This is a genomic window from Actinoplanes sp. NPDC049316 (genome assembly GCF_040677315.1).
GTDB lineage: Bacteria > Actinomycetota > Actinomycetes > Mycobacteriales > Micromonosporaceae > Actinoplanes.
In genome coordinates this window covers 1-103,785 of sequence record NZ_JBFAQM010000031.1, presented here as the reverse complement: position 1 = coordinate 103,785, position 103,785 = coordinate 1, and the positions used below count along the sequence as shown (strand labels likewise).

85 protein-coding genes, 1 tRNA gene and 1 pseudogene are annotated in these 103,785 nt (G+C 72.1%); 31 read left to right on the top strand and 56 right to left on the bottom strand.

All coding sequences use genetic code 11. The features are described from left to right. Positions 1-151: 151 nt before the first annotated feature. A complete protein-coding gene (locus tag AB0K03_RS33950) occupies positions 152-646 on the bottom strand; it encodes a hypothetical protein (protein WP_364693666.1) in 495 nt (164 codons plus the stop codon). Continuing rightward, positions 643-1,260 (bottom strand): sigma-70 family RNA polymerase sigma factor, encoded by a 618-nt coding sequence (locus AB0K03_RS33945; RefSeq protein ID WP_364693663.1) that lies wholly within the window; start codon positions 1,258-1,260, stop codon positions 643-645. The genes AB0K03_RS33950 and AB0K03_RS33945 overlap by 4 nt, the downstream gene beginning before the upstream one ends. Before the next feature lie 571 nt (positions 1,261-1,831). Between AB0K03_RS33945 and AB0K03_RS33940 the strand changes: the two genes are divergently transcribed. Then, positions 1,832-2,449, top strand: a complete 618-nt coding sequence (locus tag AB0K03_RS33940) for a GNAT family N-acetyltransferase (RefSeq protein WP_364693660.1) — start codon at positions 1,832-1,834, stop codon at positions 2,447-2,449. Between the two features lie 249 nt (positions 2,450-2,698). Here the strand turns inward: AB0K03_RS33940 and AB0K03_RS33935 are convergent, their stop codons facing one another. From AB0K03_RS33935 to AB0K03_RS33910, 6 genes are all read right to left on the bottom strand, one after another. Continuing rightward, a complete protein-coding gene (locus tag AB0K03_RS33935) occupies positions 2,699-3,040 on the bottom strand; it encodes an RNA polymerase-binding protein RbpA (protein WP_364693657.1) in 342 nt (113 codons plus the stop codon). A 223-nt stretch (positions 3,041-3,263) separates the two neighbouring features. Then, complete coding sequence (gene secG / locus AB0K03_RS33930) at positions 3,264-3,518, bottom strand: preprotein translocase subunit SecG (protein WP_199514547.1); 255 nt, start codon at positions 3,516-3,518, stop codon at positions 3,264-3,266. Between the two features lie 145 nt (positions 3,519-3,663). Next, positions 3,664-4,455 (bottom strand): triose-phosphate isomerase, encoded by a 792-nt coding sequence (gene tpiA / locus AB0K03_RS33925; RefSeq protein WP_364693653.1) that lies wholly within the window; start codon positions 4,453-4,455, stop codon positions 3,664-3,666. 3 nt (positions 4,456-4,458) lie between these two features. After that, complete coding sequence (locus tag AB0K03_RS33920) at positions 4,459-5,655, bottom strand: phosphoglycerate kinase (RefSeq protein ID WP_364693650.1); 1,197 nt, start codon at positions 5,653-5,655, stop codon at positions 4,459-4,461. Between the two features lie 5 nt (positions 5,656-5,660). Further along, positions 5,661-6,656: a type I glyceraldehyde-3-phosphate dehydrogenase gene (gene gap, locus AB0K03_RS33915; protein WP_364693647.1), complete on the bottom strand. Its 996-nt coding sequence runs from the start codon at positions 6,654-6,656 to the stop codon at positions 5,661-5,663. A 374-nt stretch (positions 6,657-7,030) separates the two neighbouring features. Beyond that, a complete protein-coding gene (locus AB0K03_RS33910) occupies positions 7,031-7,648 on the bottom strand; it encodes a TetR/AcrR family transcriptional regulator (protein ID WP_364693644.1) in 618 nt (205 codons plus the stop codon). 60 nt (positions 7,649-7,708) lie between these two features. Between AB0K03_RS33910 and AB0K03_RS33905 the strand changes: the two genes are divergently transcribed. Next, positions 7,709-10,006, top strand: a complete 2,298-nt coding sequence (locus AB0K03_RS33905; RefSeq protein WP_364693641.1) for a glycoside hydrolase family 3 C-terminal domain-containing protein — start codon at positions 7,709-7,711, stop codon at positions 10,004-10,006. A gap of 1 nt (position 10,007) precedes the next feature. Then, the gene (locus AB0K03_RS33900; RefSeq protein WP_364693638.1) at positions 10,008-11,198 is read left to right on the top strand and encodes an MFS transporter; all 1,191 of its coding nucleotides are present in this window, start codon (positions 10,008-10,010) and stop codon (positions 11,196-11,198) included. A gap of 163 nt (positions 11,199-11,361) precedes the next feature. Here the strand turns inward: AB0K03_RS33900 and whiA are convergent, their stop codons facing one another. The 8 genes and pseudogenes from whiA to rsgA all read right to left on the bottom strand — a co-directional run bounded on the left by whiA (position 11,362) and on the right by rsgA (position 24,518). Beyond that, on the bottom strand, positions 11,362-12,342 hold the full coding sequence (gene whiA, locus AB0K03_RS33895) for a DNA-binding protein WhiA (RefSeq protein WP_130511592.1): 981 nt from the start codon (positions 12,340-12,342) through the stop codon (positions 11,362-11,364). A gap of 420 nt (positions 12,343-12,762) precedes the next feature. Beyond that, the gene (locus AB0K03_RS33890) at positions 12,763-13,848 is read right to left on the bottom strand and encodes a 2-phospho-L-lactate transferase CofD family protein (RefSeq protein ID WP_364693693.1); all 1,086 of its coding nucleotides are present in this window, start codon (positions 13,846-13,848) and stop codon (positions 12,763-12,765) included. A 68-nt stretch (positions 13,849-13,916) separates the two neighbouring features. Further along, on the bottom strand, positions 13,917-14,813 hold the full coding sequence (gene rapZ / locus AB0K03_RS33885) for an RNase adapter RapZ (protein WP_364693690.1): 897 nt from the start codon (positions 14,811-14,813) through the stop codon (positions 13,917-13,919). Positions 14,814-15,452: 639 nt separating this feature from the next. Beyond that, positions 15,453-17,627 (bottom strand): annotated as a pseudogene (gene uvrC / locus AB0K03_RS33880) (excinuclease ABC subunit UvrC); the annotation flags it as partial. A gap of 170 nt (positions 17,628-17,797) precedes the next feature. Further along, positions 17,798-18,349, bottom strand: a complete 552-nt coding sequence (locus AB0K03_RS33875) for a Rieske (2Fe-2S) protein (RefSeq protein ID WP_364693635.1) — start codon at positions 18,347-18,349, stop codon at positions 17,798-17,800. A 229-nt stretch (positions 18,350-18,578) separates the two neighbouring features. Then, a complete protein-coding gene (uvrA, locus tag AB0K03_RS33870) occupies positions 18,579-21,536 on the bottom strand; it encodes an excinuclease ABC subunit UvrA (RefSeq protein WP_364693633.1) in 2,958 nt (985 codons plus the stop codon). A gap of 119 nt (positions 21,537-21,655) precedes the next feature. Continuing rightward, positions 21,656-23,452, bottom strand: a complete 1,797-nt coding sequence (locus AB0K03_RS33865; RefSeq protein WP_364693630.1) for a hypothetical protein — start codon at positions 23,450-23,452, stop codon at positions 21,656-21,658. A gap of 25 nt (positions 23,453-23,477) precedes the next feature. Further along, positions 23,478-24,518: a ribosome small subunit-dependent GTPase A gene (gene rsgA / locus AB0K03_RS33860; protein WP_364693627.1), complete on the bottom strand. Its 1,041-nt coding sequence runs from the start codon at positions 24,516-24,518 to the stop codon at positions 23,478-23,480. 121 nt (positions 24,519-24,639) lie between these two features. Here rsgA and AB0K03_RS33855 point away from each other — a divergent pair, with 121 nt between their 5' ends. Both AB0K03_RS33855 and AB0K03_RS33850 read left to right on the top strand, forming a co-directional pair. Beyond that, complete coding sequence (locus tag AB0K03_RS33855; protein WP_364693624.1) at positions 24,640-25,347, top strand: maleylpyruvate isomerase family mycothiol-dependent enzyme; 708 nt, start codon at positions 24,640-24,642, stop codon at positions 25,345-25,347. A 2-nt stretch (positions 25,348-25,349) separates the two neighbouring features. Continuing rightward, the gene (locus tag AB0K03_RS33850; protein WP_364693621.1) at positions 25,350-26,003 is read left to right on the top strand and encodes an MBL fold metallo-hydrolase; all 654 of its coding nucleotides are present in this window, start codon (positions 25,350-25,352) and stop codon (positions 26,001-26,003) included. A 1-nt stretch (position 26,004) separates the two neighbouring features. Here the strand turns inward: AB0K03_RS33850 and AB0K03_RS33845 are convergent, their stop codons facing one another. Then, positions 26,005-26,628, bottom strand: coding sequence for a cysteine hydrolase (locus tag AB0K03_RS33845; protein ID WP_364693619.1), 624 nt, complete (start codon positions 26,626-26,628; stop codon positions 26,005-26,007). A gap of 304 nt (positions 26,629-26,932) precedes the next feature. Between AB0K03_RS33845 and AB0K03_RS33840 the strand changes: the two genes are divergently transcribed. After that, positions 26,933-27,580, top strand: coding sequence for an ATP-dependent Clp protease proteolytic subunit (locus tag AB0K03_RS33840; protein ID WP_364693616.1), 648 nt, complete (start codon positions 26,933-26,935; stop codon positions 27,578-27,580). A 179-nt stretch (positions 27,581-27,759) separates the two neighbouring features. Here AB0K03_RS33840 and AB0K03_RS33835 read toward each other — a convergent pair whose 3' ends face one another. Then, positions 27,760-28,185, bottom strand: a complete 426-nt coding sequence (locus AB0K03_RS33835) for a 50S ribosomal protein L11 (protein ID WP_364693613.1) — start codon at positions 28,183-28,185, stop codon at positions 27,760-27,762. 240 nt (positions 28,186-28,425) lie between these two features. Continuing rightward, positions 28,426-29,229, bottom strand: coding sequence for a lytic transglycosylase domain-containing protein (locus tag AB0K03_RS33830; RefSeq protein ID WP_364693610.1), 804 nt, complete (start codon positions 29,227-29,229; stop codon positions 28,426-28,428). 160 nt (positions 29,230-29,389) lie between these two features. Here AB0K03_RS33830 and typA point away from each other — a divergent pair, with 160 nt between their 5' ends. Then, a complete protein-coding gene (gene typA, locus AB0K03_RS33825) occupies positions 29,390-31,255 on the top strand; it encodes a translational GTPase TypA (protein WP_364693607.1) in 1,866 nt (621 codons plus the stop codon). Between the two features lie 504 nt (positions 31,256-31,759). On the opposite strand, the gene AB0K03_RS33820 is transcribed toward typA, so the two are convergent. The 5 genes from AB0K03_RS33820 to rpsA all read right to left on the bottom strand — a co-directional run bounded on the left by AB0K03_RS33820 (position 31,760) and on the right by rpsA (position 40,931). Further along, complete coding sequence (locus tag AB0K03_RS33820; RefSeq protein WP_364693687.1) at positions 31,760-32,752, bottom strand: TerC family protein; 993 nt, start codon at positions 32,750-32,752, stop codon at positions 31,760-31,762. 621 nt (positions 32,753-33,373) lie between these two features. Continuing rightward, on the bottom strand, positions 33,374-34,282 hold the full coding sequence (locus AB0K03_RS33815) for an N-acetyltransferase (RefSeq protein ID WP_364693604.1): 909 nt from the start codon (positions 34,280-34,282) through the stop codon (positions 33,374-33,376). Positions 34,283-35,059: 777 nt separating this feature from the next. Then, on the bottom strand, positions 35,060-37,192 hold the full coding sequence (gene uvrB, locus AB0K03_RS33810; RefSeq protein ID WP_364693601.1) for an excinuclease ABC subunit UvrB: 2,133 nt from the start codon (positions 37,190-37,192) through the stop codon (positions 35,060-35,062). Positions 37,193-37,722: 530 nt separating this feature from the next. Next, entirely contained in the window at positions 37,723-38,925 is a 1,203-nt protein-coding gene (gene coaE / locus AB0K03_RS33805) for a dephospho-CoA kinase (RefSeq protein ID WP_364693598.1), read from the bottom strand. 494 nt (positions 38,926-39,419) lie between these two features. Further along, positions 39,420-40,931: a 30S ribosomal protein S1 gene (gene rpsA, locus AB0K03_RS33800; RefSeq protein ID WP_364693595.1), complete on the bottom strand. Its 1,512-nt coding sequence runs from the start codon at positions 40,929-40,931 to the stop codon at positions 39,420-39,422. 768 nt (positions 40,932-41,699) lie between these two features. On the opposite strand from rpsA, the gene AB0K03_RS33795 reads away from it, so the two are divergent. Genes AB0K03_RS33795 through AB0K03_RS33785 form a run of 3 tightly spaced genes read left to right on the top strand, consistent with a single transcriptional unit; the run spans position 41,700 to position 43,058 of the window. Further along, entirely contained in the window at positions 41,700-42,515 is an 816-nt protein-coding gene (locus tag AB0K03_RS33795; protein ID WP_364693684.1) for a class I SAM-dependent methyltransferase, read from the top strand. A gap of 20 nt (positions 42,516-42,535) precedes the next feature. Beyond that, positions 42,536-42,742, top strand: a complete 207-nt coding sequence (locus AB0K03_RS33790; RefSeq protein ID WP_364693592.1) for a DUF2945 domain-containing protein — start codon at positions 42,536-42,538, stop codon at positions 42,740-42,742. Then, positions 42,732-43,058, top strand: a complete 327-nt coding sequence (locus tag AB0K03_RS33785) for a DUF3140 domain-containing protein (protein ID WP_364693590.1) — start codon at positions 42,732-42,734, stop codon at positions 43,056-43,058. The genes AB0K03_RS33790 and AB0K03_RS33785 overlap by 11 nt, the downstream gene beginning before the upstream one ends. Positions 43,059-43,853: 795 nt before the next feature. On the opposite strand, the gene AB0K03_RS33780 is transcribed toward AB0K03_RS33785, so the two are convergent. From AB0K03_RS33780 to AB0K03_RS33730, 11 genes are all read right to left on the bottom strand, one after another. Next, a complete protein-coding gene (locus AB0K03_RS33780) occupies positions 43,854-44,219 on the bottom strand; it encodes a metalloregulator ArsR/SmtB family transcription factor (protein WP_364693587.1) in 366 nt (121 codons plus the stop codon). A 1,162-nt stretch (positions 44,220-45,381) separates the two neighbouring features. Beyond that, complete coding sequence (gene polA / locus AB0K03_RS33775) at positions 45,382-48,072, bottom strand: DNA polymerase I (RefSeq protein ID WP_364693584.1); 2,691 nt, start codon at positions 48,070-48,072, stop codon at positions 45,382-45,384. A gap of 218 nt (positions 48,073-48,290) precedes the next feature. After that, positions 48,291-49,055, bottom strand: a complete 765-nt coding sequence (locus AB0K03_RS33770) for an amino acid ABC transporter ATP-binding protein (protein ID WP_364693581.1) — start codon at positions 49,053-49,055, stop codon at positions 48,291-48,293. After that, entirely contained in the window at positions 49,052-50,077 is a 1,026-nt protein-coding gene (locus AB0K03_RS33765) for an amino acid ABC transporter permease (RefSeq protein ID WP_364693579.1), read from the bottom strand. Before AB0K03_RS33765 ends, AB0K03_RS33770 begins: the two co-directional genes overlap by 4 nt. A 7-nt stretch (positions 50,078-50,084) precedes the next feature. Next, complete coding sequence (locus AB0K03_RS33760; RefSeq protein WP_364693576.1) at positions 50,085-50,993, bottom strand: ABC transporter substrate-binding protein; 909 nt, start codon at positions 50,991-50,993, stop codon at positions 50,085-50,087. A gap of 29 nt (positions 50,994-51,022) precedes the next feature. Then, positions 51,023-51,733: an ABC transporter ATP-binding protein gene (locus AB0K03_RS33755; protein WP_364693573.1), complete on the bottom strand. Its 711-nt coding sequence runs from the start codon at positions 51,731-51,733 to the stop codon at positions 51,023-51,025. Beyond that, entirely contained in the window at positions 51,723-52,553 is an 831-nt protein-coding gene (locus tag AB0K03_RS33750) for an ABC transporter ATP-binding protein (protein ID WP_364693681.1), read from the bottom strand. Before AB0K03_RS33750 ends, AB0K03_RS33755 begins: the two co-directional genes overlap by 11 nt. A 65-nt stretch (positions 52,554-52,618) precedes the next feature. Continuing rightward, positions 52,619-53,767 carry a branched-chain amino acid ABC transporter permease gene (locus AB0K03_RS33745; protein WP_364693570.1) on the bottom strand — a complete coding sequence of 383 codons (1,149 nt, stop codon included), beginning with the start codon at positions 53,765-53,767 and terminating at the stop codon, positions 52,619-52,621. Continuing rightward, positions 53,764-54,714, bottom strand: a complete 951-nt coding sequence (locus AB0K03_RS33740) for a branched-chain amino acid ABC transporter permease (RefSeq protein ID WP_364693567.1) — start codon at positions 54,712-54,714, stop codon at positions 53,764-53,766. The genes AB0K03_RS33745 and AB0K03_RS33740 overlap by 4 nt, the downstream gene beginning before the upstream one ends. 79 nt (positions 54,715-54,793) lie before the next feature. Continuing rightward, a complete protein-coding gene (locus tag AB0K03_RS33735; RefSeq protein ID WP_364693564.1) occupies positions 54,794-55,957 on the bottom strand; it encodes a branched-chain amino acid ABC transporter substrate-binding protein in 1,164 nt (387 codons plus the stop codon). A gap of 419 nt (positions 55,958-56,376) precedes the next feature. After that, on the bottom strand, positions 56,377-56,994 hold the full coding sequence (locus AB0K03_RS33730; protein WP_364693561.1) for a response regulator: 618 nt from the start codon (positions 56,992-56,994) through the stop codon (positions 56,377-56,379). 134 nt (positions 56,995-57,128) lie between these two features. Between AB0K03_RS33730 and AB0K03_RS33725 the strand changes: the two genes are divergently transcribed. From AB0K03_RS33725 to AB0K03_RS33715, 3 genes are all read left to right on the top strand, one after another. Beyond that, positions 57,129-57,202, top strand: a tRNA-Leu gene (locus AB0K03_RS33725). A gap of 34 nt (positions 57,203-57,236) precedes the next feature. Next, positions 57,237-57,986: an LAGLIDADG family homing endonuclease gene (locus tag AB0K03_RS33720; protein WP_364693558.1), complete on the top strand. Its 750-nt coding sequence runs from the start codon at positions 57,237-57,239 to the stop codon at positions 57,984-57,986. A gap of 127 nt (positions 57,987-58,113) precedes the next feature. Continuing rightward, complete coding sequence (locus AB0K03_RS33715) at positions 58,114-59,478, top strand: hypothetical protein (protein WP_364693555.1); 1,365 nt, start codon at positions 58,114-58,116, stop codon at positions 59,476-59,478. 189 nt (positions 59,479-59,667) lie between these two features. Here the strand turns inward: AB0K03_RS33715 and AB0K03_RS33710 are convergent, their stop codons facing one another. Together AB0K03_RS33710 and pyk are read right to left on the bottom strand one after the other, a co-directional pair. Beyond that, on the bottom strand, positions 59,668-60,546 hold the full coding sequence (locus tag AB0K03_RS33710; protein ID WP_364693552.1) for an acyl-CoA thioesterase II: 879 nt from the start codon (positions 60,544-60,546) through the stop codon (positions 59,668-59,670). Continuing rightward, positions 60,543-61,979: a pyruvate kinase gene (pyk, locus tag AB0K03_RS33705; protein ID WP_364693549.1), complete on the bottom strand. Its 1,437-nt coding sequence runs from the start codon at positions 61,977-61,979 to the stop codon at positions 60,543-60,545. Before pyk ends, AB0K03_RS33710 begins: the two co-directional genes overlap by 4 nt. A 226-nt stretch (positions 61,980-62,205) precedes the next feature. Here pyk and AB0K03_RS33700 point away from each other — a divergent pair, with 226 nt between their 5' ends. Further along, positions 62,206-62,613 carry an NUDIX domain-containing protein gene (locus AB0K03_RS33700; protein WP_364693546.1) on the top strand — a complete coding sequence of 136 codons (408 nt, stop codon included), beginning with the start codon at positions 62,206-62,208 and terminating at the stop codon, positions 62,611-62,613. A 21-nt stretch (positions 62,614-62,634) separates the two neighbouring features. On the opposite strand, the gene AB0K03_RS33695 is transcribed toward AB0K03_RS33700, so the two are convergent. Continuing rightward, the gene (locus AB0K03_RS33695; protein WP_364693543.1) at positions 62,635-64,113 is read right to left on the bottom strand and encodes a glutamate synthase subunit beta; all 1,479 of its coding nucleotides are present in this window, start codon (positions 64,111-64,113) and stop codon (positions 62,635-62,637) included. Beyond that, positions 64,106-68,677, bottom strand: coding sequence for a glutamate synthase large subunit (gene gltB, locus AB0K03_RS33690; protein WP_364693541.1), 4,572 nt, complete (start codon positions 68,675-68,677; stop codon positions 64,106-64,108). Before gltB ends, AB0K03_RS33695 begins: the two co-directional genes overlap by 8 nt. Before the next feature lie 130 nt (positions 68,678-68,807). Between gltB and AB0K03_RS33685 the strand changes: the two genes are divergently transcribed. Then, entirely contained in the window at positions 68,808-69,689 is an 882-nt protein-coding gene (locus AB0K03_RS33685; RefSeq protein ID WP_364693538.1) for a GNAT family N-acetyltransferase, read from the top strand. Between the two features lie 22 nt (positions 69,690-69,711). On the opposite strand, the gene AB0K03_RS33680 is transcribed toward AB0K03_RS33685, so the two are convergent. Genes AB0K03_RS33680 through trpC form a run of 5 tightly spaced genes read right to left on the bottom strand, consistent with a single transcriptional unit; the run spans position 69,712 to position 75,132 of the window. After that, positions 69,712-70,902: an NAD(P)/FAD-dependent oxidoreductase gene (locus AB0K03_RS33680; RefSeq protein WP_364693535.1), complete on the bottom strand. Its 1,191-nt coding sequence runs from the start codon at positions 70,900-70,902 to the stop codon at positions 69,712-69,714. Positions 70,903-70,918: 16 nt separating this feature from the next. Continuing rightward, positions 70,919-72,253: a prolipoprotein diacylglyceryl transferase gene (lgt, locus tag AB0K03_RS33675; protein WP_364693532.1), complete on the bottom strand. Its 1,335-nt coding sequence runs from the start codon at positions 72,251-72,253 to the stop codon at positions 70,919-70,921. 34 nt (positions 72,254-72,287) lie between these two features. After that, a complete protein-coding gene (gene trpA / locus AB0K03_RS33670; RefSeq protein ID WP_364693529.1) occupies positions 72,288-73,094 on the bottom strand; it encodes a tryptophan synthase subunit alpha in 807 nt (268 codons plus the stop codon). Further along, positions 73,091-74,332: a tryptophan synthase subunit beta gene (trpB, locus tag AB0K03_RS33665; protein WP_364693526.1), complete on the bottom strand. Its 1,242-nt coding sequence runs from the start codon at positions 74,330-74,332 to the stop codon at positions 73,091-73,093. The genes trpA and trpB overlap by 4 nt, the downstream gene beginning before the upstream one ends. Next, the gene (trpC, locus tag AB0K03_RS33660) at positions 74,329-75,132 is read right to left on the bottom strand and encodes an indole-3-glycerol phosphate synthase TrpC (protein WP_364693678.1); all 804 of its coding nucleotides are present in this window, start codon (positions 75,130-75,132) and stop codon (positions 74,329-74,331) included. Before trpC ends, trpB begins: the two co-directional genes overlap by 4 nt. A 350-nt stretch (positions 75,133-75,482) precedes the next feature. Between trpC and AB0K03_RS33655 the strand changes: the two genes are divergently transcribed. Next, complete coding sequence (locus tag AB0K03_RS33655; RefSeq protein WP_364693523.1) at positions 75,483-75,779, top strand: hypothetical protein; 297 nt, start codon at positions 75,483-75,485, stop codon at positions 75,777-75,779. Here AB0K03_RS33655 and AB0K03_RS33650 read toward each other — a convergent pair. From AB0K03_RS33650 to hisI, 3 genes are read right to left on the bottom strand one after another with little or no spacing between them, the layout of a single operon-like run. Further along, positions 75,713-76,231 (bottom strand): Trp biosynthesis-associated membrane protein, encoded by a 519-nt coding sequence (locus AB0K03_RS33650; protein ID WP_364693520.1) that lies wholly within the window; start codon positions 76,229-76,231, stop codon positions 75,713-75,715. The two genes, AB0K03_RS33655 and AB0K03_RS33650, sit on opposite strands and share 67 nt — an antisense overlap. A gap of 23 nt (positions 76,232-76,254) precedes the next feature. After that, positions 76,255-77,796 (bottom strand): anthranilate synthase component I, encoded by a 1,542-nt coding sequence (locus AB0K03_RS33645; RefSeq protein WP_364693517.1) that lies wholly within the window; start codon positions 77,794-77,796, stop codon positions 76,255-76,257. Further along, a complete protein-coding gene (gene hisI / locus AB0K03_RS33640) occupies positions 77,793-78,188 on the bottom strand; it encodes a phosphoribosyl-AMP cyclohydrolase (RefSeq protein WP_364693514.1) in 396 nt (131 codons plus the stop codon). The genes AB0K03_RS33645 and hisI overlap by 4 nt, the downstream gene beginning before the upstream one ends. 204 nt (positions 78,189-78,392) lie before the next feature. On the opposite strand from hisI, the gene AB0K03_RS33635 reads away from it, so the two are divergent. The 4 genes from AB0K03_RS33635 (at position 78,393) to AB0K03_RS33620 (ending at position 82,296) form a co-directional block, all read left to right on the top strand. Next, on the top strand, positions 78,393-80,063 hold the full coding sequence (locus AB0K03_RS33635) for a hypothetical protein (RefSeq protein WP_364693511.1): 1,671 nt from the start codon (positions 78,393-78,395) through the stop codon (positions 80,061-80,063). A gap of 147 nt (positions 80,064-80,210) precedes the next feature. Then, positions 80,211-80,933 (top strand): ABC transporter ATP-binding protein, encoded by a 723-nt coding sequence (locus tag AB0K03_RS33630; RefSeq protein ID WP_364693508.1) that lies wholly within the window; start codon positions 80,211-80,213, stop codon positions 80,931-80,933. A 5-nt stretch (positions 80,934-80,938) separates the two neighbouring features. Next, entirely contained in the window at positions 80,939-81,673 is a 735-nt protein-coding gene (locus AB0K03_RS33625) for an ABC transporter permease (protein WP_364693675.1), read from the top strand. A gap of 20 nt (positions 81,674-81,693) precedes the next feature. Next, entirely contained in the window at positions 81,694-82,296 is a 603-nt protein-coding gene (locus tag AB0K03_RS33620; protein ID WP_364693505.1) for a TetR family transcriptional regulator, read from the top strand. On the opposite strand, the gene AB0K03_RS33615 is transcribed toward AB0K03_RS33620, so the two are convergent. Next, positions 82,293-83,786, bottom strand: coding sequence for an FAD-dependent oxidoreductase (locus AB0K03_RS33615; RefSeq protein ID WP_364693502.1), 1,494 nt, complete (start codon positions 83,784-83,786; stop codon positions 82,293-82,295). The two genes, AB0K03_RS33620 and AB0K03_RS33615, sit on opposite strands and share 4 nt — an antisense overlap. 77 nt (positions 83,787-83,863) lie before the next feature. Between AB0K03_RS33615 and AB0K03_RS33610 the strand changes: the two genes are divergently transcribed. Continuing rightward, positions 83,864-84,460, top strand: a complete 597-nt coding sequence (locus AB0K03_RS33610; RefSeq protein WP_364693499.1) for a TetR/AcrR family transcriptional regulator — start codon at positions 83,864-83,866, stop codon at positions 84,458-84,460. On the opposite strand, the gene AB0K03_RS33605 is transcribed toward AB0K03_RS33610, so the two are convergent. Then, positions 84,457-85,197 (bottom strand): DUF2470 domain-containing protein, encoded by a 741-nt coding sequence (locus tag AB0K03_RS33605; RefSeq protein WP_364693496.1) that lies wholly within the window; start codon positions 85,195-85,197, stop codon positions 84,457-84,459. The two genes, AB0K03_RS33610 and AB0K03_RS33605, sit on opposite strands and share 4 nt — an antisense overlap. Before the next feature lie 84 nt (positions 85,198-85,281). On the opposite strand from AB0K03_RS33605, the gene rpsD reads away from it, so the two are divergent. Continuing rightward, on the top strand, positions 85,282-85,890 hold the full coding sequence (gene rpsD, locus AB0K03_RS33600) for a 30S ribosomal protein S4 (RefSeq protein ID WP_364693493.1): 609 nt from the start codon (positions 85,282-85,284) through the stop codon (positions 85,888-85,890). Positions 85,891-85,900: 10 nt separating this feature from the next. On the opposite strand, the gene AB0K03_RS33595 is transcribed toward rpsD, so the two are convergent. Together AB0K03_RS33595 and AB0K03_RS33590 are read right to left on the bottom strand one after the other, a co-directional pair. Beyond that, complete coding sequence (locus tag AB0K03_RS33595) at positions 85,901-87,670, bottom strand: ABC transporter ATP-binding protein (RefSeq protein ID WP_364693490.1); 1,770 nt, start codon at positions 87,668-87,670, stop codon at positions 85,901-85,903. Next, the gene (locus tag AB0K03_RS33590; RefSeq protein WP_364693487.1) at positions 87,667-89,463 is read right to left on the bottom strand and encodes an ABC transporter ATP-binding protein; all 1,797 of its coding nucleotides are present in this window, start codon (positions 89,461-89,463) and stop codon (positions 87,667-87,669) included. The genes AB0K03_RS33595 and AB0K03_RS33590 overlap by 4 nt, the downstream gene beginning before the upstream one ends. 174 nt (positions 89,464-89,637) lie before the next feature. On the opposite strand from AB0K03_RS33590, the gene AB0K03_RS33585 reads away from it, so the two are divergent. Both AB0K03_RS33585 and AB0K03_RS33580 read left to right on the top strand, forming a co-directional pair. Further along, positions 89,638-90,255 carry a TIGR03085 family metal-binding protein gene (locus AB0K03_RS33585; RefSeq protein WP_364693484.1) on the top strand — a complete coding sequence of 206 codons (618 nt, stop codon included), beginning with the start codon at positions 89,638-89,640 and terminating at the stop codon, positions 90,253-90,255. Between the two features lie 69 nt (positions 90,256-90,324). Beyond that, positions 90,325-91,614, top strand: a complete 1,290-nt coding sequence (locus AB0K03_RS33580; RefSeq protein ID WP_364693481.1) for an amino acid permease — start codon at positions 90,325-90,327, stop codon at positions 91,612-91,614. Here AB0K03_RS33580 and AB0K03_RS33575 read toward each other — a convergent pair. Together AB0K03_RS33575 and AB0K03_RS33570 are read right to left on the bottom strand one after the other, a co-directional pair. Then, positions 91,509-92,903, bottom strand: coding sequence for a PLP-dependent aminotransferase family protein (locus tag AB0K03_RS33575; protein ID WP_364693478.1), 1,395 nt, complete (start codon positions 92,901-92,903; stop codon positions 91,509-91,511). The genes AB0K03_RS33580 and AB0K03_RS33575 overlap by 106 nt on opposite strands. Before the next feature lie 11 nt (positions 92,904-92,914). After that, on the bottom strand, positions 92,915-93,355 hold the full coding sequence (locus AB0K03_RS33570) for a hypothetical protein (RefSeq protein WP_364693475.1): 441 nt from the start codon (positions 93,353-93,355) through the stop codon (positions 92,915-92,917). Between the two features lie 102 nt (positions 93,356-93,457). Between AB0K03_RS33570 and AB0K03_RS33565 the strand changes: the two genes are divergently transcribed. The 4 genes from AB0K03_RS33565 (at position 93,458) to AB0K03_RS33550 (ending at position 96,796) form a co-directional block, all read left to right on the top strand. Further along, positions 93,458-94,141, top strand: a complete 684-nt coding sequence (locus AB0K03_RS33565; RefSeq protein ID WP_364693472.1) for a response regulator transcription factor — start codon at positions 93,458-93,460, stop codon at positions 94,139-94,141. Next, positions 94,138-95,406, top strand: a complete 1,269-nt coding sequence (locus AB0K03_RS33560; protein ID WP_364693469.1) for a HAMP domain-containing sensor histidine kinase — start codon at positions 94,138-94,140, stop codon at positions 95,404-95,406. The genes AB0K03_RS33565 and AB0K03_RS33560 overlap by 4 nt, the downstream gene beginning before the upstream one ends. A 20-nt stretch (positions 95,407-95,426) precedes the next feature. After that, positions 95,427-96,173 carry a class I SAM-dependent methyltransferase gene (locus AB0K03_RS33555; protein WP_364693467.1) on the top strand — a complete coding sequence of 249 codons (747 nt, stop codon included), beginning with the start codon at positions 95,427-95,429 and terminating at the stop codon, positions 96,171-96,173. A 77-nt stretch (positions 96,174-96,250) separates the two neighbouring features. Beyond that, a complete protein-coding gene (locus tag AB0K03_RS33550; protein WP_364693464.1) occupies positions 96,251-96,796 on the top strand; it encodes a PepSY domain-containing protein in 546 nt (181 codons plus the stop codon). A gap of 102 nt (positions 96,797-96,898) precedes the next feature. Here AB0K03_RS33550 and AB0K03_RS33545 read toward each other — a convergent pair whose 3' ends face one another. Then, positions 96,899-98,116, bottom strand: coding sequence for a S8 family peptidase (locus AB0K03_RS33545; RefSeq protein WP_364693461.1), 1,218 nt, complete (start codon positions 98,114-98,116; stop codon positions 96,899-96,901). Between the two features lie 269 nt (positions 98,117-98,385). Here AB0K03_RS33545 and AB0K03_RS33540 point away from each other — a divergent pair, with 269 nt between their 5' ends. Next, positions 98,386-100,209 carry a long-chain fatty acid--CoA ligase gene (locus tag AB0K03_RS33540; RefSeq protein ID WP_364693458.1) on the top strand — a complete coding sequence of 608 codons (1,824 nt, stop codon included), beginning with the start codon at positions 98,386-98,388 and terminating at the stop codon, positions 100,207-100,209. Between the two features lie 12 nt (positions 100,210-100,221). On the opposite strand, the gene AB0K03_RS33535 is transcribed toward AB0K03_RS33540, so the two are convergent. Both AB0K03_RS33535 and AB0K03_RS33530 read right to left on the bottom strand, forming a co-directional pair. After that, on the bottom strand, positions 100,222-100,680 hold the full coding sequence (locus AB0K03_RS33535; RefSeq protein ID WP_364693456.1) for a pyridoxamine 5'-phosphate oxidase family protein: 459 nt from the start codon (positions 100,678-100,680) through the stop codon (positions 100,222-100,224). A gap of 51 nt (positions 100,681-100,731) precedes the next feature. After that, the gene (locus AB0K03_RS33530) at positions 100,732-102,186 is read right to left on the bottom strand and encodes a PLP-dependent aminotransferase family protein (protein ID WP_364693672.1); all 1,455 of its coding nucleotides are present in this window, start codon (positions 102,184-102,186) and stop codon (positions 100,732-100,734) included. Between the two features lie 209 nt (positions 102,187-102,395). On the opposite strand from AB0K03_RS33530, the gene AB0K03_RS33525 reads away from it, so the two are divergent. Both AB0K03_RS33525 and AB0K03_RS33520 read left to right on the top strand, forming a co-directional pair. Then, positions 102,396-102,962 (top strand): hypothetical protein, encoded by a 567-nt coding sequence (locus AB0K03_RS33525; protein ID WP_364693669.1) that lies wholly within the window; start codon positions 102,396-102,398, stop codon positions 102,960-102,962. 231 nt (positions 102,963-103,193) lie between these two features. Beyond that, complete coding sequence (locus AB0K03_RS33520) at positions 103,194-103,622, top strand: hypothetical protein (RefSeq protein ID WP_199514404.1); 429 nt, start codon at positions 103,194-103,196, stop codon at positions 103,620-103,622. The last annotated feature ends 163 nt before the right edge of the window (positions 103,623-103,785 follow it).

Genomic DNA, 103,785 nt, shown 5'->3' with positions numbered 1-103,785 from the left:
CCATCCATTCGCCCACCCCGCGAACCGCGGGAGCGCAGAACGGGCGCGCCCCGGTTGCCGTTCGGTTCAGCCCACCGGAACCCTCAAGTCGCCCGGAACGGCTCGGTAGCGGCGTGATCACGCCCCTACCGAAGCCCTCAAGCCGACCGGATCAGCCGAACGAAGGCGGCGGGCTCGGAGCCGAGGACGGCTCGGTGCGAAGTCCCGGGCTGACCCGCACCGGCGGCCTCGGCCGCGCCGAACCCTTCGACGTCTCCGGCATTCCCTTCGGCAACCCGTCACTCCCGAGGGCCGGTTCGGGCGAGACCTCCGTCGACCGCGACGGCAAGGGAGTGCCGGGCTGCGACGGCGAGGGCGACGGGGGCTGTGACGGCGCGGGAGAGGCAGGCTGCGACGGTACGGTCGCAGCCGGCGGATTCGGTGCCGGCGCCGTCCCGTCCTCCCCCGGCGTCCGCACCGCCACGACACCGGCGATCAGCGCCAGCGTCGCCCCGCCCGCCAGCAGCCCGATCCAGGGCCAGGCCAGTCGTCGCGGCGGCCGTACGGTCGTCGCAGTCGGCGGCACGGCCGGCTGCAGGTCATCGGCCGTGACCGACAGCGCCCGCGCCGACAGGGCCGCGCGCAACCGGGCTTCGAGGTTCGTCATCGGCGTTCTCCCAGGAGGCCACGGAGGATGGTGAGGGCGCGGCTGGCGGTCGACTTGACCGTGCCACGGGACACGTGCAGGACGTCGGCGATCTCCTGCTCCGACAGCTCCGACCAGTAGCGCAGCACGAGAACCTGGCGTTGCCGTACGGTCAGCTCGCGCAGCGCCCCCAGCACCTCGCGGTCGCCGTCGGCCAGCAGCATCTGGTCCTCGGCCGCCGGCGCCGTGCCGGCCGGCGGCGGCACGTAGGCCCGCGCGGTCCGGCGGCGCCTGAGCGCGGAACGGGCGGCGTTCATCACGCCGGAGGTCAGATAAGCGTCCGGATCGGCGACGGTACGCAGGTCAGCCCCGTGCCGCCGGTACAGGGCGGCGAAGACGTCCTGCACGATGTCCTCGGCCGTCGCCAGGTCGTCGACCATGAGCAGCGCCAGACGTACCAGCCCGAGCCGCCGCGCGTGGTACAGCTCGTTGATCACCGGCAGCCCGGCGGGCGTCCCCGGGCCTCGGTGAGCCGTGCGGTCTCTCGAAACCGCCGGCCCGGACTGGGCGAGCGTGGACACGGTCGAGCGCAGCCGGCGCAGCAGCAGCGACGGCAACGGGATGGCGAGAATCATGGCGGGCCCTGCGGTCAGTGGGCGGTCCGGGTGCGTGACGGTACCCCGGCGGGGCCGGCGTGCGGGAGAGCCCGGGAGGGTGACGGCGCGGGCCGCGGCTCGCTCGCTGAGGGTGCCGGACGCGGGATGCTCGCGGACGGCGCCGGCCGGGGCTCGCTTGCCGAGGGCGTCGGGCCCGGCGTGCCCGCCGAGGGCGTCGGGCCCGGCACGCTCGCCGACGGCACCGGGGACGGCACGCTCCCCGACGGCACCGGGGACGGCACGCTCGCAGACGGCACCGGCCGGGGCGCGCTTGCCGACGGCACCGGGGACGGCCGCGCCGGGGAGGAGGCCGGCACGGGAGCGGGCCGCGGGCCGGAGTCGGCGAACGCGTTCGCGGCGTACGTCCCGCCCAGCGTGAGGGCTGCGGTGACGGCGGCGGTGCTGACGGCGGCGCGGGCGCTCAGGCGCATCGGATGGTCCTCCTGCGGCTCGGTGACGTGCTCTCGCAGGGAGGGACGCTTGGCGCGGCGAAAGGTTGGCGGGTATGCAGTGACGCCGGTCACAGATCGCCGCCGCCTAGACTGGCGGCGTGCAGCCTGCGATCCGCGCGTACCGTCCCGAGGACCTCGACACCGTCTACGACATCTGCGTGCGTACGGCGGACGCCGGCGGTGACGCCCGGGGGCAGTACTCCTCCGACCGGCTCATGGGCGACATCTTCGCCGCGCCGTACGTGATCCTCGAGCCGGAGCACGCACACGTCCTGGACGACGGCACGGGCACAGCGGTCGGCTACGTGCTGGGCACCGCCGACACGGCCCGTTTCGCCCAGCGCTACCGCGAGGAGTGGCTCCCGGCGACGGCCGACCGCTACCCGCTGCCGCAGGACCCGCCGGTCACGCCGGACGACCGCATGCTCGCACTGCACTATCACCCGGAACGCATGGTCTCGCCGGAGCTCGCGGAGTATCCCGCACACCTGCACATCGACCTGCTGCCGGACTGGCAGGGCAAGGGCTGGGGCCGCGGCCTGATCGGCGCGTTCCTGGCCGGGCTGCGCGCGGCCGGCGTGCCCCGGGTGCACCTGGGCATGGTGCCGACGAACACGTCGGCGCGGGCCTTCTACGACCGCCTGGGCTTCGTCGAGCTCTCGGTGCCGGGGGCGACCTCGGTGACGTTCCTGGGCCGCGACACGAGCCCGCTGTAGCTCTTCGCCCGCGGAGCGCGGCCCGGGCACGGCCCGAGCCCGCGGCCCGGGCACGGCCCGAGCCCGCTGAAGAGGGTGGCGGCGTCGCGGACGGGCGGCCCAAGGGGCAGGACACGACCCGAGCCCGAAGCAGCGGGCCGAGCCCCAAGCGGCGGGCCGAGCCCCAAGCGGCGGGCCGAGCCCCAAGCGGCGAGCCGAGCCCCAAGCGGCGGGCCGGGCGCGAAGCCCGGCCCACGCGCGGGCGAACCGTTACTCGCCCCGTCGCTGCCGCACCTTCGCGAGCGCCTCCGCCAGGATGGCCGCGCCGTCGGCGTCGGAGCGGCGCTCTTTCACGTACGCCAGGTGGGACTTGTACGGCTCGACGCGCAACCGGCCGGGCGGGTTGCCGCGGTCGAGGCCGGCGGGCTGGCCGCAGCGGACGCAGTCCCAGGTCTCCGGCGGGGTGACGTCGGCGGCGAAGCGGACGTCGACCTCGTGGCCGGCCGCGCACCAGTACGTCACCTCCCGTCGCGGGGCGGGTTCGCTGCGCTCGTCGGGGCGCATCGGGCTGGACCCGACGCGGCTGCCGCGGATCGCGCTGCCACTGGACACGGATGTCACTCCTGTCTTTCAGAGGCGTTTCTTCGCCGGGGAGAAACGGCGGAAGGAGCGGTAAAAAGAACCGCGCGACCCGGACGGACCGGACCGCGCGGCAGAGTTTACGACTCCTGAGGCGCCGGAGGAAAGCCCGGTCCAACCACCCACCCGCCACCCTCAAACGGACTGAAGGCTCGGGACCGGCGAACGGTAAGGAACCGGTCGTTAACAGTGTGTTTCAGCCTGCCTGCTGCAGCTTCAGCCAGAGGCCGAGGCCGACGATACAGGCGAACCACACGATGCCGACGAGGACGGTGTAGCGGTCGAGGTTCTTCTCCGCCACCGACGAACCGGCCAGGCTGGAGGTGACGCCGCCGCCGAACATGCTGGACATGCCGCCGCCCTTGCCGCGGTGCAGCAGGATCAGCAGCGTCAGCAGGATGCTGGTGATGACCAGCAACACGATCAACGTGTAGGCGAACGCGATCGGCATGGTGGGGTCAGTCCTCTCGAAGGGCACGGCAGCGCGAACCCACAATAGCGGTCCCGCGAAGAACGGGCCGCCCCAGGGGCGGCCCGGCATGAAGCCGAAGCGCGGAACCGGCAACCCGCGGGGCCGCCGGTTCCGCGACGAACGATCAGCGCTGGACGTGCTCGCGGAACCGGACGATCGAGGCGAACTCCTCGGCGTCCAGGCTCGCGCCGCCGATCAGCGCGCCGTCGACGTCCGGCTGCGCCATGATCGCGGCGATGTTCGCCGCCTTCACGGAGCCGCCGTACTGGATGCGCACCGCGTCGGCCGTCTCGGCGCCGTACTTCTCGGCGAGCCGCGCCCGGATGGCGCCGCACACCTCCTGCGCGTCGTCGGGGGTCGCGGTCTTGCCGGTGCCGATCGCCCAGACCGGCTCGTACGCGATGACGATGCTCTTGACCTGCTCGGCCTTGAGCCCGTCGAGGGCCGCGTCCAGCTGCGTGCAGCAGTGCGCGACGTGACCGGCGGCCTCGCGGATCTCGAGCCCCTCGCCCACGCACAGGATCGGCGTGAGCTCGTTGGCCAGCGCCGCCTTCACCTTGGCGTTGACCAGCGCGTCGTCCTCGTGGTGGTACTCGCGGCGCTCGGAGTGCCCGACCACCACGTACGAGCAGCCCAGCTTGGCGAGCATCGCGCCGGAGATCTCCCCGGTGTACGCGCCGCCCTTGTGCTGAGACAGGTCCTGGGCGCCGTACTTGATCTGCACCTTGTCGCCGTCGATCGCCGTCTGCACGCTGCGCAGGTCGGTGTACGGCGGCAGCACGACCGCCTCGACGTCGGTGAGCTGCTGCTCGGTGAGGCTGGCGGCCAGCTTCTGCACAAGGAGGATGGCCTCGAGGTGGTTGAGGTTCATCTTCCAGTTGCCGGCCATGATGGGCCGGCGGGTGACGTCAGCCATGGCTCAGCTCTCCAGTGCGGAAAGGCCCGGGAGGGTCTTGCCCTCGAGGTACTCCAGCGACGCGCCGCCACCGGTCGAGATGTGGCCGAAGCCGGACTCGTCGATGCCGAGCGTGCGCACGGCCGCGGCCGAGTCGCCGCCGCCGACCACGGAGAAGCCGTCGATCTTGGTGATCGCCTCGGCCACGCCCCGGGTGCCGGCCGCGAACGGCGCGAGCTCGAAGACGCCCATCGGCCCGTTCCAGAACACCGTCTTCGCCGACGAGATCGCCTCGGAGAACAGCGCCACGGACTGCGGGCCGATGTCCAGACCCAGCCGATCGGCCGGAATGTCCGAAACATCCACCACGTCATGCGCGGCGTCGGCCGAGAACTCGGAAGCCGCCACGACGTCGACGGGAAGCACGATCCGGCCCTCGGCCTGCGACAGCAGATCGGCGCAGGTGGAGATCATCTCCGACTCGAGCAGCGACTTACCCACCTCGTGGCCCTGGGCCTTGAGGAAGGTGAAGCACATGCCGCCGCCCACGAGCAGCTTGTCGACCTTCGGCAGCAGCGCCTGGATGACGGCGAGCTTGTCCGAGACCTTCGAGCCACCGAGCACCACCACGTACGGCTGCTCCGGCGACTCGGTGACCCGCTTGAGCACCTCGACCTCGCGCAGCACCAGGCCGCCGGCGTAGTGCGGCAGCCGGGCCGGGACGTCGTACACCGAGGCGTGCTTGCGGTGCACCGCGCCGAACGCGTCGTCGACGTAGTACTCGGCGAACGCGGCGAGCTTGTCCGCGAACCCGCCGCGCACGGCGTCGTCCTTCGACGTCTCACCCTCGTTGAAGCGCAGGTTCTCCAGGAGGAGCACCTGGCCGTCCTGCAGCGCGTCCACCGAGGCGGAGGCGGAGTCACCGATGGTGTCCTGGGCGAAGACCACCGGGTTGCCCAGCAGCTCGCCGAGGCGCGTGGCGACCGGCGCGAGCGTGAACTTGGGGTCGGGCGCGCCCTTGGGGCGGCCCAGGTGCGAGCACACGATCACGCGCGCGCCCGCGTCGCGCAGGGCGATCAGCGTCGGCAGCACCGCGCGGATGCGGCCGTCGTCGCTGATGACCGTGGGGTCCTTCTTGTCGAACGGGACGTTCAGGTCGGCGCGCACGAGCACGCGCCGACCCGAGACACCCTCGCCGAGCAGGTCGTCGAGAGTCTTCACGGAACTCAGCCGACCAGCTTGACCAGGTCGACGAGGCGGTTCGAGTAGCCCCACTCGTTGTCGTACCAGCCGACGACCTTGACCTGGTTGCCCATGACCCGGGTGAGGCCGGCGTCGAAGATGCAGGAGGCCGGGTCGGTGACGATGTCGGTCGACACGATCGGGTCCTCGGTGTAGGTCAGGAAGCCCTTGAGCGGGCCGTCCGCGGCGGCCTTGATGGCGCCGTTGATCTCGTCCACCGAGGTGTCCTTGCCGGCCTGGAAGGTCAGGTCGGTCGCCGAGCCGGTCGGGATCGGCACGCGCATCGCGAAGCCGTCCAGCTTGCCCTTGAGCTCCGGCAGCACCAGGCTGACGGCCTTGGCGGCACCGGTCGAGGTCGGCACCATGTTGAGGGCGGCGGCGCGGGCACGACGCAGGTCCTTGTGCGGGCCGTCCTGCAGGTTCTGGTCCTGCGTGTAGGCGTGGATCGTGGTCATCAGGCCACGCTCGATGCCGACCGTGTCGTTGAGCACCTTCGCCATCGGCGCGAGGCAGTTGGTGGTGCAGGACGCGTTCGAGATGATCGTGTGCTGCGCGGCGTCGTAGAGGTTGTCGTTGACGCCCATCACGATCGTGATGTCCTCGTTCTTGGCCGGCGCCGAGATGATGACCTTCTTCGCGCCCTTGTCGACGTGCGCCTTCGCCTTGGTGGCGTCGGTGAAGAAGCCGGTCGACTCGATGACGACGTCGGCGCCCAGGTCGCCCCACGGCAGGTTCTGCGGGTCGCGCTCGGCGAACGCCTTGAAGGTCTTGCCGGCCACGGTGATCTCGTCCGCGGTGGCCTTCACCTCGTGCGGCAGGCGGCCGAGGATGCTGTCGTACTTCAGCAGGTGCGCGAGCGTGGCGTTGTCGGTGAGGTCGTTCACGCCCACGATCTCGATGTCCGCACCGGAGGCGGCCACCGCCCGGAAGAAGTTGCGGCCGATACGGCCGAAGCCGTTGATGCCAACCCGGATGGTCACAGGTCGATCTCCTCGTTTCGGTCCGCCGGATTCTGCGACCGGCGGAGGTATTCGTGCCGACCAGTTCTCGGGGCCGGCTGTGACTGGGCCGTCGCGCTGTCAGGGAACCGCCGCGCTGGTAGGCGGCGTCCCCGGCGCGTCCGGCCGTGCTGCCCGGCACCGTCGCCGTCACCCAAGACCCTATCCGAGAAGGTGACCGCCCGTGCCGCCGGGGCGCGACCTGATCGTTACCTCAGGTCGTTTTGACGATCTTCATTCTTCGGTACGCGCACCGTGCGCGACAAAAGCACGAAGGCCCGAGCGCCCCCACCGGAAGGCCCGTCGCGGTCCGGGCCGTTGGCCCCTTCCGGGCTCGCCCGCGGGTCACTCGCCGGTCAGCCGCGTGGCCGCTCCAGCAGGCCCTCCAGCAGCGACAACGACTTCTCGATGTCCACCGCCGGATCGAGCAGCCACTGGGTCTGCAGGCCGTCCGAGGCGGCGATGATCAGCGCCGCCACCGCCTCCGGGGCCAGATCCGGCCGGATCCGGCCGGCCTCCTGCTCCTCGCGCACCCGGGCGGCCAGGATGCGGCGCAGCCCCTCGAAGCGGGCCGAGAAGAACGTCCGGGCCTCGTCGTGACCGTTCTCGAGGGCGCTCGCCACGAGCGTGGAGTACAGCTGCACCAGCCCCGGCACGCCGTGGTTGCGTCGCGCCGCGTGCGTCATCAGCCCGACCACGGACGAGCTCTCGGGCGCCGGGTCCTCGATGATCGACCGCTCCTCGGCCGCCCGGTACACCTCGATGAGCAGCTCCTCGCGGGAGGCGAAGTAGTGCTTGAGCGCCGCGTGCGACACCCCGATCGCCTCGCCGATCGCGCGCAGCGACGTGCCCTGCGCCCCGCGCTCGGCGAAGACCTCGATGGCCCGGTCCAGGATCTCGCGCCGGCGCCGTACGCCCTTCTCGTACGCGCCGCGCCGGTTGGGCTCGAGGGTGGTCTCCGGGGCGTCCGCCATCGCGTCATCGTAGGCGAACGAAAACTTCCGCATGGAGGTTTTCATTGTTACGCTTCGGTCATGACCGCCGACGCCACGCCGCCCCTGGACATCCCCGCCCTGCTCAGCGCTCCGTCCAACCACCCCGCCACCGCCCACAAGGGGACTGAAGGCTGCCTCACCCTGGACGAGAAAGCCGCGCTGCTCGACGGCGCCGACTTCTGGCGTACCCAGGCCGTCGAGCGGCTGGGCATCCCCTCCGTGATGGTCACCGACGGCCCGCACGGCCTGCGCAAGCAGGCGGGCGACTCCGACCACGTCGGGCTCAACGAGAGCGTGCCCGCGACCTGCTTCCCGCCGGCCGCCGGCCTCGCCTCGACCTGGGACACCGGCCTGCTCACCCGCATCGGGGAGGCGCTCGGCCGCGAGTGCCGCGCCGAGGAGGTCGCCGTGCTGCTCGGGCCGGGTATCAACATGAAGCGCTCGCCGCTGTGCGGGCGCAACTTCGAGTACTTCTCCGAGGACCCGCTGCTGGCCGGCGAGCTGGGCACCGCGATGGTCGCCGGCGTGCAGAGCCAGGGCATCGGCACGTCCCTCAAGCACTTCGCCGCGAACAACCAGGAGACCGCCCGCATGACGGTCTCCGCCGACGTCGACGAGCGGACGCTGCGCGAGATCTACCTGCCCGCCTTCGAGCGGGTGGTGACCGGGGCGCAGCCGTGGACCGTCATGTGCTCGTACAACCGGATCAACGGCACGTACGCCAGCGAGGACCGCTGGCTGCTCACCGAGGTCCTGCGCGACGAATGGGGCTTCGAGGGCCTGGTCGTGTCCGACTGGGGCGCCGTGAACCGCCGTGACGCCGCTGTCGCCGCGGGCCTCGACCTGGAGATGCCCTCGTCGGGCGGCGCCGGCACGAAGGTGATCCTCGACGCCGTACGCGCCGGCACGCTCAGCGAGAAGGACGTCGACCTCGCCGTCACCCGGGTCCTGGAGCTGCTCAACCGCGCCCTGCCCGCGCTCGCGCCGGGGCAGACCTTCGACGCGGACGCCCATCACGCGCTGGCCCGCGAGGCGGCCGCCGCCAGCGCGGTGCTGCTGAAGAACGACGACATCCTGCCGCTGGCGGCCACCGGTGGCACGGTCGCGGTGATCGGCGAGTTCGCCCGTACGCCGCGTTTCCAGGGCGCCGGTTCCTCGCAGGTCGACCCCACCCGGGTGGACACCGCGCTCGAGGCGCTCACCGCGGCGCTCGACGGCCGGCGCGAGGTCGTGTTCGCCCCCGGCTTCGTCATCGAGTCCGAGACAGCCGACCCGGCCCTCGTCGAGGAGGCCGTGACCGCCGCCGCGAGCGCCGAGGTCGTCGTGCTGTTCCTGGGCCTGCCGCCGGCGTACGAGTCGGAGGGCTACGACCGCGACCACATGGACCTGCCCCTCCACCAGATCGAGCTGCTCCACGCGGTCGCGGACGCGAACCCGCGGGTCGTGGTCGTGCTGTCCAACGGCTCGGCCGTCACCGTCGCCTCGTGGCAGGACCGCGCCCCGGCGATCCTCGAGGGCTGGCTGCTCGGCCAGGCGGGCGGCGCGGCCACCGCGGACCTGCTGCTCGGCACAGTCGCGCCCACGGGCAAGCTCGCCGAGACGATCCCGGTGCGCTACGAGGACAACCCGGCGCTCGGCAACTTCCCCGGCGAGCACGGCCACGTCCGGTACGGCGAAGGGCTGCTCATCGGCTACCGCTGGTACGACGCGCACCGGCTGCCGGTCGCGTACCCGTTCGGCCACGGGCTCTCGTACACCTCTTTCGCGTACGAGAATCTCGCCGTGGCCGTCGACGGCGACAGCGTCGAGGTCTCACTCACGGTGACCAACACCGGCCCGCGGGCCGGCAAGGAGACCGTCCAGGTGTACGTGACCGACCCGGAGGCGAGCGTCTTCCGGCCCGAGCAGGAGCTGCGCGGTTTCGCTCAGGTCGCCCTCGAAGCCGGGGAGAGCAAGCCGGTCACCGTACGGCTCGGGCACCGCGCCTTCGCCTACTGGCACCCGGCGCTGCGCCGCTGGACCGTCGAGGGCGGCACGTTCGGCATCCGCGTCGGCGCCTCCTCCCGGGACATCCGCCTCGCGACCACCGTCGAGCTGACCGGGGACGACGTGACCGCTCCCCTGACCCCGTCGGCGACCGTGGACGAGTGGCTCGCCCACCCCGCGGCCGGCCCCTGGCTGCGCGAGAGCCTCGGCGACGGCATGTTCCAGGCGATGCTGTTCGACCCGAAGAACGGCCAGATGATGCGTGCGATCCCGCTGCAGCGGCTGTCCCGCTTCCCCGGCTTCCCGGTCACCGAGCAGCAGGTCGACGACGCCGTCGCCCGGTTCTCCTGACGTGGTCGCCACCGCACCCGCCGGGCCCGCCGTCCAGGCCCGGCGGGCCCGCGTCGCCGTCGCCGCCGTCTTCCTCACCAACGGGGCGCTGTTCGCCAACCTCGTGCCGCGCTACCCCGAGGTGAAGGAAACCCTCGGCCTCAGCAACGCCCTGCTGGGCACGGCGCTCGCGGCGGCACCGCTGGGCGCCCTCACCGGCGGCCTGTTCGCCGGCGCGGTCATCCGCCTGATCCGCTCCGCCCGCGCCGGCGCGTGGGGCATCCCGCTGATCGCGGCCGGCTTCCTGCTCGTCGCGGTCGCACCCTCCTGGTGGGCCCTCGCCGCGGTGCTGTTCGTCGCGGGAGCGGCCGACGCGATCGTCGACGTCGCGCAGAACGCCCACGGCCTGCGCGTCCAGCGCCTGTACGGCCGTTCCATCGTCAACTCGTTCCACGGCGTCTGGAGCATCGGCGCGGTCCTCGGCGGCCTCATGGGCTCGGCGGCGGCCGGTTTGCGGATCCCGCTCGTGATCCACCTCGTCGTCGCCGGAGTGCTGTTCAGCACGGTGGCGCTGCTCGCGTACCGCTTCCTGCTGCCCGGCCCGGACGACACCGAACGCGAACCCGCCCCGGCGACCCGGCGCGCCTTCACCTCGGCCGCGGTGTGGATGCTCGCGGCCCTCGGCGGCCTGGCGTTGTTCGGTGCCCTGGTCGAGGACGCCGGCGCTTCCTGGGGCGCCCTGTTCCTCACCGAAGACCTGAGCGCCCCCGCGGCGACCGCAGGTCTCGCCTTCGTGGCCCTCCAGGTCGCCATGACGGTGGGCCGCCTCCTCGGCGACCGCGCGGTGGACCGCTTCGGCCAGCGTACGGTCACCCGCACCGGCGGGGCCGTGGCCGCGGCCGGCATGGGCTTCGCGCTGGCCTTCCCGTCGGTCGGTACGGCCCTCGCCGGCTTCGCACTGGCCGGCCTGGGCACGGCGACCCTCGTCCCGGCCGCGATGCACACCGCCGATGAGCTGCCCGGCCTCCCGCCGGGGGCGGGCCTGACCATCGTCAGCTGGGTGCTGCGGGTGGGCTTCCTGGCATCGCCGCCGCTGGTGGGGCTGGTCGCGGACCACAGCAGCCTGCGGGTGGGGTTGCTCAGCGTCGTGATCGCCGGGGTGGGGACGCTGATCCTGGGCCGGGTCCTGCTGAACCGGCCGGCGTCGCACTAGCACCGCCGGCCGGCGTGCCGGCCTGCCAGTCGGCGTGCCGGCCTGCCAGTCGGCGTGCCGGCCTGCCAGTCGGCGTGCCGGCCTGCCCGGCCGGCTTGCCGGGCCGTGCGTCAGGCTTGCCGGGCCGTGCGTCAGGCTTGCCGGGCCGTGCGTCAGGCCGGGATCAGCAGGCCATCATCTCCGGGGTGACCGCGGCCTCCGTGTCCGGGATGCCCAGGTCACGGGCGCGCTTGTCGGCCAGGGCGAGCAGCCGCCGGATCCGGCCGGCGATCGCGTCCTTGGTCAGCGGCGGGTCGGCGAGCGCGCCCAGTTCCTCCAGGCTGGCCTGCCGGTGCTCGAGGCGCAGCCGGCCCGCCGAGGTGAGATGGTTGGGCGCCTCGTCCGCGAGGATCTCCAGGGCCCGGGTCACGCGGGCCGCGGCAGCCACAGCCGCGCGGGCGGACCGGCGCAGGTTCGCGTCGTCGAAGTTGGCGAGGCGGTTGGCGGTCGCGCGGACCTCCCGGCGTACCCGTCGCTCCTCCCAGGCGAGCACGCTCGCGTGCGCCCCGATGCGGGTGAGCAGCGCGGCGATCGCGTCCCCGTCCTTGATCACGACCCGGTCGACGCCGCGCACCTCCCGCTCCTTGGCGGTGATGCCGATGCGCCGGGCGGCGCCGCGCAACGCGAGCGCGGCCTCCGGCCCGGGGCAGGTGATCTCCAGCGCGCTGGACCGGCCCGGCTCGGTGAGCGAGCCGTGCGCCATGAACGCTCCCCGCCACGCGGCGACGGCGCAGCAGACGTTCGCGGAGACCACGTGCGGGGGCAGGCCGCGTACGGGACGGCCACGGACGTCGAGCAGGCCGGTCTGCCGCGCGAGCGCCTCGCCGTCCTTGACGATGCGGACGATGTAGTGGCTGCCCTTGCGCAGCCCCCCGGAGGCCAGCACGTGCACCTCGCTGGGGTACCCGTACACGTCGGCGATCTCCCGGCGCAGCCGCCGCGCCACCGCGCCGGTGTCCAGCTCGGCCTCGACGACCACCCGGCCGGAGACGATGTGCAGGCCCCCGGCGAAGCGCAGCAGGGCGGCCATCTCCGCACGGCGGCAGCACGGCTTGGGTACGTCGACCCGGCTCAGCTCGTCCTTGACCGCTGCCGTCATCGCCATCTCGAAGTCACCTCATGCTTTGTCACGCGGTCTGTGCTCTGTCGTGCTGTCCAGCGGGTGGCCGGTCGACCCGTCACCGGGTCGCTGGCCGAGTAGCCGATCGACCCGTCACCGGGCCGGCGGCCGAGTAGCCGGTCGACCCGTCACCGGGCCGGCGACCGAGTAGCCGATCGACCCGTCACCGGGCCGGCGGCCGTGGCCGAGTCGCGGTGGCCGGCGGTCGCGTCTCGTGCGGAGAGCGCGGGTAGCCGGCCGTGCCGCCCGCAGCTCGCGCCGGGCCGTGCGCGCCTCACCGTGCTCGGGCGCCGACCCTCGCGCCGGTCGCCTGTCGCGGTTCGTGCTGTTCAGTTAGGTCGTGGTCACGGCGGTTGCTTGTCGTGGCCGGTGCGGTCCCGGTGGGTCCATGGTCATGCCAGTTGCTTAACGATCGGAGCCCAGGACGGGCACCAGCGCGGCGCCCAACGACTCAGGATCATGCCTGGGGCTGCCGTCCGCAACGGCCAAAGGGGCAAGCACCAGGCGCGCACCGAGCGCTCGCGCGGCCTGGTGCACCGGGTCGGGCTCGCCCACCCACTTGGCGTCGGCGAGCACGGTGTCGATGCGCAGCTCCGGCAGATACCAGTGCAGGGCCGCCAGGTGATCGGCCACGGAAAGCCCCAGCGTCTCGTTGTCGGCGGCCAGGTTCAGCGTCACCAGCCGGCGCGCCGGGCTCGCGACGACGGCATCGGCCAGCTCGGGCACCAGCAGGTGCGGGAGCACGCTCGTGTACCAGCTCCCCGGGCCGAAGATCAGCCAGTCGGCCTCGCGGATCGCGTCCAGCGCGGCGGGGCAGGCGGGCGGCGACGCGGGCACGATCCGTACGGCCTCGACATGCCCGCCGGCGACGGCGACGGCATGCTGCCCGCGTACGGTGACGACCTCGTCGGGCCGGCCCGGATCGCCCCCGCGCACGTCGGCCTCGATCCCGACGGCATGACAGGCCATGGGCAGCACCCGGCCCTGCGCCCCGACCATCGTCCCGGCGTGCCGCAGGGCCTCGACCGGGTCGTCCATGAGCTCCATGAGCCCGAGCAGCAGAAGATTCCCGACAGCGTGACCGGCGAGCGGATCGTGCTTGCCACCGAGCGCGGCGATCCGCCGGTCGGCACTCTCCCCGCTGGACGTGGGCGGGGCCTCTGCGTCCGAGCCACCGGCCGGTCTCGCTTCGTCGCGAGCATGGGCCACTGCGCGCCGGTCCGGGTTGCCGACCGGCGCGAACCGGTGCTGCATCAGCCGGACCATCACCTGGTGGGCCGGGTCGTCGTCGGCCAGCGCGGCCAGCGCCATCCGCAGGTCGCCGGGCGGCAGCTGGGCGTCCCGTTCCGCGCGCAGCCGTCCGCTGGAGCCGCCGTTGTCGCCGACCGTCACGACCGCGGTGATGTCGAGGTTCAGCGCCGGTTCGCAGCGCCGCAACGCCCGCAGCGAGGCCGCCAGCCCGTGCCCGCCGCCGAACGCCACCACTTTGATCGCCCGCCGCCCGCCGGCGCCGCTTCCCCGCCGGCCCGCTTCGCCGGGCGGGCCCGCTTGGGCCGGCGTCACTCCCGCCCCAGGTCGCGGTGGGAGGAGTGGGCGGACAGCCGGATGTCGCGCAGCCGGGCGGTCAGCTCCTCGGCGATCGCCACGCTGCGGTGCTTGCCGCCCGTGCAGCCCACCGCCACGGTGAGGTAGCGCTTACCCTCGCGTTCGAAGCCGGGCGCGGTCGCCGAGATGAGTTCGGCGTACGTGCCGACGAAGTCGCTGGCGCCTTCCTGGCCGAGCACGTACGTGCTGACGTCCTCCTCGAGGCCCGTGTGTTCACGCAGCTCCGGCACCCAGAACGGGTTCGGCAGGAACCGGGCGTCCAGCACGTAGTCGGCGTCGGGCGGCAGGCCGTACTTGAAGCCGAAGGACAGGACGGTGATCCGCAGCTTGCGGGCGTCCTCGCCGCCGAAGAGCTCCTCGACGCGGCGGCGGAGCTGGTTCACGTTGAGGTGACTGGTGTCGATGATCACGTCCGCCTGCTCGCGCGCCTCCTCGAGAAGCTTGCGTTCGGCGGCGATCCCGTCCGCGAGGCGCCCGTCGCCCTGCAACGGGTGGGAGCGGCGCACCGACTCGAAGCGCCGGATGAGCACCTCGTCGTCGGCGTCGACGAAGACCACGCGCGGCGAGAAGCCGCGGTCCTTGAGGGCGCGGACCGCCCCGGCGAGGTCGGTGGAGAAGGCCCTGCTGCGTACGTCCAGCACCATCGCCGTACGCCGGGCAGCGCCGCCGGCCTCGAACGCGAGCTGGGCCATGTCCAGCATCAGCGCCTGCGGCAGATTGTCGACGACATAGAAGCCGACGTTCTCCAGGGCGCGGGCGACCGTGCTGCGGCCGCCACCGGACACCCCGGTCACCACCACGAGGTCGGTCTGGGCCTCGTCGGGCGACGGCTCCGGAGCGAACTCCGGCATCGACTCGGTCACGCACTCCTCCTGCACCGCACAGCTCCGCCCCCTCCGGGCGGACACGCCATCCTAGGCCGACACGCCCACCGGATCCCGCCGGACGTCGTGTCCGGTAACCGATCAATCCGATCGGGCGCACCCCTTCGCCCGCCAGAGGGAACGGTCACACCGCTCACCCCTATTCCGCCGGTTGCTCCTGGTCACCGGCCGTGTCCGCGCCATCTCACCCCGGCGTCGCGCTCATCCCGTCCTGCCGACGACCCCATCGCCCTCGCGGACCGAAGCGTCGCCGACGTCACCTCCGGGCACCTCGCGTCCGCCGACACCACCTCCGGGCAGACCGGGACCGCCGGCACCACCTCCGAGGCCGCCTGGGCTGCCTGCCTGCGGGTCGGGCTCGCCCGGGCCTCCTGCCAGCGGATCGGGCTCGCCCGGGCTTCCTGCCGACGGGTCGGGCTCGCCGGCGCGATCGACGCCGTCGGCTGGGCGGTCGCCGGCCTCGTCGTCGGACCCCGCCGCGCGGGGGCGGGCCACGCGGGACCGGTTCGCCCCTGCTTTCGTACGGCCGGCGCCACCGCGCGGCACCGCCCCGGGGCTTCCCTCGCCCGGCCCCGCGCCCGGATCCTTGGCGGCCGTCTCCTTCTCCGGGGCCAGCGCCGCGAGCACCGCCTCGGCCGTACGCCGTCCCACCCCCGGCACCTCGGTGATCTCCTCCGGGCTCGCCTGCGCCAGGCGTTTCAGGGAGCCGAAGTGCCGCAGCAACGCCTTGCGCCGCGTCTCGCCCAGGCCGGGGATGTTGTCCAGCGCCGACGCCGTCATCCGCTTGGAACGCCGCTGCCGGTGGAACGTGATCGCGAACCGGTGTGCCTCGTCGCGGACGCGCTGCAGCAGGTACAACGCCTCCGACGTTCGGGGCAGGATGACCGGGAAGTCCTCGCCGGGCAGCCACACCTCCTCGAGGCGCTTCGCCAGCCCGCACAGGGCCACGTCGGTGATGCCGAGGTCGGACAGGACCGCGGCGACGGCGTTGACCTGCGGCTGCCCGCCGTCGACGACGACCAGCTGCGGCGGGTACGCGAACCGGCGCGGGCGGCCGGTCAGCGGGTCGATGCCGGGCAGGTCGTTCGTGGCCGGTCCACCGGCGCCGTCCGCTTCATCCACGACCGAGGCGGTCTCACCCCCGGCGGCGAGGGAGCCGTCGGCCCCAGCGAAGGCCGAGGAAGAGGCTGCGCGAAGCCCGGCCTCGGCGGAGGCGGAAAGCCCGGCCTCGGCGGAGGCGGAAAGCCCGGCCTCGGCGGAGGCGGAAAGCCCGGCCTCGGCGGAGGCGGAAAGCCCGGCCTCGTCGCCCAGCCCCGGGTCGGAGGACGCCAGCTCCTCGGCGGTCGGCTCGGACTCGACGGGCTCGTCGGCGGAGTGGGCGCGGTAGCGGGCGAACCGGCGCCGCATCACCTCGCTCATCGCGGCGAGGTCGTCGGTGCCGCTGCCGTCCGGGTTGCCGCGGACGGCGAAGCGGCGGTATTCGCTCTTGCGGGCCAGGCCGTCCTCGAAGACCACCATGCTGGCGACCACGTCGGTGCCCTGGATCTGGGAGACGTCGAAGCATTCGATGCGCAGCGGTGCGGTGTCCATGCCGAGCGCCTCGGCGATCTCGTCCAGCGCCTTGCTGCGGGTGGTGAGGTCGCCGGCGCGGCGCAGCTTGTGGCGGGCCAGCGACTCCCCCGCGTTGCGCGCCACCGTCTCGAGCAGGGAGCGTTTGTCGCCGCGCTGGGGGACGCGCAGGCTCACGCGGCTGCCGCGGCGGTCGGAGAGCCAGTTCTCCAGGGCGGCGGCGTCCGGTGGCAGGGCCGGCACGAGGAGCTCCTTGGGGACGTCGCCCTCGCCGTGCTCGTCGCCGTACACCTGGGTGCAGAAGTGGTGGACCAGGTCGCCGGTCGTCAGGTCCTCGACCTTCTCGACCACCCAGCCGCGCTGGCCGCGGACGCGGCCGTCACGGACGTGGAAGACCTGGACCGCGGCCTCGAGCGGGTCCTCGGCGAAGGCGACGACGTCGGCGTCGGTGCCGTCGCCGAGCACGACGGTCTGCTTCTCCATCGCCCGGCGCAGCGCCGCGATGTCGTCGCGCAGCCGGGCGGCCTTCTCGAACTCCAGCTGCTCGGAGGCGTCGAGCATGTCGCGCTCGAGCCGTTTGACGAACGCGTCCGTGCGGCCGGCCATGAAGTCGCAGAAGTCGTCGACGATCGCTCGGTGTTCCTCGGCGCTGACCGAACCGACGCAGGGAGCCGAACACTTGCCGATGTAGCCGAGCAGGCACGGGCGACCGATCTGACCGGCCCGTTTGAAGACGCCGGCCGAGCAGGTGCGCGCCGGGAAGACCCGCAGCAGCAGGTCGAGCGTCTCCCGGATCGCCCAGGCATGACTGTACGGCCCGAAGTAGCGCACGCCCTTGCGCTTGGCGCCCCGCATGACCTGCAGCCGGGGGAACTCCTCGTTGAGGGTCACGGCGAGGAACGGGTACGACTTGTCGTCGCGGTACTTGACGTTGAACCGCGGATCGAACTCCTTGATCCACAGGAACTCGAGCTGCAGCGCCTCGACCTCGCTGCCGACCGTGACCCAGTCGACGCCGGCCGCGGTGGTGACCATCTGCTGCGTGCGCGGGTGCAGGCCCCACGTGTCGGCGAAGTAGGAATTCAGCCGGTTGCGCAGGCTCTTGGCCTTGCCGACGTAGATGACGCGGCCGCTCGGATCACGGAAGCGGTAGACGCCCGGGGCGTCCGGAATGGTCCCGGGCGCCGGGCGGTAGCTGGACGGGTCAGGCACGATTCCACCCTAGTGCGGACCCCTGACATGATTACCCGACCGGAGGTCCGTTGCCGCCGCCACGGCGTCGGGCCTCCGGCCGGGACGAACAGGGACCGGCCGGTGCCGGCAGGGGTGTGGCGGCCGCGGCGCGCTCGCCGCGGTGGCCACCACGGGCCGGTCCCCCGCTCTCAGGCGGCGACGATGTCGTCGCCGTCCAGCTTGACCTCCGTCTGCGGCAGGGGCTTCTTCGCCGGGCCGCCGGTCGGGGATCCGTCCACGATGGAGAAAGTGCTGTTGTGGCAGGGGCAGGTGATGACACGGCCGTCGACCTTGCTCACCGGGCAGCCCTGGTGCGTACAGATCTTGCTGAACGCCTTGTAGAGGCCCTTCTGCGGCTGGGTGATCACGTAGTCGCCCTTGATCACGCCGCCGCCCTCCGGCACGTCCGCGGCCGCCACGAGCGTCTTCCCGCCGCCGGACGAACCCTTGCCGGTCGAACCGGTGCCGCCCGCGTCCGCGCCGGCACTCCCCGCCGGGACGGGGTCGTTGGTGAAGTCGCCGCCGTTCGCGCCGTTGGCGCCGCCGCTGGTGTCCGTACCGCAAGCGGCGAGGAGGCACCCGGCGCCGAGTGCCCCGGCCCCTGCGAGTACGACGCGCCGAGAGGCGACCGCGCCCGCGGCGACAGCCGGCTCGTCGGTGCCCGTGGTCTCGGCGTCGGGCCTCGTCTGCACGTCAGTCATGTCTTCGCCAAACCCTTCCACGTGCCCTGGTCCGCGCGCTTGCGTCACGCGGCGTCGCATCTACATACGCGCGGCCCTCGGATGTGGTTCATGGGCGCAGGAGGAAATTGTCGGCGCGGAACTGCCGATTTCCAGCGGTTCGCCCCCGCCGCATGGCAGCACCGAACCGTTTCCGCAGCACAACCGGCGACCGACGCGGTAGCTGTGAGTTACCTGTGACGGTAGGTTTCTACACCGCCGCCTTGGCCCGCGCCCGGGAGGCCCGGGGCTTCACCGCCGCCTTCGCGGTCCCGTTCGCCTTCGCCGCGCGTGCGACGGCGGCATCCGCGCCCGCCGGTTTCCCGGTGAGCCCCAGCATGGGCCGCAGGAACTGGCCGGTGTGGCTTTCCGCGACCTCCGCCAGTTCCTCCGGCGTGCCGGTCGCGAGCACCAGGCCACCCTTGCTGCCGCCCTCGGGGCCCATGTCGATGAGCCAGTCGGCCGTCTTGATCACGTCGAGGTTGTGCTCGATGGTGATGACGGTGTTGCCCTTGTCGACCAGGCCGTTGAGGACGAGCAGCAGCTTGCGGATGTCCTCGAAGTGCAGGCCCGTGGTGGGCTCGTCGAGGACGTACACGGTGCGGCCGGTGGAGCGCTTCTGCAGCTCGGAGGCGAGCTTGACGCGCTGGGCCTCGCCGCCGGAGAGGGTCGGCGCGGGCTGGCCGAGGCGTACGTAGCCCAGGCCCACGTCGACCAGCGTGCGCAGGTGGCGGTGGATCGCGGGGATGGCGGAGAAGAAGTCCGCGGCCTCCTCGATCGGCATCTCCAGCACCTCGGAGATGGTCTTGCCCTTGTAGTGCACCTCGAGCGTCTCGCGGTTGTAGCGGGCGCCCTTGCAGACCTCGCAGGGGACGTACACGTCGGGCAGGAAGTTCATCTCGATCTTGATCGTGCCGTCGCCGGAGCAGTTCTCGCAGCGGCCGCCCTTGACGTTGAACGAGAACCGGCCGGGGCCGTACCCGCGGACCTTCGCCTCGGTGGTCTCCGCGAACAGCTTGCGGATGTTGTCGAAGACCCCGGTGTAGGTAGCGGGGTTGGAGCGCGGGGTGCGCCCGATCGGCGACTGGTCGACGCCGACCACCTTGTCGACGTGCTCGAGGCCGGTGATGCGGGTGTGCCGGCCGGGGACCATCCGGGCGCCGTTGATCTGGTTGGCCAGCACGGTGTAAAGGATGTCGTTGACCAGCGTGGACTTGCCGGAGCCGCTGACCCCGGTGACCGCGATGAACTGCCCGAGCGGGAAGTTCACCGTCAGGTTGCGCAGGTTGTGCTCGCGGGCGCCCTGCACCACCAGCTCGCGGCCGGGCGTCTGCGGCCGGCGGGTGGCCGGCGTCGGGATCTTCTTGCGGCCCGACAGGTACGCCCCCGTGGGCGACTGCTTGTTGGCCAGCAGCCCCTTGACCGACCCGCTGTGCACGATCTGGCCGCCGTGCTCGCCGGCGCCGGGGCCGATGTCGACGATCCAGTCGGCGGTGCGGATGGTGTCCTCGTCGTGCTCGACGACGATCAGCGTGTTGCCGAGGTTCTTGAGCCGGACCAGCGTCTCGATCAGCCGGTGGTTGTCCCGCTGGTGCAGGCCGATCGACGGCTCGTCCAGCACGTACAGCACGCCGACCAGGCCGGAGCCGATCTGCGTGGCGAGGCGGATGCGCTGGGCCTCGCCGCCGGAGAGGGTGCCGGCGCCGCGGTCGAGCGACAGGTAGTCCAGGCCGACGTCGACGAGGAAGCGCAGCCGGGCGTTGATCTCCTTGAGCACCCGCTCGGCGATCATCTTCTGCCGGTCGTCGAGCTCCAGCCCGGCGAGCAGCTCCGCGCACTCGCCCACCGACAGGTTGCAGACCTCGGCGATGCTCTTGCCCGAGATCGTGACGGCCAGCACCTCGGGCTTGAGCCGCGCGCCACCGCAGGTCGGGCACGGGATGTCGCGCATGTAGCCCTCGTACTTGTCGCGCGACCAGTCGCTCTCGGTGTCGTTGTGCCGGCGCTCGATCCACTGCACCACGCCCTCGAAGCCGGTGTAGTAGGAGCGCTCGCGGCCGTACTTGTTTCGGTAGCGGACGTGGACCTGGTCCTCGGAGCCGTACAGGATCGTCTTCTGCGCGCGGCTGGGCAGCGCCCGCCACGGGGTGTCGACGCTGAAACCCTCCGCCTTGCCGAGGGCCTCCAGCAGGCGCAGGAAATACTCCAGGGTCGAGCCGCCGGACCACGGCTGGACGGCGCCCTCGCGCAGGCTGCGCTCCTCGTCCGGGATGATCAGCTCGGGGTCGACCTCCTTCTTGGTGCCCAGGCCGGTGCACTCCGGGCAGGCGCCGTAGGGCGCGTTGAAGGAGAACACCCGGGGCTCGAGGTCCTCGATGGCGAGCGGGTGGTCGTTGGGGCAGGCGAGGTGCTCGGAGAACCGCCGCTCGCGGCCGGGGTCGTCCTCGGGCAGGTCCACGAAGTCGAGCAGCACGATGCCGCCGGACAGGGCCAGGGTGGCCTCGACGGAGTCGGTCAGGCGCTGCTTGCTGCTCGCCTTGACGCTGAGCCGGTCGACGACCACCTCGATGGTGTGCTTCTCCTGCTTCTTGAGCTTCGGCGGCTCGGAGAGCGGGTGCACCACGCCGTCGACCCGGGCCCGGGCGTAGCCCTTGGCCTGCAGCTCGGCGAAGAGGTCGACGTACTCACCCTTGCGGCCGCGCACGACCGGGGCGAGGACCATGAACCGGGTGCCCTCCGGCATCGCGAGGACCCGGTCGACGATCTGCTGGGGGCTCTGCTTGCTGATCCGCTCGCCGCAGACCGGGCAGTGCGGGATGCCGGTGCGCGCGAACAGCAGGCGGAGGTAGTCGTACACCTCGGTGATCGTGCCGACGGTCGAGCGGGGGTTGCGCGAGGTCGACTTCTGGTCGATCGAGACGGCCGGGGACAGGCCCTCGATGAAGTCGACGTCGGGCTTGTCCATCTGGCCGAGGAACTGCCGCGCGTACGACGACAGCGACTCGACGTAGCGCCGCTGCCCCTCGGCGAAGATCGTGTCGAAGGCGAGGCTGGACTTGCCCGAGCCGCTGAGCCCGGTGAACACGATCATGGCGTCGCGGGGCAGGTCGAGGTTGACGTCGCGCAGGTTGTGCTCCCGCGCGCCGCGGATGATCAGTCGGTCGGCCACAGCCAGCCACTCCGTTACGGTTTACGGTCCGAGTCGATGGGCGCCGCCACCCTAGCCGCGGGGTACGACAAGTTTGGGCCCGCCGAGGTACAGCGCCCCCGCGAGGGCGGTCATTCCCGTCACCCGGCGGGGTGAACGATATCCCGGACGTCCCACATCGCCACGCCTCCGACCTGCTGCGGGGCACGTCCGAGCAGGTTGGTGACGATCGTCTCCAGCAGGTCGTGGTTCGGCGCGTCGGGTGTCAGCACGACGACCGCGGCCCGCCAGTAGGTCAGGTCGGCGGTCGCGGCCCGCCGGTCGGTGTCCGTCAGCACCGGCATCCGACCGTACGCCCCCGCGAGGCGCAACAGGTCCGAGGTAGGCCGGGGCGCCGCGTTCCACGACCCGGTCCGGTTCCCCGGCGGGTTCGCCGGCCCCATGAAGTAACCCCGCGGCGTCTTGTATCCCTGCCCGGACAGGGCGAACCACCGCATGCCCGTACGCCCGGTGGTCACCTCGGGCATCGGCACGGTCACCAGCGTGCGGTCGGCCGGCACGTACGGCTCCCACATCCGCTGCGCGATGAACGGCGGCAGCGGCGCGGCCTCGACGGTCGGCAGGGGCTTGGGCAGCACGGGCACGACGGCGAGCGCCATGCCGGCCCAGAACGCCACCCGCCGCCGGTGCGGCAGCAGCCCGGCCCGGTCGGCGGCCAGCGCGATCAGCACGCCGATGATCGTGGCGGGCACCATCGCGAACCGGGTGACGCTGACCAGGTCGATCACGGGCACGTGTGCGATCAGCGCGAACGGCAGCGGGATCCCGGTGTCGTGCCCGGCGACGCGCAGCTCCGGCCCCATCGACATGAGCAGCAGCACCACGCCGGCGACGAAGGCGGCGCGCGCGGCCGTGTCACGCCACAGCATCCGCATGGCGACCACCAGCATCACCAGCATCGGTACGCCCCAGAAGGTGTTCTCCTCCGTGGGGCTCACAGTCAGCGCCCGGGCGAGGGCCGCGTTGCCCGCGAGCGACTGGCGGGCGTACGCGCCCAGTGACACCAGATCGGTGACGAACTTGCCCGGCTCGAACGGCTGCCCGTGATAGCTCTGCGGCCCGGCGAACTGCCACCACAGCGGGTACGCGAGCAGCACCAGCGAGGCCCCGGCCGCCACCGCCAGCCCCGCCCCGAACCGGCGGGCCACCTGCCGGGCCGCGGCGAAGTCGAAACACGCGTACGCCACCACGAAGACGAACAGGGTGAGTGCGGTGAAGAGCAGGCTCTCCTCGTTGATGAACACCTGCAGCACGATGAGCAGCGCCAGGATCAGCCCGCCGCGTACGGCCCGGCCAGGCTCTCGCAGCCGTAACACCTGCCAGACGATGAACGGCACGACGAACTGCGCGACGAAGTTCACGTGCCCGCTGGCGTGCGACACCATCGCCGGGGCGAACCCGCACCACAGCCCGCCGAGCCAGGCGGCGCGACGGCTGCGGACGAGATGCCGCGACAGCACCCACCACCAGGCCCACGCCGTTCCGGCCAGCCCGAGAGTGATCAGCAGGACGACCGTGACCCCGACGCCGAGGAAATGCGTGACCGGGGCGAGCGGCAGGCTCAGCGCCAGCACCGACGTCTGCGCCATCATGTTGACGCCGTCGGGGACGTTGAAGCGGTCGGTGAAGAACGGGTTCTGCCCGTGGAACACGACCCGCTCGCCGTGCGTGAGCAGCACCATGAAGAAGCCGTGGTCGTCGTCGTTCGACGACAGCACCCGCCCGCTCGGGTCCGCCCAGAGCTGGACGGTCACCAGCACGGCGAGGGCCAGGTAGCTCAGCAGCCCCCAGAGCCCACGGCGGTCGCGAGGCCGCGGCGTTGCGGGCTCGACGAGATCGGGCTGGTCGGCGACGACCTGTTCCTCTACCGCGGGCACCGGTGCATTCTGCCAGAGCCGGCCGTCACCGCCGCGGTCTGCGCCTGCCCGGCCCGGCCGCCCCGGCCAGCCGCGCGGCCCGCCGGCCGCTCTCCACGGCGACCTCGCGGTGCAGCTTTCGCCAGCTCTCGAGCCGTCGCGGCAGCAGGGAACCGTCGGCGAGCGCCGCTTCCACCGCGCAGCCAGGCTCGCCGTCGTGACGGCAATCACCGAACCGGCACTGCGTGGCCAGGCCGGCCACGTCGGCGAACGCTCGCTCGAGTCCCTCACCGGTGTCCAGCAGACCCACCCCGCGGATGCCGGGCGTGTCCAGCACGGCGCCGCCTCCGGGAACGAGGACGAGACTCCGGTACGCGGTCGTGTGCCGGCCCTTGCCGTCGACGTTGCGAATCTCCTGTACGGGCATCACGTCCGTGCCCGCCAACGCGTTGACCAGCGTCGACTTGCCCGCCCCGGACCGGCCCAGGAGGGCCAGGGTCCGGCCGGGCGTGACCAGGTCCCGCACCTCGTCGAGCCCCAGCCCCTCGTGAACGCTGATCGCGTGGACCCGTACCTTCGGCGCAAGCTCACCGAGCTGGCGCGCGACCGCTTGCGGGACCCGTGCGGTGTCGCTCTTCGTCAGCAGGACCACCGGCCGCGCGCCGGACTCCCACGCGAGGGCGAGAAGGCGTTCGACCCGGGCCGCGTCGGGTTCGGGATGCATCGGCTCGACGACCGCAACGGTGTCCATGTTGGCGGCCAGCACCTGGCCGGTGGAGTCCTTGTCGGCGGTACGGCGGATCAGCGCGGTGCGCCGCGGCAGCACGACCTCGACCGTCGTCCGGCGATCCGGCCAGCGCCTCAGCACCACCCAGTCGCCGGCGCACGGAAGGTTCGCCGGGTCGCCCGCGGCGCCGAGCAGAACGGTGCCGGACAAACTCGCCCGGTGCACACCGTCGGCGGCGAGCACGGTGCAGACGCCGCGGTCGGCGCGCAGGACGCGGCCGGCCGTCGCGTCGGAACGATCGAAGCACCGGTACGCGGAAGCCAGCGTTGCGTCCCAGCCCAGCGCGGACAGGTCAGACATGGACACCCAACCTCCTCGCAGGTCCTGTCGACGTGTTGCACAGACCGTACGAGCGGCGTCACCGCCAGGGGAAGCGAATTCCGGTCCACCGCCGCACCGGGCACCCACTAGGGTCGAGGGCGTGACGATCGATCCGCTGGTGCTCATGACCGATGTCGACCAGGCGACGGAACGCCTGATCCGTACGGCCGAAGGGCTGGAGCCCGGCGCGGAGACCGCGCCCTCCCGGCTGCCGGGCTGGACGATCGGTCACGTCCTGACCCACGTGGCCCGCAACGCCGACGCCTACACCAACCTGCTGACCTGGGCCCGCACCGGCGTGGAGACACCCGCGTACGCGACCCCGACCGCCCGCGCCGAGGGCATCGAGGCCGGCTGCCGGCGTCCCCTGGACGAGCAGATCGCGGACCTGCGCGACTCGCACGAACGGTTCGCCGACGCGGCCGCGGCGATGCCCGCCGAGGCCTGGACGTTCCACCTGGCCGCGACCGGACAGTCCGCCGCGGTGGTGCCGTGGGCCCGGCTGCGCGAGGTCGAGGTGCACCACGTCGACCTCGGCCGCGGCTACACCCCGGAGGACTGGTCGGACGCGTTCGCGCTGCGCCTGCTCCGCGAGATCGTCGCCGGCGCCGGCAAGGACGCACCCGCGCTGGTGCTGCGCCCGCACGGCCTGGACCATTCGCTGTCCATCGGTACGGTCACCGACGGCACCCCGACGATCGGCGGCCCCACCCGTTCCATCGCCTCGTGGCTCGCCGGCCGCACCGACGGCTCCGACCTCACGGTGTCCCCCGACGGCGGACTGCCGACTCCCCCGAAGTGGAAGTGACGATGACGTACACCGGAGACGTGAGCCGGGGTTCCGCCCCGGCCGTCCGCGAGCTCCACGGCCTGACCGTGACGAAGGTGTCGGTCGGCCCGATGGACAACAACGCCTACCTGCTGCGCTGCGCGTCCGACGGCACCCAGGTCCTCATCGACGCCGCGAACGACGCCGGCACCCTGCTCGACCTCATCGGCGACGGCGGCCTGTCGGCGGTGGTGACCACCCACCAGCACGGCGACCACCACGCCGCCCTGTCCGAGGTGGTCAAGGCCACAGGGGCCCGCTCGATCGCGGGCGCCGACGACGCGGACGGCATCCCCGTGGTCACCGACACGGTCCGCGACGGCGACACCATCGCGGTCGGCGACTGCACGCTCGAGGTGATCCACGTCGTCGGCCACACACCGGGCAGCATCGTGCTCCTCTACCGCGAGCCGGCCGGCATCGCCCACCTGTTCACCGGCGACAGCCTCTTCCCCGGCGGCGTCGGCAACACCCGCGGCAACAAGAAGAACTTCGAGTCGCTGATCACCGACGTCGAGACCAAGCTGTTCGACCGGCTGCCGGACGACACGTGGTTCTACCCGGGCCACGGCAAGGACTCCACGCTGGGCAGGGAGCGCCCCCATCTGGCGGAGTGGCGCGCCCGCGGCTGGTGACTCAGCTACCGGTCAGCGCATTCCGGATGGTGGCAGCCTCGGTGGGCAGGGAGAACATCGGATAGTCGTACGCGATCGCGTTGTCGTGCTCCTCGGCCGAGGTGGCCGCGACACAGTCGGTCAGCGTGATGACCCGGTAGCCGTTCTCGTACGCGCTGCGCATCGTGGACTCGACGCAGCAGTTCGTCAGGAACCCCGCCAGGATCACGGTCTGGATGCCGCGGCTGCGCAGGATGAAGTCGAGGTTCGTGCTGGCGAACGTGTCCAGGCCCCGCTTGCCCTCGATGAGGATGTCGCCCTCCTCGGGTGTGAGGTCGTCGACGATCGCGGCCCCCCAGGTGCCCTTCACGAACGCGTTGCCGTCGACGACGCCCTTGAGGATCCCGTACGGATGCCGCGACAGCTCGGTGTACCCGGGCGCGAAGGTGATCGGCGCATGCATGATCGTCACCCCGGCGGCACGCGCGGCGTCGACGAGCGCGACCGTGTGGGCGAGCATCCCCGTCTTCTCCATCACCGGCGCGACCGCCGCGTGCAGCACACCGCCCTCCGAGGTGAACTCGTTCTGGAACTCGATGAGGACGATCGCCGTCGTCGCGGGGTCGAGGTGCAGCGTCTCGGACATGCCCACTCCCTGGTTGCCTGTGCCGGCCGTCACACCCACCCTAGGGGCGGCGACGGCTCCGGCGAAAGCTTCCCCGTACGCCATGCAACCGATCGGCTACGCGATGCGGTCCATTCTCGGGTGCCGGTTGACCGGCCTGGGCTTGTTCCCCCTCGGCTCCTCCTCCGGCTTCTGCCCCGACTTCTCCCTCGGCGAAGGGGCCCGGCGGGCGGTCCGGGCTTGTCCGCCCTGGGCGGAAAGGGTCCGGCGGGAGGTCCGGGCGCGCCTAGACTCGGCGGCACCCCTCGAGCCCCCGGAGGCCACGATGGATCTGCGCCACGACCCGCTGCGCTGGCAACCGTCCCAGCCCTCCCCCGAACCGTGGCGCACCCCCGGCCCGTGGCCCGACGCCATGCCCGGCGGCGCGGGCCCGCAGATTCCCGGCTGGCTCGAGGAGCGCCTCTTCGACCAGCGCATCGTGATGGTCCGCGGCCCGCTCACCGCGCAGGCGGCCTCCGGCATCGCGGCGGCCCTGCTCACCCTCGAGGCGGCCGGCGCGGAGCCGGTCCAGCTGCACGTCGCCAGCGGCGGCGGTGAGCTCAACGCGGCGCACGCGGTCATCGATGTGATCGACGCGATGGCGGCCCCCGTGCACGCCGTGGTCACCTCGGAGGCGGGCGGCGCGGTTCTCGCGGTGCTGGCCGCGGCGACGAAACGCTCGGCCTACCGGCACGCCCGCTTCCGGATGACGGAGCCCCGGGCGGCGGGCGTCATGGGTACGGCCGACGAAGTCGCGGCGGCGGCCGGGCAGCACCTGCGGGAGCTGGAGGAAGTGGTGCTGCGGCTGGTCGAGGTGACCGGCCAGACGCGCAGCCGGATCGAAGACGACCTGTCGGCGGGGCGCGTGCTGTCGGCGGCGGAGGCGCAGGAGTACGGGCTCATCGACGAGGTCATCGCCGGCAAGGCGCCGTAGCCCGCACGCACCGCCATAAACAAAACGGCAGGCCGTCTGGCCTGCCGTTTCGTGTAACTCATGGCGCGGGTGAACCCTCGAGCCTCGCAACCGCGCGGCCCGTCACCTCACGGCCTCGCGCACCGAGATCCGGACGCCGGAGCGACCGTGCCCAGGTCCGCGATCTCGCCGGAGCGAGATTACTCGGCGACCTTGACGCCCATCGAGCGCGCGGTGCCGGCGACGACCTTGACGGCCGACTCGAGGTCGTTGGCGTTCAGGTCGGGGAGCTTGCGCTCGGCGATCGAGCGGATCTGCTCGCTGCTGAGCGTGCCCACCGTCTGGGTCAGCGGGTTGGACGCGCCCGACTGGATGCCCAGAGCCTTGCGGATCAGGAAGCTCGTCGGCGGCGTCTTGTAGGTGAGCTGGTGGCTGCGGTCCTCGAAGACGCTGACGATGACGGGGATGATCTCGCCACGGTTCTTCGCCGTCGCCTCGTCGTACTCCACCTTGACGGCGCGCATGTTGGCGCCGGTCGGGCCGAGCATCTTACCGAGGTCCACCATCGCGGCGTTACCCGCCTCAAGCGCGAGGGTCACCTCATGGGTCTTCTTCTTGGGCGGCATTGCGCAAAAGCTCCTTAGTGTGTGCTGCACGGGCCGAAGTCAGGAGCTCGCCAGCATCATCAACGCACGACAACCCCGAGACTTTACTACCGGGCTCGTTCACGGGTCAAAACGCCATGGGGTGAGCAGCCGGCGGGCACAGTCTCGGGTTCCACCGGCCATGATAGCTCGGCCGTGACCCGCCCCGCCGACCCGGTCACCCGCCCGGTCCCCGGGCCCGCGGGAGTCGGCCACCCCGGCTCAATACTTGTCGCAGTAACACGACTTCATCAGCGACCGCACCACGTCCACATACCCCGGGTTCGGAAGCTGCTTGTCCGCGTACGCGGCATCGACCCCACCGCGACCCACGTTGTAGCCGGCGATGACCATGTTCAGCAGGCACCTGCTGGAATGGGTCTCGCACTTGCCGGCGCTGAGGTCGTAGCTGCCCTTGAAATAGGCGTCGCCGAAGACCTTCGTGAGCCAGGCGAGGTAGTTGGCGCCGAGCACCGAGTTCTGCCGGTAGTCGTGGCTGTCGAACGACTGGCCGAAGCGCTGGTTCACGAACGCCTCGGTGTCCGGCATCACCTGCATCAGCCCACGCCCGCCGTCGCAGTTGACGATGTTCGACTGCCAGCCGCTCTCGTGCCAGGCCGTGGCCAGCACCAGGCGGGCCGGCAGCTTCAGCTTCGGCGCCGACGTCGGCCAGTAGGTCCTGCCCGCCGCGGCCAGCAGGGCCGACTTGGCCTTGGCCTTGGAGACCGCCTTGCCCTCCCGGGTGGCGCACGCGGGTAGCTGGAAGTTGTTCGGGTCCTCGGTCGGCGTCGGCTTGGTCCGGCTCGGCTTGGGCTTCGGCTTGCGGGTGGTCGGCGACGGCGACGGCGTCGTGGGCTCGGGCTCGGCCGTCTCCGGCACCGAGCCGGTCTCCTCCACCATCGGATCGGACGCCACCACGCCGGTGAGCGCGCTGGGCTCGTCTCCCCCGCCGCCGCCCAGGCCGCAGCCGGCCACGACGATCGTTCCTGCCAGCGCGGCGGCGAGCCACCGGAGCCTGCGTTGCATCGACGGAGCCTCCCGCGGTCGCCCGATGATCCACGCACGCTAACAGCGGCCGGAGCCCGGCGCTGCCCGGCAAAACGGACGTACGTGACGGGCGTCGCAACCGGTTCCGGTGTCCACACCCCGGACGGCACCAGCAACGCAGACCGGGGACAATGGGTGCATGCAGACCCGCACCGACCTACGCAACGTCGCCATCATCGCCCACGTGGACCATGGCAAAACCACCCTGGTCGACGCCATGCTGCGCCAGGGCAGCCAGTCCCACGCGCGGGGCGAGATGGCCGACCGCGTCATGGACTCCATGGACCTGGAGCGGGAGAAGGGCATCACGATCCTCGCCAAGAACACGGCGATCAGCTACCGCCCCGCCGACGGCGAGCCCGTCACCATCAACATCATCGACACCCCCGGCCACGCCGACTTCGGCGGTGAGGTCGAGCGCGGCCTCACCATGGTCGACGGCGTCGTCCTGCTCGTCGACGCCTCCGAGGGCCCGCTGCCGCAGACGCGCTTCGTGCTCCGCAAGGCCCTGCAGGCCAAGCTGCCGATCATCCTGGTGATCAACAAGGTGGACCGGCCCGACGCCCGGATCAAGGAGGTCGTCGACGAGACGTACGAGCTCTTCCTCGACCTCGACGCCGACGAGCACCAGATCGAGTTCCCGATCGTCTACGCCTGCGCCCGGGACGGCATCGCGTCGCTGAACCAGCCCAAGGACGGCACCGTCCCCGACGACAGCACCAACCTCGAGGTGCTGTTCAGCACGATCCTCGACACCATCCCGGCCCCGACCTACACCGAGGGCGCGCCGCTGCAGGCGCACGTCGTCAACCTCGACGCCTCCCCGTTCCTCGGCCGTCTCGCCCTGTGCCGGGTGCACGAGGGCACCATCCGCAAGGGCCAGACCGTCGCGTGGTGCAAGACCGACGGCACGATCAGCAACGTGCGCATCTCCGAGCTGCTGATCACCGAGGGCCTGGACCGCAAGCCCGCCGAGAGCGCCGGCCCGGGCGACATCATGGCGGTCGCCGGCATCGCCGAGATCATGATCGGTGAGACGCTCGCGGACGCGGAGAACCCGATCCCGCTGCCGCTCATCCAGGTCGACGAGCCCGCCATCTCCATGGTCATCGGCACCAACACCTCGCCGCTGGTCGGCCGGGTCAAGGGCGCCAAGGTCACCGCGCGCATGGTCAAGGACCGGCTCGACAAGGAGCTGGTCGGCAACGTCTCGCTGCGGGTCCTCCCGACCGACCGCCCGGACGCCTGGGAGGTCCAGGGCCGCGGTGAGCTGGCCCTCGCCATCCTGGTCGAGCAGATGCGGCGCGAGTCGTACGAGCTGACCGTCGGCAAGCCTCAGGTGGTCACCAAGACGATCGACGGCAAGCTGCACGAGCCGGTCGAGCGCCTCACGATCGACGCCCCGGACGAGTACATGGGCGCGATCACCCAGCTCCTCTCCACCCGCAAGGGCCGGATGGAAGAGCTGATCAACCACGGCACCGGCTGGCTGCGCATGGAGTGGCTGGTGCCCGCCCGCGGCCTCATCGGATTCCGTACGGAGTTCCTCACCGAGACCCGCGGCACCGGCATCATGCACCACCTGTTCGAGGACTACGAGCCGTGGTTCGGCGAGCTGCGTACGCGCCAGAACGGCTCGCTGGTCGCCGACCGCGCCGGCGTGGTCACCGCCTTCGCCATGACCAACCTGCAGGAGCGCGGCCAGCTCTTCGTGGAGCCCACCACCGAGGTGTACGAGGGCATGATCGTCGGCGAGAACAGCCGCCAGGACGACATGGACGTCAACATCACCAAGGAGAAGAAGCTCACGAACATGCGCTCGTCGACCGCCGACGAGACCGAGAAGCTGATCCCGCCGCGCAAGCTGTCGCTGGAGCAGGCCCTCGAGTTCTGCCGCGAGGACGAATGCGTCGAGGTCACCCCCGCCGCCGTCCGGATCCGCAAGGTCGTGCTCGACCAGCAGACCCGAGGCCGCGCTGCGGCGCGGCGCAAGCACCAGCAGTAACCCGTCGCGGGTACGGTGCTCAGCGCCGTACCCGCAAACGGTCGTGACAGAGGCCCACGCCCACCGCGAGGTGGACGCGGGCCTCGCGCGTCTCCCAGGCCACCGGGGTGCCCCCGGGCCCGCCGGGCCACCTGGCGCACGCCCCGCAGCGCACAACTGGCGGATCTTGCGGTCTTCGCGCCTCGCCCCGGCGTTGGGCACTTCGCGGGTCTCAGGCGTCTCCCGGACGCGGGCCCCGCCCGCCTGCCGGTCGCGGGCTCGCGCATGTCCCGGGCCGACGGCCCTTGCCGGCTCTCCGGATCCCATGCCGCCCCTGCCTGGCAGCCGGCGCCCTGGCGCGCCTCCCGGGCCGCCGCAGCCTCTCGGGCTGCCAGGCCTCCCGGGCCGCCGCAGCCTCTCGGGCTGCCAGGCCTCCCGGGCCGCCGCTGCCCCTCGCGCCTCCCCCGCTTCCGCGCCCCGCGTGGCCCCTCTTGCCTTCTCCCGGCTTCGGCGCTCTCGTGGCTGTCAGGCCGCGGTGTCCAGCAGTTCCTTCTTGCGGTCGCGCGACGACTTCGCGAGGCTCGCGGCCGTGGCGACGCCGAGGGTGCCGAGGATGACCAGCAGCGACAGCCAGATCGGGATCTCCGGCGCCCAGTGCACGCCGTGGCCGCCGTTGATGAAACCCAGTGAGTTGGTGTGCAGCGCCTCGAGGAACAGCTTCACGCCGATGAAGGCCAGCACGAACGCCAGCCCGATGTTGAGGTAGACCAGGCGCTCCAGCAGGCCGCCGAGCAGGAAGTACAGCTGGCGCAGACCCATCAGGGCGAAGACGTTGGCGGTGAAGACCAGGTACGGCTCCTTCGTGATGCCGAAGATCGCCGGGATCGAGTCGAGCGCGAAGATGAGGTCGGTGGTGCCGATGGCGATCATGACGATGAGCATCGGCGTGAACAGCCGCCGGCCGGTCTCGGTGACGACCGTCATCCGCCCGCTGTCGAAGGAGCTGGAGACCGGGAAGATCCGCTTCGCCCAGCGGATCAGGATGTTCTCCTTGAACTCCTCCTCGCCGTCACCGCCGCGCAGCAGGGTGATCGCGGTGTACACCAGGAACGCGCCGAAGATGTAGAACACCCACGAGAACTGCTGGATGAGCGCGGCGCCGGCGGCGATGAACGCGCCCCGCATGAGCAGCGCCAGCACGATGCCGATCAGCAGCACCTTCTGCTGGAACTGCCGCGGCACGTTGAACCGCGCCATAATGATCATGAAGACGAACAGGTTGTCGACGCTCAGCGAATACTCGGTGAGCCACCCGGTGTAGAACTCCCCCGCGGGCGTCCACCCGGCGACCAGCCCCAGCCCGGCCCCGAACAGCAACGCGAGGCCGACGTAGAACGCGACCCACGTGCCGGCCTCCCGCATCGACGGCTCGTGCGGCCGCCGCCCGACGATCAGCAGATCGACGGCGAGCATGACGACGAGGGCACCGAGGGTGGCGAACCAGACCCAGGCATGCACGTTCAACGAGGACCTCCGGCAGACACGGTTCATCGCCGCCCCGGCTCAAGGCGCCGAAGCAGCGACGTACGGCTGTCGGAGGTCTCTTCCGCCCCCGCCGCAAACCCCGCACCCGGCGAAACGACCCCCATTGCCCGGGTGATCCCGCGCTGAGCGGACACCTCCCGAACAACCAGGCTCATCTCCCGCCGAAGCCACGGCAAGCGAGAACCACCGGCCCCGGGCGCGCCCCGAGGGACGCAGACCGTGCTGACGAGACCGGCGCAGAGGAATACTCCCCTCCTACGCGAGCCATTGTGTCCCATGCCGGGGGTGAGTGACACATCGACCCGGAGAATCGTGTCCATACTCTCGCCTGGCGGCGTTCAAGAGGAGGACATCGGGCACGCGAAGCCCATTGATCTTCCGCAACCAGCCGGGGCGCCCCCATCGATGCTTCGCAACGGGCCGAGACACGTCCTCGGCCGCCGTTGATTCTTCGCATTCCCGGGGCGCATTTGCCACAGGACAAGGCCCGCCTGCGCACATCCCCTTGATCATCCTAGGAGGCTAGCCTCATCTCTCACCGGGACATGTCACCTCAATGCGAAGCGGGCCCGCCGCCCGTCTGGCCGGGACATGTCACCTCAATGCGAAGCGGGCCCGCCGCCCGCGATGCTCAAATCCCAGCCGGCGGTACAGCTCCACAGCCGGATTATCGACATTCACGTCGAGCCAGGCCTCAGCCTCGCCGTCGCGCCGCATCCGCCGCAGCGCTTCGCACACCAACGCGCCGCCGAGCCCCCACCCGCGGGCCGCCGGCACCACACCGACCTGCACGATCCACCCGACGGCGGCCGTCACGAACCCGGCATCGCCGGCGCCGGGCACCGAAGCAAGCAGCGACCAGCCCGGCCGGAAATCCTCGTCGACCACCCCGGCCGCCCACTCCTCCTGCGTCCACCCCGGGAACCCCGGCCGATCACGGAACGAAGCCTCATAAACCCGAAAGAAGCGCCCCACGGTCTCCGCGGACCATTCGGCCAGGCGAGTCCCCTCGGCCCACCCCCTTTCGGGTACGCCGCCAGCCAAGTCGATGCGCATGACATCCTCGGCGAACACCTGGCGCAGCCCATGATCGGCGAACAGCCGTGCCGACGTACCCGTCAACGACTCGGTCTCGACCGTGACCTGACCGCCGAGCCGGCGCCCCTCGGTCAACCCCCACCCGAGCAGCCGGCCGCCCACGCCCGCCGACCGGCGATCGGGATCCACGAGCCCCACGAAGATCGCACCGTGCGCCCAGGTTGGCCCGTCGCCCCGAGCCGGCCGGAGGGCACCGGCGGCCACCAGGCGGCCGTCGGAGTCTCTGACCTGCAGGCCCCGTACCGCCTCGCCCGTCCACCGTCCCCGCAAGAACCCGTGGTCCGCGACGAGCGGCAACCCGCCGTCGACGGCGAGGCAACGACCGGCGAGCTCCGCCAGCTCAGCGACGTCGGTGAACGGCAGGGAAACCCAAGCCACGTCCTTATGCGCAGACACGGCGGTCACGCTAGCGAGATCGAAGCCCGGGCCCCACAGATTTAGCGGGTGACGGCCGACCTACGCCCCAGCGGCCGAGGCCGTGGACCCACCACTCGGGCCTCGTTTCTCACGTCAGCCGAAGCCGGTCGGCCCGCACTCGTCCGCCGTTCCTCACATCAGCCGAGACCGTCGACCCATACCCGGGGTCGAGGGCGGTGGACCCACACCCAGCGGGCCGTTCCGCACCACAGCGGGCTGAGCCGTTGTCGACTGGCGGCGCCGGAGGGATCGGCGTATGCGGGTCAAACGGTCTCGGAACGGCGAGTCCACGAACTGCCCCCGGGCATGTCGCAGGGCGCTCGCCCGCACGCGCCTCCCTGCACTTTCCGTCGATCGGCAGCACGGCCAAGCCCGCGGCCCGCCGGGAGCGCGAGACAGCCCGCGTAGCCTGTCCCGCGCAGAGGCCGGCCGTCCTCGGCGGAACGCAGGCTGACCCGCGCAGAGCGCGCCCGGCAGGCGCTCGTCGAAGCAGCCACCCGCCTCGCGCCGAGCGCGGCTTGTCCTACGCAGAGCCCTGCTGTTCCCACGCGGAACGCAGGCTGACCCGCGCAGAGCGCGCCCGCCAGGCGCTCGTCGAAGCAGCCACCCGCCTCGCGCCGAGCGCGCTGTCCGCGCACAAGCGGCCGTTCGACGCTGAACGCGGCCCGTCCGACGCTGAACGCGGCCCGTCCGACGCTCAACGCGGCCCGTCCCACTCAGAGGGGGTGAGGGCGTCTTGCACGGAGGGGCGGCCCCGGGGAGTGCCTACTTCACACCGGCCACGTCCATGCCTCTCAGTTCCTTCTTCAGCTCGGCGACTTCGTCGCGGATGCGGGCCGCCAGTTCGAACTGGAGCTCGCGGGCCGCGGCCAGCATCTGGTCGTTCAGGTCCTGGATCAGCTGGGCCAGTTCGGCGCGGGCCATGCCCTCGCGGGCCGGGGCCGAACCGGCGCGGGCCTTCGAGCGGGTTTCCGGGACCGGGGCCTTGCCGCGCGACATCTGACGGCCGGCGCCGCCGACGACGTGGCCGCCGGGGCCGTGGCCGCCGATGGCCGTGTCGGTGTCCTCGGCCTCGCGGTAGATGTCGTCGAGGATGTCGTGGATCTTCTTGCGGAGCGGCTCCGGGTTGATGCCGTTGGCCTTGTTGTGGGCGATCTGCTTGGCCCGGCGGCGGTCGGTCTCCTCGATCGCGTCGCGCATCGACGGGGTGATCTTGTCCGCGTACATGTGGACCTGGCCGGAGACGTTGCGGGCCGCGCGGCCGATGGTCTGGATCAGGGAGCGGCCGCTGCGGAGGAAGCCCTCCTTGTCGGCGTCCAGGATCGCGACCAGCGACACCTCGGGCAGGTCGAGGCCCTCGCGGAGCAGGTTGATGCCGACCAGCACGTCGTAATCGCCCTTGCGCAGCTCCTTGAGCAGCTCGACGCGGCGCAAAGTGTCGACCTCGGAGTGCAGGTAGCGGACGCGGATGCCGTTCTCGAGCAGGTAGTCGGTCAGGTCCTCGGCCATCTTCTTGGTGAGCGTGGTGACCAGGACGCGCTCGTCGCGCTCGGTCCGCTCCTTGATCTCGTGCATCAGGTCGTCGATCTGGCCCTTGGTGGGCTTCACGACGACTTCCGGGTCGACGAGGCCGGTGGGGCGGATGACCTGTTCGACGTACTCACCCTGGGCGTGCTCCAGCTCCCACGGGCCGGGGGTCGCGGACAGGAACACCATCTGGCCGACGCGGTCCAGGAACTCGTCGAAGCGCAGCGGCCGGTTGTCGGCGGCGCTCGGGAGCCGGAAGCCGTGCTCGATGAGGATGCGCTTGCGGGAGGCGTCGCCCTCGTACATGCCACCGATCTGCGGGATCGTCACGTGCGACTCGTCGATGACGGTGATGAAGTCGTCCGGGAAGTAGTCGAGCAACGTGTACGCGGGGTCACCGTACGACCGGCCGTCCATGTGCATCGAGTAGTTCTCGATGCCGTTGCAGAAGCCGACCTGGCGCATCATCTCGATGTCGTACGTCGTGCGCATCCGCAGCCGCTGCGCCTCGAGCAGCTTGCCCTGCCGCTCCAGCTCGGCGAGGCGCTCGGCGAGCTCGGCCTCGATGTCGCGGATGGCGCGCTCCATGCGCTCCGGGCCGGCCGCGTAGTGCGTCGCCGGGAAGATCACGAGCTGGTCGACCTCGCGGACGATCTCCCCGGTGAGGGGGTGCAGGTAGTACAGCTTCTCGACCTCGTCGCCGAACAGCTCGACGCGCACGGCGAGCTCCTCGTACGCCGGGATGATCTCCAGGGTGTCGCCCCGGACCCGGAACGTGCCCCGTTGGAAGGCCATGTCGTTGCGCGAATACTGGATGTCGACGAGGCGGCGCAGCAGCTTGTCACGGTCGACCTCCTGGCCGACCTTCACCTTGACCGCTCGCTCGAGGTATTCCTGCGGCGTGCCGAGGCCGTAGATCGCCGAGACCGTGGCCACCACCACGACGTCACGCCGGGTGAGCAGGGACATCGTCGCGGAGTGGCGCAGCCGCTCGACCTCCTCGTTGACCGACGAATCCTTCTCGATATAGGTGTCGGTCTGCGCGATGTAGGCCTCGGGCTGGTAGTAGTCGTAGTAGCTGACGAAGTATTCGACCGCGTTGTGCGGCATCAGCTCGCGGAACTCCTTGGCGAGCTGGGCACAGAGGGTCTTGTTGGGGGCGAGCACAAGCGCGGGCCGCTGCAGCTTCTCGATGAGCCACGCGGTGGTCGCGCTCTTGCCGGTGCCGGTGGCGCCGAGAAGGACCGTGTGGCGGTCGCCCCGGCGCACCCGGCGCTCCAGCTCGGCGATGGCGGTGGGCTGGTCACCGGCCGGCTGGTAGTCGCTGACGACCTTGAAGGTGCCGTCGAGTCGTGGGATGTCGAGCGCCATGGGGACAACCGTACGTCGGGGGTGTGACAAGTTTCCGCGGCCTCGGCCGACGGGTGTTCGCAGGGTGCACATTCCGTCCCGCCCCCAGGCATTGTCCCTGGTTGCGGGCGGCCCTACCCTGGTCCGGTAGGCCGCTCGCGGCGGCCGCCCCTCCGATTCCGGCACCACCACACGGCGCCACGGACGGGTTTGAGATCGCAGCCCCGGCGTCATGCCGGTGAGCGCATCTGAAGGGACCACGCGAGACGTGGACCGGGCCGCCGCGAGCGCCCCTTCGTGTCCGAGGCGCCGCGCAGGCCGACCTGGGCGGACTTGAGCCGCTGACAACGCCGCTGGTCCGGGGACAGATCCGGCGTTCAAGGCCGGCGCTGAGAAGGGACGTGTCAGCGCCAGCGTGTCAAAGCTGGGGCACCAGAAGCCACGGCGTCAGAAGGCGGCGCATCAGAACCGACGCATCAAGCAGCGGCACGTCACGAAGCGGCGCGTCACGAGACGGCGCATCACGAGACGGCGCATCACAGGGCGACGCGTCAAGCGCCGGTTGGGGCCTGCCAGTCCAAAGCCTCCGCCCATTCCTGCGCGGCCTGCGCTTCCCTGTCGAACCATGGTTCCTTTGCTGCCGCGTACCCGTCGACATCTGAGTGGGCAGCGGCCCAGTCACGCTTCGCGGCTGCGTACTCGTCGCGCGCTTGTGGGTTCGCGCGGAGGTGGTCGCGCGTCAGGAGGGCGAAGCGCCAGCCCGGGGAGCCGGTGACGCGGACGTGCAGGTTGACCGGGCGGCCCGGGTCGGCGCTGCCGTGCAGGCGTTTGGGCCAGGTCTTCCCGGGGGTGCCGCGGGCGTTGTCCCACCACTCCCCCTCCCGGCGCGGCAGGCCGGCCTCGGCCAGAGCGTCGGCGAGCTTGTCCGCCTGCTCGAGCGTCGGAACGGCCAGCATCAGGTCGATGAGGTCCTTCGCCGGGAGTCCCGGGACCGCCGTGGACCCGATGTGGAAGACGTCGGCGGGCCCGCCGAGCTGCGGGCGGAGGGCGTGGTCGATCCGGGCGATCAGGCGGGCGGCCTGGGTGGGCCAGGTCGGATCGGGGGCCACGACACGCAGCGTCCCGTCGGACGGTGCGGACCTGCGAAGCCTCAAGTTCCTCTCGTACGGCCGGAGGCGCTCGTGCCACAACCGGTCGACCTGAGTGTCGAGCTCGGCCAGGGACCCGTTGTTGTCGATCACCACGTCGCCGGCCGCGCGCCGTTCGGAGTCCGCGGCCTGGGCGGCGATCCGGGCGCGGGCCTGCTCCTCGGTCATCCCGCGGGTCTGCACGAGCCGGTCGACCCGGAGCGCGGGCTGGGCGTCGACAACGACGACGAGGTGGTACGTCGGCACGAGGCCGGTCTCGACCAGCAGCGGGACGTCGTTGACGACGATGGCGTCGGGTGGCGCCCCGGCGGTCAGGGCGGCGGTGCGAGCGCGTACCCGCGGGTGGATGATCTGCTCGAGCTGTCGCCGGGCGGTCTCGTCACCGAAGACGCGCGCGCCGAGAGCCGGACGGTCGAGCTCACCGTCGGCGCCGACGACGGCCGGGCCGAAGACATCGACCACCGCTGCCAGCCCGTCGGTTCCGCCGGCGACGACTTCCCGGGCCAACATGTCGGCGTCGATGACGACCGCGCCGAGCTGCCGCAGCCGTTGAGCGACGGCGCTCTTGCCGGCTCCGATTCCACCTGTGAGACCCACCTTCAGCACGCCGACCAGTATCCCGGGTCGATCTTGCGGTGTCAGGTCGGCGGATCCGGGGCTGTGGATAACGACGGAGGGGGCGGGCGGCGGAACGCCGTCAGGGCGGCCCGGGGAACCACACCAGGGCGCCCGGCGGAACCACACCAGGGCAGCCCGGCGGAACCACACCGGGGTGGGCCGGCGGAACCACACCCGGGGCGGCCCGGCGGAACACACCGGGTGGGCCGGCGATGAAGGAGCGGGGTGAGGGCAAGGCGCGGCGGGGAACGCCGGAGGCCGCGGCAGGGTGGGCCTGAGGTGTTACGGCTGCCACGAGGCCTGACGACCGACGCTCTGTAGCAAGCCTCGGACGACCGATCACGGCCAGCGGGCTACGGGCGGCGGGTTGGGGCGGTGAGTGACGTCGGGGTGGGTGCTTGCTGGGGGCGTACCGGGGCATGAAGAAACCCCGCCCACCCGGCCGGAGCCGGATGGGCGGGGTTTCGTCGATCAGATCCGGGTCAGCTCTTGCCGCCGGCGAGCTTCTCGCGCAGAGCGGCGAGGGCTTCGTCGGTGGCCAGGGTGCCGGCCGGCTCCTCCGCAGCGCGCGCCGGGGCCGACGTGCTGGTGGAGGTGGAGGAGGACGAGGACGACGTGGTCACGCCGCCCGCCGGGGTCGGGTTGAGAGCGGCCTCGGCGTCGGCCTCGCGGGACGCCTGCACCTGCTTGGTGTGGGCCTCCCAGCGCTCGCGGGCGTCGGCGTACTGCTTCTCCCACGCTTCGCGCTGCTTGTCGAAGCCCTCGAGCCACTCGCCCGTCTCCGGGTCGAAGCCCTCCGGGTAGATGTAGTTGCCCTCGGCGTCGTAGGTGGCCGCCATGCCGTAGAGGGTCGGGTCGAAGTGCTCCTCGCCCTCTACGAAGTTCTCGTTCGCCTGCTTCAGCGAGAGCGAGATCCGGCGACGCTCCAGGTCGATGTCGATGACCTTGACCATGACGTCCGAACCGACCTGGACGACCTGCTCGGGCAGCTCGACGTGACGCTCGGCCAGCTCGGAGATGTGCACCAGGCCCTCGATGCCGTCGTCCACGCGGACGAACGCACCGAACGGAACCAGCTTGGTGACCTTGCCCGGCACGATCTGGTTGATCGCGTGGGTCCGGGCGAACTGGCGCCACGGGTCTTCCTGGGTCGCCTTCAGCGACAGCGAGACGCGCTCGCGGTCCAGGTCGACGTCGAGCACCTCGACCTCGACCTCCTGGCCGACCTCGACGACCTCGGACGGGTGGTCGATGTGCTTCCAGGAGAGCTCCGAGACGTGCACCAGGCCGTCCACGCCACCCAGGTCCACGAAGGCGCCGAAGTTGACGATGGAGGACACGACGCCCTTGCGGACCTGGCCCTTCTGGAGCTTGTTGAGGAACTCGGTGCGGACCTCGGACTGGGTCTGCTCGAGCCACGCCCGGCGGGACAGGACCACGTTGTTGCGGTTCTTGTCCAGCTCGATGATCTTGGCCTCGAGCTCCCGGCCGACGTACGGCTGGAGGTCGCGCACGCGGCGCATCTCGACGAGGGACGCGGGCAGGAAGCCGCGCAGGCCGATGTCGAGGATGAGGCCGCCCTTGACGACCTCGATGACGGAGCCGCGAACGACGCCGTCGTCCTCCTTGATCTTCTCGATCGTGCCCCACGCGCGCTCGTACTGCGCGCGCTTCTTCGAGAGGATCAGCCGGCCTTCCTTGTCCTCCTTGGTGAGGACGAGGGCTTCGATGTGGTCACCGACCGACACCACTTCCGCGGGGTCCACGTCATGCTTGATCGACAACTCACGCGAGGGGATCACGCCCTCGGTCTTGTAGCCGATGTCGAGCAGGACCTCGTCCCGATCGACCTTGACGACGGTGCCTTCGACAATGTCGCCGTCGTTGAAGTACTTGATGGTCTCGTCGATGGCTGCGAGGAAAGCTTCCTCCGAGCCAAGATCGTCGACGGTGACCTTGTTGGCGCTCGAGGTGGCCTCGATGCTGCTCGTCATGTGGACTGTTGCTCCGAACGGATGGTGTCGTGGTGTCTCTCGCGCCCCGCGGAACTGACAGCGGACACAGCACGAACAACCGGTGATCACGACGCTGGAGCTTGGCGATCAAGCGAGGGCGATCAAACGAGCAGGATCATGCTGGGACCGACGTCTTGCGGAACCTGCTCCCTGCCGAGGCACACGATCCGCGAGCGCATCGACTAGCTTACCGTGCGCATTACCACAGGTTGCAAGCCCTCCTGAGGACCGAGGCACATTCGTCCCGGGAACGCGGTCGCCAGGGGTGTTTTGTGCCATTTCGGGCGGTGGGAGCGGCGGTGGAGAGCGCGGGCGAGGAGTGGGGTGGGCGCGGTTGAGGCGGCCGGAGGTGGCGCGGGCGGGAGCGAGCGGGAGCGGGAGCGAGCGGGAGCGGGAGCGAGCGGGAGCGGGAGCGGGCGGGAGCGGGCGGGAGCGGGAGCGGGCGGGAGCGGGAGCGGGCGGGAGCGAGCGGGAGCGAGCGAGCGGGAGCGGGAGCGAGCGGGAGCGGGAGCGAGCGGGAGCGGGCGGGAGCGGGAGCGAGCGCTGAAGCGCGGCGTGGGAGCTAGCGGAGCGAGCGCTGGGTGGTGGGGCTATGGCTGGGCGGGGCGGCTCGGGCGCCTCGGGGGGAGAGGCTGGGGAGCATCGGGTACGGGGCTGCGCAGCCCTCGGGGCGGGACCGGGCGCTGGGTGATCACGGCGGCGCAGGCCTGAGGCGGTTTTGTCGTACTGTCCCCGTACGGTGGCTTGGTGATCGAAGCGCAACCGCCTGCCCAGCCGGCCACGCTCCGCCGGGCCGTGACCGACGACGAGAGTCGCGTCGCGAGCCGGCATTGGTGGGACCTGGACGCCGACGACTACCAGGAGGAGCACGGGGCCTTTCTGGGTGACGTGGATTTCGTCTGGTGCCCGGAGGGGCTGCGGGAGGCGGACGCGCGGTTGCTCGGTGACGTGCGCGGGCAGCGGGTGCTGGAGCTGGGGTGCGGTGCCGCGGCGGCCGCGCGGTGGCTCGACGGGCAGGGCGCCGAGGTGGTCGCGATGGATCTGAGCGGGGGGATGCTGCGCCAGGCGCAGCGGGCCTCCGACCGTTCGGGCGTACGCGTGCCGCTCGTGCAAGCGGATGCCCTCGCGCTGCCGTTCGCGACTGGGGCGTTCGATGTGGTGTGCACGGCCTTCGGGGCGATCCCGTTCGTCGCCGATTCCGAGGCGGTGATGCGCGAAGTGGCGCGGGTGCTGCGACCCGGCGGGAAATGGGTGTTCTCGATCACGCATCCGATGCGGTGGATCTTCCTCGACGATCCGGGTGAGAACGGGTTGCTGGCGGTTCACCCCTATTTCGACCGCCGGCCGTATGTGGAGCAGGACAGCGCGGGCGTGCCGACATATGTGGAACAGCATCGAACCCTCGGCGACCGCATCCGTGAACTCGTCGCGGCCGGCTTCGTGCTGACCGATCTCATCGAGCCGGAATGGCCGGAGGGCCACGACGAGATCTGGGGGCAGTGGAGCCCGCTGCGCGGCAGGCTGTTCCCGGGCACCGCGATATTCGTCAGTTATCGGGCCTGATCACCGGGTACCAGCAGGTCATGAGCGTGAAAAAGGGCGACAAGGTGACCTGGAAGAGCCACGGCAACACGGTGCACGGGACGGTCGAGAAGAAGATCACGTCCCGCACGTCGGAGGCCGGCCGCACGGTGGACGCCTCCAAGGACGAACCCCAATACAAGGTCAAGAGCGACAAGACCGGGGGTACGGCGGTCCACAAAGAGGGAGCGCTGAAGCATGACAAATGACACGTACGCGGATTTCCGCGAAGCGGTGAACATGTCCGCCTCGGAACTCGAGAAGTGGCTGAACACGGACGAGTCGCAGGAAGTGGGCCAGAAATCCTCCAGCGGCGCCGAGTCGGTCGGGCACGACAGCGGGCGGAAGATCATCTCGCTTCTGCACAAGAAGAAGGCGGACCTCGACGACGCCGACGAGGCGCACATGCGCAAGGTCGTCGGGTACGTCCACCGCCATCTGGCACAGCGGCCGTCCGGGGATGTCAAGGAGACGAAGTGGCGGTACTCGCTGATGAACTGGGGACATGATCCGCTGAAGAAGTAGCCGGATCGGATCGCGGCTTGACAGTGCCCGTGGGAGGGGCGCCCGGCGGCTGGCGTGCGTTCGCCGGCGCGCTCCGTGCGCCAGCGCGGGGCTTCGGCTGGGCGGCGGGTGGCCCTTCAGGGCGCCGGGACCACGCCGCCGGACGGCGGGGTGGCCGACGTCGGCCGCCGAGTTCGCGCTGTCGATCCGTTGCCGTCGTGCCGGGGGGTGCTGCGCCAAGGTGACCGGGGTACGGCACGAGGCTCATGGCGGCCCGGGGCGCGGCCTCCTGAAGGGGCGGGTTGGGCCGCGCAGGCGATCGATGCCTCGCTACTCCGCACGCGGCTGGCGGGATTGCTTTCAGAGGATCGCGGCTACGGTGCGGAAAGCGGCGGTAGACGCAGTGCCCCACTGCGCCATCGGCCAGAAGGCGGCGGCCACAACGTCCGAGGTCGGCGAGAGGCACCGCGCCCTCTCTGCGCCTCCGGCCAGCGACGGTCAGACGGCAGCGGCCACAACGCCGACGTGGGCAACAGGCTCCATGCCCCACTGCGCCATCGGCCAGAAGTCGGCTGCCGCAGTGCCAGCGTCGGCGAGGGGCGGCCCCTCTGCCCTTTGCGCGCGACTGGCCGGCCGGAAGTCAGACGATGGGGCCTTTGACCGCTCCGCGCGACCGGCCGGGCGCGGACCAGCAGGACCGCGCAGGCCGCCGCGACGAGGTCACGCGATCGACCCTTCGGCCTCGCCGCGCGACCGGACGGGCTGAAGTCAGGCGATGGGCCCTTTGCCCTTTACGCGGCGCCGGCCGGGCTGAGGTCAGATGGCGGCGGACACGGTGCCGATGTCGAGGAGGCCTGCGAGGAGGGCCAGCGCCGCAGGCACCAGGCGGTAGTAGACCCAGGTGCCGCGCCGGTCGCTGTCCACCAGGCCTGCCTCGCGGAGGACCTTGAGGTGGTGGGAGATCGTCGGGCCGGTCAGCTTGAACGCGCCCGTCAGGTCGCAGACGCACACCTCGCCGCCGCCCGCCGAGGCGATCATGGAGAGGAGGCGGAGGCGTACGGGGTCGCCCAGGGCCTTGAACATGGGCGCGAGAGCGCGCGCCTGGTCGGCCTCGAGGGGCCGGCGCACGACGGGCGCCCAGGCACCCGACAGCGATGTCATGTCGATGGAAGTGCTCGGCATCAGCCCACCCTTGCAGAGCGCGGCAACTCATCCGAACAAGAAACTGACAACTCACTCCTGAGCGCGAGACCGTCGTTGCGGACAGCCAGAATGCATTACGTAACAATGCATTGCGGGTGGGCGCGAAGTCGGCCGGGGTCGTGGAGTGAGCTGCATATTCCGAGGTGGACGGTCGTTCGAGCGGGTTCCGCGGACTCCTGAAGTCGGTGATTCGAGGTACGCCCGAAGGGGCGCGAACGATGCCCGAACGGACCACGGGACCCACGCATCTTCGGTACCTCGATCGGCGTGAAACTGGACCTCTGATCGGGCTGAAGCCGCAGATGTTGCGGGAATTCAAAGAGTCGGAAATCCGCCAGTGCGTCGTCACGGCTCGTGAGCGGCTCGGTAATCGCAGTGGCGAAGTCGTTGTGGCCGAGCCGCGCCGCCCCAGCCACGTGACCGAGCGGCGAGACCGAACGGCGAGACCGAACCGCGTGGCCGCGCGGCGAGACCGAACCGCGTGGCCGCGCGGCGAGACCGAACCGCGTGGCCGCGCGGCGAGACCGAACCGCGTGGCCGCGCGGCGAGACCGAACGGCGAGACCGAGCCGCGCTCTGGTGGAGCAAGCGGCAGCCGGCAGACGGGAAGCACGCGCCGCCGTCGACAGAGGCGACGCGCGAGAGACCACCGGCGAAGGCCGCGAGGCAAAGACCGGGGCGGGAAGGACGGGTGGGGCAGAAAGCGCGCCGCCGAAGGTCACGCGGGCGGAGACACCGCGCCGCCAAGGCCACACGGGCCAGACCTCACCGGCTGAAAGGCCATCCGGGCACTCGGCACGCAGGGCAGCGGGCAGCAGGCGACGGCGGGCAGCGGGCAGCAGGCGACGGCGGGCAGCGGGCAGCAGGCAGCGGGCAGCAGGCAGCAGGCGACGGCGGGCAGCGAGGCGGCAGGCAGCGAGGCGGCAGGCGACGGACAGGACGCGCGCGATCAGGCCTCGTGGACGGGTTCGTTGCTGGGCCCGGCCGACAGGGCCGCCCTCCGCCCACCGGAAGCAGACACCTGCGCGCTTAAGGACGGCAGAAGCCGCCACCGGCCACCGCGAGCGGGCAGTGGAAGGGCTTCGGACGGCAGCGGTCCCGCCGCCGCTCCCACCGGAGCGGCGGCGTTGGGCTTCGCGGGGTTAGTGGTCGGCGCTGTTCCAGTCGTGGCCGAGGCCTACCGAGACCTCGAGGGGGACCGACAGGGGGTAGGCCGCGCCCATTTCTCGGCGGACGAGGGATTCGAGGGGTTCGCGTTCGCCGGGGGCTACGTCGAAGACGAGTTCGTCGTGGACCTGGAGGAGCATGCGGGACTTGAGGCCGGCTTCGCGGATCGCCGTGTCGATGTGGAGCATCGCGAGTTTGATGATGTCGGCTGCGGAGCCCTGGATGGGGGCGTTGAGGGCCATGCGTTCGGCCATTTCGCGGCGTTGGCGGTTGTCGCTGCTCAGGTCCGGCAGGTAGCGGCGGCGGCCGAGGATGGTGGCCGTGTAGCCGTCCTGGACCGCTCGGCGGACCACGGCCTGGAGGTAGTCGCGGACGCCGCCGAAGCGTTCGAAGTATTCGGCCATCAGGCCACGGGCTTCCTCCGTGGTGATGGTCAGCTGGTTGGAGAGGCCGAAGGCGCTGAGACCGTACGCGAGGCCGTAGTTCATCGCCTTGATCTTGCGGCGCTGGTCGGGGACGACCTCCTCGACCGGGACGTGGAAGACCGAGGAGGCGGTGGCCGCGTGGAAGTCGGCGCCGGAGTTGAAGGCCGCGATGAGCGCCTCGTCGCCGGAGAGGTGGGCCATGATGCGCATCTCGATCTGGCTGTAGTCGGCCGTCATCAGCGACTCGTAGCCCTCCCCCACCACGAAGGCGCGGCGGATGCGGCGGCCCTCCTCGGTGCGGATGGGGATGTTCTGCAGGTTGGGGTCGGTCGAGGAGAGCCGGCCGGTGGCCGCCACGGTCTGGTTGAACGTGGTGTGGATGCGTCCGTCCTCGGAGACCGACTTGAGCAGCCCGTCCACGGTGGACTTCAGCTTGGCCACGTCGCGGTGGCGCAGCAGGTGCTCGAGCAGCGGGTCGCCGGTCTGGGCGAAGAGGTTCTGCAGCGCGTCGGCGTCGGTGGTGTAGCCGGACTTGATGCGCTTGGTCTTGGGCAGGTTGCGCTCGACGAAGAGGATCTCCTGCAGCTGCTTGGGTGAGCCGAGGTTGAACTCACGCCCGACCACCTCGTGCGCCGCCTGCTGGGCCGCCTTCACCTCGGCGGCGAAGTGCGCCTCCAGCTCGGAGAGGTAGTGCGTGTCGGCCGCGATGCCGACGTACTCCATCTCGCCCAGCACGATCTCCAGCGGCTGCTCGACCTCGGCGAGCAGGCGCTGGGAGGCGCCGTCGTCGCGGGAGAGCTCCTCGATGAGGGTGTCGGCGAGATCGAGCGTGGCGCGGGCGCGGAGCATGACGTTCTGCTCGGCGGCGCCGTCGTCGCCGAGGCCGTCCAGCGTGAGCTGGCCGTCCTGGGGGGCGTCGACGCGCAGCTCCCGCTTGAGGTAGCGCAGGGCCAGGTCGGTGAGGTCGTACGCCCGCTGGTCGGGCTTGGCGAGGTAGGCGGCGAGGGCGGTGTCGACGCGGACGCCGGCGAGCGACCAGCCGTGCGCCCGGAACGCCAGCATCGCCGGCTTGGCGTCGTGGATGATCTTCGGCCGCTCGGGGTCGGCGAGCCAGGCGGCGACGGCGTGCTCGTCGGCCTCGTCGAGGGCGGCCGGGTCGAACCAGGCGGCCGGACCGTCGCCGGTGGCCACCGCGATGCCGGTGAGCGAGCCGGTGCCGCGGCCGAACTGGCCGGTGACGGCGACGCCGACCGGGGCGGCCGTGGCGTGCTCACCGAGCCACGCGGCCACCTCCCCCGCGCCCAGCACCGTGCCGGACAGGTCGAAGCCGGACTCCGCCTCGGGCTCCACGGCCTCGAGGTACGAGTACAGCCGCTCGCGCAGGACCCGGAACTCGAGCGCGTCGAAGACCTGGTGCACGGCCTCGCGGTCCCAGCCCTGCCACTTGACGTCCTCGGGCCGCAGCGGCAGCTCCAGGTCGCAGACCAGCGCGTTGATCTCGTAGTTGCGCATGACATCGGCGAGGTGGGCGCGCAGGTTCTCGCCGGCCTTGCCCTTGATCTCGTCGACGTGGGCGATGATGCCGTCGAGGCCGCCGTACTGATTGATCCACTTGGCGGCGGTCTTGTCGCCCACGCCGGGGACACCGGGCAGGTTGTCGCTCGCCTCGCCGACCAGCGCCGCCTTGTCGCGGTAGCGGCCGGGGGGCACGCCGTACTTCGCCTCGATGGCCTCGGGGGTCATCCGCCAGACCTCGGACACGCCACGGACCGGGTAGAGGATCGTCACGTGCTCGCCGGCGAGCTGGAACGCGTCCCGGTCACCGGTGGAGATGACCACCTCGAAGCCGGCGTCACGCGCCTGACAGGCGAGCGTGCCGATGACGTCGTCGGCCTCGTAGCCGGGTTTCTCCACCACCGGGATGCGCAGCGCCTCCAGCACCTCCTTGACCAGGCTCACCTGGCCCTGGAACGGCTGCGGCGTCTCGGAGCGGCCGGCCTTGTACTCCGCATACTTCTCCGTGCGGAAGGACTGCCGGGAGACGTCGAACGCCACCACGATGTGCGTCGGCTTCTCGTCGCGCAGCATGTTGATGAGCATCGAGGTGAAGCCGAACACGGCGTTGGTGGGTTGCCCCGTGTGCGTGGAGAAGTTGTCCACGGGCAGCGCGAAGTAGGCCCGGTAGGCCAGCGAGTGGCCGTCGAGCAGCAGCAAGCGGGGGGTCTGGGCGTCGTCGCTCACGTCCGAGAACTCTAGTCCCGGGGTACGACAACTCCGCCGACCGCCCCGCCCGCCCGAGGTCGTGTCCTGGCGGTCATGACGGCCTGCGACGGGCCCAGCTTCCGCCTCGCGGCACGGTCCGGGCGGTCGGATACAACACCGGTATCCGATCGCCCGTCCCACTTGCGAGACGAAACCCGGACTCCGTCTCGGCGTCGCCATGACCGCCAGGACACGACCTACAACACCTTGCTGAGGAATGCCTTGGTTCGTTCCTGCTGGGGATTGCTCAGGACCTCCCGCGGCGGGCCCTGCTCGACCACCACGCCGCCGTCCATGAAGATCAGCGAGTCACCCACCTCGCGGGCGAAGCCGATCTCGTGGGTGACGACGATCATGGTCATGCCGTCGCGGGCCAGGTCCTTCATCACGTCGAGCACCTCGCCCACCAGCTCGGGGTCCAGCGCGCTCGTCGGCTCGTCGAACAGCATCAGTTTCGGCCGCATGGCCAGGGCGCGCGCGATGGCCACCCGCTGCTGCTGACCACCCGACAACTGCCCGGGATAGTTCTCCACCTTCGCCCCGAGACCGACCCGTTCGAGCAGGGCGACCGCCCTGTCGCGTACCTCTGCCTTGTTCTCCTTCTTGACCCGGCAGGGGGCCTCCATGACGTTCTGCATGACCGTCATGTGCGGGAAGAGGTTGAACCGCTGGAACACCATGCCGATGGACCGCCGCTGCGCGGCGACGTCCTTCTCCTTGAGCTCGTGCAGCTTGCCGCCGCGCTCGCGGTAGCCCATGAGGTCGCCGTCCACGAAGATCCGGCCGGCGTTGATCTTCTCCAGGTGGTTGATACAGCGCAGGAAGGTCGACTTGCCGGAACCCGACGGGCCCAGCACGCACGACACCTCCCCCGGCCGCACCACCAGGTCGACGCCCTTGAGCACCTCCAAGGAGCCGAACGACTTGTGCACCGCCTCGGCGCGCACCATCTCGTCGGTCATATCCCCGCTCCTCCCGGCCCCGACGCCGGCCCCTGATAGGACGCGACCCCGCCCTGCTCGGCGGCGATGCCCTGCAGCTTCTGGCGGGCCTTGCCGGCGGCGCCGTAGCCCTTGCCGAAGTGTCGCTCGACGAAGAACTGGGCGACCATCAGGACGCTGCAGATGATCAGATACCAGATCACCGCGGCGACCAGCACGGGCAGAACCACGAACGTCCGGGCCTTGATGGCGTTGAGCTGGAAGAACAATTCATAGGTCACGGGTACGAAGGCCACCAGCGAGGTGTCCTTGACCATGGCGATGACCTCGTTGCCGGTCGGCGGCACGATCACCCGCATCGCCTGTGGCAGGACGACCCGCCGCAGCACCTGGCCGCGCGAGAGGCCCAACGCGACCGCGGCCTCGGTCTGGCCCGGATCGATCGACTGGATGCCCGCGCGCACGATCTCGGCCATGTAGGCGGCCTCCGACAGACCCAGCGCGAGCATGCCGGCGACGAAGCCGGCGAGCAGGTCGCTGGCCTTGACGCTGTAGAACTGCGCGTTGAGGTCGTCGATGCCGAACAGCTTGCCGATCTGCTGGTCGAACGGCAGACCGAAGCCGATGCGGTCCCACAGGATGTTCAGGTTGCCGAAGAGGATCGCGAGCACGAGCCGCGGCACCGCCCGGAAGAACCAGGTGTAGATCCACGCCACCCAGCTCAGGATCGGATTGTCCGACAACCGCATGACGGCGATGACCACGCCCAGCACGACGCCGATCAGCATCGACGAGACGGTCAGCAGGATCGTGCCACGCAGCCCCTCCAGCACCGGCTCGGTGAACATGACGCCGCGCTTGCCGGGCTCGTACGAGGAGAACATGAACGACCAGCGGAACTGGTCGTTCGTGACAAGCAGGTGCACGAACATCGCGGTGAGCACCGCGAGCACCGCGATGGCCAGCCATCGCCCGGGGTGCCGCACGGGCACGGCCTTGATCGCCTCAGGCCGTGCCCGTCCGGTGGTGTCCTGGTCGCTCATCCGCGGGTCAGGAGACCTGCGGGTTGACGGCCGGGTCCTTGATCGCGCCGGCCTCGACGCCCCACTTGCTGAGGATCGTCTGGTACGTGCCGTCCGCGATCAGAGCCTCCAGCGCGCCCTCGATCGCCGCGCCGAGCTCCGTCTGGGCCTTGGGCAGCACGTAGCCGTACGGGGCCGAGTCGTAGATGTCGCCGACCAGGGCCAGCTGGCCGTTGGTCTGCTTGACCGCGTACGCGCACACCGGCGAGTCGGCCAGCATCGCGTCGTCCTTGCCGGTCACGACGGCGTTGGTCGCGTCGCTCTGGGCCTGGTACTGGTCGATCGTGATCTTCGGCTTGCCGGCGTCGGTGCACTTCTTCGAGCGCGCCTTGATGTCGTCCACCTGCACGGTCGCGGTCTGCACCGCGATCTTCTTGCCGCAGGCGTCGTCGGCGTTGATCGTGGTGCCGGCCTTGGCCGCCCACTGAGTGCCCGCCGAGAAGTAGGAAACCATCGTGGCTTCCTTCAGACGGTCGGGGTTCACCGTGAACGAGGAGACGCCGATCGTGTACTTACCCGAGCTCACGCCCGGGATGATGCTGTCGAACGTCGCCGACTGCCACTCGGTCTTCAGGCCGAGCTTCTGCGCGACCGCGTTGAACAGGTCGACGTCGAAGCCCTTGACCGTCTTGCCGTCGGCGTCCAGGAACTCGCTCGGCGCGTACGAGGAGTCCGTACCGATGACGAACTTGCCGGCCGACTTGAGCTCGGCCGGGACCTTGTCCGCCAGGGCGGTGTCGGCCGAGGCCGACGGCACCGGGGCGCCCGAGCCGGTGTCGTTGCCGGACTCCTCGCCGCAGGCGGCCAGCGACACGGTCATCGCGGCCGCGACGGCCAGGCCGAGGATCGCCCGGCGGCCAGATGAGATGCGGAACATCGTCAGTTACTCCTTATTGCGGGGGTGGCTCAGGCGACACCCAGGTAGGCGTCCTTCACCGAGGGATCGTGCAGCAGTTCCGCGCCGGTACCGGACTTGACGATCCGGCCGGTCTCCAGCACGTACGCGCGGTGCGCACGCGACAGGGCCTGCTGGGCGTTCTGCTCCACCAGCAGGACGGTCGTGCCCTGCTGGTTGATCTCGACGATGATGTCGAAGATCTGCTGGATCAGCATGGGCGCGAGACCCATCGACGGCTCGTCGAGCAGCAGCAGCTTCGGCCGGCTCATCAGCGCGCGACCGACCGCCAGCATCTGCTGCTCACCGCCGGACATCGTGCCGCCGACCTGCTTCTCCCGCTCCTTGAGCCGGGGGAACAGGCTGAAGGCCCGGTCCATGTCCTCCTTGATCTCGGCGCGGTTCCGGCGCGTGTAGGCGCCCATCTCCAGGTTCTCGCGCACGGTCATGCCGGGGAAGATGCCGCGGCCCTCCGGCGACTGCGAGACACCCCGGACGACGCGCAGATCCGCGCGCATCTTCGTGATGTCCTCGCCGTTGAACCTGATGGCGCCCTGCGCCACCGGGCGCAGCCCCGAGATCGCCCGCATGGTCGTCGTCTTGCCGGCGCCGTTCGCACCGATGAGCGCCACGATCTCGCCCTCGCCGACGGTCATGCTGATGCCGTGCAGGGCCTGGATGCGGCCGTACAGCAGCGTCACGTCCTGCAACTCAAGCAGCATCGGTCGGGACCCCCAGGTACGCCGCGATCACCTTCGGGTCGTCCCGCACCTCGGCGGGCGTACCCTCGGCGATCTTCTTGCCGAACTCCAGCACCACGATCCGGTCGGTGACGCCCATGACCAGGCGCATGTCGTGCTCGATGAGCAGCACGGTGACCCCGGTGTCGCGGATCTTGCGGATGAGCCCGAGCAGCTCCTCCTTCTCCGCGGGCGTGAAGCCGGCCGCCGGCTCGTCGAGGCACAGCAGCGTCGGGTTGGTCGCCAGGGCCCGGGCGATCTCCAGCCGGCGCTGCTCGCCGTACGAGAGATTGCGGGAGATCTCCCCCGCCCGCCGCTCGATGCCCACGAAGCGCAACAGCTCCAGGCTCTTCTCCCGGCCGGCCTTCTCCTCCTGCCAGTGCCGGGGAAGCCGGAACAACGCGCCGATCACGCTGGTCTTGTGGTGCGCGTCCGCGCCCACCATGACGTTCTCCAGCGCGGTCATCTCCGGGAACAGCCGCACGTTCTGGAACGTACGGGCGATGCCGCCACGGGTGATCTCGTGCTTCTTCTTGCCGACGATCGACTCGCCCTGGAAGCGGATCGCGCCGCTGGTCGGCCGGTAGACGCCGGTCATGGCGTTGAAGCACGTCGTCTTGCCCGCGCCGTTCGGGCCGATCAGCCCGAAGATCTCACCCTTGCGCAGCGAGAAGCTGACGTCGTTGAGCGCGACCACGCCGCCGAAGCGCAGCGTGACGTGGTCGACCTCGAGCAGAAGATCGCCCCGGCCGTCCGAGAGCTGCGGCTCGCGCACCGTCTTGCCGACGGTCCCCGTGGGCATCGCCCGGTCCACCGGACGGGCGTTCGCCGCGTCCAGCTCCTGCGGCGTCTCGATGTGTGGCTCGCTCACTGCGGAGCCACCTCCTTCTCACGGTCCTTGAGCTCCATCGCCCGGCGGCGGCTCGGGATGATGCCCTGCGGCCGGAAGATCATGATCGCGATGATCACCAGGCCGAAGATCGCGAAGCGGAACCCGAACAGGTCCGTGTGGAAGATCGGGTCCTCGATGCCGCGCAACCGGTCCGGGATGTAGGAGATCAGCGCACCACCGAGGATGGCGCCGAAGATGTTGCCCGAACCACCCATGACCACGCCGGCGAGCACCAGGATCGAGAACTGCAGGATGAACGTCTGCGAGTTCATGAAGCCCTGCTGACCGGCGAACATGACGCCGCCCAGGCCACCGATGAACGCGCCGATCGCGAACGCCCACAGCTTGTACTTGATCGTGCGCACGCCCATGATCTCGGCGGCCTCCTCGTCCTCGCGGATCGCGAGCCACGAGCGGCCGACCCGGCTGCGGTCGAGGTTCCGCACGCCGAAGATGACCAGGATGATCACCGAGAGGCCCAGCCAGTAGTACGGCGTGGCGTCCGCCACCCCGAAGATCGGCTTGCCGTCGGCGTACGAGCCCGGCGGGTGCGGGATGTCCGAGAAGCCGCGGTCACCGCGCAGCGTCTCCGAACTCGTCGCGAAGATGCGGATGATCTCGGCGAAGCCCAGCGTCACGATCGCGAGGTAGTCGCCGCGCAGCCGCAGCGTCGGCCAGCCCAGGATCAGGCCGGAGACCATGGTGATCGCCAGGGCGATCGGGATGGACGCGAGCCACGCCCACTCGGTGTGCAGGACGCTGTCCGGCGACGTCAGCATCGCGACGGTGTACGCACCGACCGCGAAGAAGCCGACGTACCCGAGGTCGAGCAGGCCCGCGAAGCCGACGACCACGTTCAGGCCGAGAGCCAGCAGCACGTAGTACGAGATGTTGAACAGGGCGCTCGGCCAGTCGATGCCCTGGGTGACGATCTGCGGGCCGATCACGGGGACGTCGCCCACGTACGGCAGCAGGAACGCCAGCACGGCGAAGACGATGCTCAGCGCCGTACGGACCGCCCAGTGCTGACGGCCGAACCAGCCGCGCACGCCGCCGGACGTACGCCAGTTCTTCTTCTCGGCTTCCGGCACCGCGCCGGTCGCCGGGGATTCGGTCGTCGTCATGCGCGTGCCCTCCCCAGACTCTCACCCAGCAGGCCCGTCGGGCGGACCAGCAGGATCAACACCAGCAGGACGAACGAAGCGGCGTGCAGCCACTGCGTCCCGAACAGGCCGGCAGCGTAGTTCTGCAGGACGCCCAGCAGCAGGCCGCCCAGCAGAGCCCCGCGCAGGTTGCCGATGCCGCCGAGGACGGCCGCGGTGAACGCCTCGATGCCCAGCAGGAAGCCGGCGTCGAACCGGGTCACGCCGATTTTCAGGTCGTACATGACCGCGGCGATACCGGCCATCAGGCCACCGATGAGGAACACCAGGGCGATGACACGGCTCTTGTTGACGCCCATGAGCGCCGCGCTGTCCGGATTCTGCGCCACTGCGCGGATACCGCGGCCGAGCCGGGAACGGTTGATGAAGCGGTCGAGCACGAACATCGCCACGAGCGCCAGCACGATGATCAGAATCTGCAGATTCGTCACGTGCATGTTGCCGATCACGACGACGTCGGTCGGCCGGATCAGCGGTGGCACACCGGTGATGTTGCGCTTGGTGACCACGCCGACGGTCTCCGAGATGAACAGGGAGGCGCCGATCGCGGTGATGAGGAACGCGAGCGGCGGTGCGTTACGGCGGCGCAGCGGCCGGTAGGCCACGAGCTCGACGCCGAGAGCGGTCAGACCGGAGATGACGATCGCCGCGAGAAGGCCCAGCAGCAGGTAGCCGAGGACCGCAGCAACGTTGGGGGTGGCCGAGTTCTGGTCCAGCCCGAAGAGTCCCCACACGATCAGGCACGCGTAGGAACCGAGCAGGAAGACCTCGGAGTGGGCGAAGTTGATCAGGCGAAGCACGCCGTAGACCAGGGTGTATCCCAGGGCGAACAGCGCGATGATCGCGCCCTGGGCAAGTCCCGTGATCGTGAGCGGTCCGAAGTCCTGAATCAGACCGGAGAAGTTCACAAGGGGCTCCTGAAACGAAGAGGTCGGTGCGGCCGGAGATCATCCGGCCACACCGGCCCTACAGCGAGGTACAGCAGAATCAGGAGGTCTTGACCTCTTGGTCCGCGACGGTGTTGCCGCTGGCGTCGAACTTGAACGCCCACACCTTGATGGAGTCGGGGTCGAGCTCGCCCGTGGCGGTCCACTTGTAGGTGTTCGCGATACCGGTGTAGTTGACCGTCGAGAGGTAGGTGTTCATCTTCTCGGTGGTGGTGTTACCGGCGTCGATACCGGCCAGGAAGATGTTCGCGGCGTCGAAGGCGACGTCGCTGTACGTACCGGCGTCGACGTTCCACTGCTTCTTGTAGTCCGCGACGAACGTGCCGCCCGCCTTCTCCGGCGGGGAGCAGGGGCAGGTGACGACGGTGCCGGCCGCCGCGGCGTTGCCCGCCGCCTTCGCCAGGCCCGGGTCCTTCATGCCGTCGCCGCCGACCAGCACGCCCTTCCAGTTCGCAGCCGTCAGCTGCTTACGGATGAGGCCGCCGTTCTGGTAGTAGCCGCCGTAGAACATCGCCGTCGCGCCCGACGACACGACCTTCTGCACGACCGCGGAGAAGTCGGTCTGCTTGCCGTCCGCCTCGGTCTTGTCCGTCGCGACGACGGAGCTGCCCAGCGTCTTCTTCACCACGTCGGCCAGGCCCGCGCCGTACGCCGACTGGTCGTCCGCGACGAAGACCTTCTGCGCCTTCAGAACGTCCTTGATGTAGTTGGCCGCAGCCGGACCCTGGGCGTCGTCGTTCGCGACCGCCCGGTGGAACGTCTTCCAGCCGTTCGCCGACAGCGAGACGCGCGTCGCGGACGGGGTGATCGCCGGGATGCCGGCCTCTTCGAAAATGGGGTCCGCGGCCTCGGACTCGCCGGAGAACGGCGGGCCGACGATGCCGAGGATCTTCTTGTCCGCGACGAGGTTACGAGCAACACCCGGGGCGACGGCCGGCTCGCCCTGCGAGTCGAACTTGCCCACCGTGATGCACTCGGAGCCCTTCTTGGCGTTGTACTGCTTGATCGCGAGCTCGAAGCCCTGCTCGATGTTCACACCGAGGTTCGCCGCGGAACCCGTCAGGGCGCCGAAGAACGCGAGCTTGTAGCCGCAGTTACCACTGGCCGAGTCGTCAGAGCTGCTGCTGCTGTTGCAGGCAGCGGCACCGGCGACGAGGCCGATCACGGCCAGCCCACCGATGGCTCGTGCGAGAACCTGCCTCAAGGTTGGAACCCTCCTCCATACCGAACCCACCGAGCCACCGCAGGTCGATTGGCACTTGCGCACCACGACGCCACCGCGCCCGTCATGGGGCGGGACGCTATCCCACAGGCCGGGGAACAGGTAAGTGTTCACACGGGCATTCACCGAACCGTTACGTCCGGTGATCCTCGGGCAGGGAACGTGTAATAAACAGGCAGTTCTCAGGGGGTCGTGGGCGAGGGTGCGGGGGGCTCCGGCGCTTACTCATCGGGCCGCGTCGGCGCTCGCCGGCGGTCGGCGCTCCCGGCGGGCCGGGTCGCTCGGCCGGCGAGCCGGGTTGTCGTCCGCCCGCCGGCTCTGCGGTCGGCGGGCGGGGGCCCGCCGGCTCTGCGGTCGGCGGGCGAGGGCCCGCCGGCTCTGCGGTCGGCGGGCGAGGTCGGTCACGAGGCCGCGGTGCCCGGGGACTCCTCACCCTCCGCGAGAATGCGGTCCGCGACCTCACGCATCGTCATCCGGTGGTCCATCGCCGTGCGCTGGATCCACTTGAACGCCTGCGGCTCGGTCATCGAGTACTTCGTCATGAGCTCGCCCTTGGCGCGCTCCACCGACTTACGGGTCTCCAGCCGGTCGGTGAGACCCGCGACCTCCGACTCCAGCGCGGCGATCTCCGAATAGCGGGAGAGCGCGATCTCGATAGCCGGCACGAGATCCGACTTCTGGAACGGCTTCACCAGGTAGGCCATCGCCCCGGCGGCGCGCGCCCGCTCGACCAGATCGCGCTGGCTGAACGCGGTCAGGATGACGACCGGAGCGATGCGCCCGCCCGCGATCCGCTCGGCCGCCGCGAGCCCGTCCATGATCGGCATCTTGATGTCCAGGATCACGAGGTCCGGGGAGAGATCCTCGGCCAGCCGTACGGCGGTCTCGCCGTCGCCGGCCTCCCCGACGACGTCGTAGCCCTCCTCCACCAGCATCTCGGCCAGGTCGAGCCGGATGAGAGCCTCGTCCTCAGCGATCAACACCCGCCTGCGCTCGGCACTCGCCTGCGTGTCGGCCACGGAACCACTACCCCCAACGCTCGCCCGAAGTCGCGACACCCGGGTATCTGGGTGTCACCCCTGACAGCGTAGTGGGTAGTGTGTGTCCTGCTCGTATCGCCGTGGCCAACCCGGTTGCGAACCGGGCATGACTCGTCCCCGTAGACCAATCGGCAGAGTCGATGGACTCAAAATCCATTCAGTGTGGGTTCGAATCCCACCGGGGACACCGAAGTGTCATACCCCGCATCGACGATGGTGCGGTGCATCCACCCCACGTACGGCAGCGGGCGCTCGACCTGAGATCCGCCGGCGTGCCGTTCGCCGCCATCTGTGCGGATCTTGGCATACCCCGCGACACGATCGCGGGCTGGCTCTACCGCACGCGCGACAAGACCCCTTCCGACCCGGACCTGCGCTGCCCCTTCTGCAGCCGGCCGGCGCGCCCGGTGGACGATCCGGCGCGGTACGCCTATCTCCTCGGCATGTATCTCGGTGATGGGCACCTGCTGATGACCAGACGTGTGCCGTTGCTGACCGTGGCGTGCGACCTGCGCTATCCCGGCATCATCGCCGAGATCGAGGCGGCCATGCTGGCCTGCGGCGCCCGCCGGGTCGGCCATCAGAGGAGGGAGGGACGCGACGCCGTCCGCGCCAGCTGGATGCACTGGCCCTGCCTGCTGCCGCAGCACGGGCCGGGCAGCAAACACGACAGAACGATCGCGCTCGCCGTATGGCAAAGGGCCGTCGTGGACGCATTCCCCGGTCTATTTCTGCGGGGCCTGTTCCATTCCGACGGATGCCGTACCGGGAACAAGGTGCGCAGGGACGGAAAGGTATACGCCTATCCGCGATACATGTTCACCAACAAGTCGGCCGACATCATGCGCTTGTGCCAGGAAGCCCTCGACCGCTGCGGCGTTCCATGGCGCATGTGCAGCCCGATCCAGCTGTCCGTGGCGCGGCGGGAGGGGGTGGTGGTGCTGGACGGGGTTGTGGGGGCGAAGTTCTGACGTGTGACCGTACCGGTCATGGAGGGTCTTGGATCGGGCACCGCGGGGCTCGCGTTTTTCCGTGAAAGACCGGTTTGCCTGTCCCGGCGGTGTTGTCATGGCAGTACCAGCACTGCCAGGAGGCTTCATGTTGTGGTCCGGCTCGTCGCCCCTGACCGTCGTGCGTGACGCGATGTGGGCGTTCCTTCTGTTCGCGGGTGTGGCCTGGCTGGCGATCGGGTGGAGCGTCTTGCGGCTCGAACCCGCCGGCATCGCGGACGTGGCCGGTCCGGTCGTGCTGTTCGCCGCGGCGACCGAGGCGGTGCGGGCGTTCGCCGGGACGCGGACGTGGTGGTTGAACGCAGGCCTGGCCGTGCTGTTCGCCGCGACCGGGGTGCTGCTGATAGTCGACGGCGGCGGGTCGTGGACCACGCCGGGCGCGTTGATCGGGTGGTACCTGATGGCGCGCGGCGCCGCGGACATCGCGATCTCGATGATGACGCGGGAGACGGATCGGATCTGGGGGCTGCTCACGGTCGTCGGGGTGGCGGAGCTCGGGCTGGGGTTCTTCGGCGCGAGCTCCTATTCGCGTACGCCGGAAGTGATCGTGCTGATCCTCGCGGGAGCGGCCGTGTTGCGAGGCGTCGCCGACCTGGTGGCGTCGTTGCGGCTGCGGGAGGCGTCGGCGGTGGCGCGGGGTGAGCGGTTGCTGGAGTTGTCCGCGGAGCGGGCGATCGGTGTCGCGGGTTATTCGGCCGGGATGACGGATTTCGAGGACGCGCCGAGCCGGGGTGCACGGGCGCGGCACCGGGCCGTGGTGCGGGGATCCGCGGCCGGGATGTCGGATCTGTCGACCCCGCGACCGGCGGCCGGGGGTGTCGCGGGCGGGGGTACGGCCGGCGGCGGAATCGGCGGTGCAGCGGCGTCCGGGCACGGGGTGCCCGGCGGGCCGGCGTTCACCGGCGGGCCGGCGTTCAGCGGTGGGCACGGGTCCGGTGGTTCGGGAGGCGGCGGGGCGGCGTTCAGCGGTGGGCACGGGTCCGGCGGTTCGGGAGGCGGCGGGGCGGCGTTCAGCGGTGGGCACGGGTCCGGCGGTTCGGGAGGCGGCGGGCCGGCGTTCAGCGGCGGGCACGGGTCCGGCGGTTCGGGAGGCGGCGGGCCGGAGGCGCGGGCGGGAAGCTTTCACGACGAGGTGCTGCGAACCACTGCCGATCTGGACACGATGCTCGCGCTCGCCGGGGTCACCGGGGCCGCGGTTCCGGGGGCGGCCAAGGCTGCGGCCGAGGCCGAGGAGGTCGAGGTGCCGGACACCGCTGAGGGTGCCGAGACGCCTCCCGCCGAGGGGCACGGGGGCGAGAAGCCGGCGGTCGGCGAGGCCGCGCATGCCGTCGGCCGGGCGGAGGTACGGCGGTCGGCCGGCGGCGATGAGGTGACGGCGGCGGAGGCTTCCCCGGCCTCGCCCGCGGCGGGCTCGGCGGACGACACGGCGGTCACCCGGGGGTTGGTGGACTGATCCTCCCCTGCCCTGCCGGTGCGGGACCCGTACGACGGCCAGTCGCCGGGCCGGGGTCCCGCCCGGCGGGGCGCCACCCGGTCAGCCGACGAAGCGAGCCGGCCGCGCCGATGAAGCGAGCCGGCCGCGCCGATGAAGTGGGCCGGCCGGGGTTCCGCCCGGCGGGGCGCCGCAGCGCCCCAGCGGCCGTCACGCGCCGATGCGGCGGAGCAGGCCTTCCTGGACCGCGCTCGCGATGTGCACGCCCTCCCGGGTGAACAGCCGGCCGCTCGCCAGTCCCCGGCTGCCGCTCGCGGACGGGCTGCTGCAGTCGTACAGGAACCATTCGTCGGCGCGGAACGGGCGGTGGAACCACAGTGCGTGGTCGAGGCTGGCGCCGATCACGCCGCCCGGGCCCCAGACCTCACCGTGGACCGAGAGGACCGAGTCGAGCAGGGAGAGGTCCGAGGCGTACGTGAGGGCGCAGGCGTGGATCAAGGGGTCGTCCGGGAGCTTGCCGTTGATCCGCATCCAGACGCGCTGCTGTGCGGTGGCGTCGCGGTCGCCCGGGGGGACCCAGCCGGGGGTGTTGACGTACCGGACGTCGATGGCCTGCGGCGCCGAGTTGAAGGCGGCCCGGCGGTCCGGGTAGCGGGCCAGCCAGTCGCGCATCGTGGGGGTTTCTTCGGGCCCCTGCACGCCTTCCGGGGGCGGGGTGTGGTGGTCGAGGCCGTGCTCGACGACCTGGAAGGACGCCGACATGAAGAAGATGGGCTTGCCGTGCTGCTGCGCGGTGGAGCGGCGTACGGAGAAGGAGCGGCCGTCACGGATCGTCTCGACGGTGAAGTCGATGGGGACCGTGGGGTCGCCCGGGCGTACGAAATAGCCGTGCAGCGAATGCACGAAGCGTGCCGGGTCGACGGTGCGGCCGGCGGCGACCAGGGCTTGGCCGGCGACCTGGCCGCCGAAGACGCGCTGGGCGCCGACCTGTGGGCTCTCCCCCTGGAACCGGTCGGCGCCCAGCTGCTTGAGGTCGAGGACCTCGAGCAGCTGGTCGACGGCGGCCTGCCCCTGCAGTGGTGCGTTCACACGGTGCCCGGGTCGACGAGCGAGCCGAGCTGGTGGACCCGCAGGGTGTTGGTGGAGCCGGGGGCGTTCGGCGGGCTGCCGGCCACGACGACGACGTACTCGCCGGGCTTGGCCAGGCCGAGGCCGAGCATGGCCTGGTCGACCTGGCGGAACATGTCGTCGGTGTGCTCGACGAAGTCCGTCAGGAACGTCTCGACGCCCCAGGAGAGGGCGAGCTGGTCGCGGACCGCGGGCACCGGCGTGAAGGCGAGCAGCGGCAGCTCGCAGTGCAGCCGGGAGAGCCGGCGGACGGTGTCGCCGGTCTGGGAGAAGGCGACCAGCGCCTTGGCGCCGATGTTGCGGGCGATGCGGGACGCGGCGACGGTGAGCGCGCCGCCGTGCGTACGCGGGTCGTGCTGCAGGACCGGAACGCCCAGCGCGCCCTGCTCGGTGGTCGTCACGATCTTCGCCATGGTGCTGACGGTGAGCACCGGGTACTTGCCGACGGAGGTCTCGCCGGAGAGCATCACTGCGTCCGTGCCGTCGAGGACCGCGTTCGCGACGTCGGAGGCCTCGGCGCGGGTGGGGCGGGAATTCTCGATCATCGAGTCGAGCATCTGCGTGGCGACGATGACCGGCTTCGCGTTCTCCCGGCACAGCTGGACGGCGCGCTTCTGCACCAGCGGCACCTGGTCGAGCGGGAGCTCGACGCCGAGGTCGCCGCGGGCCACCATCACGCCGTCGAAGGCCAGCACGATCGCCTCGAGGTGGTCGACCGCCTCGGGCTTCTCGACCTTGGCGATGACCGGGACGGTCCGGCCCTCCTCCGCCATGATCTGGTGGACGAGCTTGATGTCGTCGGGCGAGCGGACGAACGACAGCGCGACCAGGTCGACGCCGAGGCCGAGGGCGAAGCGCAGGTCCTCCTCGTCCTTCTCGCTCATCGCCGGGACGCTGACCGCCACGTTGGGCAGCGACACGCCCTTGTTGTTGGAGACCGGGCCGCCCTCGGTGACGAGGCAGCGGATGTCGTTGCCCTCGACGGCGGAGACCTCGACGGCGACCTTGCCGTCGTCGATGAGCAGCCGGTCGCCGACCTTGACCTCGTGCGGAAGCTTCTTGTACGTGCACGACACCCGGTCCGGGGTGCCCAGGATGTCGTCGCTGGTGATGGTCACGACGTCGCCGGTGTTCCACACGTGCGGGCCGTTGGCGAACCTGCCCAGCCGGATCTTCGGACCCTGCAGGTCGGCGAGGACGGCGACGGCACGGCCGGTCTGCTTCGCGGCGGCGCGGACCATGCCGTAGATCTGCTGGTGGTCCTCGTGGCTGCCGTGGCTGAAGTTCATTCGGGCCACGTCCATCCCGGCCTCGACCAGGCCGAGCATGCGCTCGGGGGAGGCAGTGGCGGGACCCATGGTGCAGACGATCTTTGCGCGGCGTGTCACAGCCATCAGGCTAGTCTCTCTTTCGGATCGGCCCGCTGGCCGACCCCCGTCATGGGGATGAACTGCGGGTGGCGACGCTCCGCACGGCCGGCGACGGCGCACCGGCGGCGCAGCTGCCGCGGTTGAGCAGCGCATGCGGGCGTCGGCGACCGCGATACGGCTTCAGCTTATCGGTCCGCGATCGAGCGATGGCGGGGACCGCCGCGGTAGGCCGTCGGAGAAGGGGTACGCGGTGGTTCCGGGACGCGATTACGTCGGGGTGGGCGTCGGTGCCGTGGTTCGCGGCGCGGACGGGCGCGTGTTCCTGGCCCGGCGTGGGCCGGCGGCCCGCAACGAGGCGGGTTGCTGGGAGTTTCCCGGGGGCACGGTGGATTTCGGGGAGACCTTGGAGGAGACCGTACGGCGGGAGTTCCGCGAGGAGTACGGCATGGAGGTCGAGGTCACCGGGCTGCTCGGGGTGGCCGACCATCTGCTTCCCGAGGAGGGGCAGCACTGGGTGTCGGTGTCGTTCGAGGCGCGGCACGTCGGCGGGGAGCCCGTGATCCGGGAGCCCGGCAAGTGCACGGAGGTCGGGTGGTTCGACGAGGGTGCGCTGCCGTCGCCGCTGTCGAAGTCGGCTGAGGCGGCCCGGCGCCCCTGAGCGGGACGCCGGGCCGGTGGTTCAGCGGGTGGCCGCGAGCGGCTGGGAGGACGGGCGGACGGGGGCCGGCAGTTCGCCGTCGCCGCCCAGGTAGCTGTGGATCGCCGCCGCCGCGGCGCGGCCCTCGGCGATCGCCCAGACGATCAGGGAGGCGCCGCGGTGCATGTCGCCCGCGACGAAGACGCCGTCCACCTCGGTCTGCCAGTCGGGGCGGGCGTCGACGGCTCCGCGGGTGTTGCGGGTCACGCCGAACTGCTCCAGCAGCGGCTGCTGCTCCGTACCCTCGAAGCCGATCGCCAGAAGGACCAGGTCGGCGGGGAGGTCGCGCTCCGAGCCGGGGGTGACGGTGACCGTGCGGCGGCCGTTGAGCCGTTCGACGGCGACGTCGGCGATGCGGATCGCCTTGACGTTGCCCTCGCCGTCGTCGACGAACTCCTGGACGGCGACGCCGAAGACGCGTTCGCCGCCCTCCTCGTGCGCGGGGTAGTTGCGCAGGATGACCGGCCACGTCGGCCAGGGGTGCTGCTCGGCGGCGCGGGTGTCCGGGGGCAGCGGGTACTGGTCGAGCTGGATGACGTTGGCCGCGCCCTGGCGGTGGGCCACGCCGAGGCAGTCGGCGCCGGTGTCGCCGCCGCCGATGATGACGACGTGCCTGCCCTTGGCGTCGATCGGGGTGGTCTCCTGCAGTCCGGCGACGACCCGGTTGGCCGGGACCAGGTGGTCCATGGCCAGGTGCACGCCGCGCAGGTGCCGTCCCGGCGTCTCGGGGGTGTCACGGCCGGCGAGGGCGCCGCAGGTGAGCAGCACGGCGTCGAAGCGTTCGCGCAGGTCGTCCGCGGTCACGTCGACGCCCACGTTCACGCCGGTCTGGAAGACGACGCCCTCGGCCTCCATCTGGGCGAGGCGGGCGTCGATGCGCTCCTTCTCCAGCTTGAAGTCCGGGATGCCGTAGCGCAGCAGGCCGCCGATGCGGTCGTCGCGCTCGAACACCGTGACCGCGTGGCCGGCGCGGGCCAGCTGCTGCGCCGCCGCGAGCCCGGCGGGGCCGGAGCCGACCACGGCCACCGACTTGCCCGACAGGGTCGCGGGACGCTGCGGCTGCACGTACCCGAGGTCGAAGGCGTGGTTGGCGATCTCCACCTCGACCTGCTTGATGGTGACCGGGTCGTCGGCGATGCCGAGGACGCAGGCCGCCTCGCAGGGCGCGGGGCAGAGCCGGCCGGTGAACTCCGGGAAGTTGTTCGTGGCGTGCAGGCTCTCCGCCGCCGCGGCCCACGCGTTCGTGCGGACCAGGTCGTTCCAGTCCGGGATGCGGTTGCCGAGCGGACAGCCCTCGTGACAGAACGGGATGCCGCAGTCCATGCAGCGTGTCGCCTGGTCGCGGATGAGCTCGTCGCCGGCCGGCGGGTACACCTCCCGCCAGTCGCGGATGCGGACCGGAACCGGGCGGCGCTTGGGCAGCTGCCGCTCGTAGCGCAGGAAACCGTTCGGATCAGGCACGGGTGACCCCCATAACCGCCTCGTCGACGTTCCGACCGGCAGCTTCGGCGGTCTTGATCAGTTCCATCACTCGCTTGTAGTCGCGCGGCACCACGGCGGTGAACTCCGCCGCCGCGTCCGGCCAGTCCTTGAGCAGCCGCTCCGCCACCGCGGACCCGGTCTCGGCGTGGTGCTTGACGAGCAGGTCGTGCAGCACCTCCTGCTCCTCGTCCGTGAGCGGGGCGAGGTCGACCAGCTCCGGGTTGACCAGCGTCTGGTCGAGTCCGAGCACGAACGCCTTGCCGCCGCTCATGCCGGCGGCGAAGTTGCGGCCGATCGAGCCGAGGACGACGACGACTCCGCCGGTCATGTACTCGCAGCCGTGGTCGCCCACGCCCTCGACGACCGCCGAGGCGCCGGAGTTGCGGACGGCGAACCGCTCGCCCGCGCGGCCGCGCAGGAACACCTCGCCGCCGGTGGCGCCGTACAGGATGGTGTTGCCGGCGATGATGTTGTCCTCCGCCACGAACGGCGCCTCGTCGGCCGGCCGGACGATCACCCGGCCGCCGGACAGGCCCTTGGCGACGTAGTCGTTGGTGTCGCCGATCAGCCGCAGGGTGACGCCGCGCGGCAGGAACGCGCCGAACGACTGCCCGCCGGTGCCGCGCAGGGTGAAGGAGATGGTGTCGTCGGGCAGGCCGTTGCCGCCGTACCGCCGAGCCACCTCACCGCCGAGCATGGCGCCCACGCTGCGGTGGTCGTTGCGGACGGCGAGTTCGGCGCGGACCTCGCGGCCCTCGGTGAGCGCCGGCTGGGCGAGCGCGATGAGCTCGTTGTCCAGCGCCTTCTCCAGCTCGTGGTCCTGGGCGACGACGCCGCGGCGGGCCGCGCCCTCGGGCAGCTCGGGGACGTACAGGACCGGGGTGAGGTCGAGGCCCTTCGCCTTCCAGTGGTGCACGGCCGGGGCGACGTCGAGCACCTCGGCGTGCCCGATCGCCTCGTCGATGCTGCGGAAGCCCAGCTCGGCGAGGTAGCCGCGGACCTCCTCGGCGAGGAACAGGAAGAAGTTCTCGACGAACTCGGGCTTGCCGCTGAAGCGCTCGCGCAGCACCGGGTTCTGCGTGGCGATGCCGACCGGGCAGGTGTCCAGGTGGCAGACGCGCATCATGATGCAGCCCGAGACGATCAGCGGCGCGGTGGCGAAGCCGAACTGCTCCGCGCCCAGCAGCGCCGCGATGATCACGTCGCGGCCGGTCTTGAGCTGGCCGTCGACCTGCACGGTGACCCGGTCGCGCAGCTTGTTGAGCAGCAGCGTCTGCTGGGCCTCGGCCAGGCCGAGCTCCCACGGGGAGCCGGCGTGCTTGAGCGAGTTCAGCGGGCTGGCGCCCGTGCCGCCGTCGTGACCGGAGATCAAAATCACGTCGGCCTTGAGCTTGGCCACGCCGGCCGCGACGGTGCCGACCCCGATCTCGGAGACCAGCTTCACGTGTACGCGCGAAGCCGGGTTCACCATCTTGAGGTCGTGGACCAGCTGGGCCAGGTCCTCGATGGAGTAGATGTCGTGGTGCGGCGGCGGGGAGATCAGCCCCACGCCGGGGGTGGCGTGCCGGGTCTTGGCGATCCACGGCCACACCTTGTTGCCCGGCAGCTGGCCGCCCTCGCCCGGCTTCGCGCCCTGCGCCATCTTGATCTGCAGGTCGTCGGCGTTGACGAGGTATTCCGTGGTCACGCCGAAACGGCCGGAGGCGATCTGCTTGACGCTGGAGCGCCGGGCCGGGTCGTAGAGGCGCTCGACGTCCTCGCCGCCCTCGCCGGTGTTGGACTTGCCGCCGAGGCGGTTCATCGCGATGGCCAGGGTCTCGTGCGACTCCGCGGAGATGGAGCCGTACGACATGGCGCCGGTGGCGAACCGCTTGACGATCTCCGAGGCGGGCTCCACCTCCTCCAGCGGCACCGGCTGCCGGTCGGACCGGAAGCGGAACAGCCCGCGCAGCGAGCCGGCCGCCTCGGCGAGCCCGTCGACCTTGGCCGTGTACTGCTGGAAGACGTCGTACTGCTTGCTGCGGGTGGCGTGCTGCAGCAGGAAGACGGTCTCCGGGTTGAACAGGTGGACCTCGCCCTCGCGGCGCCACTGGTACTCGCCGCCGACCTCGAGGCGGCGGTGGCTGCGCTCGGCCGGGTTGCTCGGGTACGCCTTCGCGTGCCGCGCCGCGACCTCGGCGTGGATCTCGGCCAGCCCGGAGCCGCCGATGCGCCCGGAGGTGCCGGTGAAGTAGCGCTGCAGCAGCTCGTCCTCGAGACCGACCGCCTCGAAGACCTGCGCGCCGCAGTACGACGACACGGTCGAGATGCCCATCTTGGACATGATCTTCAGGACGCCCTTGCCGAGCGCCTTGACGTAGTTGCGGACCGCCTTGCCCGCCTCCATGCCCGCGAGCGGGCCGGTGGCGATGAGGTCCTCGACGCTCTCGAACGCCAGGTACGGGTTCACCGCGGCGGCGCCGTACCCGATGAGCACGGCGGCGTGGTGCACCTCCCGGCAGTCGCCGGTCTCGACGACCAGCGCGACCTGGGTGCGGGTCTGCTCGCGCACGAGGTGCTGGTGCACGGCGGCGGTGAGCAGCAGCGACGGGATCGGCGCCAGGTCGGCGTTGGAGTCGCGGTCGGACAGCACGAGGATGCGCACGCCGTCCTCGATGGCCTCCGACACGTGCCGGCAGATCTGGGTGAGCCGCGCCTTCATGCCCTCGGCGCCGTCGCGCAGCGGGTACAGCCCGGAGACCCGGACCGCCTTGAAGCCGGGCAGGTCGCCGTCCTCGTCGATGGAGAGCAGCTTGGCCAGCTCGTCGTTGTCGATGATCGGGTACGGCAGCACGACCTGGCGGCAGCTGGCCGGGCCGGGCGCGAGCAGGTTGCCCTCCGGCCCGATCGTCGTCGACAGGCTGGTCACCAGCTCCTCGCGGATCGCGTCCAGCGGCGGGTTGGTGACCTGGGCGAAGAGCTGGTGGAAGTAGTCGAACAGCAGCCGCGGCCGGGTGGACAGCGGCGAGATCGGGGTGTCCGTACCCATGGAACCCAGCGGCTCCGCGCCGGCCCGGGCCATCGGCGCCACGAGGATCTTCAGCTCCTCCTCGGTGTAGCCGAAGACCTGCTGGCGGCGCAGCACCGAGTCGTGGGTGTAGATGACGTGCTCGCGCGGCGGCAGGTCGGACAGGTTGATCAGCCCGGCGTGCAGCCACTCGTCGTACGGCTCCGCGGCGGCCAGCTCGGCCTTGATCTCGTCGTCGTGCACGATGCGGCCGGCGGCCGTGTCGACCAGGAACATCCGGCCCGGCTGCAGGCGGCCCTTGGCCACGACGGTCGCCGGGTCCAGGTCGAGCACGCCGGCCTCGGAGCCGAGCACGACCAGGCCGTCGCTGGTGTGCCACCAGCGGCCCGGGCGCAGGCCGTTGCGGTCCAGGACCGCGCCGATGACCGTGCCGTCGGTGAACGCCACGCTGGCCGGGCCGTCCCACGGCTCCATCAGGCTGGCGTGGAAGCGGTAGAAGGAGCGCCGCGCCGGGTCCATGCCCGGGTCGTTCTCCCACGCCTCCGGGATCATCATGAGCACGGCGTGCGGCAGGCTGCGCCCGGCCAGGTGCAGCAGCTCCAGGACGGCGTCGAAGTTGGCCGAGTCCGAGGCCTCGGGCGTGCAGATCGGGAACAGCCGCTTGATGCTGCCGGGCACGTTCGGCGAGGCCAGCAGCGCCTCGCGGGCCGCCATCCAGTTCTTGTTGCCGCGGATCGTGTTGATCTCGCCGTTGTGCGCGATGAACCTGTACGGGTGCGCGAGCGGCCACGACGGGAACGTGTTGGTCGAGAAGCGCGAGTGGACCAGCGCGATCGCGCTGTCGATGCGCTCGTCGGTCAGGTCGGGGAAGAACTCGGGCAGCTGATCCGGGGTGAGCATGCCCTTGTAGGTCATCGTGCGCGACGACAGCGAGGGGAAGTACGCCCCGATGCCGCGCTGCTGCGTCTCCCGCTCGGCCTGCTTGCGGATGCAGAACGCGACGATGTCCAGCTCGATGCCGGACAGCCGCTCCCCCGCCTTGCCGGTCTTGCCGCCGGTGAGCCGGTGCGCGGCCAGGAAGACCTGCTTGATGGCGGGGCGGGCGGCCTCGGCCGACTCGCCCAGCCCGGACGGGTCCACGGGCATGTCCCGCCAGCCGAGGATGTCGCCGCCCTCGACCAGCGCGAACTTCTCGAACACCGCGATGGCGCGGGCCGCGTCGGACTCGTCGGTGGGCAGGAAGACCAGGCCGGTCGCGTACGCGCCGGGCTCGGGCAGCTCGAAGTCGACGACCTCGCGCAGGAACGCGTCCGGCACCTGGATCATGATGCCGGCGCCGTCGCCGGTGTTGTGCTCGGCGCCGCGGGCGCCACGGTGGTCGAGGCGGATCAGCGCGGACAGACCCTGGGCTACCACATCGTGGGACCGGCGGCCGTGCAGATCGGCGACGAAGGCCACGCCACACGCGTCGCGCTCGTTCTGCGGGTCGTACAAACCCTGGGGGTGCGGAAAAGCCACCGGGCCTCCGATCGTCACTGGTGTTTCCGTTCAAGGTCGGGACGACGTCGGCCCTGCAAAGTCTCTCGATACTACGTTAGTCGTCACCGATCTCCGCCAGATGCGGATGGATCACACTTTGCCCACGCGGGTTCGGTAGTCTCGCGCGGTGGCGCTAGAGGATACCGACGTCTTCACCCGGCTGGAGCGTTTCTACGATTCCGTGCCCCGCGATGCCACGGTCACCGAGGACATCGGGGGGTTCGTCCTCTTCATCCGTGAGGGTGCGGGGTGGCCCTACTACGCCCGGCCTCGCCTCGGTGGTGGGACGCCGTCTGCCGCAGATGTTACTGCCGTCCGGATCAGACAACGAGAGCTGGGCGTCCCCGAAGCGTTCGAATGGGTGCACGAAACCACCCCCGACCTGCTCGCAGTCGCCCGCTCGGCGGGGCTGGACGTGCTGCTCGCGCCGCTGATGGTGCTGGACCGGGCGGCGCTCGTACCGGACCTGCCGATCCCCGGCGCGGCCATCCGCTTCCTCGACCCGGCCCAGCCGGGCTTCGCCGCCGACATCGCCGCGAGCCGGGCCGTGAGCCGGCTCGGCTTCGGCGCGCCGGCGTCCGCGACCGGCGCCGGACCGGCCACCGCGCAGGCCGGCGCGCTCACCATCGAACCGGCCGGCCCCGTCCAGCGCGACGCGGTGCCGCCCCCGGCCCCCGAGGTCGTCGCCGACCAGGTCCGCCGGCACGCCTCCGGCCGCTTCATCAGCGCCGTCGTCGACTCACCGGCCGACGGCATCCTCGCCTGCGGCTCGGTCCAGCGCGTCGGCGGCGTCGCGGAGGTCGCCGGGGTGGCCACGCTGCCGGCGGCGCGGCGGCGCGGGTACGCCTCCCAGCTCACCGCCAGCCTCGCCCGGCGCGCCCTGGAGGAGGGCGACGACCTCGTGTTCCTGTCGGCGGGCGACGACGACGTGGCGCGGCTGTACTCGAAGGTGGGCTTCCGCCGCGTCGGCACGGCCTGCATCGCCTCGCCGGCGGTCGCGCCGCTCTGACCCGGGCCGGCCTCGGCGCGGGCTATTCCGGCGGGTTCCAGTCGGCGGCCAGGCCGTGCGCGTGGCCGAGGATGCGCGGGCGCAGCGAGCCCAGCGCCGCGTCGCGGGCTCGCAACGCCAGCCGGCCGCGGGCCTGCACCACCGCCGACATGCGCCGGCTCTGCCGCACCACGCTGGCCGTGCGGGGCCGGCGGGCCCGGTCGTACGCCTCCACCGCCTGGCACAGCGCCGGGCCGGGTTCCACGGAAGCCACCAGCGACCGCAGCGTGGCCGCGTCCTCGAACGCCAGGCACGCGCCCTGCCCCAGGTGGTGCGGCATCGCGTGGGCGGCGTCGCCGAGCAGCACCACGCCGCCCGAGCCGCAGCGGAAGCCGTACGCGCGCGGCAGCGGCCGCAGTTCCCGTACCTCCTGCGGCACCAGGTCCTCGGGCCGGGTCGCGGCGAGCAGCTCACCGACCGGCGCGTGCCAGTCGGCGAACCAGCGGCGCAGCAGGGCGAGCTGGGTCGCCGGCGCCTCGGGTCGTGGCGCGCCGGCCGCCGTCGCCACCCAGTAGACGCCGCCGCGGCCGGCCGCGCGCTCCCCCAGCGGCATGGACACGAACCGGTAGCCCGCGCCGAGCGTCTCTCCCCCGGCCGCCTGGTCCTCCGGCAGCGCGGGCGCCCGGTAGCCCGGCACCACGGCCTGCCAGGCGGCGAAGCCCGAGCCGACCGCCACCGCCTCCGGCGCGAGGGCCCGGCGGACCGGGCTGTCGATGCCGTCGGCCGCCACGACGAGGTCCGCCTCGAACACCACGCGGCCGTCGCCGACCGCGGGCCGGGCGGCGCGCCTTGCCCGCACGGTGGTGACGTCCACACCGGTACGGATGTCCACGCCGTCACCGAGCCCGGCCACCAGCGCGTCGTAGAGATCCTCGAGGTGCACGACGGCGGGGGCGTGTCCCGCTCCGGGACGGGTGTGCGGCGCGACGAGCCACTGGCCGTCGGGGCGGCGTACCCCGCCGTCGGGCAGCGGCGCCGCGATGCCGCACCAGCCACCGTCCGGGTCGAGGGCTTCCAGGGCGCGGCGGCCGTTGGGCCACAGCACCAGCGCGGTCGGCGGGGCGGCCACCCGCTCGCCCCGCTCCAGCAACGTCACCTGCCAGCCGTCGCGGGCCAGGGCGCCGGCGGCGGCGAGCCCCGCCATGCCCGCGCCCACCACCACGGCCGTGCGCACGTCGCGGCCCCGGCTTCTAGCGCTCGTCGGCGGAGGCGGGCGCCGCCGGCCGCGCGTCGTCGCCCTCGGACGGGGAAGCCGCCGGACCCGCGTCGCCCGTGGCGTCGTCCCCGGCAGCGGCCTGGGTTGAGCCGGCCTCGGTGGCGGTCCTGGTCGCGCCCGCCTCCGCAGCGGTCTCGGTCGCGCCGGTCGAAGCCGCCGTCTTCGCAGCAGGCCCGGCGTCCGCCGTGGAACCGGCGGGTCCAGCGTTCCCGGCGGGGGCCGCGTCCGTCGCGGGACCGGTGTCCCCGGCCGAACCGGCCGGCGTGACCGGCTCGGGCTGCGCGGCGGCGGGCTCGGGGGCGGCGCCGGCGGGCGGGAGGATGCCCGTGCGCTCGTACGCCCGGAAGCGGTCCTCGCTGACCACCTGATAGGCCCTCGGCGCCTTGGCCACCGGCGTGGCGGAGGCACCGACGTCGACCTGGTCCACGTCGCTCGCCGGCTGCGGCTCGGGCTCGGTCTCCGGCGCGTCGATCGGCACCACGTACTCGCGGGGGCCGCGGACCACCAGGAAGTAGGCCAGCGCCAGCAGGAACACCACGATGGAGGTGAAGACGTTGAGGCGGATGCCGAAGAAGTGGTTCGCGTCGTCGATGCGCAGCATCTCGATCCAGCACCGGCCGAGCGTGTACGCCATCACGTACAGGGCGAACGCGCGCCCGCGGCCGAACTTGAACCGGCGGTCGAGCAGCCACACCAGCACCGCCACGCCGACGTCCCAGACCGCCTCGTACAGGAAGGTGGGGTGGTAGAGGTCCGGCAGGGTGACCGGCTTGCCGTCGATGACCGTCGCGTGGCCCGGGTTGGAACGGTCCATGTCGTGCACCCGCAGGCCCCACGGCAGGGTCGTGACGCTGCCGTACAGCTCGTTGTTGAACCAGTTGCCGAACCGGCCGATCGCCTGGGCCAGCGGCAGCCCGGGGGCGAGCGCGTCGGCGAACACGGCGAGCGGCAGGCCGAGCTGGCGGGCCGCGAGCCAGGCGCCGAGCGCGCCGCCGGCGACCGCGCCCCAGATGCCCAGGCCGCCCTCCCAGATCTGGAAGACGCGGATCGGGTGGCCGCCGTCGCCGAAGTACTCCGCCGGGGACGTGATCACGTGATAGATCCGCGCCCCGATGATGCCGAACGGCACCGCCCACACCGCCATGTCCAGCGAGGCCCACGGCGCCACGCCACGGCGGCGCAGGCGGTGTTCCATGACGAGCACGGCGACGACGATGCCCGCGACGATGCAGAGCGCGTACGCCCGGATGGGAAGGCCGAGGACGTGCCAGACCGACGTCGTGGGGCTGGGGATAGCGGCGAGCTTCACGGGCGCACCCTACCGCCGATTGCTGCGCGTGGTATCAGGAGGGCGCGCCGGACCGTACGCCCTGCGCCAACTCGGCGCTCAGCGCCCGCAGGCGCTCGTGGCCCGTGGCGAGGTCCGGGGCGTCGAGCACGCAGCGGATGAGCGCGCTGCCGACGATCACACCGTCGGCGAAGGCGGCCACCTCGGCCGCCTGCGCGCCGGTGCCGACGCCCAGCCCGACACCGACGGGCATGTCCGGGTCGACGGCGCGCACCCGCGCCACCAGCTCCGGCGCCTGCGACGACACCGAGGTGCGGGCGCCGGTGACGCCCATCAGCGCGGTCGCGTAGACGAAGCCGCGGCAGTTGGCGACCGTCATGGCGAGGCGCTCGTCGGTGGAGGACGGCGAGACCAGGAACGTGCGGTCGATGCCGTACCGGTCGGCGGCCGCGATCCACTCGCCGGCCTCGTCCGGGATCAGGTCCGGGGTGATCATCCCGGTGGCCCCGGCGGCGGCGAGGTCGCGCGCGAACGCATCGACGCCGTACTTCTCGATGGGATTCCAGTACGTCATCAGCACGACCGTCGCGCCGGCGCCGGCGACCGCCTCGATGATGCGCAGCGTGTCCCGGGTCCGTACGCCATGGGCCAGCGCGATGTCGCTCGCCTTCTGGATGACCGGCCCGTCCATCACCGGGTCGCTGTACGGCAGCTCCACCTCGATGACGTCGCACCCGGCCTCGGCCATGGCGACCATCGAGGCGATGCTGTCGTCGACGGTCGGGAAACCGGCGGGCATGCAGCCCACCAGCACGGACCGTCCCTCGGCCTTGGCCTTGCCGAACGTCGCCGAGATGCTCACGAATTCTCCCCGGGCACGATCGTCTCGACCTGGTCGAGGATGCCGAAGTAGGCGCCGGCGGTGTGCACGTCCTTGTCGCCGCGCCCGGACAGGTTCACCACGATCGTCGGCGTGCGGCCCAGCTCGGCCGCCAGCCGCGGCGCGATCCGGGCGGCGCCGGCCAGCGCGTGCGCGCTCTCGATCGCCGGGATGATGCCCTCGGTGCGGCAGAGCAGCTGGAACGCCGCCATCGCCTCGTCGTCGGTGACCGGCTCGTACACCGCGCGGCCGGTGTCGTGCAGCCACGCGTGCTCCGGTCCCACGCCGGGGTAGTCGAGGCCCGCCGAGATCGAGTGCGACTCGACCGTCTGGCCGTCCTCGTCCTGCAGCACGTACGTGCGGGCGCCGTGCAGCACTCCCGCCGAGCCGCCGGTGATGGACGCGGCATGCCGGCCCGTCTCGACGCCGTCGCCGCCGGCCTCGAAGCCGTACAGCCGGACCTGCTCGTCGGGGACGAACGCGTGGAAGATGCCGATGGCGTTGGAGCCGCCGCCGACGCAGGCGGCGATCGCGTCCGGGAGCCGGCCGAGCTGGGTGAGGCACTGCTCGCGCGCCTCGGTGCCGATGCCGCCGACGAAGTCGCGGACGATCTCCGGGAACGGGTGCGGGCCGGCCGCCGTGCCGAGCAGGTAGTGCGTGGTGTCGACGCTGGCGACCCAGTCGCGCAGCGCCTCGTTGAGCGCGTCCTTGAGCGTGCGGGAGCCGTTGGTGACCGGCACGACCGTGGCGCCCAGCATGCGCATGCGGGCCACGTTGAGGGCCTGCCGCTCGGTGTCGGTCTCGCCCATGTAGACCACGCACTCGAGGTCCAGCAGCGCGGCCGCGGTGGCGCTGGCGACGCCGTGCTGGCCGGCGCCGGTCTCGGCGATCACCCGCGGCTTGCCCATCCGCTTGGCGAGCAGGGCCTGGCCGAGCACGTTGCGCACCTTGTGCGCGCCGGTGTGGTTCAGGTCCTCGCGCTTGAGCAGGATCTCCGCGCCGACCGCCTCGGACAGCCGCTCGGCGCGGTAGAGCAGGGACGGCGTCCCGGCGTAGTCGCGCAGCAGGCCGTGGAACCGGTCCTGGAAGACCGGGTCGTTCTTGGCGTCCCGGTACGCGGCGTCCAGCTCGTCGAGGGCCCGCACGAGCGCCTCGGGGACGAAGCGGCCGCCGTACCGGCCGAAGTGGCCGGCGAGGTCGGGCAGTGCCTCCGCCGTCACCGGACGGGCCGGGGGGTGGCGGGGTGGTTGCCGGCGTTGACCAGCTCGGCCACGGCGTCGCGGGGGCTCTTCTGGGTCACCAGGCCCTCGCCCACCAGCACCGCGTCAGCGCCGGCCGACGCGTACCGGATCAGGTCGTGCGGGCCGCGCACCCCCGACTCGGCGATCTTGACGACGTTGTTGGGCAGGCCCGGCGCGATCCGCTCGAAGACGGACCGGTCCACCTCCAGCGTGCGCAGGTCGCGGGCGTTCACCCCGATGACCTGAGCGCCGGCGTCCAGTGCCCGGTCGGCCTCTTCCTCGTTGTGCACCTCGACGAGCGCGGTCATCCCCAGCGACTCGATCCGCTCGAGCAGGCCGACGAGGACGTTCTGCTCGAGCGCCGCCACGATGAGCAGCACCAGGTCGGCGCCGTGGGCCCGGGCCTCGTGCACCTGATAGCTGGAGACGACGAAGTCCTTGCGCAGCACCGGCACGCCGACCGCGGCCCGCACCGCGGCCAGGTCCTCCAGGGAGCCGCCGAACCAGCGGCCCTCGGTGAGCACGCTGATGCACCGGGCGCCGCCGGCCGCGTACTCACCCGCGAGCTCCGCGGGATCGGGGATGTCGGCCAACGCGCCCTTCGACGGCGACGACCGCTTCACCTCGGCGATGACCGCCACGCCGGGCTTGCGGAGGGCCGCGTACGCGTCGATCGCCGGCGGGGCCGCCGCCGCGAGCTCGCGCACCTGCTCCAGCGAAACCTGCTCCTGCCGGGCTGCGACGTCCTCGCGCACCCCCGCCAGGATCTCCTCGAGCACGTTCTGCGATCCCGCACCACGCTGATCGGATGTCACCTAATGACTCCCCTCTCCGGGTGTCCTCGGCCCGATGCTAGGTGGCCGCCGACTCCTCCGGCCGCCCGGGGTATGGCGCGCCTCACGAGGTGGGCTGCGGCATAATGCGCTGCCGGGCGGCAGCTTGTCTTACGTCACATCCTCCCCCGTGGCCCCGTCGCGCGCGCTGGGACCCCCCGGATGATCGGTTGACCCCCACCTACCGGTGACGGTCGTGTCACCGATCGGAAATACGACTCCGGCACCATGGCTGTCGGGCAAACTGGTCCGCGGCGCCACGCCGACGACCGAGCCCGCGCCCTGTGGAGGTGACCATGGAACCCGCCGAGACCGGATTCGCCGCAGTCTCCCGGACCGTCGTCTCGTACGCCGCCGAGCTTCTCGCCGGTGTCGAGCGCAAGGTCGTCGGGGAGGACAAGGTGCGCACCGCCCAGGGCAACGCCTGGGCCGCGATGTGCGCGGACCGCGCCCGGGCGCAGGCCCGCGCCGACATGGACGCGATGGTCGCCGCGCTCGCCGCCCGGCCGCGTCCCCGCCACCGCGCTCAGCGCGCCGTCGGGTCGTCCCCGCGGTCCAGCGCGTCCCAGGCCGCCCTGGTGTCCACGCGCTGATCCTCCGGCGCCGCCGGCGCTTCCTGCGGACGGCGTTCGTAGCGGGCCCCCATGCCCGGCCACTCGTGGCCGTGGCGCAGCGCCGACCAGCCGCCGGCCAGCACCAGGAGCCCGCCGGCGACGCATGCCACCGGCCAGACCGTTCCGCCCGCGCCGGCCGCGCCGACGTCCAGGCCGGCCCGCCCGGTGATCGCACCGGCGACCACACCGAGGCCGGCCAGCGCCAGCAGCGCGCCCAGCACCCGGCGCACCGCGCCGCGCGTGGCCAGCAGCGCCCCGCCGCCGGCCAGCGCCACCAGCGCGAGGGCGAGCACCCACGGCGCGACCTCGGTGCCGGTGCGGGTCGACCGCAGCTCCGGCAGGCCGGGCCGGGTGGTCACCTCGACCGCCCAGGTGCGGGTGACGCCGAAGAGCGCCACGGCGGCCCCCGCCACGCTGCAGAGCACCGTCACACCGAGACGGCGGCTGGGACGGCTCACCGGGCTGCGCGCAAGGTCTCGGCGGCGGCGATCGCGGCGAGGACCGCTGCCGCCTTGTTCCGCGTCTCCTGCTCCTCCGCGGCGGGGTCCGAGTCGGCCACGATGCCCGCGCCGGCGCCCACGTACGCGGTCCCGTGCCGCATCAACGCCGTACGGATCGCGATGGCCATGTCCATGTCGCCGGCGAAACCGAAGTAGCCGACGGTGCCGCCGTACAGGCCCCGGCGGGTGGGCTCGAGGCTCTCGATGATCTCCATGGCGCGGACCTTCGGGGCGCCCGACAGCGTGCCCGCCGGGAACGTCGCCGCCAGCGCGTCGAACGCCGTCCGGTCCGCGCGCAGCTCGCCGACCACCGTGGACACGATGTGCATGACGTGGCTGTAGCGCTCGATGCGCGCGAAATCCGGCACTTCCACGCTGCCCGCGCGGCACACCCGGCCCAGGTCGTTGCGGCCCAGGTCGACGAGCATGACGTGCTCGGCGCGCTCCTTCGGGTCCGCGAGCAGCTCGGCGGCCAGCGCGTTGTCCTGCTCCGGGGTCGCGCCGCGCCAGCGGGTGCCGGCGATCGGGTGCAGCAGGGCCCGGCGTACGCCGCCCTCGGCCGCACTGACCTTGAGGTGCGCCTCCGGCGACGAGCCGACGATGTCGAAGTCGTCGAAGCGCAGCAGATACATGTACGGGCTGGGGTTCGTCGCCCGCAACACCCGGTAGACGTCGAGCGGGTCGGCGTCGGTGGCGCGTTCGAAGCGCTGCGCCACGACGATCTGGAAGCACTCGCCGGCCCGGATCGCCTCCTTCGCCGTCTCGACCGCCTTCTGGTAGTCACCCGGCGCGGTCCGGCTGACCACCTCCCCCGGCGGCCGCCGCTCCACCGTGGAGATCATCGGCGGGGTCGGGCGGGACAGCGCGGTGGTCATCGCGTCGAGCCGGCCCACGGCCTGGTGGTACGCGGCCCGCGCGGTCGCCGCGTCGGCCCCGTCGGGCAGCACCGCGTTGGCGACCAGGATCGCCGAACCGTCGTAGTGGTCGAGCACGACGAGGTCGGTGGCGAGCATCATGCCCAGCTCGGGCAGCGGCACGTCGTCCGCGGCGGTCGCCGGGAGCCGCTCGAAGCGGCGGACCAGGTCGTAGCTGAGGTAGCCGACCATGCCGCCGGTCAGCGGGGGCAGGCCGGCCGCCGTACCCGGATCCTCGGGGGCGGCCAGGGCGGCGACGGTCTCCCGCAGCGCGACCACCGGGTCGCCGTCGAGCGGCACACCGGCGGGCGGGGTGCCCAGCCAGACCGCCGCGCCGTCGCGTTCGACCAGCGTGGCGGCGCTGCGTACGCCGATGAACGAGTAGCGCGACCAGGCCGCGGAGCCGGCGCCCTGCTCGGCCGACTCGAGCAGGAAGGTCCCCGGCCCGCCGGCGAGCTTGCGGTACACCCCGATGGGGGTCTCGCCGTCGGCCAGCAGCCGCCGGGTCACCGGGACCACCCGGCGCCGCGCCGCCTGGGCGAGGAACGCCTCCTCCTCCGGTGCGACGGCGCCGCTGGTCATCGGTCCTCCTCCGGCACGCTGACCGGCAGCTCGTCGCTGAAGCAGGTGTGCGACCCCGTGTGGCACGCGGCCCCGACCTGGTCCACGGTCACCAGCAGCGCGTCGCCGTCGCAGTCCAGGGCGACCGAGCGTACGTATTGGTGGTGGCCGGAGGTCGCACCTTTCACCCAGTACTCCCGGCGGCTGCGGGACCAGTACGTCGCTCGGCCGGTCGTGAGGGTGCGGTGCAGCGCCTCGTCGTCCATCCAGGCCAGCATCAGCACGTCGCCGCTGCCGTGCTCACGGACGACGGCGGCGACGAGGCCGTCGGGCGTACGGCGCAGACGGGCGGCGACGGCGGGATCGAGGGCGGACGGCCGGGCGGGCTGGTTCTCGAGGTCTGTGGCGGGCACAGTGCCAGATTGTCTCGTACCGGCCCGGCGCGTCCACGCGCGCCACTTCCTCTAGCCCACGATCCGGTCACGGAGACACACAGGGGGTGTGACGCCCGTCCGCGGGACGGTACCGTCGTCGTGCGCTGCGCCTGCCCGGTGTCGCGCCCGTGCCCGTCCGGCCCAGCGGACGGTCACGCCGCCACCGCGACGGGAGTCTCGATCATGGAGCCGACGGCCACCCCGGACGACGGCCGGCAACCGGCCGGGGCCGGGCCGGTGCCCGGACAACGACGGCCCGGCGAGGAGCCGCGCGCCGCCTCGGGCGACGAGGGCATCGCGACCGGCCGCCCCGCGGGCGACGCCGACCGGCCCGGAGCGCAGGCGGGCTCCGCGCTGACGAACGACACCCAGATGGTCCCGCTCGGGTCCCGGCGTCCCGCGGACGCGCTGCTGGGCGGGACGACCAACGGACTGCGCTGGACCAACCAGGGAGGCTTCGCACCGGTGGAGACGAACGGGCACCGCAACGCCGACTTCGGGCCGCGTCACGGCGGCACGCCGCGCGCCAACGGCCAGAACCCCGTCGTCAACGGCAGCCTGCCGGGGACGCGGTCGCCGTTCGCGCCGCCGCCCGCCCCGGAGACACCCCCGCTGTACGCGCCGTCGCCGTTCGCGGCCGCCGGCACCCCGCCGCCCCCGGACCTGCCGGCCGATCCGCTCGCGCCGCTCGACCAGGCGCCGGACGCCCACCCGGGGTCCGACGACGCCGGGGCCGGCCCGGGCCGCCCGGACCCGGCTCCGCCGGCGACCGGTTCGGCGCAGGTGCCGATGCCGCTCGACCGCCCGGTCAGCGCCCAGCCGGGCGGCGACGCCCGCAGCCACGCGGTTCCCCCGGCGCAGGAGCACGAGGCGTGGGCGCCGCCGGCGCACCGCGGGTCCACGCCGGCGAGTGCCGCGACGCCCGCCGGTGACCCCGCGCAGCCGGCCGGCTCCCCGCCTTTCCCGGGTTTCGACGTGGCCCCGCCGGCCGGCGAGCCCGGCGCGGCCCGGCCCGCCCCGGGGCAGCCTGCCGGGTGGGTCCGCCCCGAGCAGGGCGACGAGCCGGAGACCGACCGCCCGGCCGCCTGGGACCGCCCCGGCGTGCTCCCGCCCAACCCGCTGCAGCCGACGCCGTCGCAGGCACCCCTGCCGCCGAACCCGCTGCAGCCCGCGCCGCTGCAGTCGGCCCTGCCGCCGAATCCGCTGCAGCCGGCGCCCGTGCAGCCGCTGCAGCCCGGGCCGGTCCCCGGTGGCCGCCGCAGCCGCGACGAGGACGAGCTGGACGCCCGCACTTCCGGCCGGCGGTCGGGCGGCGAGGACGAGCCGGCCCGTTCCGGTGGCCGGCGCGCCGCCGACCCCGGCGACGGCCCGGCCGAGGCACGCACCGCCGCGACCAGGGCCGCGAGCCTGCGCGACGTGCGGGAGGGCAAGCGGGCCGCCGAGGACGACACCCGCCCGGGCCGTCGTGCCGCGACCGGGGATGACGAGGGCGCCCGGCGGGCACGCGACGAAGCCCCGGCCGGACGGCGGGCGGCCCGCGCGGAGGGCGGCGACGCCCCGCTGCGGCCCGGCGACGTACGTCAGGAGTCGATCGCGTTCTGGGACGAGGCGGCCAGCGGTCAGTTCCGGGCCGAGTGGCACGAGGTCAAGGCGCAGTTCGTGGACGACCCGGTGGCCGCATTGACCCGGGCCCACGCCCTGCTCACCGAGGCCGTGCAGGAGCTGGGTGAGGCCATGCTCGCCGAGCGGGACCGCCTCGACCCGCTGCGCGACACCGCCGTGCCGGACACCGAGAGCATGCGGATGGCCATGCGCGGATACCGCGAGTTCCTGGACCGCATCCTCTCCCTCTAGATCCGCCGTCGGCCTCAGCCGCGGTCCCGCCGGTCGGGGCCGCGGCTTTGTCATGCCCGTGTGCCACCTTCCGGCGCCGCCGTTGCCTCGCCCGCAGAATTCACCTAGCGTTGAACTCAACACTTGATGAGTTCGGGGGAGGCGAGGATGACCACCGCCATCGAGATCCGCGACCTCGTGATCGACCGCGGGAAACGAGAGGTGCTGCACGGCATCACCTGCGGCGTCCGGGCCGGCAGCGTCACCGGGTTGCTCGGGCCGAGCGGCAGCGGGAAGACGACCCTGATCCGGGCCGTCGTCGGGGTGCAGATCGTCCGGTCCGGCGCCGTGACCGTGCTCGGCCGGCCGGCGGGGTCACCCGGGCTGCGCCGTACGGTCGGTTACGTCACCCAGTCACCCAGCGTCTACGCCGATCTGTCCGTCCGGGAGAACGCGCGCTACTTCGCCTCGCTGTACGGCCTGACCGCGGCGGACGCGGAGCACGCCGTGGCGGACGTCGGGCTCGCCGACGCGGCCACCCAGCTGGTCGGCAACCTCTCCGACGGCCAGCGCAGCCGGGCGTCGCTGGCCTGCGCCATGATCGGCCGGCCCGAGGTCCTGGTCCTGGACGAGCCGACCGTGGGGCTGGATCCGGTGCTCCGCGCCGACCTGTGGGGCAAGTTCCATGCGCTCGCCGACGCGGGCACCACCCTGCTGGTCTCCAGCCACGTCATGGACGAGGCCGGCCGCTGTGACCAGCTGCTGCTGATTCGCGAGGGCCACCTCATCGCCGACGACACGCCCGCGGCGATCCGCGCGGCGGCCGGCACGACGGACCTGGAGGAGGCGTTCCTGCGCCTGATCCGTGGCCGCGAGGAGGTGCCGGCATGATCGGCATGAGCCCGCGCATCACCATGAGCACCGCGAGCCGGGTCCTGCGGCAGCTGCGCCACGACCGGCGCACGGTCGGCCTGATGCTCGTGGTGCCGATCCTGCTCCTGACGCTGCTCTACTTCATGTACGACACCGGCCACACCTTCGACCGGGTCGCCCTGACCATGCTGGGGATCTTCCCCTTCACCATCATGTTCCTGGTGACGAGCATCGCGATGCTGCGCGAGCGCACCTCCGGCACGCTCGAGCGGCTGCTCACCACGCCGCTGGGCAAACTCGACCTGCTCTTCGGGTACGGCATCGCGTTCGGTTTCGCCGCCGCGGTGCAGGCGACGGTGGCCGTGGCGGCGGCGTACTGGCTGCTCGGGCTGGAGACGGTCGGCCATGCGGCGCTGGTGGTGCTGATCGCCGTGGTCGACGCGGTGCTCGGGGTCGCGCTCGGGCTGTTCTGCAGTGCTTTCGCGCGTACCGAATTCCAGGCCGTCCAGTTCCTGCCCGTGGTCGTCATCCCGCAGCTGCTGCTCTGCGGCCTGTTCGTGCCCCGGGAGCAGATGGCGGGCTGGCTGCAGGCCGCCAGCGACGTGTTCCCCCTCTCGTACGCGGTGGACGCGCTCGCCCAGGTCGGACGCTCCCCCGACCCGACCGGCACCATGTGGTGGGATCTGACGGTCGTGGCCGGCGCCGCGGTCCTGGCCCTGATGCTCGCGGCCGCGACCCTGCGGCGGCGCACCGCCTGAGACGAACGGGGAGACCTTCTTTGGTACGGCGAAGCGGGCGCCGCCCGGGCAACCAGGACACCCGGCAGTCCATCCTGGAGTCCGCCCGTACGGTCTTCGCCGAACGGGGCTTCGACAAGGCGTCGATCCGTGCCATCGCGGCCGGCGCCGAGGTCGACCCCGCGCTGGTGCACCACTACTTCGGCACCAAGGAGAAGCTGTTCCTGGCGTGCATGAACATGCCGCTGAATCCCGGGGAGCTGGTGCCGAAGGCGCTGGCGGGCCCGCGGGAGGAGGCCGGGGAGCGGCTGGTGCGTACGGTGCTGACGGTCTGGGACTCGCCCGCCGGCGCCACCGCGGTGGCGTTGATGCGCTCGGCGATGAGCAACGAGTGGACCGCCCGGCTGATGCGCGAGTTCGTGGTGACCCAGATCCTGCGCCGGGCCGTCGCCCAGCTGGGCATCGACGAGAAGGAGGCGGCGACCCGGTCGGCCCTGGTCGCGACGCAGATCGCCGGGCTGGCCGTGGTGCGCCACGTCATCAAGGTCGAGCCGGTCGCGTCCGCCCCGGTGGAGCAGCTCGTCGCCGCGGTCGGGCCGAACGTGCAGCGCTACCTCACCGGAGACCTGCCCGGCGTCTTCTAGCGGCCCAGGTCTGCGAGGTATCGCGTCACCGCGGCGCCGTCGCCGGCGTCGGAGATCAGCCCGATATAGCCGTCGGGACGAATGAGCACCAGCGTGCGGCCCTCCGCGCCGTACGCGGCCGCCAGGTGCCCCCGGGTGTCCGCGATGTCGCCGGGTGCAACGGGCCGGCCGACGACGCGCAGAGTCCGTACGCCGGCCGCGACGGCGGGCACCGCGCCGAAGCTCAGCAGGGTGAAGCGCCCGCCGCCGGTCAGGTCGAACAGCCGGCGCCCGCCCGCCACCGTGGTCAGCCCGGTCGCGTCGGGGGCGCGGTCCCCGGCGCGGAGCGTGGCGGCCTCGTCCCGGTCGTCGCGGGCGAGGGTGGAGCCGCGGTATCCCACATCGAGCTGGATCGTGCCGGCATCGCGGCGGGTGGGGATGTCGTTCCGCTCGAGGGCTTCGGCGAGGCGGGCGTTGGACAGGGCGAGCACGTGGGCCGCGACCGGCCGCCGTTCGGCCTCGTACGTGTCGAGCAGCGCCGGCGAGGCGCCACGCGCCACCGCGGCGAGCTTCCAGCCGAGGTTGTACGCATCCTGGATGCCGGTGTTCATCCCCTGCCCGCCGGCGGGTGAGTGGACGTGCGCCGCGTCGCCGGCAAGGAAGACCCGGCCCTCGCGGTAGCGGTCGGCGAGGCGGATGTTGGCGCGCCACAGCGACGACCACTCCGGCTCGTGGAGGTGGATGTCGGCGCGACCGGTGCGCCGCTCGAGGATCGCCCGCAGGTTCGCGAGGCTCGGCTCGGGGTCCTGCCCGGGTGCGATCGCCGCCGCGTACTGGAAGAGGCCCGTCGAGGGCAGCGGGCAGAGGCTGACCAGGCCCTCCTCGTGCCGCCACGCCTGCCAGACGTCGCGGCTCAGGCCGTCGACCGGCAGGTCGGCGAGGACCATCCGCACCTCTTCGCGGGTCTCGCCGTCGAACGTGATGCCGGCCTGTCTGCGGACGACGCTGTGGCCGCCGTCGCCACCGACCAGCCACTGCGCGGTGACGGTCCGGGTCGTGCCGTCCTTGACGACCGTCGCCGACACGCCGTCGCCGGACTGCTCGAAGCCGGTCAGGGCGGTGCCGAACTCCACCGCACCGCCGAGCTCGGCCAGCCGCAGCCGCAGCGCCTCCTCGACGCGCCATTCGGGCGTGATCAGGCTCGCCGGATACGGGATGTCGGGACGATCCGCCAGCTCCTCGGGCACGGCCCCGCCTCGGGTCACGCTGCCGTCGGGGGCGGTCGAGTGGATCGGCATCGCGATCCGGCCGTGGGCGAGCACGCGGCCGGCGATGCCGAGGTCCTCGAAGATCTCAAGAGTGCGCGGCTGGACGCCCTTGCCGCGCGAGCCGGGCCGCGGGCCGGGGGCGGCCTCGATCAGCCGGAAGGGGACTCCCCCGCGGGCCAGCTCGCAGGCCAGCGTCAGCCCCGTCGGGCCGGCTCCCGCGATGAGCACTGTCGTTTCCGTCATCCGGCACCTCACAGCAAGAAAGGGATTCCTTTCTAACACCGCTTGCCAAGAAAGGAAATACTTTCTACGTTGGCCGCATGGAGGAACCCACCCGCCGACGCCGGCACGGCAAGGAGCTCGAGTCCTCGGTGCTCACCGCCGCGTGGGAGGAGCTCGTCGAGACGGGGTACGCCCGCCTCACGATGGGGTCGGTCGCGATACGCGCCCGCACCAGCGAGGCCGTGCTCTACCGGCGGTGGCCGAACAAGGACCAGCTGGTGCTCGCCACGTTCGAGCATCAGCGGCGGGCGAACCCGGTCGCGGACCCCGACACCGGCGCCTTGCGCGGCGACCTGCTCGCGTACTTGACGGCGGTGAGCGAAGCCCGCGCCGCCTTCTTCGCCATCGCCGCCGCAGCCGCCTTCTCGGGGCTGCTCGCCGACAGCGGGCTGACCCCGGCGCAGGTACGCGAGAAGACCATGGGCGACCAGCGGCTCCCGCACGGCCGGGCGATCTACCGGCGCGCCCACGAGCGCGGCGAGATCGACATGAACCGGATTTCGGCGGCGGTCCTCGACATGCCCTTCGACCTGGTACGCCACGACCTGCTGATGGATCTCGAACCGCCGGACCCGGCACGCCTCCGGTCGATCGTGGACGATCTGTTCCTGCCGCTGGTGCGGAAACAGCCTTAGGCCACGCGGTCGTGCCGTACGCAGCGGTGACAGAGGACCGGGTGCAGCAGGTGCGCCAGGTCGTGGCGGTCGGCCACCGGGCGCGGGAACGCCAGCCGGGCCAGCCGGGCGCCCATGCGGACGACGAAGCCGTACCGGTCGAGGCGGACCACGCGGGGTTCGTCGCCGGAGCGGGCCGCGGGGCCGAGGCGGCGGCGCACGTACGCGGCCATCTCCGCCGCGTGGTGGCCGGCCAGGTCGGCGATGAGGTCGAACTCCATCACGTGCAGCGGGTCCGGGGTGGCCTCGGCGTACTCGTCGAGGTCGACGTCGATCAGCACGCCGTGGCGTTCGTGGCGCACCTCGGCGACGTCCATGCGGTGGATGACCTGGGTGGTGCCGACGTCGAGCAGGTCGGCCGCGGCGTCGGTGTCGGCGTAGTCGAGCGCGGCCCGGCGGGCCTCCTCGCCGGTGAGCGGGGTGGCCCAGCCGGACACCCACACCCGGCCCAGCGCCGGCGCGCCGGCCACCGGCGGGACGTCCGGGATGTCGAGGACCAGCGCGGTGTCGCCGGTGTCCGGCGCCGGCCGCAGCGCCTCGGCGACGGAGCCGCCGGCCGGCGACAGCAGCAGCACCCGGCCCCGGGCGTCGGTCACGTGCCGGACGGGCAGCGGCCCGGGGTGGCAGGCGATGTGCGCGGTGGCGGGCAGGTGGCCGGCGGCGATCGTCCGCGCGAGCTCGGCGTGGGTGGGCTGCATGTCGAGAACCTCCGGGCACCGGTTAGGCTTACCTTAGTTAGGCGAGCCTAACCGTAGCATCCGTACGACGAATCGAGATCGCCCGTGAACACCTCCCGACCCAAGGCCCGGCTTTCGCGGGCGCTCGGCATCCCGCTGACCCGCAAGTGCGTGAAGTACTTCGAGCGGCGGCCGTACCCGCCCGGCGTCCACGGCCGGGGGCGCCGCAAGCAGTCCGACTACCAGGTACGGCTGCTCGAGAAGCAGCGGCTGCGGCACCAGTACAACATCAGCGAGGCGCAGCTGCGGGCTGCGTACGACGAGGCGCACCGCAAGGACGGCAAGACCGGCGACAACCTCGTGGCGCTGCTGGAGAGCCGCCTCGACGCGACCGTGCAGCGCGCCGGCCTGGCCCGCACGATCTACCAGGCCCGGCAGCTCGTCGCGCACGGTCACTTCACCGTGGACGGCAGGAAGGTGGACCGGCCGTCGTACCGGCTCAAGCCCGGGCAGGTCGTCGCCGTCCGCGAGAGCAGCCGGCAGAAGCCGCCGTTCCAGATCGCGGCCACCGGCGCGCACCTCGACGGGCCGGCCGCGCCGTACCTGTCGACCGTCGTCGAGGAGCTGCGCACCACCGTGCTGCGCCGCGCCGAGCGAGCCGAGGTGCCGGTGATCTGCGACGAGCAGCTGGTCGTGGAGTTCTACGCGCGCTGAGCCCGGCTGCTCAGCGGGTCTGCTCCAGCCAGCTGGCGTAGAGCTTCGCGTAGATGGATTCCGGGTCGTGCAGCAGCTCGGCGTGCGGGCCGCGCTGCACGACCCGGCCGGCGTCGACCACGATCACCTCGTCGGCGGACTGCGCGGTGGAGAGCCGGTGCGCGATCGCGACGGTCGTGCGCCCGCGGGTCACCGCGTCCAGGGCGTGCTGCAGGCGTACCTCGGTGGCCGGGTCCACCGCGCTGGTCGCCTCGTCCAGCACGAGCAGGTCCGGGTCGGCGATGTACGCCCGCACCAGCGCGACCAGCTGCCGCTCCCCCACGCTGAGCGCCTCGCCGCGCTCGCCGACGGGGGTGTCCAGGCCCTGCGGCAACCCGGCGAGCCAGTCCGCGAGCCCCAGCTCCTCGAACGCCGTCCGCAGCTCGTCGTCGGTCACCTCCGGACGGGCGAAGCGGATGTTGCCGCCCACCGTCGCGTCGAACAGGAACCCGTCCTGCGGGACCATCACCACCCGCGAGCGCAGCGAGTCGAACCGTACGGCGGTCAGCGGCGTCCCGCCGAGCAGCACCTCGCCGCCCGCCGGGTCCATGAGCCGGGTGAGCAGCTTCGCGAACGTCGTCTTGCCGCTGCCGGTCTCCCCCACCACCGCCACCTTCGTGCGCGCGGGGATCTCCAGGTCCACGTCGTCCAGGACCACCGGCCCGCCGGGATAGCGGTACGACACGTCGCGGAACGTCACCGACAGCGGGCCGGGCGGCAGCTCCACGCCGTCGGCGGGGTCGGCCACGTCCGGCTCGAGGTCGAGCACGTCGAGCACCCGGCGCCAGCCGGCCACCGCGTTCTGCGCCTCGTTGAGCACCTCGGTGGCGATCTGCACCGGCTGGATGAACAGCGTGACCAGGAAGAGGAACGCGGTGAGCTTGCCGACGGTCAGTCCGCCGTCCACGCCGAGCAGCACTCCGACGACCACCACCGCCGCAAGGGCCACCCCCGCGGCGATCTCGCCGGTCGAGAAGCTGGTGACACTGGTACGCAGGGCGCGCTGCTGGGCCACGCGCAGGTCGTCGATCGCGGTGTCGAGCCGCTTCTCCGTACGCCCCGCGACGCCGTACGCCCGGATCACCGTGGCCCCGACGACGCTCTCGGCGACCGCGCCCAGCATGACCCCGGTGCGTTCGCGCACGATGCGGTAGACGCCGGCGAGCCGCTTCTGGAACAGCCGGATCACGATCGCGGCGGGCACGAACGCGGCGAACACCACGAGCGTGAGCTGCCACGAGTAGACCAGCATGACGATCGTGGTGACCACGAGCTGCCCGCTGGTCATCAGCAGCATGACGCCGCCGGTCTGCAGGAACTGGGTGATCTGGTCGACGTCGCCGGTGACCCGCGAGACCAGCGAACCCCGCCGCTCCGACTGCTGGTGCAGCATGGACAGGTCGTGGATGTGCCGGAACGTACGGGCGCGCAGGGCGGCCAGCGCGGTCTCGCTCACCGTGAACAGCCGGCGCGTCATCGCGTACCCGGAGGCCGTGGACATCGCCAGGACGCCCAGCGTGAGCAGCACGATCAGGGTGACCGTGCCGAGGTGCGGCCCGCCGGGGGCGCGGATGCCGCGGTCGATGCCCTGCTGGATCGCGATCGGCACGGCCACCCGGCCGGCCATCGAGAGGAACGCCAGCACGAGGGTGCCCGCCAGGCCGGGACGCAACTCCGGCGAGAGCGCGACGCCGCGGCGAACCGTGGCGAGCGTGCCCTCCTCGACAACAGCCGCCGTCATGATGCGAGCTCCTCGGCGTGTTCCGCCTTCTCGTACGCGGTCACAAGGTTGAGATATCCGGGCTCGGTGGCCATCAGGTGCGCGTGGGTGCCGGTGGCCACGACCTTGCCGTCCTCCAGGTACACCACCTCGTCGGCGAGCGCGATCGTCGCCCGCCGGTACGCGACCACGAGGATCGACGCGCCCGCCTCGTGCCCCCGCAGCGAGGCCAGGATCGCCGCCTCGACCCGCGGGTCCACCGCGCTCGTCGCGTCGTCGAGCACGAGCAGCCGCGGCCGCCCGGCCAGCGCGCGGGCCAGCGTGAGCCGTTGCCGCTGGCCGCCGGAGAGCGAGGTGCCGCGCTCGCCGACCGCCGTGGCCAGCCCGTCGGGCAGCTTCGCGACGAAGCCGTCCGCCTGCGCCAGCCGCAGCGCCGCCCAGGCCGCCGCGTCGTCCACGCCGTCGCGGTCCAGGGTCACGTTGCCGCGCACGGTGTCGTCGAAGATGAACGGGATCTGCGGCACCAGGGCGGTCGCCGACGCCAGCGCGCGCTCGCTGAGGCCGGGCAGCGCGATGCCGTCCACGCTCACCGTGCCGCTGTCCGGGTCGACGAGACGTACGGCCAGCGATGCGATCGTGGACTTGCCGGAGCCCGTCGCGCCGACCAGCGCCACGGTCTTGCCGGCCGGGACGGTGAACGAGATGTCGTGCAGCACCTCGGCGCCTTCGCCGTCCGCGCCGTACGAGAAGTGGACTTGGTCGAAGGTGAGCGCGGCCGGCCCGGTCGCGGCGGGTTCCGCGGTGCCGTACGCGAGGTCGCCCTCGGCGGCGAGCACGGCCTGCACCCGCTCCCAGCCGGCGACGCTGCGCGGCAGCTCGGCGACCACCCAGCCGATCGCGCGGACCGGGAAGGCCAGCACGGTGAACAGGAACGCGACGCTGACCAGCTCGGCGACGCTCATCGCGCCGGTCTGCAGCCGCCACGCGCCCAGCAGCAGCACGGCCAGGGTGCCGACGCTGGGGAGGGCGTCCATGAGCGGGTCGAAGAGCCCGCGCAGCCGGCCCACCGAGATGAGCGCGTCGCGCAGCTCGCTGACGTGCACCTGGAAGCGCTTCGACTCGTCCGCCTCGCGGCCCATCGTCTTGACGACCAGCGCACCGTCGAAGCTCTCGTGCGCGACCGCGCTGACCCGCCCGCGCAGTTGCTGGGCCCGGATCTGCCGTGGCGACATCCGCCGCGAGTAGATGTAGTTCATGCCGAAGAGCAGGGGGAACAGGCAGACGCCGACCATCGCGAGGACCCAGTCGGTGAAGAACAGCGAGACCACCGCGGCCACAATCATCACGATCGTGCCGACGGCGAACGGCAGCGGCGCGATGGGGACGAACGCGGCCTCCACGTCGGAGTTGGCGTTGGACAGCAGGGTGCCGGTGGCGTGCCGCTGGTGCCAGGCCGGCGGCAGCGCGAGGTAGCGGCGGGTGACCGCGCGGCGGTAACGGGCCTGCAGCCGGAACTGCATGAACCCGGCCCCGAGCCGGCGGCCGAAGATGCTCGCGACGCGCAGCAGCGAGATACCGATGAACGCGGCGGCGATCAGGCCGAGCTCGCCGGCGCCCGCCCGGCCCTCGCTGAACGCCGGCACGACGACGTGGCCGATGACCGCGCCGACGACGTACGAGTTCGCGATGACGAGCAGGCCGAACAGGCTGCTGCCCAGCGTGCCGATGACGAAGAGCCGCGGCTCGGTACGGATGGCGTGGCCGAGCACCCGAAGGCCCCGGCCCAGCACGTCGCGGCCGGTCCTCGTGCTCACGTGCCCCCCGCATCTGTAAGTGCCTGCCGGGTGAACCGGCCTTACCGGTCCATCCTGCCGAACCCGCCGCCGGAAGCCACGGGATTTACATTGTGTCCACGATTACATCGCCGCGCAGTCCCGGACGTCGATGGCCGCCGGGCGCGGGCGCGGCGGTCCGCCTACGATCGCGGGATGACCGACTACGCGCGTACGGAACGCCGTCTCCTCGCCGATCTGCTCCTCGAGGTGGGGCCCGACGCGCCGACCATGTGCGCCGGCTGGGCCGCCCGCGACCTCGCCGCGCACCTGGTGGTCCGCGACCGCCGGCCGGACGCGATGATCGGCATGTTCGTCCCGCCGCTGGCCGGGCACGGCGAGCACGTGCGGCGGGCCAAGGCGGCCCAGCCGTACGAGCGGGTGGTGGCCGAGGTGCGCACGCCGCCGTGGTGGAGCCCGGTGAGCAACGCGCTCGTCGACGAGCTGGCCAACACGGTCGAGTATTTCGTGCACCACGAGGACGTCCGGCGCGCGCAGCCCGGCTGGGAGCCGCGGGCGCTGGACCGCGGCGAGGAGAGCGCGCTCTGGCGGGCCACCAAGCTGACCGCCCGGCTGGCGCTGCGCCGGTTCGGCAAGCCGGTCCGGGTGGAGGCGCCCGGCTTCGGGGTGCTGCAGGTCGGTGACGGGACCCCGGCGGCGACGCTGACCGGGGCGCCCGGTGAGATCGTGCTCTTCTGCTCCGGCCGGCAGAGCATCGCCCGGGTCGAGGTCGCCGGCGACCAGAGCATCCGCACGGCCCGGCTGAACATGTAGCGATTGGCTCCTGCGATGCGGGCCGGATTGGCCCGGACGAGGAGCCAATCCGCTCCCTACGGTGATCACATGACCTCCACCGGCACCCTCTCGCGCGCCCAGGGCACGGCCCTCTGCGTCGGCGCGGTCCTCGGCACCGGCGTGATCTCGATGCCGGCCCTGGCGGCGGACGTCGCCGGACCCGCCTCGCTGCTCGCCTGGCTCGCCCTCATCGTGCTCTCCGCTCCGCTGGCGGGCACGTTCGCCGCCCTCGGCGCCCGTTACCCCGACGGCGGCGGCGTCTCCACGTACGTCCGGCTGGCCTTCGGCGCGCGCGCCGCCGCGGCGGTCGGGTGGTGCTTCTTCTTCGCCGTGCCGCTGGGCGCACCGGCCGCCGCGGCGTTCGCGGGCGGCTACGTGGCCGACATCCTCGGCGGCGGCCACACCACCATGGTCGGCACGTTCCTGGTGATCCTCGGCCTGGTCGTGACGATGAACTGGTTCGGCCTGCGGATCTCCGGACGGGCTCAGCTGTGGCTCACCGGCACGCTCGCCGCGCTGCTCGTGGTCACCGTCGTCGCCGCGCTCCCGCACGCCCGGCCGGCCAACCTCACGCCGTTCGCCCCGTACGGCTGGGCCGGCGTCGGCGCCGCGGCGGCCGTGCTGGTCTGGGGCTTCGCCGGGTGGGAGGCCGTCTCCTCGCTGTCCGGCGAATACCGCGACCCCCGTCGGGACGTCCCGCGGGCCACCGCGGCGGCGGTGCTCGTCGTCGGCGTGCTGTACCTCGCCGTGGCCGCCGCCAGTGTGCTCGTGCTCGGCCCGGCCCTCGGGGACAGCCCGGCGCCGCTCGCCGACCTGCTGGCCGCCGGCGTGGGCGGGCCGGTCCGGGTGGTCACCGCGGTGGTCGCCGTGCTGCTGACGATCGGGGCGGTCAACGCGTACCTGGCCGGGGCGTCGCGGCTGGGAGCGGCCCTCGCCCGCGACGGCGCGCTGCCGGCCCGGCCGGTCCGCACGCCGCGCCGGTCGCTGATGGTCGTCACGGCGGGCAGCCTCGTGTCGGTGACCCTGCCGATCAGCCTGCACACGTCGATGCTGCTGGTCACCGGCTGCTTCACGCTGGTGTACGTGCTCGGCACGGCGGCCGCCCTCAAGCTCCTGCCGCCCGGCTGGGCGAGGCGCGGCGCGGCGCTCGCCTTCGTCGCGACGCTGGGTCTGCTGGTTCTCAACGGCCGCCCGGCGCTGCTGAGCCTGGTCGTCGCCGCGGCCGCGGTGGCCTACGCGTCCCGGAGCACCTCGCCGAAGATCCGCATCCCCTCGTCCAGCAGCGCGGGGTCGATCGCGCCGAAGCCGAACACGAACCCGGTCGAGTCGCTGCCGTAGGCGGCCAGGTCCTCCACGGCCACACCCCGCTCGGCGGCCGCGGCCACCACCCCGGCCGAACGGGGCGCGAGCGCAGTGACGTGCAGGCCGGCCGCCGACGGCAGCACCTCCAGCCCGGCGTGCCGGCCCAGCGCGGCGACGATGCGGGCGTGGCGCTCGGCGTACGCCTTGACGGCCCGCCGGACGTGCCGGGCCAGCAGCCCCTCGTCGATGAACCGGGCGAGCGCCGCCTGCACCGCGACCTGGCCGTACCCGTCGCCCATCTGGCGCGCCGCCGCGAGCGCCGTGCGCAGGCCGACCGGGGCGAGGACGAAGCCGGTCCGCAGGCTGGGCAGCATCGACTTGGAGAACGTGCCGACGTAGAGCACCCGCCCGGCGGTGTCGAGGCTGTGCAGCGGCTCCAGCGGACGGGCCGAGAAGCGGAACTCGGAGTCGTAGTCGTCCTCGACCACCGCGGCCTGCCGGCACCGCGCCCAGTCCAGCAGCGCGTGGCGGCGGGTGAGGCTCATCGCCGGGCCGAGCGGGAACTGGTGCGAGGGCGTGGTGTAGACGACCCGGGCGGCGCGCGGCAAGGCGTCGACGACCAGGCCGTCGGCGTCCACGGGTACGCCCACCACGTGCGCCCCCAGCGAGGAGAACAGCCGCCGCGCGGGCGGGTAGCCGGGCTCCTCCACGGCGACGACGTCCCCCGGCCGCAGCAGCACCCGGCCGATCAGGTCCAGCGCGTGCTGGGTGCCGTTCGTGACCAGCACGTCCTCCGGGTGCACCCGCAGCGACCGGGAGTAGCCGAGATACCGGGCGATCGCGGCGCGCAGGGCGGGGTGACCGGCGGGGGCCGCGTACGCGCCCGGCTCGTTGGCGCCCAGCCGCAGCTCGGCCGTGACGAGCCGCCGCCACGTGTCGAAGGGGAACAGCCGGGCGTCCGGGATGCCGGTGCGGAAGTCGTACCTCGGTGCGGGTTCGCCGGCGCTGGTCGGCAGCGGCTCGAAGGCCCAGCCCGGCCGGGGGTGCAGCGGGTCGGCCGTGGTCCGGCGCGGCGCGGGTTTGTCGCGTACGGGGGCCACGAACGTCCCCGCCCCGGTGCGCGCCACGAGGTAGCCCTCCGCCACGAGCCGCTCGTACGCCGTCGCCACGCTGTTGCGCGCCACCCCGAGATCCGCGGCGAGCACCCGGGTCGCGGGCAGCCGGTGGCCCTCGGGCAGCCGCCCGTCCGCGATGGCCTCGCGCAGGGCCCGGTACACCCGGACCGTCTTCTCGCCCGAGCCGTCGAGGTTGATGACGAGGTCCACGCCCCTATTGTTCAGCCACCGCGCACCGTCAGCGAGGGGGCTCCGGCGGCGCAGCCGATCTCGAACTTCACCCGGTCGTGGTTGTCCGCGGTGCTGCGGAACTCCCCCTCGGCCCGATGCTTCTCGTGCAGCGCGAAGCCCGGGGCCGGCGCCATCGTGACGATCTGCGGGCCGCCCGCGGCGCACCGGGCCACCACCGTGCCGCCGCGCGTCGGGAAGGTGCGGCTGCGTGCGCTCCCGACGGCCTGCGAGGCGGTCGGGGACGGCGAACCCGTGGCTGACGTGGACGGCAGCGAGCGCAGTTCCTCAGCCACCTCCGCGGCGCTGCGGGGACGGGACTCCGGCGAGGTCAGGCCGGCCCCGATGAGGCGTACCCCGGTCAGGCCGACGAGCACGGCCAGCAGGGCCGCGCCGAGCCAGCCGGCGGTCACGAGCAGCGTTCGGCGGTTCACAGGAGCGACTATGCCCGCCGCCGCGCTAAGGCGGGCTCGCGGGGACGCTAAGGGACGGTTAAGAGCGCCGATTCCGCCGGTACGGCGGGATAGGTTGCCTGCGTGGCCCACCTGCTGCTGATCGAGGACGACTCGGCGATCCGTACCACCCTGCTGCGCGCCCTGCGGGAGCGAGGACACGCCGTGGCGGCCTCGCACACCGCGATGGACGGGCTGCAGACCGCGCTCGCGGAACGCCCCGACCTGGTCGTGCTCGACCTCGGCCTGCCCGACCTCGACGGGCGGGAGTTGCTGCGGATGCTGCGGGCGGTCAGCGCCGTGCCGGTGATCGTGGCTACCGCGCGCGACGACGAGACCGAGATCGTCCGGGTGCTCGACGCCGGCGCCGACGACTACATCGTCAAGCCGTTCACCGCCGCGCAGCTCGACGCCCGGGTCCGGGCGGTCCTGCGCCGCGGCGGCCCCGCCGGTGCCGAGCCGGTCGTGCTGACGGTCGGCGGCCTGCGCATCGACGCCGGTGCGCGGACGGCCACCCTCGACGGCACCGAGCTCGACCTGACCCCGCGCGAGTTCGACCTGCTGCACCACCTCGCCGGCCGCGCCGGTCAGGTGGTCAGCAAGCGGGAGCTGCTCAGCGAGGTGTGGCAGGTCCCGTACGGCGGCGCCGACAAGACCGTCGACGTGCATCTGTCCTGGCTGCGCCGCAAGCTCGGCGAGACCGCGCAGGAGCCGCGCTACCTGCACACCGTGCGCGGGGTGGGCGTCCGGTTGAGCGAGCCGGCATGAGGCGCCGCCTCACCCTGCTGGTCGCGGCGACCACATGTCTGATTCTGATCGCATTCCTGGCGCCGCTCGCGCTGCTCGTCCGGCAGGTCGCCGAGGACCGGGCGATCAGCCGCGCCAACGGCGTCCTGCAGACCATCGTGCCGCTGGTCGGCACCGGTGCGGACGAGCTGTCGCTGGCCGTGCAGGGCCAGCCGGTGCCGGTCAGCGTCTTCACCCCGGACGGCGAGGTCCTCGGCCAGGCGGCGGCGCCCACCCCGGCGGTACGGCTGGCGGCCGCGAAGGGCGAGTCGTTCGCCGTGGCCACCGGCGCGGGCCGGGAGATCGTCGTCCCGGTGGTCAGCGGGCCCGGCACGTACGTGATCCGCACGGTGGTGCCGGCCGCGGAGCTGAGCCGTGGCGTCACCCGGTCGTGGCTGGTGCTCGCCGGGCTGGGGCTCGCGCTCGTGCTGCTCGGGCTCGTCGTGGCCGACCGGCTCGCGCGCACGCTCGTCGCCCCGATCGCCGACCTCTCCGCGGTCTCCCACCGCCTGGCCCGCGCCGAGCTGTCGGCGCGCGCCGCGCCCGCCGGCCCGCCCGAGGTGCGCGAGGTCGCCGCGGCGCTCAACCACCTCGCCGGGCGCATCCAGCACCTGCTGCACGAGGAGCGGGAGCAGGTGGCCGACCTGTCGCACCGGCTGCGCACCCCACTGACCGCGCTGCGCCTGGAGGCCGAGTCGCTGCGCGACCCGGAGGAGGCGGCGCGGGTGGCGGCGGCCGCGGACGGCATCCAGCGGGCGGTCACCGCGGTGATCGAGCAGGCCCGCCGCCGCGGCGGCGAACGGCAGGCCTGCGACGCGGCCGCGGTGGTCGCCGACCGGGTCGCGTTCTGGTCGGTGCTGGCCGAGGACACCGACCGGGAGGTACGCCGGGAGCTCCCGTCCGGTCCCCTCCCGGTGGCGATCCCCGCCGACGAGTTGGCCGCGGCGCTCGACGCCCTGCTGGGCAACGTGTTCGCGCACACCCCGGACGGCACCGCGTTCGGGGTGTCGCTGTCCCCCCGCCCCGGCGGCGGCGCGGTGCTGACCGTCTCCGACGACGGTCCCGGCTTCCCCGCGGACGCGCTGCGCCGCGGCTCCTCGGGAAGCGGCTCCACCGGGCTCGGGCTGGACATCGCCCGGCGCGCGGCCGAGAGCGGCGGCGGCTCGTTGCGCGCCGAGCCTGCGCCCGGCGGCGGCGCGCTCGTCCGCATCGAACTGGCCGGGGTAAATGCGTTGCCGGGCGGCTGACGCTCTGCTGGTGTGAGGGCATGTCGATGCTGGACGATCCCGGGCTGTTCGGCCGGCAGTGGGCGGCCGCCTACGACAGCCCCGGCAACCCCGACCCGGAGCCCGCGGCCCGCTTCCTCGCCGGCCTGGCCGGCGGCGGCCCCGCGCTCGAGCTGGCCATCGGCAGCGGCCGGGTCGCCCTGCCGCTGGCCGCACGCGGCGTCGCGGTGCACGGCATCGAGGCGTCGCCGGAGATGGTGGAGCTGCTGCGCGCCAAGCCCGGCGGTGCGGACCTACCGGTCCTGATCGGCGACATGGCCGACGTCGCGGTGCCCGGCCCGTTCCCGCTGGTCTATCTCGTCTTCAACACGCTGTTCAACCTGACCGGCGAGGGCCGCCAGGAGGACTGCTTCCGCAACGTGGCGCGCGTGCTCGCCCCGGGCGGCGCGTTCGTCGTCGAGGCGTACGTCCCCGACCCGGCGGACTTCGACCGCGACGAGCAGCAGGTGAAGGTCTGGTCGGTGACGGAGACGTCGGTGTCGGTCCGGGTGCACCGGTACGACCGCGACGCCCAAACCTTCCTGCGCCAGACCATCGTGTTCACCGACGGCGGCGTTCGGCTCGAGCCGTTCGGCATGCACTACCGCTGGCCGGAGCAGATCGACGAGCTGGCCGCGCAGGCCGGTCTCACCCTCGAGGCCCGGTACGCGACCTGGGACGGCGACCCGTTCGGCCCGGACTCCACGGATCACATCTCGGTGTACCGGAAGCCCTTAACCGCCCCTTAGCGATCACACAGCGTGCCCATAGCCGCCGGCGCGGGACCGTGCGGGTGTCACGAACGAACGACACCTCGGAGGTTCCGATGATCAAGATCCGTACCGCATCCGCTCTGGCCGTCGGCGCGGTCGCCGCCCTGGCCCTCGGCGGCACGGCCCTCGCGGCGGGCGCCGACGACCCGTCCGTGCCGATGCTGCCCAACGGCGACGTGGTCACCCCGCCGTCGCTGTTCAGCTCCCCCACGCCGTCCCCGTCCGTCTCGACGCCGGCCTCATCGCCGTCCAGCTCCACGGCGATCAGCCTGGACGCCGCCGAGGCGATCGCGGTGCGGGCGGCCGGCGGCGGCCGGGTGACGAAGGTGGAGCGGGAGGCCGAGCACGGCCGCGCGGTCTGGGACGTCGACGTGGTGCTGCGCGGCGTCGAGCACGACATCGACGTGGACCGCGCGACCGGTGCGGTGCTGCGCCACCGGGTCAAGGGCGGCAGCTCGGCCGTCAGCACCACGGACGACCGGGGGCGCGGCCGCGACTCCGACGACCGCGCCGGAGACGACCGGGGGCGCGGCCGCGGCTCCGACGACAACGGTGGGGACGATCACGGGCGGCACGGCGGGCACGGGTCCGACGACTGATCCATCCGGCCACGGTGCGGAAGGCCGAGCGACGACGGCCGTACCTGGAAAAGAGCGGTGCCCGGGCCGACTGGCCCGGGCACCGCAGGGGTTGTGCAGCGGTCAGCTGACGAAGAGCAGGCGGTTCGGGGAGCCGCTGCCCGGGCTGGTCACCACGTTGGGGGTGGCGTTGTTGACCAGCGTGTCGCGGACCTGGGCCGGGGTGGCCGACGGGCTGGCCGACAGGACCAGCGCCGCGGCGCCCGCCACGTGCGGGGAGGCCATCGACGTGCCGCTGATGGTGTTGGTGGCGCTGTTGCTGGAGTACCAGTCGGACGTGATGGACGAGCCCGGGGCGAAGATGTCCAGGCAGGTGCCGTAGTTGGAGTACGACGCGCGGGCGTCGGTGCTGGTGGTCGCGCCGACCGTGATGGCCGAGGCGACGCGCGACGGCGAGGAGTTGCAGGCGTTGGCGTTCGAGTTGCCGGCCGCCAGCGCGTACGTGACACCCGAGCTGATCGAGTTCGCGACCGCGGTGTCGAGGGTGCTGCTCACGCCGCCGCCGAGGCTCATGTTCGCGACGGCGGGCTTGCGGGCGTTCGAGGTGACCCAGTTGACGCCGGCGATGACGCCCGCGGTCGTGCCCGATCCGGAGCAGTTGAGCACCCGGACGCCGACGAGCTTGACCTGCTTCGCGACGCCGTACGTCGTGCCGCCGACCGTGCCCGCCACGTGCGTGCCGTGGCCGTTGCAGTCCACGCCGCCCGAGCCGACCGCGTCGTAGCCGAAGCTGGCGCGGCCGCCGAAGTCGTTGTGGGTGTACTTGATGCCCGTGTCGATGATGTACGCCGTCACGTTCGAAGCCGTCTGGCTGTACGTGTACGTCGTGCTCAGCGGCCGGTTGCGCTGGTCGATCCGGTCGAGCCCCCAGGTGGCGTTCGACTGGGTGGCCAGCAGGGAGACGGTCTGGTTCTGTTCGACGTACGCGACGTCCGGGTTCGCCGCGAGCCGCTTGGCCGCGGACTCGCTGAGCTTCGCCTCGAAACCGTTGAGGGCGGCGCCGAAGGTGCGCTGGACCGAGCCGCCGTAGCTGCGCGCCAGGGAACCGGAGCGGGAGCCGACCGCGGAGGCAACCTTCTGGCTGCCGGCCTTGCCGCCGACGGCGGCGTCCTTGAGCACCACGATGTAGCTGCCGGGCACCGCCTGGGCGGTCCCGGCGAGGCGGATCTGTCCGGTGGCGGGGGCAGCCACCGCGGGGGTCGTCGTAGCGGCGGTCGTCGTGGCCAAAGCGAGCAGACTGACGGCCACCACGTGGCGGCCTCGGGGACGTCGAATCGCCATGCTCTTCCTCTCTCGCGCCTGCCGGACCCTGGGCGGGGGTCCCCGGGCTCATGGCCCGTTGAGCACGACAGTAAGGGCCACACGTCGACGTGTCTCTATATTGAATGGGCCATACCAGCCGCCGTGGGGTGCTAGCGCCCGGCCGCCGAGGTCATAGGATTGTGTGCCGGGGACCGGGACCGGTCTGGTATCGGACCCTCCCGGCGCATTACTCTTCGGTAACACGGCTGTTAAACCCCCCTTCCAGCAACGCAAAGAGGCGGCGCCCGATGGCTCTCGAGGTTCCCTACCGGTCGATTCCGGACATGTTCCTGCGTCGCGTGCAGGCGACCCCGAACGGCCAGGCTTTCGCCGTTCCCACGGCCGACGACTCCGGCATCGAGTGGCTGACCTGGGCGCAGGTCGGCGAGCGCGCCAAGGCGATCGCCGCCGGGCTCGCCGGGCTCGGCGTGGGGCTCGAGGACCGCGTCTCGATCCTGTCCAGCACCCGGCTGGAGTGGGCGCTGGTCGACCTCGGCATCAACTGCGCCGGCGGCGCGACCACGACGGTCTACCCGACCACCGAGCCGGAGGACGCGGCGTACATCGTCTCGGACTCCGGGTCGAAGATCCTCGTCGCGGAGAACCCGAAGCAGGCGATGAAGCTGTCCGGCGTCGAGACGTCGGTGACCCACGTCGTGCTCATCGACGGCCTCGCCGACGCCTCCGCCCAGCCGCCGCAGCTCACCCTCGCCGAACTGGAGGAGCGCGGCCGCGCGGCGCTCGCCGAGACCCCGGACCTCATCGAGCGGATCGCCGAGGGCATCGGCCCCGACAACGTCGCCACGCTGATCTACACCTCCGGCACCACCGGCCGGCCCAAGGGCGTCGAGCTGCTGCACGGCGGCTGGACCTGGGAGGGTGTGGCGCAGGCCGGCCTCGGCCTCTTCGAGTCCACCGACCTGCAGTACCTGTGGCTTCCGCTGTCCCACTCGTTCGGCAAGTCGCTGCTCTGCGGCATCCTGCACGTGGGCGTCCCGACGTACATCGACGGCCGGGTCGACAAGCTCGTCGACATGCTGTCGGTGGTCAAGCCGACGCTGATGTGCGCGGCCCCGCGCATCTTCGAGAAGGTCTACAACAAGACCGTCACCACCGCCGTCGGCGGCGGCGGGCTCAAGGCCAAGATCTTCGGCTGGGCGGTCGCCACCGGCAGGCAGAAGGTCGGGTACGAGCAGGCCGGCAAGCCGGTCCCGGCGCCGCTCAAGGCGAAGTACGCGGTCGCCGAGAAGCTGGTGTTCAGCAAGCTGCAGGAGCGCCTCGGCGGCCGGCTGCGCGTGCTGGTCTCCGGCTCGGCCCCGCTGAGCCGCGACATCGCCGAGTTCTTCGCGGCGGCCAACCTGCCGATCATGGAGGGGTACGGCCTCACCGAGAGCAGCGCGGCCAACTTCGTCAACCGGCTCGGCAAGCTCAAGATCGGTACGGTCGGCCAGCCCCTCGGCGACCTGGAGTGCCGCATCGACAGCGACGGGGAGATCCTGCTCCGCGGCAAGCCCGTCATGCGCGGCTACCACAACCTGCCCAAGGAGACCCAGGAGGCGTTCACCGAGGACGGCTTCTTCCGCACCGGCGACATCGGCGAGCTCGACGCCGACGGCTACCTGACGATCACCGACCGTAAGAAGGACCTGGTCAAGACGTCCGGCGGCAAGTACATCGCCCCGTCGGCCATCGAGGGCATGTTCAAGGCGGTCTGCCCGTACACGTCGCAGGCCGTGGTGGTCGGCCAGGCCCGCAACTTCGTCACCATGCTGATCAGCCTGGACGAGGACGCGATCACCGCCTGGGCGGCCGGTGGCGCGCTGGCCGGCAAGCCGTACGCGGAGATCGTCGCGGCGCCGGAGACGGAGAAGCTCGTCGCCGGCTACATCGAGGAGCTCAACGGCAAGCTGAACCGCTGGGAGACGATCAAGAAGTTCGCGATCCTCCCCCGCGACCTGAGCATCGAGCAGGGCGAGATCACCCCGTCGATGAAGATCAAGCGGCGCAGCGTGGAGACCAACTTCGCCGAGCAGATCGACAAGATGTACGCGGGTTCGCTCGTCCAGATGTAGCGGTTCCCGCCCTCAGAGCCAGCGGCCGTCACGCATGAGCGTACGGCCGCTGATCTCGTTCGCCTCCCGCCAGGCCTGAACCCGCTCCGGCCGCAGCACCAGGAACACGTAGCCGTCCCCGGCTGTCCGCGGATCCCAGTCGGCGCGCTCCGCGTACCCCTCGGCCACCCACGCCGGCGCCTCCCCCACCGCGACCGCCGACTCCAGGACCGCGTCGATCATCACCACGTCCCGCGTACCGCCCAGGCCGAGCCGCGCCGTCCGGGTGGCGGTGATCGCCCGGGCCGTCCGGGAGCGGCTCTCGGTGGCCAGCACGACCCGTTCCCGCAGCCAGGCCAGCGTCAGCGGAACCAGGTAGGGCTCGTCGCCGGCGGCGGTGGCGACCCAGGCGTCGGCGGCCGGGCCGGTGAGCTTGGCGAGGGTGTCGGCCTTGCGGCGGTCGCGGTCCCGGGGCGGTTCTGGCGCGCTCATCCCGGCATCATCCCAGCGATCGCCGAGGCGCACGGCCCCCGCGTGCCGGAATCAGGCGATGACCGCTTCCGATCGCCAGGCGGGCCGCGCCGACCGGTCCAGGTCGTGGCGCACCGACGCGATCCGGCGGATCGCCTCGGCCAGGTCGTCCGCCGGCAGCGAGTACGGCAGCCGCAGGAAACGCTCCAGCGTCCCGTCCAGCCCGAACCGCGGGCCCGGCGCCAGCCGCACCCCCACGTCCTCGGCCGCGCGGGCCAGCGCGCTGGAGATCGGGCCGTCGAGCTCCGCCCACAGCATCACCCCGCCGGCCGGCACGGTGAACTGCCACTCCGGCAGGTACTCGCGCAGCGCGGCGATCAGCGCGGCGCGGCGGACCGCCAGCTGGGCGCGCCGGGCCGCCACGATCGTCTCCGCGTCGCGCAGCAGGTGCACGGCGACGAGCTGCTCCAGCACCGGGCTGGACATGTCGACGCCCACGCGCACGGCCGCGAGCCGCTGCACGAGCGGGGCGGATGCGCGTACCCATCCGATGCGCAGGCCGCCCCAGTAGGCCTTGCTCATGCCGCCGATCGACACCACCCGAGAGTGCCGGTCGAAGACCGCCACCGGCGGCGGCATCTCGTCGGTGTCGAGCGGCAGGTCCACGAACGACTCGTCGACGACCAGCTCGGTCCCGGTCGCGTGGGCCGCGGCCACGAGCCGCTCCCGCAGCGCGGCCGGCATCAGGTGGCCGGTGGGGTTGTGAAATTCCGGGATGACGTACGCCAGCCGCGGACGGGTCTGCCGCAGCGCGCCGAGCAGCATCTCGCCGTCCCAGCCGGTCGCCGCGTCGATGCCGTGGGTGCTGATCCGCGCGCGCCGGGCGGCGAGGGCCGCGAGGGCGTTCGGGTACGTCGGTGACTCCACCAGCACCGACGCGCCCGCGGGGACGGAGAGGCGCAGGACGAGGTCGAGGGCCTGCTGCGTACCGCTGGTGATGAGGATCTGCTCGGCGCTCGTGGTCACGCCGCGCGCGGTGTAGCCCGCGGCGACGGCGTCGCGCAGCTCCATCAGGCCGGTCGGGTTGTACCCGGCGCTGCCGAGGAACCGCGGCAGCTCGTCGGCGGCGGCCCGGGCGGCGGGCACCAGCTCGACCGGCGCCGCCGAGGCCGCCACGCCCAGGTCGATCATGTCGAGGTCGTCGTCGGGGGTCCACAGCCCGGACGTCGCCACCCGGTGGCCGTTCGGCAGGGTGGTCCAGCTCCCCGCGCCGCGCCGGCTGGTGAGGTGGCCGGTCTCGCGGAGGCCACGGTACGCGGCCGTCACGGTCGTCCGGCTCACGCCGAGCGCCTCGGCGAGCTCGCGCTCCGCGGGCAGCCGTACGCCCAGCGGCAGCCGTCCGTCGGCGAGCAGCCCTCGGACCGCCCCGGCCAGCGCAACGTAGTCCGGGCTTCGGTGCCGGCCCGGCAGAGAGTGCCACTGGCCGAGGAGCCGAGCCAATTGGCCTCCCCGTACCGACGTCGTCACAGCCACCTCCGGGAAATTGGCTCTGTCAGCCCGTCCAATTGGCCTTCAGAGTGGCACTCATGTCGAAGCGAAGCAACCACCTTGCCCCGACCGGAGGCATCACGCCGGCGGCACGTCTCGCGGCGCTCGGACGGCTCGCCGACGTCGTCGCAGATCGCCGGCTGTCCCGCCGTACCAGTCAGTTGTTCGCGGGCTTGATCCTCTACGGGATGAGCATGGCGTTCATGGTGGAGTCGGGGCTGGGGCTGACCTCGTGGGACGTCTTCCACCAGGGTGTGTCGAAGGCCACCGGGCTCACCTTCGGCTGGGTGGTCATCCTCACCGGCATCCCGATCCTGCTGCTCTGGATCCCGCTGCGCCAGAGGCCGGGCTTCGGCACGATCGCCAACCTCGTCGTCATCGGCTTCGTCGCCGACGCGGCACTCGCCGTCCTCGCCCCGGGCGAAGCGATGGCCATGCGGGTCACCTATCTCGTGGTGGGCATCGTCCTCAACGCGGTCGCGACCGCCATGTACATCGGCGCACACTTCGGCCCCGGACCCCGAGACGGGCTGATGACCGGGCTCGTCAACCGCTTCCCGCGGCTGTCGATCCGGCTGGTGCGGACGAGCATCGAGGTGCTGGTCCTGGCGATCGGCTTCCTGCTGGGCGGGACGGTGGGGATCGGCACGGTCGCGTACGCGCTGGGGATCGGGCCGCTGGTGCAGATCTTCATGCCGGTGTTCGCGGTGCGGCCGCGCGAGGCGGTCGGGCGGGTGGCCCCGGCGGTGGCCTGAGCCACCCGGCGGCGGCGCGCTAAATCCGTTTTTCTCGGCGAAGGCGGTCATCGGCCCGGTCCGGCGTGGCGGCGGTCCGGGCCCCGGCCGGCCGCGGGTGCACCGTTCGGGTGAGTCCGTCCTGGGTGGACGGGCGACAGCGGGTGAAATGTCCGACCGCCCGGACACAGCTCGGTGATCATCCCGACACATTTGCTTTCCGGTTCCGGCCGCAGGCGGCATCATTGCGGCATGGGGGCTGGCGGCTGGCACTGGAACGACGCTTGGATCTTCGTGTCCGCGGTGATCGCCGAGCGCCTGGAGAGGGACCGCGCGCTGCACGCCGCCCTTCCGGTGACCGGCGCGAGCCTGGCCGACGTGCTGGCGGCGGCGGACTTCCTGCACCACAGCGTCCCCAGCCGTTCCGAACTGGAGGAGTCGGTGCGCCGCCTGGCCGGCGCGGGCCTGCTGACCGTCGACGACGACCTGGTCGAGGTGGCGCCCGCGGGTGAGCAGCTGTGGCGCACGCGGCCGTTCAGCGGCCTGTCCTCGGCGGTCGTCACCCTGCAGACCCAGCTGAACCGGGCGGCGACGCCCGGCGAGTCGGACTGGAAGCTGGACGAGAAGACCTACAACGCGGCCGTCCGCGAATACTCCCTGCGCCTGGCCGACGGCCGCTGACCGACCGCGGACCGCGCGAGCTGACCGCGGACCGCCCGGCGCGTGGCGGCGTCGCGGACCGCCCGGCGCGTCGCGGCGTCGCGGACTGGAACGGCAGCGTCGCGTCGGCGTCGGCCACGACCGTGTAGAGCCGCAGCGGGGTGCCCGTACGGGCGCCGAGCCG

Excerpts from the sequence above, each read along its gene's own strand:
- AB0K03_RS33950 (WP_364693666.1), bottom strand. The coding sequence starts at position 646 with ATGACGAACCTCGAAGCCCGGTTGCGCGCGGCCCTGTCGGCGCGGGCG.
- AB0K03_RS33945 (WP_364693663.1), bottom strand. The coding sequence starts at position 1,260 with ATGATTCTCGCCATCCCGTTGCCGTCGCTGCTGCTGCGCCGGCTGCGC.
- secG (WP_199514547.1), bottom strand. The coding sequence starts at position 3,518 with ATGCCGATCGCGTTCGCCTACACGTTGATCGTGTTGCTGGTCATCACC.
- tpiA (WP_364693653.1), bottom strand. The coding sequence starts at position 4,455 with ATGGCTGACGTCACCCGCCGGCCCATCATGGCCGGCAACTGGAAGATG.
- AB0K03_RS33910 (WP_364693644.1), bottom strand. The coding sequence starts at position 7,648 with ATGGCGGACGCCCCGGAGACCACCCTCGAGCCCAACCGGCGCGGCGCG.
- AB0K03_RS33905 (WP_364693641.1), top strand. The coding sequence starts at position 7,709 with ATGACCGCCGACGCCACGCCGCCCCTGGACATCCCCGCCCTGCTCAGC.
- whiA (WP_130511592.1), bottom strand. The coding sequence starts at position 12,342 with ATGGCGATGACGGCAGCGGTCAAGGACGAGCTGAGCCGGGTCGACGTA.
- rapZ (WP_364693690.1), bottom strand. The coding sequence starts at position 14,813 with ATGCCGGAGTTCGCTCCGGAGCCGTCGCCCGACGAGGCCCAGACCGAC.
- AB0K03_RS33875 (WP_364693635.1), bottom strand. The coding sequence starts at position 18,349 with ATGACTGACGTGCAGACGAGGCCCGACGCCGAGACCACGGGCACCGAC.
- rsgA (WP_364693627.1), bottom strand. The coding sequence starts at position 24,518 with ATGTCTGACCTGTCCGCGCTGGGCTGGGACGCAACGCTGGCTTCCGCG.
- AB0K03_RS33850 (WP_364693621.1), top strand. The coding sequence starts at position 25,350 with ATGACGTACACCGGAGACGTGAGCCGGGGTTCCGCCCCGGCCGTCCGC.
- AB0K03_RS33845 (WP_364693619.1), bottom strand. The coding sequence starts at position 26,628 with ATGTCCGAGACGCTGCACCTCGACCCCGCGACGACGGCGATCGTCCTC.
- AB0K03_RS33840 (WP_364693616.1), top strand. The coding sequence starts at position 26,933 with ATGGATCTGCGCCACGACCCGCTGCGCTGGCAACCGTCCCAGCCCTCC.
- AB0K03_RS33835 (WP_364693613.1), bottom strand. The coding sequence starts at position 28,185 with ATGCCGCCCAAGAAGAAGACCCATGAGGTGACCCTCGCGCTTGAGGCG.
- AB0K03_RS33830 (WP_364693610.1), bottom strand. The coding sequence starts at position 29,229 with ATGCAACGCAGGCTCCGGTGGCTCGCCGCCGCGCTGGCAGGAACGATC.
- typA (WP_364693607.1), top strand. The coding sequence starts at position 29,390 with ATGCAGACCCGCACCGACCTACGCAACGTCGCCATCATCGCCCACGTG.
- uvrB (WP_364693601.1), bottom strand. The coding sequence starts at position 37,192 with ATGGCGCTCGACATCCCACGACTCGACGGCACCTTCAAGGTCGTCAGC.
- rpsA (WP_364693595.1), bottom strand. The coding sequence starts at position 40,931 with ATGACGAGCAGCATCGAGGCCACCTCGAGCGCCAACAAGGTCACCGTC.
- AB0K03_RS33790 (WP_364693592.1), top strand. The coding sequence starts at position 42,536 with ATGAGCGTGAAAAAGGGCGACAAGGTGACCTGGAAGAGCCACGGCAAC.
- AB0K03_RS33785 (WP_364693590.1), top strand. The coding sequence starts at position 42,732 with ATGACAAATGACACGTACGCGGATTTCCGCGAAGCGGTGAACATGTCC.
- AB0K03_RS33780 (WP_364693587.1), bottom strand. The coding sequence starts at position 44,219 with ATGCCGAGCACTTCCATCGACATGACATCGCTGTCGGGTGCCTGGGCG.
- AB0K03_RS33770 (WP_364693581.1), bottom strand. The coding sequence starts at position 49,055 with ATGACCGACGAGATGGTGCGCGCCGAGGCGGTGCACAAGTCGTTCGGC.
- AB0K03_RS33765 (WP_364693579.1), bottom strand. The coding sequence starts at position 50,077 with ATGAGCGACCAGGACACCACCGGACGGGCACGGCCTGAGGCGATCAAG.
- AB0K03_RS33760 (WP_364693576.1), bottom strand. The coding sequence starts at position 50,993 with ATGTTCCGCATCTCATCTGGCCGCCGGGCGATCCTCGGCCTGGCCGTC.
- AB0K03_RS33755 (WP_364693573.1), bottom strand. The coding sequence starts at position 51,733 with ATGCTGCTTGAGTTGCAGGACGTGACGCTGCTGTACGGCCGCATCCAG.
- AB0K03_RS33750 (WP_364693681.1), bottom strand. The coding sequence starts at position 52,553 with ATGCCCACGGGGACCGTCGGCAAGACGGTGCGCGAGCCGCAGCTCTCG.
- AB0K03_RS33745 (WP_364693570.1), bottom strand. The coding sequence starts at position 53,767 with ATGACGACGACCGAATCCCCGGCGACCGGCGCGGTGCCGGAAGCCGAG.
- AB0K03_RS33715 (WP_364693555.1), top strand. The coding sequence starts at position 58,114 with ATGTTGTGGTCCGGCTCGTCGCCCCTGACCGTCGTGCGTGACGCGATG.
- pyk (WP_364693549.1), bottom strand. The coding sequence starts at position 61,979 with ATGGCTGTGACACGCCGCGCAAAGATCGTCTGCACCATGGGTCCCGCC.
- AB0K03_RS33655 (WP_364693523.1), top strand. The coding sequence starts at position 75,483 with ATGGAACCCGCCGAGACCGGATTCGCCGCAGTCTCCCGGACCGTCGTC.
- AB0K03_RS33645 (WP_364693517.1), bottom strand. The coding sequence starts at position 77,796 with ATGACCAGCGGCGCCGTCGCACCGGAGGAGGAGGCGTTCCTCGCCCAG.
- AB0K03_RS33635 (WP_364693511.1), top strand. The coding sequence starts at position 78,393 with ATGGAGCCGACGGCCACCCCGGACGACGGCCGGCAACCGGCCGGGGCC.
- AB0K03_RS33630 (WP_364693508.1), top strand. The coding sequence starts at position 80,211 with ATGACCACCGCCATCGAGATCCGCGACCTCGTGATCGACCGCGGGAAA.
- AB0K03_RS33625 (WP_364693675.1), top strand. The coding sequence starts at position 80,939 with ATGAGCCCGCGCATCACCATGAGCACCGCGAGCCGGGTCCTGCGGCAG.
- AB0K03_RS33615 (WP_364693502.1), bottom strand. The coding sequence starts at position 83,786 with ATGACGGAAACGACAGTGCTCATCGCGGGAGCCGGCCCGACGGGGCTG.
- AB0K03_RS33610 (WP_364693499.1), top strand. The coding sequence starts at position 83,864 with ATGGAGGAACCCACCCGCCGACGCCGGCACGGCAAGGAGCTCGAGTCC.
- AB0K03_RS33605 (WP_364693496.1), bottom strand. The coding sequence starts at position 85,197 with ATGCAGCCCACCCACGCCGAGCTCGCGCGGACGATCGCCGCCGGCCAC.
- AB0K03_RS33595 (WP_364693490.1), bottom strand. The coding sequence starts at position 87,670 with ATGACGGCGGCTGTTGTCGAGGAGGGCACGCTCGCCACGGTTCGCCGC.
- AB0K03_RS33585 (WP_364693484.1), top strand. The coding sequence starts at position 89,638 with ATGACCGACTACGCGCGTACGGAACGCCGTCTCCTCGCCGATCTGCTC.
- AB0K03_RS33580 (WP_364693481.1), top strand. The coding sequence starts at position 90,325 with ATGACCTCCACCGGCACCCTCTCGCGCGCCCAGGGCACGGCCCTCTGC.
- AB0K03_RS33560 (WP_364693469.1), top strand. The coding sequence starts at position 94,138 with ATGAGGCGCCGCCTCACCCTGCTGGTCGCGGCGACCACATGTCTGATT.
- AB0K03_RS33555 (WP_364693467.1), top strand. The coding sequence starts at position 95,427 with ATGTCGATGCTGGACGATCCCGGGCTGTTCGGCCGGCAGTGGGCGGCC.
- AB0K03_RS33550 (WP_364693464.1), top strand. The coding sequence starts at position 96,251 with ATGATCAAGATCCGTACCGCATCCGCTCTGGCCGTCGGCGCGGTCGCC.
- AB0K03_RS33545 (WP_364693461.1), bottom strand. The coding sequence starts at position 98,116 with ATGGCGATTCGACGTCCCCGAGGCCGCCACGTGGTGGCCGTCAGTCTG.
- AB0K03_RS33540 (WP_364693458.1), top strand. The coding sequence starts at position 98,386 with ATGGCTCTCGAGGTTCCCTACCGGTCGATTCCGGACATGTTCCTGCGT.
- AB0K03_RS33535 (WP_364693456.1), bottom strand. The coding sequence starts at position 100,680 with ATGAGCGCGCCAGAACCGCCCCGGGACCGCGACCGCCGCAAGGCCGAC.
- AB0K03_RS33525 (WP_364693669.1), top strand. The coding sequence starts at position 102,396 with ATGAGCATGGCGTTCATGGTGGAGTCGGGGCTGGGGCTGACCTCGTGG.
- AB0K03_RS33520 (WP_199514404.1), top strand. The coding sequence starts at position 103,194 with ATGGGGGCTGGCGGCTGGCACTGGAACGACGCTTGGATCTTCGTGTCC.